106 protein-coding genes, 1 tRNA gene and 3 pseudogenes (2 of these 110 cut by a window edge) are annotated in these 111,141 nt (G+C 70.4%); 39 read left to right on the forward strand and 71 right to left on the reverse strand.

The window, feature by feature from the left end; genetic code table 11:
• From AC2W7E_RS09660 to rsmA, 7 genes are all read right to left on the reverse strand, one after another.
• Positions 1-146, reverse strand: partial view of a substrate-binding domain-containing protein gene (locus tag AC2W7E_RS09660; RefSeq protein WP_025105621.1) — the 5' end (the start) only. The gene continues 973 nt to the left of window position 1, outside the view; only the first 146 of its 1,119 coding nucleotides appear in the window; the start codon lies at positions 144-146; the stop codon falls past the left edge of the window.
• Positions 147-205: 59 nt separating this feature from the next.
• Positions 206-1,576: a multiple monosaccharide ABC transporter permease gene (gene mmsB / locus AC2W7E_RS09665; RefSeq protein ID WP_025105620.1), complete on the reverse strand. Its 1,371-nt coding sequence runs from the start codon at positions 1,574-1,576 to the stop codon at positions 206-208.
• Positions 1,573-3,186, reverse strand: coding sequence for a multiple monosaccharide ABC transporter ATP-binding protein (gene mmsA, locus AC2W7E_RS09670; protein WP_441338628.1), 1,614 nt, complete (start codon positions 3,184-3,186; stop codon positions 1,573-1,575). The genes mmsB and mmsA overlap by 4 nt, the downstream gene beginning before the upstream one ends.
• Before the next feature lie 60 nt (positions 3,187-3,246).
• Positions 3,247-4,260 (reverse strand): LacI family DNA-binding transcriptional regulator, encoded by a 1,014-nt coding sequence (locus AC2W7E_RS09675; protein ID WP_025105618.1) that lies wholly within the window; start codon positions 4,258-4,260, stop codon positions 3,247-3,249.
• Positions 4,261-4,380: 120 nt separating this feature from the next.
• Positions 4,381-5,313 (reverse strand): 4-(cytidine 5'-diphospho)-2-C-methyl-D-erythritol kinase, encoded by a 933-nt coding sequence (locus tag AC2W7E_RS09680; RefSeq protein ID WP_303709444.1) that lies wholly within the window; start codon positions 5,311-5,313, stop codon positions 4,381-4,383.
• Between the two features lie 7 nt (positions 5,314-5,320).
• A complete protein-coding gene (gene mgrA / locus AC2W7E_RS09685) occupies positions 5,321-6,388 on the reverse strand; it encodes an L-glyceraldehyde 3-phosphate reductase (protein ID WP_085606093.1) in 1,068 nt (355 codons plus the stop codon).
• A gap of 9 nt (positions 6,389-6,397) precedes the next feature.
• Complete coding sequence (gene rsmA / locus AC2W7E_RS09690) at positions 6,398-7,267, reverse strand: 16S rRNA (adenine(1518)-N(6)/adenine(1519)-N(6))-dimethyltransferase RsmA (protein WP_126893584.1); 870 nt, start codon at positions 7,265-7,267, stop codon at positions 6,398-6,400.
• A gap of 73 nt (positions 7,268-7,340) precedes the next feature.
• Here rsmA and AC2W7E_RS09695 point away from each other — a divergent pair, with 73 nt between their 5' ends.
• Positions 7,341-8,627 carry an MFS transporter gene (locus AC2W7E_RS09695; RefSeq protein ID WP_025105614.1) on the forward strand — a complete coding sequence of 429 codons (1,287 nt, stop codon included), beginning with the start codon at positions 7,341-7,343 and terminating at the stop codon, positions 8,625-8,627.
• Here the strand turns inward: AC2W7E_RS09695 and AC2W7E_RS09700 are convergent.
• The 10 genes and pseudogenes from AC2W7E_RS09700 to rsmI form a co-directional block, all read right to left on the reverse strand.
• A pseudogene (locus AC2W7E_RS09700) lies at positions 8,606-9,483 on the reverse strand (TatD family hydrolase). The gene AC2W7E_RS09695 and the pseudogene AC2W7E_RS09700 sit on opposite strands and share 22 nt — an antisense overlap.
• Positions 9,484-9,500: 17 nt before the next feature.
• Positions 9,501-11,078 carry a methionine--tRNA ligase gene (gene metG / locus AC2W7E_RS09705; RefSeq protein ID WP_485989000.1) on the reverse strand — a complete coding sequence of 526 codons (1,578 nt, stop codon included), beginning with the start codon at positions 11,076-11,078 and terminating at the stop codon, positions 9,501-9,503.
• Positions 11,079-11,127: 49 nt separating this feature from the next.
• Entirely contained in the window at positions 11,128-12,297 is a 1,170-nt protein-coding gene (locus tag AC2W7E_RS09710; protein WP_485989001.1) for a glycoside hydrolase family 1 protein, read from the reverse strand.
• A gap of 39 nt (positions 12,298-12,336) precedes the next feature.
• A complete protein-coding gene (locus tag AC2W7E_RS09715; protein WP_085606103.1) occupies positions 12,337-14,037 on the reverse strand; it encodes an ABC transporter ATP-binding protein in 1,701 nt (566 codons plus the stop codon).
• 5 nt (positions 14,038-14,042) lie between these two features.
• Positions 14,043-14,975 carry an ABC transporter permease gene (locus AC2W7E_RS09720; protein WP_025105609.1) on the reverse strand — a complete coding sequence of 311 codons (933 nt, stop codon included), beginning with the start codon at positions 14,973-14,975 and terminating at the stop codon, positions 14,043-14,045.
• A complete protein-coding gene (locus tag AC2W7E_RS09725; RefSeq protein WP_025105608.1) occupies positions 14,972-15,952 on the reverse strand; it encodes an ABC transporter permease in 981 nt (326 codons plus the stop codon). Before AC2W7E_RS09725 ends, AC2W7E_RS09720 begins: the two co-directional genes overlap by 4 nt.
• Positions 15,949-17,613, reverse strand: coding sequence for an ABC transporter substrate-binding protein (locus AC2W7E_RS09730; RefSeq protein ID WP_303709437.1), 1,665 nt, complete (start codon positions 17,611-17,613; stop codon positions 15,949-15,951). Before AC2W7E_RS09730 ends, AC2W7E_RS09725 begins: the two co-directional genes overlap by 4 nt.
• 156 nt (positions 17,614-17,769) lie before the next feature.
• Positions 17,770-18,864, reverse strand: a complete 1,095-nt coding sequence (locus AC2W7E_RS09735) for a LacI family DNA-binding transcriptional regulator (RefSeq protein ID WP_338566473.1) — start codon at positions 18,862-18,864, stop codon at positions 17,770-17,772.
• 210 nt (positions 18,865-19,074) lie between these two features.
• Positions 19,075-19,713: a class I SAM-dependent methyltransferase gene (locus AC2W7E_RS09740; protein ID WP_485989002.1), complete on the reverse strand. Its 639-nt coding sequence runs from the start codon at positions 19,711-19,713 to the stop codon at positions 19,075-19,077.
• A gap of 139 nt (positions 19,714-19,852) precedes the next feature.
• Entirely contained in the window at positions 19,853-20,674 is an 822-nt protein-coding gene (rsmI, locus tag AC2W7E_RS09745; RefSeq protein WP_485989003.1) for a 16S rRNA (cytidine(1402)-2'-O)-methyltransferase, read from the reverse strand.
• An 83-nt stretch (positions 20,675-20,757) separates the two neighbouring features.
• On the opposite strand from rsmI, the gene AC2W7E_RS09750 reads away from it, so the two are divergent.
• A complete protein-coding gene (locus tag AC2W7E_RS09750) occupies positions 20,758-22,311 on the forward strand; it encodes a dolichyl-phosphate-mannose--protein mannosyltransferase (RefSeq protein WP_485989004.1) in 1,554 nt (517 codons plus the stop codon).
• Between the two features lie 33 nt (positions 22,312-22,344).
• Here the strand turns inward: AC2W7E_RS09750 and AC2W7E_RS09755 are convergent, their stop codons facing one another.
• From AC2W7E_RS09755 to AC2W7E_RS09780, 6 genes are all read right to left on the reverse strand, one after another.
• The gene (locus AC2W7E_RS09755; protein ID WP_025105602.1) at positions 22,345-22,824 is read right to left on the reverse strand and encodes an Lrp/AsnC family transcriptional regulator; all 480 of its coding nucleotides are present in this window, start codon (positions 22,822-22,824) and stop codon (positions 22,345-22,347) included.
• Position 22,825: 1 nt separating this feature from the next.
• Positions 22,826-25,315 carry a histidinol-phosphate transaminase gene (locus AC2W7E_RS09760; protein ID WP_485989005.1) on the reverse strand — a complete coding sequence of 830 codons (2,490 nt, stop codon included), beginning with the start codon at positions 25,313-25,315 and terminating at the stop codon, positions 22,826-22,828.
• A 200-nt stretch (positions 25,316-25,515) separates the two neighbouring features.
• On the reverse strand, positions 25,516-26,751 hold the full coding sequence (locus AC2W7E_RS09765; protein WP_485989006.1) for an MFS transporter: 1,236 nt from the start codon (positions 26,749-26,751) through the stop codon (positions 25,516-25,518).
• A 64-nt stretch (positions 26,752-26,815) separates the two neighbouring features.
• Complete coding sequence (locus tag AC2W7E_RS09770) at positions 26,816-27,592, reverse strand: nucleotidyltransferase domain-containing protein (RefSeq protein ID WP_485989007.1); 777 nt, start codon at positions 27,590-27,592, stop codon at positions 26,816-26,818.
• Positions 27,593-27,661: 69 nt separating this feature from the next.
• Complete coding sequence (locus tag AC2W7E_RS09775; RefSeq protein ID WP_485989008.1) at positions 27,662-28,111, reverse strand: CPBP family intramembrane glutamic endopeptidase; 450 nt, start codon at positions 28,109-28,111, stop codon at positions 27,662-27,664.
• Positions 28,112-28,370: 259 nt separating this feature from the next.
• The gene (locus AC2W7E_RS09780) at positions 28,371-28,574 is read right to left on the reverse strand and encodes a PqqD family protein (RefSeq protein ID WP_485989009.1); all 204 of its coding nucleotides are present in this window, start codon (positions 28,572-28,574) and stop codon (positions 28,371-28,373) included.
• Between the two features lie 478 nt (positions 28,575-29,052).
• Here AC2W7E_RS09780 and AC2W7E_RS09785 point away from each other — a divergent pair, with 478 nt between their 5' ends.
• Genes AC2W7E_RS09785 through AC2W7E_RS09800 form a run of 4 tightly spaced genes read left to right on the forward strand, consistent with a single transcriptional unit; the run spans position 29,053 to position 34,059 of the window.
• Positions 29,053-30,135, forward strand: coding sequence for a hypothetical protein (locus AC2W7E_RS09785; RefSeq protein WP_485989010.1), 1,083 nt, complete (start codon positions 29,053-29,055; stop codon positions 30,133-30,135).
• An 11-nt stretch (positions 30,136-30,146) separates the two neighbouring features.
• On the forward strand, positions 30,147-31,514 hold the full coding sequence (locus AC2W7E_RS09790) for a class II 3-deoxy-7-phosphoheptulonate synthase (RefSeq protein WP_485989011.1): 1,368 nt from the start codon (positions 30,147-30,149) through the stop codon (positions 31,512-31,514).
• Positions 31,511-32,635: a hypothetical protein gene (locus tag AC2W7E_RS09795; protein ID WP_485989012.1), complete on the forward strand. Its 1,125-nt coding sequence runs from the start codon at positions 31,511-31,513 to the stop codon at positions 32,633-32,635. The genes AC2W7E_RS09790 and AC2W7E_RS09795 overlap by 4 nt, the downstream gene beginning before the upstream one ends.
• 14 nt (positions 32,636-32,649) lie before the next feature.
• Complete coding sequence (locus AC2W7E_RS09800) at positions 32,650-34,059, forward strand: Ldh family oxidoreductase (protein ID WP_485989013.1); 1,410 nt, start codon at positions 32,650-32,652, stop codon at positions 34,057-34,059.
• Positions 34,060-34,589: 530 nt separating this feature from the next.
• Here the strand turns inward: AC2W7E_RS09800 and AC2W7E_RS09805 are convergent.
• The 5 genes from AC2W7E_RS09805 to AC2W7E_RS09825 form a co-directional block, all read right to left on the reverse strand.
• A complete protein-coding gene (locus AC2W7E_RS09805; protein ID WP_485989014.1) occupies positions 34,590-35,228 on the reverse strand; it encodes a hypothetical protein in 639 nt (212 codons plus the stop codon).
• A 364-nt stretch (positions 35,229-35,592) separates the two neighbouring features.
• Entirely contained in the window at positions 35,593-36,390 is a 798-nt protein-coding gene (locus AC2W7E_RS09810) for a thioredoxin domain-containing protein (RefSeq protein ID WP_485989015.1), read from the reverse strand.
• Positions 36,391-36,472: 82 nt separating this feature from the next.
• On the reverse strand, positions 36,473-37,042 hold the full coding sequence (gene msuE / locus AC2W7E_RS09815; RefSeq protein WP_485989016.1) for an FMN reductase: 570 nt from the start codon (positions 37,040-37,042) through the stop codon (positions 36,473-36,475).
• 89 nt (positions 37,043-37,131) lie between these two features.
• Complete coding sequence (locus tag AC2W7E_RS09820; protein ID WP_060923596.1) at positions 37,132-37,968, reverse strand: aldo/keto reductase; 837 nt, start codon at positions 37,966-37,968, stop codon at positions 37,132-37,134.
• Between the two features lie 55 nt (positions 37,969-38,023).
• A complete protein-coding gene (locus tag AC2W7E_RS09825; RefSeq protein WP_238695687.1) occupies positions 38,024-39,247 on the reverse strand; it encodes a heparan-alpha-glucosaminide N-acetyltransferase domain-containing protein in 1,224 nt (407 codons plus the stop codon).
• 66 nt (positions 39,248-39,313) lie between these two features.
• Here AC2W7E_RS09825 and hrpA point away from each other — a divergent pair, with 66 nt between their 5' ends.
• Positions 39,314-43,327 (forward strand): ATP-dependent RNA helicase HrpA, encoded by a 4,014-nt coding sequence (gene hrpA, locus AC2W7E_RS09830; protein WP_485989017.1) that lies wholly within the window; start codon positions 39,314-39,316, stop codon positions 43,325-43,327.
• 23 nt (positions 43,328-43,350) lie between these two features.
• Positions 43,351-44,295, forward strand: a complete 945-nt coding sequence (locus tag AC2W7E_RS09835) for a quinone oxidoreductase family protein (protein WP_485989018.1) — start codon at positions 43,351-43,353, stop codon at positions 44,293-44,295.
• 4 nt (positions 44,296-44,299) lie between these two features.
• Here AC2W7E_RS09835 and AC2W7E_RS09840 read toward each other — a convergent pair whose 3' ends face one another.
• The 8 genes from AC2W7E_RS09840 to AC2W7E_RS09875 all read right to left on the reverse strand — a co-directional run bounded on the left by AC2W7E_RS09840 (position 44,300) and on the right by AC2W7E_RS09875 (position 53,282).
• Positions 44,300-44,908, reverse strand: a complete 609-nt coding sequence (locus AC2W7E_RS09840) for an alkylhydroperoxidase domain protein (RefSeq protein ID WP_485989019.1) — start codon at positions 44,906-44,908, stop codon at positions 44,300-44,302.
• Complete coding sequence (locus tag AC2W7E_RS09845) at positions 44,905-45,552, reverse strand: CMD domain protein (protein WP_485989020.1); 648 nt, start codon at positions 45,550-45,552, stop codon at positions 44,905-44,907. Before AC2W7E_RS09845 ends, AC2W7E_RS09840 begins: the two co-directional genes overlap by 4 nt.
• A complete protein-coding gene (locus AC2W7E_RS09850) occupies positions 45,549-46,616 on the reverse strand; it encodes a putative FMN-dependent luciferase-like monooxygenase (RefSeq protein WP_485989021.1) in 1,068 nt (355 codons plus the stop codon). Before AC2W7E_RS09850 ends, AC2W7E_RS09845 begins: the two co-directional genes overlap by 4 nt.
• A complete protein-coding gene (locus AC2W7E_RS09855; protein WP_485989022.1) occupies positions 46,613-48,241 on the reverse strand; it encodes a dipeptide ABC transporter ATP-binding protein in 1,629 nt (542 codons plus the stop codon). Before AC2W7E_RS09855 ends, AC2W7E_RS09850 begins: the two co-directional genes overlap by 4 nt.
• Complete coding sequence (locus AC2W7E_RS09860; protein WP_303709426.1) at positions 48,238-49,131, reverse strand: ABC transporter permease; 894 nt, start codon at positions 49,129-49,131, stop codon at positions 48,238-48,240. The genes AC2W7E_RS09855 and AC2W7E_RS09860 overlap by 4 nt, the downstream gene beginning before the upstream one ends.
• Positions 49,128-50,105: an ABC transporter permease gene (locus AC2W7E_RS09865; protein WP_085606138.1), complete on the reverse strand. Its 978-nt coding sequence runs from the start codon at positions 50,103-50,105 to the stop codon at positions 49,128-49,130. The genes AC2W7E_RS09860 and AC2W7E_RS09865 overlap by 4 nt, the downstream gene beginning before the upstream one ends.
• Before the next feature lie 16 nt (positions 50,106-50,121).
• On the reverse strand, positions 50,122-51,756 hold the full coding sequence (locus AC2W7E_RS09870; protein ID WP_485989023.1) for a TIGR04028 family ABC transporter substrate-binding protein: 1,635 nt from the start codon (positions 51,754-51,756) through the stop codon (positions 50,122-50,124).
• A 131-nt stretch (positions 51,757-51,887) separates the two neighbouring features.
• On the reverse strand, positions 51,888-53,282 hold the full coding sequence (locus AC2W7E_RS09875) for an NtaA/DmoA family FMN-dependent monooxygenase (RefSeq protein WP_485989024.1): 1,395 nt from the start codon (positions 53,280-53,282) through the stop codon (positions 51,888-51,890).
• A gap of 103 nt (positions 53,283-53,385) precedes the next feature.
• Between AC2W7E_RS09875 and AC2W7E_RS09880 the strand changes: the two genes are divergently transcribed.
• Both AC2W7E_RS09880 and AC2W7E_RS09885 read left to right on the forward strand, forming a co-directional pair.
• Complete coding sequence (locus AC2W7E_RS09880; protein WP_085606144.1) at positions 53,386-54,381, forward strand: Gfo/Idh/MocA family protein; 996 nt, start codon at positions 53,386-53,388, stop codon at positions 54,379-54,381.
• The gene (locus AC2W7E_RS09885) at positions 54,374-55,354 is read left to right on the forward strand and encodes an NYN domain-containing protein (RefSeq protein ID WP_485989025.1); all 981 of its coding nucleotides are present in this window, start codon (positions 54,374-54,376) and stop codon (positions 55,352-55,354) included. The genes AC2W7E_RS09880 and AC2W7E_RS09885 overlap by 8 nt, the downstream gene beginning before the upstream one ends.
• A gap of 25 nt (positions 55,355-55,379) precedes the next feature.
• On the opposite strand, the gene AC2W7E_RS09890 is transcribed toward AC2W7E_RS09885, so the two are convergent.
• From AC2W7E_RS09890 to AC2W7E_RS09920, 7 genes are all read right to left on the reverse strand, one after another.
• Positions 55,380-56,387 (reverse strand): sugar phosphate isomerase/epimerase family protein, encoded by a 1,008-nt coding sequence (locus AC2W7E_RS09890; RefSeq protein ID WP_025105584.1) that lies wholly within the window; start codon positions 56,385-56,387, stop codon positions 55,380-55,382.
• A gap of 44 nt (positions 56,388-56,431) precedes the next feature.
• Entirely contained in the window at positions 56,432-57,283 is an 852-nt protein-coding gene (locus AC2W7E_RS09895) for a sugar phosphate isomerase/epimerase family protein (RefSeq protein ID WP_025105583.1), read from the reverse strand.
• A 78-nt stretch (positions 57,284-57,361) separates the two neighbouring features.
• Positions 57,362-58,558, reverse strand: coding sequence for a substrate-binding domain-containing protein (locus AC2W7E_RS09900; protein ID WP_371259839.1), 1,197 nt, complete (start codon positions 58,556-58,558; stop codon positions 57,362-57,364).
• A 14-nt stretch (positions 58,559-58,572) separates the two neighbouring features.
• Positions 58,573-59,622, reverse strand: coding sequence for an ABC transporter permease (locus AC2W7E_RS09905; RefSeq protein WP_485989026.1), 1,050 nt, complete (start codon positions 59,620-59,622; stop codon positions 58,573-58,575).
• Positions 59,619-60,755 carry an ABC transporter permease gene (locus tag AC2W7E_RS09910; RefSeq protein ID WP_378872569.1) on the reverse strand — a complete coding sequence of 379 codons (1,137 nt, stop codon included), beginning with the start codon at positions 60,753-60,755 and terminating at the stop codon, positions 59,619-59,621. The genes AC2W7E_RS09905 and AC2W7E_RS09910 overlap by 4 nt, the downstream gene beginning before the upstream one ends.
• A complete protein-coding gene (locus AC2W7E_RS09915; RefSeq protein WP_485989027.1) occupies positions 60,752-62,272 on the reverse strand; it encodes a sugar ABC transporter ATP-binding protein in 1,521 nt (506 codons plus the stop codon). Before AC2W7E_RS09915 ends, AC2W7E_RS09910 begins: the two co-directional genes overlap by 4 nt.
• The gene (locus AC2W7E_RS09920; RefSeq protein ID WP_025105578.1) at positions 62,269-63,378 is read right to left on the reverse strand and encodes a Gfo/Idh/MocA family protein; all 1,110 of its coding nucleotides are present in this window, start codon (positions 63,376-63,378) and stop codon (positions 62,269-62,271) included. The genes AC2W7E_RS09915 and AC2W7E_RS09920 overlap by 4 nt, the downstream gene beginning before the upstream one ends.
• A 115-nt stretch (positions 63,379-63,493) precedes the next feature.
• Between AC2W7E_RS09920 and AC2W7E_RS09925 the strand changes: the two genes are divergently transcribed.
• Positions 63,494-64,711, forward strand: coding sequence for an ROK family transcriptional regulator (locus AC2W7E_RS09925; RefSeq protein ID WP_025105577.1), 1,218 nt, complete (start codon positions 63,494-63,496; stop codon positions 64,709-64,711).
• On the opposite strand, the gene AC2W7E_RS09930 is transcribed toward AC2W7E_RS09925, so the two are convergent.
• The gene (locus tag AC2W7E_RS09930) at positions 64,663-65,799 is read right to left on the reverse strand and encodes a Gfo/Idh/MocA family protein (RefSeq protein WP_485989028.1); all 1,137 of its coding nucleotides are present in this window, start codon (positions 65,797-65,799) and stop codon (positions 64,663-64,665) included. The genes AC2W7E_RS09925 and AC2W7E_RS09930 overlap by 49 nt on opposite strands.
• On the reverse strand, positions 65,799-66,605 hold the full coding sequence (locus AC2W7E_RS09935) for a sugar phosphate isomerase/epimerase family protein (RefSeq protein WP_485989029.1): 807 nt from the start codon (positions 66,603-66,605) through the stop codon (positions 65,799-65,801). The genes AC2W7E_RS09930 and AC2W7E_RS09935 overlap by 1 nt, the downstream gene beginning before the upstream one ends.
• A 106-nt stretch (positions 66,606-66,711) precedes the next feature.
• Between AC2W7E_RS09935 and AC2W7E_RS09940 the strand changes: the two genes are divergently transcribed.
• Genes AC2W7E_RS09940 through AC2W7E_RS09950 form a run of 3 tightly spaced genes read left to right on the forward strand, consistent with a single transcriptional unit; the run spans position 66,712 to position 68,978 of the window.
• Positions 66,712-67,353, forward strand: coding sequence for a TetR/AcrR family transcriptional regulator (locus AC2W7E_RS09940; RefSeq protein ID WP_062636405.1), 642 nt, complete (start codon positions 66,712-66,714; stop codon positions 67,351-67,353).
• A gap of 9 nt (positions 67,354-67,362) precedes the next feature.
• Positions 67,363-67,995 (forward strand): DUF4166 domain-containing protein, encoded by a 633-nt coding sequence (locus AC2W7E_RS09945; RefSeq protein ID WP_085606154.1) that lies wholly within the window; start codon positions 67,363-67,365, stop codon positions 67,993-67,995.
• The gene (locus AC2W7E_RS09950) at positions 67,992-68,978 is read left to right on the forward strand and encodes an epimerase (protein WP_025105572.1); all 987 of its coding nucleotides are present in this window, start codon (positions 67,992-67,994) and stop codon (positions 68,976-68,978) included. Before AC2W7E_RS09945 ends, AC2W7E_RS09950 begins: the two co-directional genes overlap by 4 nt.
• Positions 68,979-68,998: 20 nt before the next feature.
• Here the strand turns inward: AC2W7E_RS09950 and AC2W7E_RS09955 are convergent, their stop codons facing one another.
• Genes AC2W7E_RS09955 through AC2W7E_RS09970 form a run of 4 tightly spaced genes read right to left on the reverse strand, consistent with a single transcriptional unit; the run spans position 68,999 to position 71,605 of the window.
• Complete coding sequence (locus tag AC2W7E_RS09955; RefSeq protein ID WP_485989030.1) at positions 68,999-69,943, reverse strand: DUF1214 domain-containing protein; 945 nt, start codon at positions 69,941-69,943, stop codon at positions 68,999-69,001.
• Positions 69,944-69,976: 33 nt separating this feature from the next.
• Positions 69,977-70,363, reverse strand: a complete 387-nt coding sequence (locus tag AC2W7E_RS09960; protein ID WP_025105568.1) for a PLDc N-terminal domain-containing protein — start codon at positions 70,361-70,363, stop codon at positions 69,977-69,979.
• Positions 70,364-70,402: 39 nt separating this feature from the next.
• Positions 70,403-71,332, reverse strand: coding sequence for an aldo/keto reductase (locus tag AC2W7E_RS09965; protein ID WP_025105567.1), 930 nt, complete (start codon positions 71,330-71,332; stop codon positions 70,403-70,405).
• A gap of 54 nt (positions 71,333-71,386) precedes the next feature.
• Complete coding sequence (locus AC2W7E_RS09970; RefSeq protein ID WP_238695601.1) at positions 71,387-71,605, reverse strand: helix-turn-helix domain-containing protein; 219 nt, start codon at positions 71,603-71,605, stop codon at positions 71,387-71,389.
• Positions 71,606-71,699: 94 nt separating this feature from the next.
• Between AC2W7E_RS09970 and AC2W7E_RS09975 the strand changes: the two genes are divergently transcribed.
• Genes AC2W7E_RS09975 through AC2W7E_RS09985 form a run of 3 tightly spaced genes read left to right on the forward strand, consistent with a single transcriptional unit; the run spans position 71,700 to position 73,129 of the window.
• On the forward strand, positions 71,700-72,071 hold the full coding sequence (locus AC2W7E_RS09975; RefSeq protein ID WP_231729480.1) for a helix-turn-helix domain-containing protein: 372 nt from the start codon (positions 71,700-71,702) through the stop codon (positions 72,069-72,071).
• Between the two features lie 24 nt (positions 72,072-72,095).
• Positions 72,096-72,488 (forward strand): ImmA/IrrE family metallo-endopeptidase, encoded by a 393-nt coding sequence (locus AC2W7E_RS09980; RefSeq protein ID WP_303709409.1) that lies wholly within the window; start codon positions 72,096-72,098, stop codon positions 72,486-72,488.
• A gap of 38 nt (positions 72,489-72,526) precedes the next feature.
• Positions 72,527-73,129: a GNAT family N-acetyltransferase gene (locus tag AC2W7E_RS09985; RefSeq protein WP_485989031.1), complete on the forward strand. Its 603-nt coding sequence runs from the start codon at positions 72,527-72,529 to the stop codon at positions 73,127-73,129.
• A 24-nt stretch (positions 73,130-73,153) separates the two neighbouring features.
• On the opposite strand, the gene AC2W7E_RS09990 is transcribed toward AC2W7E_RS09985, so the two are convergent.
• Positions 73,154-73,360 (reverse strand): hypothetical protein, encoded by a 207-nt coding sequence (locus AC2W7E_RS09990; RefSeq protein WP_025105563.1) that lies wholly within the window; start codon positions 73,358-73,360, stop codon positions 73,154-73,156.
• A gap of 88 nt (positions 73,361-73,448) precedes the next feature.
• Between AC2W7E_RS09990 and AC2W7E_RS09995 the strand changes: the two genes are divergently transcribed.
• Positions 73,449-74,060, forward strand: coding sequence for a flavodoxin family protein (locus tag AC2W7E_RS09995; RefSeq protein ID WP_062636376.1), 612 nt, complete (start codon positions 73,449-73,451; stop codon positions 74,058-74,060).
• Between the two features lie 9 nt (positions 74,061-74,069).
• Here AC2W7E_RS09995 and AC2W7E_RS10000 read toward each other — a convergent pair whose 3' ends face one another.
• The 4 genes from AC2W7E_RS10000 to galU all read right to left on the reverse strand — a co-directional run bounded on the left by AC2W7E_RS10000 (position 74,070) and on the right by galU (position 77,021).
• Positions 74,070-74,381, reverse strand: a complete 312-nt coding sequence (locus tag AC2W7E_RS10000; protein ID WP_025105561.1) for a DUF7882 family protein — start codon at positions 74,379-74,381, stop codon at positions 74,070-74,072.
• Between the two features lie 149 nt (positions 74,382-74,530).
• Entirely contained in the window at positions 74,531-75,394 is an 864-nt protein-coding gene (locus tag AC2W7E_RS10005; protein WP_303709406.1) for a hypothetical protein, read from the reverse strand.
• An 82-nt stretch (positions 75,395-75,476) separates the two neighbouring features.
• A complete protein-coding gene (locus AC2W7E_RS10010; RefSeq protein ID WP_029990092.1) occupies positions 75,477-76,088 on the reverse strand; it encodes a GNAT family N-acetyltransferase in 612 nt (203 codons plus the stop codon).
• A 45-nt stretch (positions 76,089-76,133) separates the two neighbouring features.
• Positions 76,134-77,021: a UTP--glucose-1-phosphate uridylyltransferase GalU gene (galU, locus tag AC2W7E_RS10015; RefSeq protein ID WP_025105558.1), complete on the reverse strand. Its 888-nt coding sequence runs from the start codon at positions 77,019-77,021 to the stop codon at positions 76,134-76,136.
• Positions 77,022-77,061: 40 nt separating this feature from the next.
• Here galU and AC2W7E_RS10020 point away from each other — a divergent pair, with 40 nt between their 5' ends.
• The 3 genes from AC2W7E_RS10020 to mscL are packed head-to-tail and all read left to right on the forward strand — an operon-like array spanning position 77,062 to position 78,402.
• Complete coding sequence (locus tag AC2W7E_RS10020) at positions 77,062-77,658, forward strand: 5-formyltetrahydrofolate cyclo-ligase (RefSeq protein WP_025105557.1); 597 nt, start codon at positions 77,062-77,064, stop codon at positions 77,656-77,658.
• Positions 77,659-77,673: 15 nt separating this feature from the next.
• Positions 77,674-77,946, forward strand: a complete 273-nt coding sequence (locus AC2W7E_RS10025; RefSeq protein WP_025105556.1) for an FmdB family zinc ribbon protein — start codon at positions 77,674-77,676, stop codon at positions 77,944-77,946.
• A 24-nt stretch (positions 77,947-77,970) separates the two neighbouring features.
• Entirely contained in the window at positions 77,971-78,402 is a 432-nt protein-coding gene (mscL, locus tag AC2W7E_RS10030) for a large conductance mechanosensitive channel protein MscL (protein ID WP_025105555.1), read from the forward strand.
• A 71-nt stretch (positions 78,403-78,473) separates the two neighbouring features.
• On the opposite strand, the gene AC2W7E_RS10035 is transcribed toward mscL, so the two are convergent.
• Together AC2W7E_RS10035 and AC2W7E_RS10040 are read right to left on the reverse strand one after the other, a co-directional pair.
• Positions 78,474-78,671 (reverse strand): hypothetical protein, encoded by a 198-nt coding sequence (locus tag AC2W7E_RS10035; RefSeq protein WP_378872528.1) that lies wholly within the window; start codon positions 78,669-78,671, stop codon positions 78,474-78,476.
• Positions 78,664-82,344: an AAA family ATPase gene (locus AC2W7E_RS10040; protein ID WP_485989032.1), complete on the reverse strand. Its 3,681-nt coding sequence runs from the start codon at positions 82,342-82,344 to the stop codon at positions 78,664-78,666. Before AC2W7E_RS10040 ends, AC2W7E_RS10035 begins: the two co-directional genes overlap by 8 nt.
• 227 nt (positions 82,345-82,571) lie before the next feature.
• Here AC2W7E_RS10040 and AC2W7E_RS10045 point away from each other — a divergent pair, with 227 nt between their 5' ends.
• On the forward strand, positions 82,572-83,084 hold the full coding sequence (locus AC2W7E_RS10045) for a methylated-DNA--[protein]-cysteine S-methyltransferase (protein WP_378872522.1): 513 nt from the start codon (positions 82,572-82,574) through the stop codon (positions 83,082-83,084).
• A gap of 63 nt (positions 83,085-83,147) precedes the next feature.
• Here AC2W7E_RS10045 and AC2W7E_RS10050 read toward each other — a convergent pair whose 3' ends face one another.
• Both AC2W7E_RS10050 and AC2W7E_RS10055 read right to left on the reverse strand, forming a co-directional pair.
• Positions 83,148-84,785: a solute symporter family protein gene (locus AC2W7E_RS10050; protein ID WP_085606176.1), complete on the reverse strand. Its 1,638-nt coding sequence runs from the start codon at positions 84,783-84,785 to the stop codon at positions 83,148-83,150.
• Positions 84,782-85,129 carry a DUF485 domain-containing protein gene (locus AC2W7E_RS10055; RefSeq protein WP_060921784.1) on the reverse strand — a complete coding sequence of 116 codons (348 nt, stop codon included), beginning with the start codon at positions 85,127-85,129 and terminating at the stop codon, positions 84,782-84,784. The genes AC2W7E_RS10050 and AC2W7E_RS10055 overlap by 4 nt, the downstream gene beginning before the upstream one ends.
• Before the next feature lie 109 nt (positions 85,130-85,238).
• Here AC2W7E_RS10055 and AC2W7E_RS10060 point away from each other — a divergent pair, with 109 nt between their 5' ends.
• Together AC2W7E_RS10060 and AC2W7E_RS10065 are read left to right on the forward strand one after the other, a co-directional pair.
• A complete protein-coding gene (locus tag AC2W7E_RS10060; protein WP_025105549.1) occupies positions 85,239-86,096 on the forward strand; it encodes a LuxR C-terminal-related transcriptional regulator in 858 nt (285 codons plus the stop codon).
• Positions 86,097-86,186: 90 nt separating this feature from the next.
• Positions 86,187-86,549 carry a histone-like nucleoid-structuring protein Lsr2 gene (locus AC2W7E_RS10065; RefSeq protein ID WP_025105548.1) on the forward strand — a complete coding sequence of 121 codons (363 nt, stop codon included), beginning with the start codon at positions 86,187-86,189 and terminating at the stop codon, positions 86,547-86,549.
• A gap of 17 nt (positions 86,550-86,566) precedes the next feature.
• Here the strand turns inward: AC2W7E_RS10065 and AC2W7E_RS10070 are convergent, their stop codons facing one another.
• Positions 86,567-87,199 carry a MarR family winged helix-turn-helix transcriptional regulator gene (locus AC2W7E_RS10070; RefSeq protein ID WP_378872517.1) on the reverse strand — a complete coding sequence of 211 codons (633 nt, stop codon included), beginning with the start codon at positions 87,197-87,199 and terminating at the stop codon, positions 86,567-86,569.
• A gap of 75 nt (positions 87,200-87,274) precedes the next feature.
• Between AC2W7E_RS10070 and idi the strand changes: the two genes are divergently transcribed.
• The 8 genes and pseudogenes from idi (at position 87,275) to AC2W7E_RS10110 (ending at position 95,174) form a co-directional block, all read left to right on the forward strand.
• Positions 87,275-87,796: an isopentenyl-diphosphate Delta-isomerase gene (gene idi, locus AC2W7E_RS10075; protein WP_025105546.1), complete on the forward strand. Its 522-nt coding sequence runs from the start codon at positions 87,275-87,277 to the stop codon at positions 87,794-87,796.
• A gap of 3 nt (positions 87,797-87,799) precedes the next feature.
• Positions 87,800-88,882, forward strand: a complete 1,083-nt coding sequence (locus tag AC2W7E_RS10080) for a polyprenyl synthetase family protein (protein WP_378872514.1) — start codon at positions 87,800-87,802, stop codon at positions 88,880-88,882.
• Positions 88,879-89,787, forward strand: a complete 909-nt coding sequence (locus tag AC2W7E_RS10085; RefSeq protein ID WP_085606180.1) for a phytoene/squalene synthase family protein — start codon at positions 88,879-88,881, stop codon at positions 89,785-89,787. The genes AC2W7E_RS10080 and AC2W7E_RS10085 overlap by 4 nt, the downstream gene beginning before the upstream one ends.
• Positions 89,784-91,374, forward strand: a pseudogene (gene crtI, locus AC2W7E_RS10090) (phytoene desaturase family protein). Before AC2W7E_RS10085 ends, crtI begins: the two are co-directional and overlap by 4 nt.
• The gene (locus AC2W7E_RS10095) at positions 91,374-91,721 is read left to right on the forward strand and encodes a lycopene cyclase domain-containing protein (RefSeq protein WP_378872822.1); all 348 of its coding nucleotides are present in this window, start codon (positions 91,374-91,376) and stop codon (positions 91,719-91,721) included. Before crtI ends, AC2W7E_RS10095 begins: the two are co-directional and overlap by 1 nt.
• Positions 91,718-92,053: a lycopene cyclase domain-containing protein gene (locus tag AC2W7E_RS10100; protein WP_378872507.1), complete on the forward strand. Its 336-nt coding sequence runs from the start codon at positions 91,718-91,720 to the stop codon at positions 92,051-92,053. Before AC2W7E_RS10095 ends, AC2W7E_RS10100 begins: the two co-directional genes overlap by 4 nt.
• Positions 92,050-92,943, forward strand: coding sequence for a prenyltransferase (locus tag AC2W7E_RS10105; protein WP_378872504.1), 894 nt, complete (start codon positions 92,050-92,052; stop codon positions 92,941-92,943). The genes AC2W7E_RS10100 and AC2W7E_RS10105 overlap by 4 nt, the downstream gene beginning before the upstream one ends.
• A gap of 44 nt (positions 92,944-92,987) precedes the next feature.
• Complete coding sequence (locus AC2W7E_RS10110; protein WP_378872501.1) at positions 92,988-95,174, forward strand: MMPL family transporter; 2,187 nt, start codon at positions 92,988-92,990, stop codon at positions 95,172-95,174.
• 18 nt (positions 95,175-95,192) lie between these two features.
• Here AC2W7E_RS10110 and AC2W7E_RS10115 read toward each other — a convergent pair.
• The 4 genes from AC2W7E_RS10115 to AC2W7E_RS10130 form a co-directional block, all read right to left on the reverse strand.
• Positions 95,193-95,266 (reverse strand) — tRNA-Arg (locus tag AC2W7E_RS10115).
• Between the two features lie 48 nt (positions 95,267-95,314).
• A complete protein-coding gene (locus AC2W7E_RS10120) occupies positions 95,315-95,812 on the reverse strand; it encodes an HNH endonuclease (RefSeq protein ID WP_025105538.1) in 498 nt (165 codons plus the stop codon).
• Between the two features lie 307 nt (positions 95,813-96,119).
• Entirely contained in the window at positions 96,120-96,839 is a 720-nt protein-coding gene (locus tag AC2W7E_RS10125) for a M23 family metallopeptidase (RefSeq protein ID WP_231729484.1), read from the reverse strand.
• Positions 96,840-97,183: 344 nt separating this feature from the next.
• The gene (locus tag AC2W7E_RS10130) at positions 97,184-97,885 is read right to left on the reverse strand and encodes an iron-dependent transcriptional repressor DtxR (protein ID WP_025105536.1); all 702 of its coding nucleotides are present in this window, start codon (positions 97,883-97,885) and stop codon (positions 97,184-97,186) included.
• A 101-nt stretch (positions 97,886-97,986) separates the two neighbouring features.
• Here AC2W7E_RS10130 and serC point away from each other — a divergent pair, with 101 nt between their 5' ends.
• Positions 97,987-99,099, forward strand: coding sequence for a phosphoserine transaminase (gene serC / locus AC2W7E_RS10135; protein ID WP_025105535.1), 1,113 nt, complete (start codon positions 97,987-97,989; stop codon positions 99,097-99,099).
• A 9-nt stretch (positions 99,100-99,108) separates the two neighbouring features.
• On the opposite strand, the gene AC2W7E_RS10140 is transcribed toward serC, so the two are convergent.
• The 3 genes and pseudogenes from AC2W7E_RS10140 to AC2W7E_RS10150 all read right to left on the reverse strand — a co-directional run bounded on the left by AC2W7E_RS10140 (position 99,109) and on the right by AC2W7E_RS10150 (position 100,086).
• Entirely contained in the window at positions 99,109-99,249 is a 141-nt protein-coding gene (locus AC2W7E_RS10140) for a hypothetical protein (protein WP_485989050.1), read from the reverse strand.
• A gap of 53 nt (positions 99,250-99,302) precedes the next feature.
• Positions 99,303-99,722 (reverse strand): annotated as a pseudogene (locus tag AC2W7E_RS10145) (DUF3027 domain-containing protein); the annotation flags it as partial.
• The gene (locus AC2W7E_RS10150) at positions 99,706-100,086 is read right to left on the reverse strand and encodes a cold-shock protein (protein WP_025105533.1); all 381 of its coding nucleotides are present in this window, start codon (positions 100,084-100,086) and stop codon (positions 99,706-99,708) included. The pseudogene AC2W7E_RS10145 and the gene AC2W7E_RS10150, both read right to left, overlap by 17 nt.
• 116 nt (positions 100,087-100,202) lie before the next feature.
• On the opposite strand from AC2W7E_RS10150, the gene AC2W7E_RS10155 reads away from it, so the two are divergent.
• From AC2W7E_RS10155 to AC2W7E_RS10165, 3 genes are read left to right on the forward strand one after another with little or no spacing between them, the layout of a single operon-like run.
• Positions 100,203-100,478, forward strand: a complete 276-nt coding sequence (locus tag AC2W7E_RS10155) for a hypothetical protein (protein WP_025105532.1) — start codon at positions 100,203-100,205, stop codon at positions 100,476-100,478.
• Between the two features lie 10 nt (positions 100,479-100,488).
• On the forward strand, positions 100,489-102,192 hold the full coding sequence (locus AC2W7E_RS10160) for a helicase-associated domain-containing protein (protein ID WP_378872491.1): 1,704 nt from the start codon (positions 100,489-100,491) through the stop codon (positions 102,190-102,192).
• 36 nt (positions 102,193-102,228) lie between these two features.
• Complete coding sequence (locus tag AC2W7E_RS10165) at positions 102,229-103,869, forward strand: DNA repair helicase XPB (protein ID WP_025105530.1); 1,641 nt, start codon at positions 102,229-102,231, stop codon at positions 103,867-103,869.
• A 15-nt stretch (positions 103,870-103,884) separates the two neighbouring features.
• On the opposite strand, the gene AC2W7E_RS10170 is transcribed toward AC2W7E_RS10165, so the two are convergent.
• Complete coding sequence (locus tag AC2W7E_RS10170; protein ID WP_172400106.1) at positions 103,885-104,892, reverse strand: CPBP family intramembrane glutamic endopeptidase; 1,008 nt, start codon at positions 104,890-104,892, stop codon at positions 103,885-103,887.
• A gap of 119 nt (positions 104,893-105,011) precedes the next feature.
• Here AC2W7E_RS10170 and AC2W7E_RS10175 point away from each other — a divergent pair, with 119 nt between their 5' ends.
• The 3 genes from AC2W7E_RS10175 to AC2W7E_RS10185 all read left to right on the forward strand — a co-directional run bounded on the left by AC2W7E_RS10175 (position 105,012) and on the right by AC2W7E_RS10185 (position 107,871).
• A complete protein-coding gene (locus AC2W7E_RS10175; RefSeq protein ID WP_025105529.1) occupies positions 105,012-105,704 on the forward strand; it encodes a response regulator transcription factor in 693 nt (230 codons plus the stop codon).
• 61 nt (positions 105,705-105,765) lie between these two features.
• Positions 105,766-107,457, forward strand: a complete 1,692-nt coding sequence (locus AC2W7E_RS10180) for a sensor histidine kinase (RefSeq protein WP_085606199.1) — start codon at positions 105,766-105,768, stop codon at positions 107,455-107,457.
• A 126-nt stretch (positions 107,458-107,583) separates the two neighbouring features.
• Positions 107,584-107,871 (forward strand): WXG100 family type VII secretion target, encoded by a 288-nt coding sequence (locus AC2W7E_RS10185; RefSeq protein ID WP_249520758.1) that lies wholly within the window; start codon positions 107,584-107,586, stop codon positions 107,869-107,871.
• A gap of 72 nt (positions 107,872-107,943) precedes the next feature.
• Here AC2W7E_RS10185 and groL read toward each other — a convergent pair whose 3' ends face one another.
• The 4 genes from groL to AC2W7E_RS10205 all read right to left on the reverse strand — a co-directional run.
• Positions 107,944-109,563 (reverse strand): chaperonin GroEL, encoded by a 1,620-nt coding sequence (groL, locus tag AC2W7E_RS10190; RefSeq protein ID WP_025105526.1) that lies wholly within the window; start codon positions 109,561-109,563, stop codon positions 107,944-107,946.
• 124 nt (positions 109,564-109,687) lie between these two features.
• A complete protein-coding gene (locus AC2W7E_RS10195; RefSeq protein WP_029990089.1) occupies positions 109,688-110,254 on the reverse strand; it encodes a LytR C-terminal domain-containing protein in 567 nt (188 codons plus the stop codon).
• A 71-nt stretch (positions 110,255-110,325) separates the two neighbouring features.
• Positions 110,326-110,586 carry a DUF3263 domain-containing protein gene (locus AC2W7E_RS10200; protein ID WP_378872484.1) on the reverse strand — a complete coding sequence of 87 codons (261 nt, stop codon included), beginning with the start codon at positions 110,584-110,586 and terminating at the stop codon, positions 110,326-110,328.
• A gap of 9 nt (positions 110,587-110,595) precedes the next feature.
• Positions 110,596-111,141 carry the 3' portion of a DUF2332 family protein gene (locus AC2W7E_RS10205; protein WP_485989033.1) on the reverse strand. It continues 447 nt past the right edge of the window, so the window shows 546 of its 993 coding nt (coding positions 448-993); its start codon lies beyond the right edge, outside the window; it ends in the stop codon at positions 110,596-110,598.

The raw sequence follows: 111,141 nt of genomic DNA on the forward strand, positions 1-111,141 counted from the left end.
CCGATCGTGGAGCCGGCGTCGAAGCCCGAGGAGGCCTCCTCGCCCGACCCCGAACCCGAGTCACCGCCGCGCTCCGAGGAGCAGCCGGTGAGGGCGAATGCGCCCGCGACGACAAGCGCTGTCGCCGACAGAAGGATCTTCTTCATGTGATCTCTTTCTCTGGTGTGTGCAGGTCCCGTCGCGCCTGCGTTGCGCGACGCGGCCCTTACTTTCCGCGCGTCTCCTCGACGGCGGGGGCTTCATACTTCTGACTGGTGGGGTAGTTCGTCTTCGTGGGATCGAACGTGTCGGTGGCCGGATCCTGCTTGCGGCCGAGACGGCGCGTGAGGAACCCGATGATCGACGGACGGCCCTGCTGCTTGTTCCACACATCGACGCCGACGGCGAAGAGGAGCACGAGGCCCTTGATCATCGAGACGACGTCGGCACCGGCGCCGAGCAGCGCGAGGCCGTTGTTCAGGAACGCCATCACGAGACCACCGATGATCGAGCCGATCACCGTGCCGATGCCACCGGAGACGGCCGCGCCGCCGATGAAGACGGAGGCGATCGCGTCGAGCTCCCACCCGTTGCCGTCCTGCGGGCCGGACGCGGTCGCCCTGGCGACGTAGATCATGCCGGCGAGCGAGGCGAGGACCGACATGTTCATCATCACGAAGAAGTCGACCCAGCGGTCCTTCACGCCCGAGAGGCGCGCCGCCTGGCGGTTGCCGCCGACCGCGTAGATGTGACGGCCGAAGACGGTGTTGTTCGTGATGAACGAGTAGAGGATGACGAGAGCGAGGAGGATGACGCCCGAGATCGGGAAGCTCGTGCCCTCGCGTCCGGTGGCGAACAGCCAGCCGGCGACGAGGATGACGGCCGAGATGAGGACGACCTTCGTCACGCTCACCCACAGCGGCGCCATGTCGGAGCCCATCTTGCGCTGGATGCGCCGGGTGCGGATCTCCCAGAAGACGATCCATGCGACGCCGGCGAGCGCCAGCAGCATGGTCGGGATGTTGAACGGAAGCGGCAGGGCGATCTCCGGCAGGTAGCCGGCGCCGATGATCTTGAAGCCCTCCGGCACGGGCACCGACTGCGAGTCGCCCACCGCCTGGTTCGCACCGCGGAAGAACAGCATGCCGGCCAGCGTCACGATGAACGCCGGCACCCCGACGTAGGCGACCCAGAATCCCTGCCAGGCGCCGACGAGCACGCCGACACCGAGACCGAGGAGGATGCCCAGCGGCCAGGGGAGGTTCCAGTCCTGCATGGCCTTCGCCACGACGATGCCCGTGAACGCGGCGACGGATCCGACCGAGAGGTCGATGTGCCCCATGATGATGACCATCACCATGCCGATCGCCAGGATCAGGATGTACGAGTACTGGTTGACGACGTTGATGAGGTTGCCGGAGGACAGCGTGAGGCCGGTGCCCTTGAAGATCCAGGTCAGCACCTGGAAGACGACGAGGATGACGACGAGGCTGCCGAGGATGCCGAACTGACGGAGGGTCGACTGCCCTCCCCCGAACATCTTCGTGATGTCCTTGAAGTGGAAGCCGCGCTTCGCGGTGGTCGAGTCGGTGGTCATGCGGATGCTTTCTGGGTCGCGGAGGTCATGCTGCGCATGAGGTCTTCGGGGGTCGCCTGGTCGGCCGGGATGCAGTCGGTGACCCGGCCTTCGAACACGGTGTAGATGCGGTCGGAGATGCCGAGCAGCTCGGGCAGCTCGCTGGAGATCACGATCACGCCCTTGCCCTGGGCGGCGAGCTCGTTGATGATCGCGTAGATCTCGTACTTGGCGCCGACGTCGATGCCGCGGGTGGGCTCGTCGAGGATCAGCAGGTCGGGGTCGGTGAACATCCACTTCGCCAGGACGACCTTCTGCTGGTTGCCTCCGGAGAGCTTGCCGACGCCCTCCTCCACCGACGGGGTCTTGATGCGCAGGGTCTTGCGGTAGCGCTCCGCCACCGAGAACTCCTCGCGGGAGTCGACGACGCCGTTGTGCGCGATCTTGGAGAGCTTCGCCGCGACGATGGACCGCTTGATGGTGTCGAGCAGGTTGAGCCCGAGCACCTTGCGGTCCTCGCTCACGTACGCGAGGCCGTGCTTGATCGCGGCGGCGACGTCGGGGAGCTCGATCTCCTGGCCGTCCTTGACGAGCGTGCCGGAGAGGAACGTGCCGTAGGAGCGGCCGAAGATGCTCATCGCCAGCTCGGTGCGGCCGGCGCCCATGAGGCCGGCGATGCCCACCACCTCGCCGCGGCGGACGTTGATGCTCGAGCCCTTCACGACCATGCGCTCCGGGACGGTCGGGTGCTGCACCCACCAGTCCTTGACCTCGAAGAACACCTCGCCGATCTCCGGCGTGCGGTCCGGGTAGCGGCTCTCCAGCGACCGGCCGACCATGCCGCGGATGATGCGGTCCTCGTTGATCTCGCCGCGGGAGATGTCCAGCGTCTCCACCGTGCGGCCGTCGCGGATGATCGTGATCTCGTCGGCGATCTGCTCGATCTCGTTGAGCTTGTGGCTGATCATGATCGACGCGATGCCCTTGGCCTTGAGCCCGAGGATCAGGTCGAGGAGGTGCTGCGAGTCGTTCTCGTTGAGCGCGGCGGTGGGCTCGTCGAGGATGAGCAGCTTGACGTCCTTGTTCAGCGCCTTGGCGATCTCGATGAGCTGCTGCTTGCCGACGCCGAGGGTCTTGATCGGCACGTCCGGGTCCTCGTCCAGGCCGACGCGGGCGAGGAGCTCGATGGTGCGCTCCTTCTGCGCCTGCCAGTCGATGCGGCCGAAGCGACGGATCTCGTTGCCGAGGAAGATGTTCTCGGTGACCGAGAGCTCCGGGATGAGCGCGAGCTCCTGGTGGATGATGACGATGCCGGCCTGCTCGCTGGCCGCGATGTCCTTGAAGCGCTGCTCCTGGCCGTACAGGAGGATCTCGCCGTCGTACGTGCCGTACGGGTACACCCCCGAGAGGACCTTCATCAGCGTCGACTTCCCGGCGCCGTTCTCGCCGCAGATCGCGTGGATCTCGCCGGCGCGGACGGTGATCGAGACGTCGGCGAGCGCCTTGACTCCCGGGAACTCCTTGGTGATGCGGCGCATCTCCAGGATCGGGCCTGACACGGTCGGCAACGTTGCTGTGGTGCTCACGGATCTTCCTCGCGACGTGCGGTCACCTTCGATGTGACCGTTCACATCGGTATATCGTCGTCTTCCGCGGGAGCGGTGTCAAGTCCGCGGCGTGTTTTCGTGTCGCTACCGTGATGCAGCGGATTCGCGCGCCCGCAGGAGGGTCTGCAGCGGGCCGAACGCGGGGGCCTTCTCGCCCCGGATCTCGGCGAGGAGGATGCGCACGGCGCGCCGCCCGAGCTCGGGGAAGTCCTGGTGCACCGTGCTCAGCGTCGGCGCCACGTGCGCGGCAACCGGGATGTCGTCGAAGCCGATCACGCTCACGTCGTGCGGCACGCGCAGCCCGGCGTCGCGGAATCCGTGCAGCAGCCCGATGGCCATGAGGTCGTTGGCCGCGAACACCGCCGTGAAGTCGCGCCGCAGCGAGAGCTCCTTGCCGGCGAAGTACCCGAAGTCGGCCGTCCAGTCCCCGCGGATCGGCGGGAACGTGGGCAGGTCGGCGTCGCGGAGCGCATCCAGATACCCGCGCATCCGGGACTCCGCCTCGATCCAGTCCTGCGGCCCGGCGAGGTGGAGGATGTCGCTGTGCCCCAGCGCGATCAGGTGCTCGGTCGCCGCCTTCGCCCCCGCCACCTGGTCGGCGGAGAGGCTGACGCCGTCCGATCCCGAGGCGGTCTGCAGGGTCACGAAGGGCATGGTGACGTTCATGCCGCGCAGGACATGGAAGACGCGCACCTGCGGCGCGAGCACCACGATGCCGTCGACCTGCTCGCGTTCGAGCTGGCGGACCGCGTTGCCGATCGCCTCCGGCGTGGTCGCGGGGAGGTTGAGCGTGGAGACGGAGTACCCCTCCTCGCGCGCCGCGTCCTCGATGCCGGCGATGGACGACGTCGGTCCGAACTCGCCGATCGTCGCGGACAGGATGCCGAGCATGTTCGACTTGCTCGTCACGAGCGCGCGCGCCGCCAGATTGGGACGGTAGTCGAGCACAGCGATCGCGTCGAGCACCTTCGCCTTGGTCTCCGGGCGGATGCTGGGATGGTCGTTGAGCACCCGGGAGACGGTCTGATGCGAGACGCCGGCGAGGCGGGCGACGTCGCGGATGCTCGGCATGCGGGCACGCTCGGAGGAGGTGGACATCCAGCCTCCTCGCGTGTGCACGGTCACATGACTACTTCATTATGTCTGCGATGACCCGCCGGGTGCACCTCGACCGTGCGTACGCTCCTCGCCGCTCGGACGCGAGGGAATCGGGCAGGCTCAGCCGATGATGCGGGCTCCGGGGACGGCGCCGTGCACGTGCAGCGGATCGAGCCCGTCCTCGCGGAGGGTCGTCTGCACCGCCTGCGCGGACTCGGGATCCGCGCAGAGGAGGGCCACGGTGGGCCCGGAACCGGACACGAGACCGTGCAGCGCACCGGCCGCGACCCCGCGTTCGATGGTCTGCGCCAGATCCGGTCGCAGGTCGAGCGCGGCCGCCTGGAGGTCGTTGTGGAGCGCGTCGGCGAGCTGCCAGGCGTCTCCGGTGCGCAGCGCCTGCAGCACCGGGATCGGCACGTCGAGCGAGAGCGGCGGATCGTCGGCGAGCGCCCCCTCCTCCTCGCGCAGCTCGTCGAGCCGGGTGTACACGGCGGGCGTGGACAGCCCCTCGTCGCTGGTCACCAGCAGCCAGTCGAAGCGCCCGCGGGCGAGCGCCGGGTTCAGCTGATCGCCGCGGCCGGTGCCCACGGCGGTGCCGCCGTGCAGCGCGAAGGGGACATCCGCACCGAGTCGCGCGGCGAGGTCGTGCAGCCGCGCAGCCGAGAGTCCCGTGCCCCACAGGGCGTCGCAGGCGACCAGGGCGGCCGCGGCGTCCGCGGACCCTCCGCCCATACCGCCGGCGACCGGGACGCTCTTCCGGATCTGCAGCGCGACCCCTCCGGGGTGATCCGTCGCCGTCGCCAGCAGCTTGGCGGCCCGCATCGCAAGGTTCCGGTCGTCGAGCGGAACCGAGCCGTCGTCCTCCACCCCGGTCACCGTGATCGAGAAGTCGTCGGCGTCCCTGGCGATCACGTCCTCGTACAGCGAGACCGCCTGGAAGACCGTCGCGAGGGCGTGATAGCCGTCGTCATGGCGCCCGCCGACACCGAGGTAGACGTTGATCTTCCCCGGCGCGCGCACGTGCACGGACCCGGAGGACGCGGCGAGGCTCATGAGCAGGTCACAGGTCCGACGAGGTCGCCCACAGGTTCACGTCGATGGCGCCGGCGAGCTCGTCGATGCGGCGGAGCTCCTCGTCGGTGAACGCGGGACCGTCGAGGGCGGCGAGGTTCTCGTCGAGCTGCTCCGTCCGGGAGGCGCCGATGAGCGCCGAGGCGACGACCGGGGTGCGCAGCGTCCACTGCAGCGCGAGCTGCGCGAGCGACTGCCCCCGGCCTTGCGCGACCTCGTTCAGCGCCCGGAGGGTCTGGACCGCGTCCTCGGACAGCTTGCCGTTCGGCAGCGAACCGCGCTGCTGTGCGCGTTCGGCCGTGCCGTCGCCGAGGTACTTGTCGGTGAGCAGCCCCTGGGCGAGCGGGGTGAAGGCGATGGCGCCGAGGCCCGACTCCTCCAGGGTCTGCGTGAGGCCGTCCTCGATCCAGCGGTTGAGGATCGAGTACGCGGGCTGGTGGATGACCAGGGGCGTCCCCAGCTCCTTCGCCACGGCGACGGCCTCGGCCGTGCGCTCCGCGCTGTACGAGGAGATGCCGACGTACAGCGCCTTGCCCTGGCGGACGAGGGTGTCGAGCGCGCCGACGGTCTCGGCGATCGGGGTGACCGGATCGACGCGGTGGGAGTAGAAGATGTCGACGTAGTCCAGCCCCATGCGGGTGAGCGACTGCTCGGCGCTGGCGAGGATGTACTTCCGGCTCGCGTAGTCGCCGTACGGTCCGGGCCACATGTCCCAGCCGGCCTTCGACGAGATGATCAGCTCGTCGCGGTACGGACGTAGGTCCTCCGCGAAGATGCGGCCGAAGTTCTTCTCGGCCGAGCCGTACGGCGGGCCGTAGTTGTTCGCCAGGTCGAAGTGCGTGATCCCGTTGTCGAACGCGTGACGCAGGAGCGCCCGCTGGTTGTCGAGCGGGATGTTGTCGCCGAAGTTCCACCAGAGGCCCAGCGAGATCGGGGGCAGGTAGAGGCCGGAGGCGCCCACCTGACGGTAGGCGAACCGTCCGTAGCGGCCCTCGTCGGCGGCGTACGGACGGTGCAGTTCGGGGACGTCGGGGCGGAAGCGGGGGGAGTCGGTCACCGTGCCAGATTAGCCGCTGACGCCGGAACCCTCGATCGCCGTTGCGTGCTGGGCGATCCGCTGGTAGTCGTCGACCGTGAGGTCCTCCCCGCGGGCGGTCGGCGCGACGCCGGCGGCGGTCAGCACCTCGGTTGCCGCGGCCGAGCTGCCGAAGAGGCCGGAGAGGGCCTGCCGGAGCATCTTGCGCCGCTGGTTGAAGGCCGCGTCGACGATGGCGAAGGTGCGCCGGCGCTCCTCCACCGGGCCGCGCTCGCCCTCGGAGCGGTCGAAGCCTACGAGGAGGCTGTCGACGTTCGGCACCGGCCAGAACACCTGGCGGGAGACGTTCCCGGTGAGCTTCCACTCGCCGTACCAGGCGGCCTTGACGCTCGGCGAGCCGTAGATCTTCGACCCCGGCTTCGCGGCGAGCCGCTCGGCCACCTCCGCCTGCACCATCACGACGCCCCGCTGCAGGTACGGGAACGTCTCCAGGAAGTGCAGCAGGACCGGCACCGACACGTTGTACGGCAGATTCGCGACGAGGACGGTCGGCTCGCCGGGCAGCTCCGTCACGCGGAGGGCGTCCGCGTCGACCACCGTGAGCATCCCCTCCGGCACGCCGTGCTCGTCGGCGGTCTGCGGCAGGCGGGCGGCCAGGCGGTGGTCGATCTCCACGGCGGTGACGGCGGCCCCCGCCTCGAGGATCGCGAGGGTCAGCGACCCGAGTCCCGGTCCGACCTCGACCACCCGCTCCCCCGGCTGTACACGGGCGGCCTGGACGATCTTGCGGACGGTGTTCGCGTCGACGACGAAGTTCTGTCCGAGCTTCTTGGTGGGGGTGACATCGAGCTCGGCGGCCAGACGGCGGATCTCGGTGGCCCCGAGCAAGGTGACGGTCATGGTCCCATTCTCCCGGATGACGGGCCGTGCCCGGTTCCTGGGTGATGTCCGTGATCATCGCTATCCTTCGGAGGTGCCCTCCCTCGGTGAACTGATCGCTCCGCGGCGCCTGGGCAGGGATTTCCGCTGGCTGCTCGCGTCGTCGTGGACGAGCAACATCGGAGACGGTGTGGCGCTGGCCGCCGCTCCCCTGCTCATCGCGTCGATGACGTCGTCGCCGATCCTCGTGGCCTCCGGCGCCATCCTGCAGTTCCTACCGTGGCTGCTCTTCGGACTGCACGCGGGGGCCATCGCCGACCGCTTCGATCGGCGGCGCCTGGTGATGACCGCCAACGCCGTGCGCGCCGTCGTGCTCGCGGCCCTCTGCGTGTTCCTCGTGACGGGAACCGCGAACATCGGGATCGTCCTCGCCGTCGCGTTCCTCTACGGCACCGCCGAGGTCTTCGTCGACACCGCGGGGAGCACATTGCTGCCGATGCTCGTGAAGCCGGCAGACCTCGGTATCGGGAACGCGCGCCTGCAGGCCGGGTATCTCGTCGCCAACCAGTTCGCCGGGCCGCCGCTGGGCGCGTTCCTCTTCGCCGCCGGGAGCGCATGGCCGTTCCTCGTCGAGGTGCTGTGCGTAACGCTCGCGATCGTCCTCATCTCCCGCATGGCCCGCACGCCCGTCCCGCCGCGGGAGACCGAGACCCACCCACCGGTGCACACCGACATCGCGGAGGGTCTGCGCTGGCTGTGGCGCAATCCGCCGGTGCGCATGCTCGTGCTCATCATCCTCGTCTTCAACGTGACCTGGGCCGCGCCGTGGGGCGTGCTCGTGCTCTACGCCACCGAGCACCTGCAGATGGGGCCCGTGGGTTACGGCGCGCTCACCACGGCGTCCGCGGCGGGCGGCATCCTCGCGACTCTGAGCTTCGGCTGGCTGGAACGGCACGTGTCGTTCGCGAGCCTGATGCGCATCGTCCTCTCGCTCGAGGTGCTCATGCATCTCGCGTTCGCGCTGACCACCACGGGCACGGTGGCCCTCGTCATCATGTTCTTCTTCGGGGCGTACGCCTTCGTGTGGGGCACGATCTCCACGACCGTCCGGCAGCGCCTCGTCCCCGCTTCCCTCCAGGGGCGCGTGGCCTCGGTCAACATGGTCGGCGTCTTCGGCGGCATGATCGTCGGTCAGGCCCTCGGCGGCGTCATCGCGCAGACCTGGGGCCTGACGGCACCGTGGTGGTTCGCCTTCGGCGGGGCGGCGATCACCCTGGTGCTGGTGTGGAAGCCCATCTCGCACATCGTCAGTGCCAAGCCCGTCGCCGAGACCGGGCCCGAGGACGTCGATCCGGAGGGTCAGCCGGCGAACGAGCCGTAGACCCGCAGCGTGTTCTCGGCGAGCTGCGCGGAGAGCTCGTCCACATCGAAGTCGAGCTCCGCGGCCAGGAAGCGCACCGTGAGCGGCACGAGGTACGGCGCGTTCGGGCGGCCCCGCAGCGGGACCGGCGTGAGGAACGGAGCGTCCGTCTCGACGAGGAGGCGGTCGAGCGGGGTGACCTTCAGCGCGTCGCGCAGGTTCTGCGCGTTCTTGAACGTCACGTTCCCGGCGAACGACAGGTAGTAGCCCGCGTCGGCGCACACCCGGGCCATCGCCTCGTCGCCGGAGAAGCAGTGGAAGACGGTGCGCTCGGGGGCCCGACCCGCGTCAGCGTCTCCAGCACGGCCTCGTGCGCATCCCGGTCGTGGATCTGCATCGCGATGCCGTGCTTCTTCGCGAGCGCGATGTGCCCCTCGAAGGAGGCGAACTGCGGCGCACGGCGCTCCGGTTCGGTGCGGAAGAAGTCGAGCCCGGTCTCGCCGATCGCGCGCGTGCGCGGATGGGCGGCGAGCTCGTCGATGACCGCGAGCGCCTCGTCGAGGCGCCCCTCCTCCGCGTACGTCGGGGCATCGTTCGGGTGGATGGCGACCGCGGCGAGGACCCGGGGGTCGGACGCGGCGGCCTCGACCGCCCAGCGGGACGACTCGATGTCTCCGGACGCCTGCACGACGCCGATGACGCCGACGGCCTCCGCCCGGTCGAGCTGGGTCTTGAGAGACATGGGCTGGTCACCATCGGCGATCTCGAGGTGCGCGTGGTTGTCGTACACGGGCACCGCGAGGGGCTCCGGGGCCGCCGGATAGGTCCGGTCCTTGCGCCCGTCGCCCGAGCGCTCGCGCACGTAGGTCTCCGCCATGGTGTCCTGCCCGGATGTCAGGCCGTGGACTCCACGCGCGGGAAGAGCGGCGCGAGGCCGTTGACGCTCGTGCCCGGCTTCAGCACGCCCCAGGCCCCCGCCTCGCGGATCGGCTGGTCCTGCAGCCGCCCGAGGGTCTCCGCGGCGCCGAGCGCGATCCACAGCTTCTCGGTCGACTGCGGCATCACCGGCGACAGCAGTACGGCCAGCGCCCGCAGCCCCTCGGCGCAGGTGTAGAGCACGGTGCCCAGACGCTCGCGCTGGTCCTCGTCGCGGGCGAGCGCCCACGGCTCGTTCTCGGTGATGTACCCGTTGAGCGCGTCGACGATGGTCCAGATCGCAGAGATCGCCTCGTCGATGCGGAACTGGCCGATCGCGGCGTCCGCCTTCGTCGCGGCGTCCGCGACGAACCTCTGGATCGCGAGGTCGGCCTCGGTGTACTCGGCCGCCGGCGGCACGATGCCCTCGAAGTACTTCTCGATCATCGCGGTCGTGCGCGAGGCGAGGTTGCCGAAGCCGTTCGCGAGCTCGGCCTGGTACCGCGCGGAGAGGTCCTCCCAGGAGAACGAGCCGTCCTGACCGAACGCGATCGCCGACAGGAAGTAGAAGCGGTACGCGTCGGAGCCGAAGACGTCGGTGATCTCGGTCGGCGCGATGCCGGTGAGCTTCGACTTCGACATCTTCTCGCCGCCCACGAGCAGCCAGCCGTGCGCGAAGACGCCCTTCGGCACATCGAGCCCGGCCGCCATCAGCAGCGCCGGCCAGATCACGGCGTGGAAGCGCAGGATGTCCTTGCCGACCACGTGGTACGCGGGCCAGCGGCGCGCGAAGGTCTCCTCGTCGGAGCCGTAGCCGACGGCCGTGGCGTAGTTGAGCAGCGCGTCGACCCACACGTAGATGACGTGCGACTCGTCCCACGGCAGCGGGATGCCCCAGTCGAAGGTCGAGCGGGAGATCGACAGGTCCTTGAGGCCCTGGCTCACGAAGGAGACGACCTCGTTGCGCGCCGAATCGGGCCGCACGAAGTCGGGCTCGGTCTTGTAGAGCTCGAGCAGGCGGTCCTGGAACTCGCTGAGCTTGAAGAAGTAGTTCTTCTCCTGCAGCAGCTCGAGCGGCTTGGAGTGGATGGCGCAGACCTTCAGCCCCTCGAAGGGACCGGTGCCGTCGACGATCTCGGACTCCGGCTTGAACTCCTCGCAGCCCACACAGTAGAGCGCCTCGTACTCGCCCGCGTAGATGTACCCGCGGTCGTAGAGCCGCTGGAAGAACGTCTGCACGTTGGTCTCGTGCCGCTCCTGCGTGGTGCGGATGAAGTCGTCGTTCGCGACGTCAAGGGTCTTCAGCAGCGGGAACCAGCTCTCGCTGACGAGCTTGTCGACCCACTCCTGCGGGGTGACGCCGTTGGCGGCCGCGGCCCGCAGCATCTTCTGACCGTGCTCGTCGGTGCCCGTCAGCATCCAGGTGTCGTCGCCCGCCTGGCGGTGCCACCGTGCGAGCGTGTCGACGGCCACCGTCGTGTACCCGTGACCGATGTGCGGCACATCGGAGGGGTAGTAGATGGGCGTGGTGATGTAGAAGGAGTCGCCAGCGGGCATGGGGACAATTCTAGGTGCCCCCATGCCCGTGGTTACGCCGTGCGGCTGGTCAGAGCCCATTGCGGCGGGCGACCTCGCCGAGCCAGGCCAGCGAGGGCTTCGGGAACCGCTCGAAGGTCTCGTGGTCGAAGCCGATGAGACCGAACGTCGGCCGGAATCCACTCGCCCACTCGTAGTTGTCCAGCGCGCTCCAGTGCTGGTAGGCGCGGACCTCGACGCCGTCGCTGATGGCGCGGTGCAGCCCCTCCAGCGCGCCCCGCGTGTAGGCGATGCGCCGGGTGTCGTCGGCCGTGGCGATGCCGTTCTCCGTGACGAGCACGGGGACGCCGCCGCTGCGCTCCCACGCGCTCCGCACGCCCAGCTCGAGGGCCTCGGGGAAGAACTCCCAGCCCGTGAGCGTCGTCTCCACGTCCGGCGACACCGGCAGTGGCCCCTCCGGACCGATGAACGTGCGGGTGTAGGCCTGCACGCCCACGAAGTCGTCTCCGGCGGACTGCTCCAGGTACCAGTGGTCGCGCGGGTCGCCGTACGTCGCGAGCATCTCGTCGGCGCCGGGCTCGCCGGTGGAGTGGAAGGCCTGGGTGGCGATCGTCCAGCCCGCCTGCACCCCGGGAACCGTGTGCAGGATCTCGGCCGCGCGCCGGTGGGCCGTCAGCAGCGTGTCCGCGACGCCGAGGTCGGGATTCGGCAGGCCGTAGGCGACGAGGTTCGCCGCATCCTCGCCTCCGGCCAGCATCGCCGCGATGTTCGGCTCGTTGATCGTGCACACGTAGCGCACGCCGTCGAGGATCGGCAGCACGGTCTCCACATAGCGGGAGAACAGGTCCACCGCGTCGTCGGCACGCCAGAAGCCGTCCTTCTGGAACCACTGCGGCACCGTGAAGTGCATGAGGGTGACCGTCGGGTCCAGCCCGTTCTCCCTGGCGGTGTCGATCATGCGGCGGTAGTGGTCGAGCATCGCCCGCGAGACGAACCCGCGCTCCGGCTCGATCCGCGCCCACTCGACCGAGAACCGGTAGGAGTTCAGCCCGGCCTCGGCGAGCAGCCGCATGTCCTCCGGGTAGCGGTGGAAATGGTCGGCGGCGTCACCGGAGGGCTCGACCATGGGCGAGTCGGGGGCGTGTTCCATCGCCCACCAGTTGCTCGTGGTGTTGTTACCCTCCACCTGATGGGCGGCGGTCGCGGCGCCCCAGAGGAAGCCGTCGGGGAATGCGAGCACGGATGCGCTCCTCTCTCTTTCTTGCAGTCGTTCGGCGCGTCAGCGGGCGCGGGCGGGGTTCGGCACGGCGTCGAGCAGTTCGACCGTGTACGGGTCCTCCGGATGCTGCAGCACCTGGGAGGTCTCGCCCCGCTCGACGACGCGGCCGCTGTTGAGCACGAGGATGTTCTCGGTGACGAGCCGCGCGCTCAGCAGATCGTGGGTGATGTAGAGCATGCTGATGCCCCACCGTTCGCGGAGGTCCTCCAGCAGCGCGAGCACGCCGGCGCGGAGCGACACGTCGAGCATCGACACCGGCTCGTCCGCGATGAGCACCTGCGGGTCGCTCGCGAGCGCCCTGGCGATCACCACGCGCTGCCGCTGCCCGCCGGAGAGCTGGTGCGGCAGCTTGGCGGCGAACTGCTCGACGGGCGTCAGGCCCACCGTCTCCAGCAGTTCGAGCACCCGGGCCCTGGCCTCCGCCCCGCGCAGCCTCGTGTAGTTCACGACGGGACGGGTCAGGGCGTACTCGACGGTGTGCAGCGGGTTCAGGGCCGCGTACGGATCCTGGAACACCATCTGCACGTCCTTGCGGAGGTCGCGGAGTCCTCGGCGCTTCAGGGCCGCGACATCGACATCGCCGAAGCGGATGCGGCCGGAGGTCGGCTTCTCGACGCCGGTGAGCATCTTCGCGATCGTCGACTTGCCCGAGCCGGAGGCACCGACCAGCGCCAGCGCCTCCCCCGGCTCCAGCCGGAAGGACACGTCGTCGACCGCGACGACCGGATCCTGCCCGCGGCGCGGTGCCGGATAGCGCTTGGTCACGCCCTCCACGACGATCGCGGCGTCGGCCCGCCGGGCGTCCCGCGGAGACACGGTCGGCAGGGTCTCGGTGACGTCCGTACGGCTGCGTCCCTCCCGGCGACGGGTGCCGAGATCGACGAACCCGGGGATCTCGATCTTCTCGGCGCGCGGGTCGGCGTAGTGGCTCAGCAGCATCCGGGTGTACTCGTCCTGCGGGCGGTGCAGGATGTCCTGACTGCGGGCGTCCTCCACGATGCGGCCCTCGTGCATGACCATCACCCGGTCGGTCGCCTCGAGGACGATCCCGAGGTCGTGGCTGATGAGGATCGCCGTGAAGCGCTCGGACCGCTGCAGCTCCTGGATCGTGTCCATGACCGCGTGCTGGACGAGGACGTCGAGCGCCGTCGTCGGCTCGTCGAACACCATCAGCTGGGGTTCGAGCGAGAGGGCGAGGGCGATCGAGGCGCGCTGCCGCATGCCGCCGGAGAGCTCACCGGGGTATCGGTCGAGCACCTCCGGCTTGAGCCCCACCTTGCCGACGAGCTCCCGCGCCCTGGCCTGGCGCTGCTCGGCGGGCACATGACCGTGCGCGGCGAAGATGTCGCGGAAGTGGTTGCCCACGGTCCGCACGGGGTTCAGCGCGTTCATGCCGGACTGCAGCACCATCGCGAAGCCGCCCTGCCGCTGACGCCGCAGTTCTTCGGCGTCGAGCTCGCGGATGTCGCGGCCATCGAACAGGATGCGTCCGCCGCTGATGCGCGCCGGCGGCTTCTGCAGCCGCGTGAGCGCGAAGCCGAGCGTGGACTTGCCCGACCCGGACTCGCCGACGAGCCCGACGAACTCGCCGCGCCGGAGCGCGAACGACACGTCGCGCACGGCCGGCACTGGCTCCTGCCCCGGGGAGGCGTACTCCACGGACAGCGACTGGACGTCGAGGAGGATGTCGTCGTGCTCCATGGCGCTCATCGGCCCTTCCCTTCGCGCAGGCGCGGATTGGAGATGCCGTCCACGCCGAAGTTGATGAGTGTGAGGCTGAGGGCGAGCAGCGCGATGCACAGACCGGGCGCGAACAGCAGCAGCCACTGGCCGGTGAGCAGGGAGTTCGAGTTCTGCGCCCAGTAGAGCATCGTGCCCCAGCTGACGATGCTGGAGTCGCCGAGGCCGAGGAATTCCAGGCCCGCCTCGGCGAGGATCGCCGCCGTCGCCGCTCCGAAGAGGGTGCCGGCGATGATCGACGTCATGTTCGGCAGGATCTCGCGGAAGACGATCCGCGCCCTGCTGTCGCCGGAGAACTGCGCCGAGGTGACGAAGTCGTTGCCGCGGAGGGACTGGGTCTGGCTGCGCAGCACGCGCGCACCCCACGCCCATCCCGTCACGACGATCACGGCGATGATCATGAGGATGCCGCCGTTCTGCAGGTAGGCCGCGATCACGATCATCAGCGGCAGGCCGGGGATCACGAGGAACAGGTTCACGATGAACCCGACGACCTCGCCCGCGAACCCGCGCATGTAGCCCCAGCTCAGACCGATCAGCACGGCCACGATCGTGGAGAGGAGCCCGGCCGCGAAGCCCACGAGGAGGCTGACCTGGGCACCGTAGATGAGCTGGCTGAGCACGTCCTCCCCGGCCGCGGTCGTGCCGAGCCAGTGCTCCCACGAGGCGTCGGCGTTGCGCGGGAACCCGTTCTCCTTCGGGCCGTACGGAGCCAGGAGCGGGGCGAACACGGCGACGAGCACGAAGAACGCGAGGAGGCAGAGGCCGATGCGGGCCTTGCCGTTGGACCACAGGGTGCCGACCATGCGGCCGAAGGCGCGCCACGGGCTGGGCGCCGCGATGCGGGCGGTGGGGACCTTGACGGTCACGGTGCTGGGGGTGGGGTTCGGGGTCGTCATCGGCGAGTCCTCGGGTCGAGAACCCCGTAGAGGATGTCCACGAGGAAGTTGGCGATGAGCACGCTCACGGTGATCATCAGGAAGAGCGCCTGCATGAGCGGGTAGTCCTGCCCGATCACGGCGTTGAACAGCAGGTAGCCGATGCCCGGATAACCGAACACCTGCTCGACGAGGATCGAGCCGCCCACCACGCCGCCGAGCGTGAGCCCGAAGCCGGTGAGGTTCGGCAGGATCGCGTTGCGGGCCGCGTAGCGGAGGGCGATCGTGCGGCCGCGGAGGCCGTTCGCCTCGCCGAAGGTGATGTAGTCCTCGCCGAGCGTGTTGATCATCGCGTTACGCATGCCGATGATCCAGCCGCCGAGGGAGGTGAGCAGGATCGTCAGCGCCGGCAGGAACGCGTGCCGGACGAGGTCGACGATGAAGTCCCAGGTGAAGCCCGGGGTGGTCGTCGCCGAGTAGGCGCCGGTCGTCGGGAACCAGTGCAGCACGTAGCCGAGGAAGAACAGCAGCAGCAGCGCCGTCCAGAAGTACGGGAACGTGCTGAGGAACGACCCGGTCAGCGTCGGCAGGGAGTCCAGCCACGTGCCGCGCCGCCAGGCGGCCATCACGCCGATGAGGGTGCCGATCACGAAGGCGAGGATCGTGACGATGCCGACGAGGCCGAGTGTGTACGGCAGCGCGGTGGAGACCATGCTCGACACGGTCTGCGGGTAGAACGTGTACGAGACGCCGAAGTCGAGCCGGACGACCTGGCCGAGGTAGGCCACGTACTGGTCCCACATCGATCCGGTCGGCACTCCGAGCTGCGCCTCGATCGCGGCGCGCGTGGCGTCCGAGACCGGACCGTTCTGGGAGAGCTTCGCGATCGCGGCGTCGGCGGGAGAGCCGGGCATGAGTCGCGGGAGGAAGAAGTTCAGGGTGATCGCGGCCCACAGGGTGAGCAGGAACAGGCCGATCTTCTGGAGGACGTACTTCACTGGTCTCCCCCGTCCGTGCGCTTCAGGTGGGTGAAGATGCCCAGCGGCGCCGAATCGTAGTTCTGCGGGATCATGTACGGATCGTCCGCGGAGGGCCAGCCGGTGAACTTCGCGTCGTTGAACAGGCCCCAGATCCCGCCGTAGTACAGGCCGATCACGGGGACCTGCTCGTACACGATGCTCTGCAGCTCGTGCACGATCTCAGTCTGGCGGTCGGGGTCGATCGTGGCGCGGTACTCCTCCAGCAGGGCGTCGGCCTCCGGGGAGCGGTAGCGCTCGAAGTTGTTGGTCGTGACCTCGCCGGCCGGCACGTAGAAGTCGCTGGAGAGCAGGCTGTTGTAGGCCTGGTACACGTCGCCGTTGCCCATGCCGCCGATCGCCATCTCGAAGTCGCCGGTGCCGATCGCGCTCTGGTAGCCGGCGGGCTGCGGGAGCTTGAGCGACACCTTGACGCCGACGTCCGCGAGCTGGCGCTGCACGGTCTGGGCGGCGCGCGTCCAGTCGGAGTATCCGTTGGCGGTGGTCAGCGAGAACGCGAGCTGCTCGCCGTCCTCGCCGACGAGCTGGTCACCCTGCAGGGTGTACCCGGACTCGGCGAACGCCGCGAGCGCGGCGTCGCGGTCCTGCGCGAGCATGCCCTGGTCCGGGATCTCCGGGTCGAGGTACTTCTCCTGGTTGGGCAGGATGAGGCCGGTCTGCCCGGCGGGCTGCATGTAGCCCTCGGAGGCGGTCTCGGCGATCTCCTCCCGGTCGAGCGCGAGCGCGATGCCGCGACGGACGTTCACGTCGTCGAACGGGGCGACCTCGAGGTTGGGCACGAGCGAGATGACGCCACCCGGCGGGAACCACCAGGTGTTGTCGGGACTCGCCGCTCCCCAGGTGCCCTCGACGTCGGAGATGAAGGAGTAGGCCCAGTCGTAGCCGCGGGTCACGGTGTCGAGCTGGGTGTTCGTGGCCGGCAGGATGATGTGCTCGATCTCGATCTTGTCCGCCTGCCAGTAGTCCGGGTTGCGGTCCATCGAGTACTGCTGGTCGTTGTAGTTCCCGAGCACGAACGGGCCGGTGCCGACCGGCTCCTCGTTGCGCCAGGTGGCCGGGTCCTCCACGTCGGCCCACAGGTGCTCGGGCACGATCATGGTCTGCCCGAGGATCGAGAGCGACGGCGCGTCCTCGCCCTGGAGGTGGAACACCACGTCGTCGCCGTCGACCTCGATGCGGTCGATGTGCTGCCACGCGCCCTTGATGTCGAGCGAAGGCTCGTCCTTGATGAGCTGGAACGTGAAGGCCACATCCTCCGGGGTGAGGGGCTCGCCGTCGCTCCACTCCACGCCGTCGCGGACCGTCATCACGATCGTGCGGGCGTCGGGCTGGGTCCACTCGGACGCGAGCCACGGGGTGAGCTCGCCGTCGAGCGGGTTCACCAGGATGAGCGGCTCGTAGATCCACCGCGAGGCCGTCCGGGTGTTCGTGAGGTAGGGGTTGAAGTTCTGCGTGAAGAACGGGTTGCCCTTGTCGGCGTTGATGAGCATCGTGTCGTCGCCGATCGAGGGGTCGGGCTGCGAGCTGATCTGGATGCTGCAGCCGCTGAGCGCGACCGCTGCGGCTGCGAGCCCCACGACGGCGGCGCGGCGCCAGCGTCGGAAGGTGTGCGTCTCTGCCACTGGATGACCTCATGTCGTCTCTGTCATGAAGGGCGCCCCGGGGGGTGGGGAGTCCTGCCGGCCGAAGCCGTACACCAGATTGTAAGCGCATACATTTTGAATCGGCAACCCCGTGGCAAGCCAGGAGACCCTCCGGGGCGGCGCGGTCGCGTCGGCTCAGGAGGGGCGCGTGGAGCTCTCGCGGAGGAGGATCTGGAGGGGCAGACGCGTGGTGAGCGGCGGGGCGTCCGGCTGCTCCAGCCGTCGCGCGAGCACCTGCACCGCCGCGCGTCCGAGCTCGATCATCGGCTGCCGGATCGTGGTCAGCGGCGGCGACACCAGGGTCGCCGCCTCGATGCCGTCGAACCCCGTGACGAGGACGTCGTCCGGCACCCGCACGCCCGCCCCGCGGAACACGTCCATGGCCCCGAGGGCCATCTGGTCGTTGGCGGCGATGAGCGCGGCGGGCACGCCGTCGCGCGCGAGCCGCTCCCCCGCCCGACGCCCGGAGGCGCGGGTGAAGTCGCCCCGGAGGATGCGTACCGCTGCCGGGTCGCGCCCCGCGGCGGCGAGCGCGGTCGACACGCCCTCCCACCGCTGCTCGGCGTCGGGCGAGTCGGCCGGGCCGGCGAGGAACGCGATCTCCCCCTCCCCGACCTGGGACAGCACGTGACGGGTCAGCTCCCCCATCGCCTCGACGTTGCTCACCGTGACGTGGTCGTAGGCATCGCCCCGTGGCGGTCCGGACAGCACGACCACCGGGATACGGCGGGCCAGCCGGGCGAGCACGGCGTCCGGCACGCTGCGGGCGAGCACCATGAGCCCGTCCACGCGGCCGGCCATGTCGCGGACGGTGGAGCGGTCGGGATCGTCGCGGCCGACGCCCACCATGAGCACGAACCCCTGCTTCCACGCCTCCAGCTCGGCGCCGCGGAGGACCTCGTCGAGGAACAGCATGGAGGAGTGCGGCGCGTCCTGCTCGTCCGACACGACCGTGAACGGCGGGCGGGCGGCGGCGGACAGCACGTCGAGGGGCGGAGCGTCCTCGGCGGCGTCGAATCCGGGGAAGTACAGCCCCAGCACCCCGGTCCGGCGCTCCGCGAGACCCCGCGCGCTCCCACTGGGGACGTACCCCAGCGCGGCGACCGCGTCGAGCACCCGCTCCCGGGTCACCGGACGGACGGCCTCCGGCGAGCGCAACACCCGCGACACGGTCGCGATCGACACTCCGGCGCGGTCGGCGACGTCGTACACCGTCGCGGCCTTGCTCACGCGGACTCCTCTCGCTCGCGGGTTCTGGTTCTGGTTTCTGGTCCGGGTCCTGGTCCTGTCAGCGTAGGACAGTCTCCCCCGGTGCCCCCGTCCCCTCCCGCGCGCGGGCGCAGATTCGCGTCGGTGTCGCAGGGATGGGGCCAGTCTCTGCGACACGGTGCATATGTCCGACACGGTGCAGACCTGCGAGGGCGTGCCTGGACGGGCGGGTCAGGAGCGGAGGGCGCGGAGGGCTCCGTGCGGGCGGGAGCTGATCTCGCCGGGTTCGCGCTCGCGGGTCTCGGACCACTGCAGCTCGAGACCGGCCGCGGCGAGCAGCGGGGACAGGGCCTCCGCGGTCCAGAAGAAGGAGGGGGCGACAGCATGAGAGAAGATCACCCGGGGTTCGCCGACGAAGTACCCGAGGAGCAGGCTCCCGCCGGGGGCGAGCACCCGGGCGAACTCCGCGAACACGTCCGGGAGCTCGGCCGGAGGCGTGTGGATCACGGAGTACCACGCGAGGACGCCGCCGACGGTGCCCGATGCCTGCGGCAGCGTCCGGAACGACCCGTGATGGAACGAGAGGTGCGGATACTGCGCCCGCGCCCCGTGGATGAAAGCCGAGGAGAGGTCGATCCCCTCGACGTCCCGCCCCTCGCCCCCGTGCAGGAAGGCCGTCCAGTGCCCGGGGCCGCAGCCCGCGTCGAGCAGCCGCCCCGGGGTCTCGTCACGCCACCGCCGGATGAGCTCGCGGTCGCGCGGATCCATCAGCCCCAGGTCTCCCGCGACCTCCCGGTACTCCGCGGCCCTCGCGTCGTAGGCGCGCGCGACCGGGTCCTGTCCCGCGGGAGGTCGCAGATCCGCGCTCATGTCGCACCCGCCCCCCGCATCCCTGCGACCCCGGTGCGAATCTGCGGGGGAATCCTGTCCCGCGGGAGGTCGCAGATCCGCGCTCATGTCGCGCCCGTCCCGCGCATCCCTGCGACCGGGGTGCGAATCTGCGACCTGGTCACCGCGACCGCGCCGCCAGTGCCGCCTGATACAGATCCCGGGAGGACAAGCCCGTCAGGGCCGCGACCTCGGAGGCCGCATCCTTCAGGCGGGTGCCGTCCGCGACCAGGGCCTGCACTTGGGCGAGGGCGTCCTCCGGGGAGGCCTCCCGCCGCGGCGCCCCCTCGACGACCACCACGATCTCGCCCTTCACGCCGTCGGCGGCCCAGGCGGCGAGCTCGGACGCGGTGCCACGACGGACCTCCTCGTACAGCTTCGTCAGCTCCCGGCACACGGCGATCCGGCGGTCCGCGCCGAAAGCGGCCCCCATGTCGGTCAGGGTCGTCGCCAGGCGCGAGGGCGACTCGAAGAACACCATCGTGCGCGGCTCGGCGACGAGGGCGGAAAGGGTCGCCCGGCGCTCCCCCGGCTTCCGCGGCAGGAACCCCTCGAAGGTGAAGCGGTCCGTCGGCAGCCCCGAGATCGCCAGGGCCATCAGCACCGCGCTGGGCCCCGGGATCGCGGTCACCGTGACCCCCTGCGCCACCGCCTCGGCGACGAGGCCGTATCCCGGGTCGCTCACGGTCGGCATGCCCGCATCGCTCAGCACCACGAGGTCGGTCTCCGCGGCGAGCGCGGCGAGCTCCGCGGCCTTCTGCTTCTCGTTGTGGTCGTGCAGCGCGATCAAGCGGGGCCGGTTGTCGATCGCGAGGGCCTGCAGGAGGCGCTGCGTCGTGCGGGTGTCCTCCGCCACGACGATCTCCGCGTTCTCCAGCACCTCCACGAGTCGCCGCGACGCATCGCCCAGGTTTCCGATCGGGGTCGCGGCGAGGATGATCACCCGCCCAGCTTAGGCGTGGACCTGAGACGGGACCGGAGCCGGCATACCGGGAGCACAGGGTGGAGTGTGTCTAGGCTGGACCGGTGACCGCGCCCGAGCCCCTCCTGCCTATCCCCGAGGAGCGGCTCACGCGCTACGAGCGACTCCGCGACCGCGTGCTGCAGGCTCCGGACTGGGGCCGGGCGATCGGCTGGCTGGCCCCGCTGCTGGTCACGGCCCTCGCGGCGGTGCTGCGCCTGGCGAACGTCGGCCATCCGCACCAGCTCGCCTTCGACGAGACCTACTACGTCAAGGACGCCTGGTCGCTGTGGAGCCTCGGGTACGAGGGGGTGTGGGGCGAGAACGCGAACGACGCCTTCATCACCCTGCAGGAGCTCCCGCTGACGAACAAGGGCGCCTTCATCGTGCACCCGCCGCTCGGGAAGTGGCTCATCGCGCTGGGCATGGCCATCGGCGGCCCGGACAACAGCGCCGGCTGGCGTCTGGCGACCGCCGTCCTCGGTGCGGGGTCGGTGCTGCTGGTCTTCCTCATCGCGCGACGCCTGACCGGCTCCGTCGTGGCGGCGACGGTGGCGGGGACGCTCCTCGCGATCGACGGCCTCAGCATCGTGATGAGCCGCATCGCGCTGCTCGACGGCATCCTCACCTTCTTCGTGCTGCTGGGCGTGCTGTTCGTGCTCATCGACCGCCAGCGCACGATCCCGCTGCTCGAACGTCGGAACCCCGACGACGAGCACCCGCTGTGGGGACCGATCCTCTGGCGTCGTCCGTGGCTCGTCGCCGCAGGGCTCGCACTCGGCGCCGCCTCGGCGGTGAAGTGGTCGGGGCTGTACGTGCTCGCGGGCTTCGGACTCTACGTCGTCATCACCGACGCCCTCGCCCGGCGCCGCGGCGGGGTGGTCGTGTGGCCGGCGTCCGCGGTCTTCCGCCAGGGGCCGGTGTCGTTCGTCCTCCTCGTCGTCCCCGCGTTCGCGGTCTACCTGGCGAGCTGGACCGGATGGCTGGTGACGGCGAACGGCTACGACCGCGGCAGCGATCCGAACCCGCTCATCGCCCTGTGGAACTACCACGAGGCCATGCTCGGGTTCCACGTGGGCCTCACCCGCGGGCACCCGTACGCGAGCCCGGCGTGGGAGTGGCCCTTCCTGCTCCGCCCCACCGCGGTGTGGGTCGACAGCGACCCCACCGGCTGCGGCGTCGACCACTGCATCGGCGTGATCTCGGCGATCCCCAACCCGCTCATCTGGTACGGCGGCGTCGCGGCCAGCGTGTACCTGCTCTACCGCCTCATCCGCGGGTGGATCACGCGGCAGCCGGTCGGCCCGGCGCTCAGCCTCCCGCTCGTGGGGCTCGCGGTGACCTATCTGCCCTGGCTCATGTTCCCCGACCGGACGATCTTCCAGTTCTACACGGTCGTGATGATGCCGTTCCTCGTGCTCGCGCTCACCGCCACACTGCGGATCATCGCCGGGCGCCGGGAGGACCCGCTCCCGCGCCGCCAGTCGGGACAGCGGACCGTCCTGATCTTCCTCGGCGTCGTCGTCCTCGTCTCGGCGTTCTTCCTGCCGCTGTGGACGGGGATGAGCGTGCCCTACGACTTCTGGCGCCTGCACAACTGGCTGCCGGGCTGGGTCTGACCGGCGTCTGACCGACCGGACTCCGAGCCCGGGTCAGGAGACCTCGTCGGCCACGTGCTCCACGAGCGGGAGCACGCGACCCGAGAGATGCGTGCGCATGGCGATGGAGGACGCGGTCCGCGCGACCCCCGGCACGAGGGCGACCCGGTCCAGCACCTCCTGGAGGCGGGTCGCATCGCGGGCGACGAGCCGAAGCTGCATGTCGCTCGCGCCGGTCACCGTGTGCATGTCGACGATCTCCGGCACCGCGTCCGCGAGGGCGGTCGCGACGTCGTCATGCCCCACCTTCTGATCGATCTCGACGAGACAGAACGCCACGACGCCGTACCCGAAGCCGGCGGGGTCGATGCGCGGCACGATCGCCTCGATCACCCCACCCTCGTGCAGGCGCGCGAGACGGCTCGTGGCCGTCCCCCGCGCGATGCCCAGCCGGCGCGCGCACTCCAGGAGGGGCAGCTGCGGCGACTCCGTCAGCAGCCGGATCAGCGCGGCGTCGAGGCGATCGATCCGCACGTCACTCCTTGACGATGCCGGGGCGGGAGACACCCCGCGTCAGGCGGGCGACGACGAGCAACACCGCGGTGAGCCCGAGCGTGAGCAGCAGCTGGATGCGCGCAGCCGGGTCGATCATCGCGAGCGCGATCACGGCGGCGAGCAGCACGAGGCACAGCCACGACACCCAGGGGAAGCCCCAGAGCCGCATGGGCATCGCCTCGCCGGCACGGTCGGCCCGCCGGCGCAGCACGATCTGCGAGATCGCCGTCGCCGTCCAGATCACCAGCAGGGTCGACCCCACGACGTTCAGCAGCGCCGGGAGCACGACGTCCGGGAAGGCCCAGTTCAGCCCGACGGTCACGAAGCCGAAGGCCACCGAGGCGAGGACGGCGACGAACGGCACGCCCTTGAGGCTCGTCCGGGTGACGGACAGCGGCGCCAGCCCGCGTTCCCCCAGCGAGTACGCCATCCGGGAGGCGCCGTAGATGTTGGCGTTCATGGCCGAGAGCAGCGCGATCACCACGATGAGGTCCATCACGAGGCCGACGCCCGGCACGTTCAGGGTGTCCAGGACCGCCGAGAACGGACCGGCCTGCACGGCGGGGTCGTCCCACGGGAGCACCGCGACGATGACGAAGATCGAGCCGACGTAGAAGACGAGGATGCGCACGAGCACCTCGCGCACGATCCGGCGGATGTTGCGGGAGGGGTCGTCCGACTCGGCGGCCGCGATCGCGACGACCTCGGTGCCGCCGAACGCGAAGACGACGATGAGGAGCGCCGCGGCGATGCCGGTGATGCCGTGCGGGGCGAAGCCGCCCTCATCCACCAGGTTCGAGATGCCGGTCGCCGGCACGCCGGGGATGAGTCCGACGATCGCGCACACGCCGACGACGAGGAAGGCGATGATCGCGGCGACCTTGATCGCCGCGAACCAGAACTCGAAACGGCCGTAGTTGCGCACGCCGAAGAGGTTCACCGCGGTGAGCGCCACGACGAACACGAGCACCCACACCCACGCGGGGATCCCGGGTACCCAGTTCGCCACGATCCCGGCCGCGCCGGTCGCCTCGGCGGCGATCACGACGACGAGCTGGATCCAGTACAGCCAGCCCACCGCGCTGCCGGCGCTGCGCCCCATGGCCTTCTGGGCGTAGGAGCTGAAGGCGCCGGAGCTGGGGCGGGCCGCCACCATCTCGGCGAGCATCGCCATCACGAGCACGACGATGCCGCCCGCGACGAGGTAGGAGATGAGCACGGCGGGTCCCGCGATGCTGATCGCCTGCCCGGAGCCGACGAACAGCCCCGCGCCGATCGCGCCGCCGAGCCCCATCATGGAGATCTGGCGGCGGGTGAGGCCCGGGTGCAGGCCCTTCGTGGTCGTCGTGGTGACGGGGATCTCGGTGGTCACGCGCCCACCTCCATCAGGTCGGAATCGTGGTCGGACTCGTGCGCGGCGTCGCCGGAGACCGCAAGGGCGGCTTCCACCCTGTCGATGTCGGCGGCGGAGCCAGACGAGATGCGGATGCCCTCGCCGGGGAAGGCGCGGGCGACCACGCCGCCGGCATGCAGGAGGGCGTCGAGTTCGGCAGTGCGCTCCCCGCGGGACCCAGACGAAGTTGGCCTGCGAGCGGACGGCGGGCCAGCCGGCGGCGGTGAGCACGCCATACAGGCGGTCGCGCTGGGCGACCACCTCGTCGATACGCGTCGCGAGCTCGTCCTCGGCGTCGAGGGACGCGAGGGCAGCGGTCTGGGCGAGATCGGTCACGCCGAACGGCACCGCCACCTTGCGCTGGTTCTCGGCGACGGCTGCCGGCGCGATGGCGTAGCCGATCCGGAGCCCAGCGAGCCCATAGGCCTTGGAGAAGGTGTGCAGCACCGCCACGTGCGGGTGGCGGCAGAACAGCTCGATGCCGGCTCCCCTGCTCTCGGTGCGGTCGAAGTGCACATAGGCCTCGTCGATCACTACGAGCACGTCGTGCGGCACCGCAGCGACGAAACGCTCCAGCTCGTCGGCACTCACGACGGTGCCCGTCGGGTTGTTCGGGTTGCAGACGAAGATCAGACGGGTGCGCGGGGTGATCGCCGCCAGCATCGCGCCGAGGTCGTGACCGTGGTGCGCGTCGAACGGCACCGGGACGGGCGTCGCCCCGGCGATGCGGACGAGCGACGGGTAGGCCTCGAACGACCGCCACGCGAAGATGACCTCGTCCCCCTCACCGGCGACCGCGTGGATGAGCTGGGCGGCGATCTCCACCGACCCCGCGCCGACGGTGACTTCGGAGACGTCGACACCGTAGCGGGAGGCGAGTCGCTCGCGCAGCTTTGCGGCACTCATATCGGGATAGCGGTTGATTCCGTCGAGGCGCTCACGCACGGCCTCGACGACCGACGGGAGCGGCGGGTGCGGGGATTCGTTCGAGGAGAGCTTGGACGCACCGGCCAGAGCGGAGAGCCCCTGACGGTAAGCGGGAACGGCGTCGAGTCCGGCGCGAGTGGGAAGGGGCATCGTCATAGCGTCCTTGCTCTGATCGGGTGAGGTGTCGCGCAACACTAGAACGGAATCCGGCCACTGGGCAATCGGCGCACAGGAAGTTGCGCACCGCGCGCGATCGACGGGCAAGAAGGGAGGAAACCCTAGGCAGATTGCACAATGAGGACGTACCCGACTGCGGCTTGTACGAGCTGCTGCCGGAACGGGATGACTTCTCATCGTCGAACGTGCTTCGCGACTCTCCACAGGAACACCACTCCGGAGACGAAGATGCCGAGTCCACTCAGGAACATGATCAGGTGAGAATCCAGAGCGCTGACACCCAGCCCCGCGAGTGCGGTACCCCCTGCAAGTGCCAGGCCATTGCCGAAGCTTCGAACGGCCGAGACACTTCCCCGTTCGGCGGAACCGACAATTCGTTGTTGCTGGACAGAGTTGCTGATCACATACAGCGACAGGGCGAAACCGATGACGAGGTCAAGCGCACAGCACAGCACGACGACGCCCCATCCGTTGCCGGAGACGAACCCGTAGGACGCGAGGAATGTCCCATAAAGAAGAAGGGCGGTCCCCTGGACGATCCAGGGGGTCGTGAGACGCGATGAAATTCGCTCGCTCGAGAGCGCCCCGAGCACCGCCCCGACAGAGCCGACAGAGAGCACGAGAGCGTACGAGAAGTACGAGAAATCGTTGATGCGAACAAGCAGCCACAGCAGGGTGAAGCTCCCCACGCTCACGAACAGGTTCGTCACGGTGCTGGCTGTGACCAACGAGAGAAGCAGTCGGTCTCGCCACACCAGCTCGAACCCCTGGCCCACACGACGCCAGTAGGGCAGCTTCCTTCGGCGTGATCCGCTTCGAGACGACGGCGCAGACAACGGCCACGGCACCGTCGCCGCACTCCATGCAGAGATCAGAACGAGCGCTGCATTGATGAACAGAGCAGGTGGAGCACCGAGCGCACTCATCAGCGCGCCTCCGAGCAACCCTCCGGCCGAGCTAGAGACCGTGCCGATGTATTGAAGTCGCGCGTTGGCCCGGTACAACGCGCTCTCCCCGACGATGTCAGGGAAGCCCGCACGGAAACTGGCGTTCGACACGGCACTGGCGATTGCGAGGAGTGAGTTCAGGACGACAAGTGCAGCGATGGCCACGGTGGTCGAGTACTGCACCACAACGCCCAGGGAGGCTAGGAGGACGGCGCGAATGACGTCTGCCAGCACCATCACGACACGCCTGTCGAGAGCGTCAGCCAGCACCCCTGCGTACAGCGGCGAGAGAAGATTCATCACCAACGGGGCCGCCATGACGAGCGACGCCGACACGGGATCGAGTCCCAGGGAAACAGTCAGCATGAACGGAATGGCAAGGCTCGAGAGCGTCGCGCCAAAAGCTGCAAGCCCGCGACCTGCCCAGAAGAAGCCCATCGCGTAAGTGGAGTGCGCGTTCATGTCACTTCTTCAGGTCGCGGACGACGAAAGGCACAGAGCAGCGGTCTGGACCGGCCCCCGTGCCTCACTCGCTGACCGTGACGCCCGCGTCATGCATCCACCGCTGCGCCACCATCAGTCGCCTCTTGGCGATCCGAATCACTTCACCCGGCGTGTCTCCGGACCGGGCGACCAGACCCCAATACTCACGACTCTGCTCGTCCATCCCGAACTTCGAGAAGTAGTTCATACGCCACTTCCCGCGAACGCTCATAGAGCCAGCGGCGATGAGAAGCGCGTCAGCGCTCGCGTCAAGGGCGTGCAGCGAGCTGTAGAAAGCGACCCAGTGATTTCCGCCCTCGATGGCACCCTGCGCGTCCTCGCTCGATCCGCGATAGCGGGTGTTGCACGCACGAAAAAGGGTTCGACGCCAAGAGGCCCAGTTCAGTCCATCCCTCCATAGCGCCGATTGGTTCACGTTGAACAGAGGGATACCCACGAAGAGGTTGTTCAGGAGAGTCGTTTCCGTTGGTCCCATCGACCCAGGGTGACGAGCCCCGCTCTCGACGGAATCGATGATCCCCTCGACGTTGCTGCGAGAGATGATCTCCGCATCGACCCTTGTTCCCTCGAACGCTGATATCTCGATCGCGTGGGCCGCCCCTATCTCCTGCATGGACGGGAACGCGCCGACGTCCGGATCACGTTCGCTCACCGAGATGATGTCGATATCTGACATGGAGTTTCCGAAACCCTCCACGAGCGACCCGCCGACAAAAACGAGGTTACGCGCATGACGCTCGCCGAGGAATGATCGGAGTCGATCCTGCACGGCGGAGTCGCGAAGATTGGGAATGGTCATGTTGAAGTACCTCGATTGAGCTGTCGTAGATCGACTTCGCGTTTGCGGGTAACGATGTACACGGTTCCACTATCCAGATCGGTGAGGTCGTCCACGAAGATGAGGAAGGACGATTGCGGGCAGATTCAAAAGAATATGTGAGCAGACTGCTATCCATATCGATCCCCCCATCGTGACGATTCCAGCCCAGACAATGCCCGGTCCAGCCCACGTGAGAAGGTTGCGCGCCGAAGGCCTAACGTGCTCGTTCTTGGTGAAGAGATGGTCGATCACGAACAGCGTGGCCGACGCCGCGATGATAGCGGGTGTCGGATAGTCCAGGGCTGCGAGAGCCGTGATGAGAACACCACGGAACAAGAGCTCTTGAAGAATCGCCGGAAGGAGATAGTAGGCGCTTTCAGAGTAACGCCGGGCTGCGCTTTCGGTCGGCATCGCTGCAAGCAGCTGGGGGTTGAACGCAAAGACCAATGAGCTTCTGCGAACGAAATGAACGGTGAGGGCCGAGGAGAGTCCGATCACCCAATACACAGGATCCAAGGAACCACTCCAGTCAATGGGTGCCCCCAGAGCACAAATGTACGGGAGAGCCCCGATACACCGACGAATCCACAGATTAGAGACGAATCGTCTCACTTGAGTGCGTCCGAGCAGCGTGCTCCCGAGCATTGCCAGCCCGACCGCGATGAGAGGCAGCCCCCAGAATAGAGGGGTGACGCCGCTCAGGAGCAGCGCGGCGACGAGGCGCCGAAGATCTTTTCGTCGCGCCTCCGGCCGAGCTTCAGTCGACTTCGACAAGTCTGCGCTGTTTCAGTTCCTGAATGAATTCTTCCACGTCTCTGGACGCCACTGCCTCGTCGATTCCGTATTTCGCGGCGACATCAACGGCGAGTTCAGCACCGGTGACATCGCCTTCGAGACGGTTCCAGATGTGCAGCCCCGTTTCGTTTACCCGGAACGCCTGGGAGCGACGCACGAGAAACATCTCCGATCTCACCGGGACGACGGTGACATCATACGACCTGCTAAATCTTTCATCCACCAATGCGCTGTCTCCTCAGGATTATCGACCGTCGTGGAAGCCAGCCCGGCACCTAAGACACCGGGCTGGCGAATCGTCACGCCAGATTGTCGAAAGGCGCCGTGGCAATCTCCACCGGCTCGAGCGTCGGCTTCTGATATTCATTCATATTGCACCACATTTCTCGTCATACGTTCTTTCACCCCCAGCGGGTGCTGGAAGATCCATCGAGTCTTCACGCGCGACAATATCCCTGTGGTCCATGCCTGCTTGCTCGTGCCGCACTCCACAATAGAACCCGCCTGCAGACGACTCAATGAACAGCCATCATGGCATCGGTTGACCCGAATTATGCCGACTCGTTCGATATACCAGTACGAAACGGTTCGGTATGCCCCGAGAGTCTCCTGTGCCGTGACCAATCTGGGCTAGCGTGATGCACATGGCGGACATAGAGAAGAGCGGCGCCCGCATTGATTCGGCGGTCACGGTGTTCTATGTGTCGTTCGCTGGAGCGTCCGTGCGCGTCGTCGCCGATGATGACCAGGTGCGCCAACAGCTCGACGACGAGATAGGTGACTTTTTCCGGATCGAGCCCGAGCGACCTTCTTCTGCTGAAGGCCCAGGTCTGCTGCTTGCGGAAATCAGGTATGCGAGCCGCGCCGGCAGTAGTCCAGACTCCGCGAGTGAACGCATTCTGCTGCACGAGGGCTCGCACAGCTATGACGGCAGATACGGCGACCTCTGGAACCAACCGGCTGGTGGTCGCGTCATCCATTCAACGCGCACAGGTTCACTGGTGACGGCCACTCCCCAGGATCGCCGAATAGTCGTCGAGAACGCCGTACCGACGTCTGGCGCAACCGATGTTCGCAGGATTGTCCGGGATCTGATCTTCATCCCATGGCTCGAGTCTCTCGGTGCGGTTGTCGTGCACGGCGCGGCCGTGCTTGATCCCTCCGGAAAGGCCGTGCTGGTACTTGGCGATCGCGGAGCCGGCAAGACCACTCTGTTCATGAGCGTCTCCGAACGTGGTCCGCAGGCAGCGCTGTCCTGCGAGCGCATCGTCGTCGTCCCCAGCCCCGACGGGTTGATCGCATTCGCATGCCCTGAGAACATCAGCGTCTTCGCCGGGACTCTCCGGTCCTTCGCGTCCACTGCTGACCTGGCAGGTGTGCCGGGAGACGACGAGTGGCAGAGAGAATCCAAGATCAGAGTTCCTTGGCGTGAACTCTTTGCCCGGCTGGGATTCCATGCTCAGGCGTCGGCGCTCGTCCAGCGACTGGTGTTCCCGCTCTGGTCGTCCTCCTCGAGCGCACCGCACGAAGAGCTGTCCCGAGACCAGATCTTCCAGAAGCTCCTGCCCCATATCGTCACGGCGCGAGATGCCAACAGGCCCGACTGGCTGGGGTGGTTCTCACCTCGGCATAGCCAGGCCACGATTCAGCAGATGGTCGCGCTCGACGCCCGTGCCGGCACATGGCAGGACAACGAGTCCGCTCACCGTCTGATGTTCGAGAAGTGAAAGGACCCGGGATGAAGGCCACTGCAGCACAACTCACCCCCGAGTTGGGGGAAATCGAACGTTGGCGCGAGCGGTCCGAGGCTCAGCCCGTCCTCTGGAGCAACCCTGAGGTCGCACGTGCCGAATTCGCAAAGCTTCGCGCTCTGCCGCCGCTGGTTTTTGCTGGTGAGATCCGTCGACTGCGCGAACGCCTGGCGGACGTCGCGAGCGGCAGGGGATTCGCCCTGATCGCCGGGGACTGCGCGGAATCCTTCGATGTGCTCAATGCGGATCGGATCCGCGACCAGTTGAAGATCATTCTGCAGATGTCAGTGATCCTCGCCCACGGTACAGGCCTTCCCGTCGTGAAGATTGGAAGAATGGCCGGACAATTCGCCAAGCCTCGGTCGAGTCCGACCGAGGTGACCCCGTCCGGCACTCTCCCGACGTTCCGCGGACACCTCATCAACAGTGAATTCGAGGACCCGGAGTCACGGGCGCCTGACGCAACGCGGCTGGTGCGGGGGTACAACTTCTCTGCGTCGATGCTGAACCTCGTGCGTGCGTTCACCACCGGCGGATTCGCCAGCTTGGACCAAGTCCACAATTGGAATCAGGACTTCGTGGCGCAGAGCCCCGCCGGACATCGGTACGAAGCACTCGCGCACGATATCGATCGAGCGCTTCAGTTCATGCGCGCCTGCGGAGCGGCAGATTCCCGGATGCTGACCGAATCTGACTTCTACACAGCGCACGAAGGCCTCGTCCTCGACTACGAATCGGCATTGACCCGACGGGACTCGCTCACCAACGACTGGTACGGATGCTCTGCGCACCTTCTCTGGATCGGCGAGCGCACCCGGCAACTCTCCGGAGCGCATGTCGAGTACATGCGCGGCATCGGAAACCCCATCGGCGTGAAGATCAGTGACGCGTGCACGCCGGCCGAAGTCACAGACCTCTGCAGACTGCTCGACCCCGATAAGACTCCGGGACGACTCGTGCTCATGGCGCGCATGGGCGCCGACAGAATCACTCCTTCCCTGCCGCCCCTCATGCGCGCGGTGCGCGAAGCCGGGCATCCCGTTGTCTGGATGTCTGATCCGATGCATGGGAATACTCGGACGACTCGCGACGGGACGAAGACGCGAGACTTCGACCGAGTGGCGAGCGAGCTCATCGCCTTCATCGACGTGGCCCGTGCGGAAGGAGTGCACCCTGGCGGAGTCCATCTCGAGCTGACGCCAGAAGACGTCACGGAATGCACGGGCGGAAGTTGGGCGATGTCTGAGTCCGACCTGGACCTCAACTATCAGTCCCTCTGCGATCCGAGACTAAACGGCACGCAGAGCCTTGATCTTGCTTTCCTTGCGGCCGAGCATCTTCGCAACGCAGGATGAGCCGTTCGCTCGGAGTCCCCGAGTCCGGACGAGTCGCCGAATCTCGACGCATCGTCGAGACCCTTGCAGCACAGTACATCGAAGACGTGACGGCTCGATGCGGGCTCCGACTCGACGCGGTCATGCCTGTCGAGAGCGTCACCGACGTCGTGTTCAGGGCGACGCTGGATCGTGAGAAGGTCATCGTTAAGTGCTGCCTCAGCGGAACGTCGAGAGTCCGGCTGATCTCCGTGTTGAGCCGCGAGAACCAGGTGGACGCGGCACGTATCGTGGAGCGAGTCATCAAGCCCGAATCGGACGGGCCCTCGAGTGCGGAGGTGTCCTACCGCGCGGCGGCGGATAACGCGCGCGGGTTCCCCATTCGCGTACCGGAGGTGCTCTTCTCTCGCCAGAACATCGTTGCAGTCCAGGACCTGTCTCCGGCGACGCCGCTCGCTCACACCCGCACGCCACCCGACTTAGGTCCTCTATGGGAGTTCCTGAACCACATCTGGAACGACGGAACGACACCGAGAAGACACACACACGCGATCAATCTTGCGCATCGACATTCGATCGAATCGACTTTCGAAAGAAAATTCCATCCCCACTACTATCGGGACTACCTCGACAGCCTCCAGATCGGAGAACGCGCGCGTCGTTCGCTCAGGGCTCTGACCGAATGTGTCGCCTACTACCGTCAGCGCCCTCATGCGCGATACGGTCTGGTTTACGGGGATCTGAAGCCAGAACACATCCTCATCGGCAGTGCAGAAACCATCTCTGTCATCGATCCGGCCGTGCACCGCTCTTCCGCCGAAGCCGACGTCGCACGCTTTCTCGGACGCTACTCGACCATTCCCGGACTCTCGGAACGCCATGTCGTATCCATCGACCATATGGAGGACAGTCAGGGCCCCCTCGCCCACCTGGACCGGCGCCTGATAACCCACCTCCTCGTCATGGACTGGCTCAACATCACGACGACTCGCTCATCACTTGGATCTCCGACAGGCGGTGTTGTCTCAGACGACGCGAATTTGGCAGAGGCTGCGCATGCGCTTGCGGCGATCCTGACGAAGTCGACCGCAGACCCATACGAAGCGGCTCGACGCCTTGCTTCCATCTACGCCGCGAAATGATCGACACGGACTCCATGCGTAAGAACACCGTTGTCGTCGTCGGTGCCCCCGAGGCTGCGTGGCTCCACGAGAACGCACACAGATTCTGCCAGTGGCGTCTCGTCTCCGTCGATGCTCTGGTTGACAACGTCCCTCCGACATCACTGGATGCCGTGCTTTCTGCCGTTCTGGACGACAGCATGGAACCCTTTATGCTCCTGTTGAATCGCAGCACTCCGCCACCAACACGGGTCTACAAATGGCTCGCAGATGCCGAACAGAATGTGCTGTGTGTCGGCCCGATCGAACCGCCGGAGTCCAGATCGCTTGTTCCGACAGATGGATGGGAGTACGAATCCACCCGTGAATTCGGCGCGCTCATGAATCGCATCGAGACTGGACCGTCAGCGGAGCGAGAAGAGCGGCAGAAGTTGCAGACGCTTCCGTTGACAGTCGTGCAGAAGGCGGCGAGCGGTGCTCTTCTCGCGGCGGGGCTCTCTTCTGACGATGCCGCGATCGTCGTGGCGAGCCTCACGCGAGCGGAGAGGGCTGGGTACAGCTCTCATGGTTTTCATCGTGTTCCCGAATACGTCACCAAGATCGGAAGAGGGGTTGTCAATCCCCGCGGACGTCCTACTTGTTCACCCATAGGAGCGGATCGCATGGTGGTGGATGGCGACAATGCACTGGGCCCCGTGGTGGCGGCGCACGTTCGCGAACACGCCTCGGCGCTTGAGGTCCCCATCGGTTGGATCGCCATCAGGAACAGCGGTCATCTTGGTCGAGTTGCCGACCTGATCCGCGGCGTTGCCGAGGATGGTCGGCTCGCGATCGCATTCGTGAACGGACGAGGCGGTGGCCAGAAGGTCACGCCCGCGGGCGGATCGGAACCACGCCTTGCCACCAATCCGATAGCGTTTGCGTGCCCTGTGTCCGACGGCGATCCCATCATCGTCGATGTCGGGACCGCATCTTCGTCGGATGGAGCCGTGCAGGTTGCAGCCAAAGCGGGGAACCTCGTGGCGGCCGGAGTGCTCATCGACCGAAGAGGCCAGGACATACGAACCCCGGCGGCCCTCACCGAACGACACACCGCGTTCCTACAGCCCTTGGGCGGTCGCGAATTCGGGCACAAGGGGTACGGGCTGGGATTGATGGTCGAGGTGCTCGCGGGGGTCTGGGGACGCGGTGGGTTCAGCCAACCAGGACGATTGTCGAGCGGAAACGCTGCCGTGGTGGCCGTCCTGGACCCTCGGGCCTTCGGCGCTCAGGAGAGCGAGTTCCTTCTGGATGTGGATCGCCTCCTCGCCTATGTCGCTTCCAGCTCGCCGGTCCGGAAGTCATCGCCAGTACGCATACCAGGACGCAGCAAGACCACCGCCCCCGGAGCCCACGACGTGTATCTCGACGACGATGCGCTTCGCTCCCTCGCCCCGTTCCTCTAGGCGTGGTCGCGGCACTCGGATGATGTCTCGATCCGGCCGATGGGGAGAACGAGCGCGTTCGGGGCGTGGCGGTACACCAAGTCCGAGAGAACCGTCGACAGGAAGCAGCGACCACGACACCGCACACAGCGGTACCCGTGCTCAGACGGCAGAGGCCGCGAGCCTGAACCCGGTGCCCGCCGTGACCAGGTCGGCCTCGTAGGCGCCCTGCCGCCGTGCGCAGCGAGCCAGGTCCACGTCGTGGCGGAACGCGCCGCCGCGTGTGATGTGCGGGCCGCCGCCCAGTCCTCGGCGGCCGAGACGCTGTCGGCGCGCCCGAGTACGCCGCGTATCGGGTCGAGGTCCACTCGTCGAAGTTGCCGGCCGTGTCGAGCACTCCGAACGCACCGGCGCCGTCGGCCGGTGTCCCCTGCCGCAGTGTTCCCGCCGGGACGTCGACCCATTCGATCCACTGCGCGGCCATGCCCGTCTCTTCTTCGAAACCGGTTCGTTTCCGGTGTAGGAGCAGCTGAGGAAGCGAGGGCCGGTGGTCAGCGGGTGATCGACATGTCGGCCGGATCGCTCACCGGCAGGCGACAGACGAAGGCGCGGCAGTCGTAGGCGCGCTCGGCGGTCGCCTCCTTGCCCTCGAACAGCTCGAACCCCGCCGCGGCGAACGCCGTGGCCTGCGCCGGCGTGACGACCGCGACGACATCGGAATCGGCTCCGCGGGCCGCGGCGGCGAGCGCCCCACTCGGCTCCTCCGTCACCACGACGAGCTGCCGCGGCGCGGTGGCGAGTCCGGCGGCGACCCGGAGCAGACTGCCGTGGGCGAAGGGCTGGGCGAGCGCCCGGGAGGCGAGGGCCTCCACCCGCTCCGCCGCTGCCGCGCGATAGCGGTCCCCCGCTCCCAGCCGCCAGGCGGTGAGCGCGGCGTGCGCGACCGCCGCCGTGTCCGAGGGGAGGTCGCCGTCGGTGTGGTCGGGCGAGGCGGCGATGCCCTGCGCGCGGAGCATCGGGTCGTCCCCCGCGGCGCCGTCCAGCGCTCCGTCGAGGAGGCCCAGGGCCGTGGCCGCCGGAGCGACGTCGCCGGTGGCCGCCGCGAGGGCGAACAGGCCCTCGGCGAGCAGCGCGAGGTCGGCGGCCGTGGCGACCGCGGCGGAGGCCCGGCCGTCCAGCGATGCCCGCACGAGCGCGCCGTCGCCCCGCGATTGGTGTCGAGCACGGCAGCGGCGGCCTCCGCAGCGGCGGCGATCCACGTGTCCTCGCCGAGCGCCGCCCCCGCCCGGGCGAGTGCCCCGATCGCGAGGCCGTTCCATCCCGTGATGACCTTGCCGTCCACGGCGGGCGGCTCCAGCGCCGCGCGCTCCGCGACGGGACGGAGGTAGTAGCCCCCCTCGCTGCGGGCCCCGTCGATCCACGATTCGGAATCCTGCGCAGCGCCGAAGCCGCCGCCCTCCTGCCGCAGCGTGCCGAGCAGGAAGCGGGCGATCCCGCGGGCGGTCTCCTCGTCGCCGGCGTCGAGCGCGACCTCGAGCAGCTGGGCGTTGTCGGTCAGCATGCGCTCGTAGTGCGGCACCGTCCAATCACGCCGGGTCGCATAGCGGAAGAACCCGCCGTCGGCGTCACGCAGATCCGAGGCCGCCATCGCCGCGAGGGCGCGCTCGGCCGCAGCCGCCGCCTCCGGTGCGGCGCGCGGATGAGGGGCTCCTGGAGGAACCGCAGGGTCGTGGCCACCGGGAACTTCGGAGCTCCGCCGAAGCCGCCGAACTCCGCGTCCTCCCTGGCGACGAGACCGCGGGCGGCCTCCGCGAGGGCCGTGGCGTCCGGGAGGCTCGATGCCGTGGTCTCCGCCGCCTCGGCGAGGGCCGCGGTCACCGCGTCGGCGGACTCCTCGGCCTGAGCCCGTCGCGTCGTCCACGCCTCGCGCACCGCGGCCAGCACATCGCGGAACGCGGGCATCGGCGGTCGCGCCTCGGGCGGCCAGTACGTCCCCGCGTAGAAGGCGCGTCCGGCGGGCGTGGTGAACACCGTGAGCGGCCAGCCGAGGTTCTGCGTGAACGCGGACGCGGCGGCCATGTAGGCCCCGTCGACGTGCGGATGCTCCTCGCGGTCGACCTTCACCGCGACGAACCCCTCGTTGATGCGGGCGGCGGTCTCCGGGTCGGCGAACGACTCGCGCGCCATCACATGGCACCAGTGGCAGGTGGAGTAGCCGATCGAGATCAACATCGGCGCGTCCCGGCGGCGCGCCTCGGCGAAGGCCTCCTCTCCCCAGGGGTACCAGTCGACGGGGTTGTCGGCGTGGGCCCGCAGATAGGGGCTGAAGGTGTCGGCGAGACGGTTCGTCATTCTCCCACGCTACGCCGGGGAGGCCTGCTGGGGGCCGGACCCGGTCAGCCGACGAGTAGCTCCGCGGGACCGGCAGCCCGGGTCAGCCGACGAGCAGCTCCGCGGGGCGGGACGCGGTGTAGCCGACGAGCGGGAGGGCCCGCTCGGCCGCGAGCGCGATCCGCGCACGCAGCACGTCGGTGGCCACCTCGTAGCCGTCGAAGTCGGTCGTGCTCGCGTACACGCCGAGCGGCAGCGTCAGCGCCTGGAAGAACGCGAACAGGGGACGGAGCTGGTGCTCGATCATGAGGGCGTGCCGCTCGCCGCCGCCGGTCGCGGCGAGGAGCACCGGCGTGCCGACCAGCGCGTACTGGTCCACGAAGTCGAAGAGGTGCTTGAACAGCCCCGTGAACGAGGCGCGGTACACCGGGCTGCCCACGATGAGCAGGTCGGCGGTCTCGATCGCCTGCAGCTGCGCCTCCACCTCCGGCGGGAGCTGGTCACGGGTGAGAGCACCCGCGAGCGAGGGCCCGACCTGCGTGAGCTCGATCAGCTGCGCCTCGACCGGGGCGCGCTCGGCGACCGCGGCGGTGATCGCACGGAGGAGGGCGGTGGTCTTGCTCGGCTCGTGGAGGGAGCCCGAGACGGCGACGACGCGGAGCGGAGCTGTCATGGGCTCGACGGTACCCACGCAGACGCCCCGTGTCGCGCGAAGCGACACGGGGCGTCATGTGGAGGGGGTGCTGCGCAGCGTGCGTGCCGTCAGTTGACCTCGTCGGGGTGCGAGCCCACGCGGCCGGAGCCGTCGAGCGGGTCGAGCGCGTCGATCGCGGCGATCTCGGCGTCGGTCAGCTCGAAGCCGAACACGTCGAGGTTCTCGCGCAGGCGCTCCGGACGCACCGACTTCGGGAAGACGATGATGCCCTTCTGCAGGTGCCAGCGCAGGACGGCCTGTGCGGGGGTCACGCCGTGGGCGGCGGCCGCCTCCGCGATCGCCGGGGTGCCGAAGAGGTCGTACTTGCCCTGGCCGAGCGGACCCCAGGCCTCGATGCGGACGCCGTTGGCCTCGGCCCAGGCGACCTCCTCGCGGCGCTGGTATGCCGGGTGCAGCTCGATCTGGTTCACGGCCGGGACGACGCCGGTCTCCTTCACCGTGCGCTCCAGGTGCGGCACGAGGAAGTTCGAGACGCCGATGCTGCGGGTCAGGCCCGCGTCGCGCAGCTCGACGAGCTTCGCGAACGCGTGGACGTAGTCGTCCTTCGCCGGGGTGGGCCAGTGCACGAGGTAGAGGTCGACCTGCTCCAGGCCGAGCTTCTCGAGGCTCTCGCCGATGGCGGCGCGGGGCTCGTCGTCGTGGTGGCGGTCGTTCCACAGCTTCGTGGTGACGAAGAGCTCCTCACGGGGGATGCCGGAGGACGCGATGGCCGCGCCGACGCCCTCCTCGTTGCCGTAGATCGCGGCGGTGTCGATGTGGCGGTACCCGATCTCGAGGGCCTCGCTCACCGCCTTCTCGGTCTCTGCCGGCGGCACCTTGAAGACGCCGTAGCCCAGCTGGGGGATGGAGTTGCCGTCGTTCAGTTCGAGTGCAGGAATGGTCATCCCCCCAGCCTAAGACCTGTGATGACAGGTGCGCCCGTGCGGATGACGAAAAGCGTCAGCGCCGAGGCACGGCGGCCATCGCGGCGGCGCCCTTTCCGACGAGGCGTTCCAGGGGACCACGTCCGACGAACATCGCCCACAGCGTCGTGACCAGCAGGAGCCCTACGGCGGTGAGCGCCCAGAAGGCGTTGTCCGCGATGAAGCCTCCGGGGCCGGCGACGAGGACGACGGAGACGACGTGCACACTGTATGCCGTGAGCGGCATGGACCCCAGCGCGCCGAGGGGCAGCAGCGGCCAGCGCAGCGGACGGCTCAGGAGCAGGCACAGGGCGATCACCGCGAGGGCGAACCCGCCGGAGCCCAGGATCTCGGCGGTGCCGCCGCTGTGCGGGTCGACGGCGAAGACCGCGCGGACCATGGAGCCGAGCGGATCCGTCGCGGCGAGCGCCTCGGGGTAGCTCTCCCAGCCGGACGGCGGCATCACATCGTCGGGGATGAAAGACGACGACAGGCTCTCGCCGGGAAGGATCTCGATGCTCTCGCTCCCGGAGGACGCGCTCGTCGAGGAGACGATCGATTCCGTCCCGCCCAGCCCCGCGCCCGCTCCGAGGGCACCCAGACCGTAGCCGATCGCGGCGAGGACCACGCCGACGACGAGGGCGACGACGGCCGTGCGCAGCTCCTGCACCCGGAGCCGGCCCAGAGCCATGCCGCCCAGCACGAGAGCCAGCCACACGGTGATCGGATAGGTGCCGTAGAGCACGAACCCGATGCCCGCACCGAACGGCTGCAGCGCCACCGCGCTGAGCAGAGCGAGCAGCGCCGGACCGGCGAGGGCGAGGACGGCGGCGCCGAGGAGCAGCTGCCGGGGCCGCCACCGCAGCACGGGGATGACCGCGACGTAGAGCAGGCCGTAGAGGGTGAGGATCACGGCGATCGGCGTGTTGAGGAGCTCCAGGGCGAGGCCGATCACGAAGATCACCGCGCCGCGGCCCACGAGGTTGAGGCGGATGCCCGGGAGGCGCTCCCGCTCCGGCAGCACGTCGCGCCCGGTCATGAGGGCGATGGAGACGCCGGCGAGCAGCGCGAAGAGGATCGACGAGCGGCCGTGCACGAGGTCGGTCCACGTGGTCGGGTCGCCCCACTCGAACGCCTCCGTCACGCCGACGTGGGCACCGGCCATGCCGAGGATCGCCAGACCCCGCGCGACGTCGAGACCGAGGATGCGCGGCGGCCGCCCGAAATCACGGAACCAGCGCACGGGGCGGAGAGCAGTCATCACCCGATGATCGTATGCGGCGATCGCGGCGACCCCGGTGTGCATCCCGGCATACGATGGAGGGCTATGTCCTCCCCTGTGATCTCCTACCCTCCGGAGCTGCCCGTCAGCGCGGCCAGGGACGAGATCGCCGACGCCATCCGCCACCACCAGGTCGTCATCGTCGCCGGCGCGACCGGATCGGGGAAGACCACCCAGCTCCCCAAGATCGCGCTGGAACTGGGCCGCGAGCGCATCGCCCACACCCAGCCCCGACGGCTGGCCGCCCGCACGATCGCGGAGCGCGTGGCCGAGGAGCTGCGGGTCGAGCTCGGCACGCTCGTCGGCTACAAGGTGCGCTTCACCGACAAGGTCTCCGACGAGACCCGGATCGCGCTGATGACCGACGGGATCCTCCTCAACGAGATCCACCGCGACCGGCTGCTGACGCGCTACGACACGATCATCATCGACGAGGCGCACGAGCGCTCCCTCAACGTCGACTTCCTGCTGGGCTACCTCGCCCGCATCCTCCCGGAGCGCCCGGACCTGAAGGTGATCATCACCTCCGCCACCATCGACCCGGAGAGCTTCGCGCGGCACTTCGCCGCCGCCGACGGCACCCCCGCGCCGGTCATCGAGGTGTCGGGGCGCACCTATCCCGTCGAGATCCGCTATCGCCCGCTCGTCGACGAGGACGCGGAGCAGGACGCCGCCGGCGAGCCGGAGGACGAGGTGAGCGCGATCGTCGCGGCGCTCCGCGAGCTCGACCGGGAGGCGCCCGGAGATGTGCTCGTGTTCCTGCCGGGCGAGGCGGAGATCCGGGACGCGGCCGACGCCGTGCGGGCCGCCTACGCCAAGGACCGTTCGCCCACCGAGGTCCTCCCCCTGTTCGGCCGGCTCTCCGCCGCGGAGCAGCACCGGGTGTTCGAGCGCAGCACCGTGGCCGGCGTCCGTCGCCGGGTCGTGCTTGCGACGAACGTGGCCGAGACGAGCCTCACGGTGCCCGGCATCAAGTACGTCATCGACACCGGCACCGCGCGCATCTCCCGGTACAGCAACCGCTCGAAGGTGCAGCGGCTGCCCATCGAAGCCATCTCCCAGGCCTCGGCGAATCAGCGCTCCGGGCGCGCCGGCCGTACGAGTGACGGCATCGCCATCCGCCTGTACTCCGAGGAGGACTACGCGCGGCGTCCCGAGTTCACCGAACCCGAGATCCTGCGCACCTCCCTCGCCTCCGTCATCCTGCAGATGCTCGCGCTGGGCTTCGGCGACATCACCGCGTTCCCGTTCCTCACCCCGCCCGACTCCCGGGGTGTGAAGGCGGCGTTCGACCTGCTCACCGAGCTCGGCGCCCTCCGGCCGGCGCAGGGGCCGGACGACGGTCCCCGGCTCACCCGCATCGGGCGCGACATCGCTCGGATGCCGATGGACCCGCGGTTCGCGCGGATGCTCATCGAGGCGGGCCCTTCGACAGGCTCAGGGACCCAGCGGGGGTCAGGCCCTTCGACAGGCTCAAGGCCCCAGCTGGGCTCAGGCCCTTCGACAGGCTCAGGGACCCAGGGGTCGGTGCTGCGGGACGTGCTCGCGATCGTGGCGGGGCTGTCCATCCAGGACGTGCGCGAGCGACCGGAGGACCGCCGCGAGGAGGCGGACCGGCTGCACGCGCGCTTCGTGGACCCGACGAGCGACTTCCTCACTCTCCTGAACCTCTGGAACCACCTGCGCGAGCAGCAGCGCGAGCTCGGCTCCAGCGCGTTCCGCCGGCTGTGCCGCAGCGAGCACCTCAACTACGTGCGGGTCCGCGAGTGGTTCGACGTGCACCGCCAGCTCCGGACGCTCGTCAAGAGCCCCGACCGCGGGGCGGAGCCGGGCGGCGCGGCCGATCCGGATGCCATCCACCGCTCGCTGCTCTCCGGCCTGCTGTCGCAGATCGGCGTCCTCGACGAGCGCACGGCCCCCGCAGGGAAGGCCCATTCTCCCGCGAAGGACGCCCGCCGCCGGATCACGGAGTACCGGGGCGCGCGGGGCATCCGGTTCTCGATCTTCCCGGGGTCGGGGCTGCGCAAGAAGAGCCCCCGGGCGGTCATGGCCGCCGAGATCGTGGAGACCTCCCGCACCTTCGCCCGCACCGTCGCCGCGATCGACCCCGCCTGGGCCGAGCCCCTCGCCGGTGACCTCGCGAAGCGCCAGGTCACCGAGCCGCACTGGTCCAAGGACGCCGGAGCCGCCGTGGCGTTCGAGAAGGTCACGCTGTTCGGGGTCGAGATCATCCCGCGCCGGCGGGTGCAGTTCGCCCGCATCGACCGGGCCGCCTCGCGCGAGCTCTTCGTGCGTCATGCGCTCGTCGAGGGCGAATGGGACCCGTCCCGCATCGACAAGCGGGTCAGCGCGTTCTGGCGCAGCAACGCCGAGCTCCGTCGCCGCCTGGAGAAGCTCGAGGAGCGCGAGCGGCGTCGCGACATCCTGGCCGGCGACGAGGCCGTCTTCCGCTTCTACGACGAGCGCATCCCCGCCGACGTGTTCGACGTGCGGTCGTTCGAGAAGTGGTGGCGCGAGGCGCTGACGACGACGCCGAAGCTGCTCGTGATGCGCGAGAGCGACCTCATCGACGACGAGGACCGCGCCGACCAGCGCGAGTTCCCGACCCGGTGGACGCAGGGCGACCAGGTGCTCGGCCTCGCGTACCGGTTCGAGCCGGGCGCACCGGACGACGGCGTGAGCGTCGTGCTGCCTCTGCCGCTGCTCGCCCAGATCGAGGACCGCGGCTTCGACTGGCAGGTGCCCGGGCTGCGCGCCGAGCTCGTCACCGGACTGCTGCGTGCGCTGCCCAAGGCCATCCGGCGCCACGTCGTCCCCGCCGCCGACTGGGCGGAGAAGTTCGGGGCGGCGCTGGCCGACGAGGGTCCGGAGGCGCACGGCGGTCTCCCCCCGCGCACCCTCAAAGAGGCGCTCGCGCGGCTCGTGCAGCCGCTCGCGAACCAGGTGGTCACGGCCGCCGACTTCGACGACGAACGGGTGCCGGCACATCTGCGCATGAACTTCCGCGCCGTGGACGAGCGGGGACGCGTGGTCGGTTCGGGGCGCGATCTCCGGTCGCTGCAGGCTCAGCTCTCCGACCGCGCGCGCAGCAGCGTCGCCCGCTCCATCGCGCGCCCCGGGCGTGCGGAGACACCGGGACCGCGCGGGGCGGAGCGCGTGGCCGCCGCTCCGGTCGAGCAGACGGGGCTGACGGCGTGGACGTTCGGCGACCTCCCGGCGGTCATCGACACCAAGGTCGCGGGCGGCGTCGTCCGCGGGTATCCGGCGATCGTCGATGCCGGCACGAGCGTGTCGGTGCGGGTCGAGGCGACCCCCGACGCCGCAGCCGCCGCCACGCGCGACGGCGTGCTCCGTCTCGTCCTGCTCGCGGTGCCGTCGCCGTCGTCGTACGTGCAGCAGCACCTCACCAGCCAGGAGAAGCTCGCACTCGCCGCCTCGCCGTACCCGTCGGCGGCCGCGCTCATCGAGGACTGCCGGGCCGCCGTCGCCCGTCGCGTCATCGACGCGTCGACCGGAGGCGCCGACGGCCGGGACCGCGGCGTCGTGCGCACCGAAGCCGAGTTCGCCCGCGTGCGCGACGCCGTGTCGGCCGTGCTCGTCGACGAGCTCTTCGCCTGCGTCTCCCTGGTCGCCCGCATCCTCACGAAGGCGCGGGAGGTGGAGCGGGGCATCAAGGCGCAGAACGCGCTGGCGCTGCTCGGCCCGCTGAACGACATCCGCACCCAGCTCTCCGGACTGCTGCATCCCGGCTTCGTCGCGGCGGCGGGAGTCGACCGGCTCGCCCACTTCCCCCGGTACCTCGACGGCATGATCGACCGGCTGAAGACCCTCGCGAACGAGCCGGGCAAGGACCGCGGGCGGATGACGGAGTTCGAGCGGATGGCGGTGCTGTTCGCGGACGCCGGCGGCACGATCCCCCTCGCGCCCGACGCTCGGCCCGCGATCGTCGAGGTGCGCTGGCTGCTGGAGGAGTACCGGGTCAGCGTCTTCGCCCAGCGTCTCGGCACCGCGCAGCCGGTGTCGCCGCAGCGGATCACCAAGGCGCTCGCGGGGAAGTGACCCCCGCCGGGTAGCCTGAGGACATGGCCCGCGCGATCGTCTACACCGAGTTCGGATCCCCCGCTGTCCTCCACCTGATGGAGGTGCCTGACCCCGTGCCCGTCCGCGGCGAGGCGCTGGTGCGCATCGAGGCGGCCGGCGCCAACCCCATCGACGCCAAGCTCCGCGGCGGCAAGCGCCCGTCCGCGCCGATCACCGAGCCGCGTCCGGTCGGGTTCGACGGCGCCGGGGTGATCGAGGTGCTGGGCGAGGGCGTGGAGGGGTTCGAGGTCGGCGACCGCGTCGCGATCCGCGACACCCTCGGGACCTACGCCTCCGCCCTCGCGGTCGAGGCCGACAAGCTCGTGAAGCTCCCGGACGCCGTCACCGCCGCCGAGGGGGCGGCGATCGGCATCCCCGCCGGCACCGCCTACCAGTCCCTCCGCTCGCTCGCCGTGACGGCCGACGACGTGCTCCTGGTGCACGCGGGCTCAGGCGCGGTCGGCCAGGCCGCCGTGCAGTTCGCGGTCGCCTGGGGCGCGACGGTGATCGCCACCGCGAGCCCTGCCCGGCACGACCAGCTCCGCGAGCTCGGCGCGATCCCCGTGGCCTACGGCGACGGCCTGCTCGACCGCGTCCGCGCGGCGGCCCCCTCCCCCGTGACCGTGGTCCTGGACTGCGCGGGCACCGACGAGGCGATCGAGACCTCCCTCGCCCTGGTCGCGGACCGCGACCGCATCGCGACCATCGTCCGCGGTCCCGACGCGGCTGACTTCGGCATCCGGGCGTTCTCCGGCGGCTCCCCCGAGCCGCTCACGCCGCAGGAGCTGGAGTGGCGCGCAGAAGCGCTGCAGAAGACGGTCGACCTGCTGGCCGCGGGCGACTTCACCATCGAGCTGGGCCCGGAGCTGCCTCTCGCCGAGGCGGCGCGGGCCCATGAGCTCATGGAGAACGGCGCCGCCTCGGGGAAGATCATCCTCGTCCCCTGAGAGATCAGGCGGGAGCGACAGGGCGGCCGAGCGAGAGCATCAGCCGGTTCGCCCAGTTGAAGAAGGCCGCGCCGTGCACGACGTCCGCGATCTCCAGGTCGTCCAGTCCGGCCGCACGGAGGCGGGCGATGTGCGCGGCTCCGAACACGCGGGGCGTGTCGGTCAGCGCGACCGCGGCGGCGACGATCGCGTTCCAGCGCTCCCCGAGGTCCGCGTCCACGCCCTCGGCGAGGAGCGCGTCGATGTCGTCCGGCCGCTTGCCGTGATGCGCCGCGAACCGGGAGTGCACCGACGCGCAGAAGACGCAGCCGTTGCGGCGGGAGGCGGCGGTGGCCGCGAGCTCCCGCTCCGCGCGCGGGAGCCCCTCCGCGGTGTTGTAGAAGATGTCCTTGTCGACGAGGGTGCGTGCGCGGAGCACCTCGGGGTCGCGCGCGAGCAGCCGGAAGTACTCGTTCTTCGCGCGGGCGGCGTCAACGAGGCCATCGAGGTGTCGCGGGGTGAGATCCTCCTCCGCCAGCGGCGCGAGGTGCGGCGTCCAGCCGACCTCGGCGCGGGTGAAGGCGTCGGGATAGGGGGCGTCGTCGTGCCGGAGCACGGTGTCGGCGGCGGTCATGCGGCCTCCTCGTCGGTGTCGGTGTCGGCGGCGGTGTCGGTGGCTGTGGCGGTGGCGGTGAGCCCGTCGTCCTGGAGCACCCGCAGGCCGGTGACGACCCGCTGCTGGAAGGCGAGGAACGACACGAGCTGCGACAGCGTGACGATGCCGTCCGTCGACCAGCCGGCGTCGTGCAGGCGGCCGAGGTCGGCGCCGGATGCCTCGCGCGGGCGGAACACCAGCAGGTGCGTGTGCGCGAGAGCCGCCGCGAGGCGCTCCCCCAGGGCAGCCGACGCCGCCTCGTCCGGCACGTACCGCGCGCCGTCGGTGCTCTCGGCCTCCAGCCCGCGTTCGGTGTAGGCGCCGAACGGTCCGGTGGTCGCGGCGGCCTCGGCCTCTCGGGCGACGATCGCGGCGCGCTCCGGGTCGATCTCGCGGGCCTTTCCGGCGTAGAACTCCGCCGTGAGGTCGTCGGCACCGGCGAGAGCGGTCGTGAACGCCGCGATGAGCGCGCGCTCGGCGAGCGAGACGTGCTCCGCGGAGACCGGGTGGAACAGCGCGTCGAAGCTCGCCTGGAGCTGCTCCCTGGTCACGGGGCGACGACGACGCAGCGCATCCAGCTCCGGCGTCACCCCCGTCAGCTGGTCGACGATGTCGGCGGTCATGCGTTCTCCTTCACGGTGGGGGTGTTCTCGGCAGTGCGGGTGCTCTCGGGATCCGGCGGGGTCAGCGCGTAGCCGAGGGCCGGTGCGACCTCGGTCGCGAACAGCTCGATCGAGCGCAGGACGTGGGCGTGCGGCGCGTCGACCGAGTGCACCTGGAATGCCACCTCGGTCGCGCGGTGCAGCGTGGTGTCGGCGGCGAGCGAGGCGGCGACCTCCTCGGGCGTGCCGAGATGCGTGTCGAGAGCGGCGATGAGGTCGTCGAGGTCGTCTCCGGGGATGGTCTGGCCCTGCCGACGGAAGCCCTCGGCCGCGCGCCGCAACCCGACCTCGGCGAACCGGAGCGCCTCGGCGCGGTCGTCCGCCACGAACACGGTGCGGGAAGCGGTGATGCGCGGGGTCGCCTCGGCGGGCAGCGCGTCGAGGTACGCGTCGATGATGGGGTCCTGCAGCGCGGACAGCGGCGCGTGCAGCCGGTCGTGGGGGCGGGGCTGCGTGCGGGACAGCAGCAGTCCGTGACCGTGGACGCCCGCCCGATGACCGCCGGGTGCCGAGAACGTCGCCTGCCAGATGCGCGCGGCCAGCGACCCCGCGTCCGGATACAGCGTGTTCCCCGCACCGATGTCCCGGCCTGCGAGAGCGTCGAGCAGCACGCCGAGCTTGCGGTCGTAGGTGGGCCCCTTGTCGCGCACGTCCTCCCCGAAGGGCGCGAAGGACGACGGGGTACCGCCGCTGCCGAGCCCGAGGTCGATCCGCCCGTCCGCGAGCAGGTCGGCCACCACGGCGTCCTCGGCGACCCGGACCGGGTCTTCGAGGGGAAGGGTGATGATCCCGGTGCCGAGGCGGATCCGCGAGGTGCGTGCCGCCGCGTGCGCGAGGAAGACGAGCGGCGAGGGCAGCCCGCCTTCCGCCGCCCGGAAGTGGTGCTGCGCCACCCACGCCCGCCCCACGCCGTGCTCCTCGGCGTGCTGGATCTGCGTCAGGGCGAGGCGGTAGCGGTCGGCCGGGGACGCGTCGTCGAGGAGCCGCGTGAAGAACGCGACGGTGGGACGCGGGGTGGTGCTCATGCGAGGATCTCCGTTCGTCCGGGGACCGCGGCCAGCAGCTCCCGGGTGTTCTCGTGCTGCGGGTCGTGGAACAGCTCTTCGGTCGGCCCGTCCTCCACCACGCGACCGCGGTGCATCACGGAGACGGTGTGGCTGATGCGGCGCACCACGGCGAGGTCGTGCGAGATGAAGAGGTAGGTGAGTCCGAGCTCGGCCTGGAGCGCGGAGAGCAGTTCGAGGATGCGTGCCTGCACCGTCACGTCGAGCGCCGACACCGCCTCGTCGAGCACGAGGATCTCCGGGTCGACGGCGAGCGCCCGCGCGATCGCGACCCGCTGGCGCTGCCCGCCGGACAGCTCGCTCGGGGTGCGGCGTGCCGCATCCGCCGGCAGCGCCACGCGGTCGAGCAGCGCGACCGCCCGATCCCGACGCTCGGAGCGGGTCCCGATGCGGAAGTTGTGCAGCGGCTCGGCCACGATGTCGGCGATCTGCTGCCGTGGGTCGAGGGAGGCGAACGGGTTCTGGTACACGAGCTGAATCCGTCGGCGCAGCGCACGCAATCGCGCCCCCTCGACGGCCGTCGCGTCCTCCCCCGCGAGCTCCACGGTCCCGGCGTCCGGACGGAGGAAGCGCGTGACCAGGCGCGCGGTCGTGGACTTGCCCGATCCGGACTCGCCGACCAGCGCATGGGTCGTCCCGCGCCGCACCCGGAACGAGACGTCGTCGACCGCCCGGAAGCGTTCGCGTCCCGAGACCCGGAACTCCTTCACGAGGCCCGCGGCCACGATCTCGTAGGGCTTCTCGGCGGCCACCGCCGCAGCATCCCGGAGGAACGGCGGCGCGTCCGGACGCCGGAAGCCGGTCGTGAAGGCGGGCGCGTCGGCGAGCAGCTGCCGCGTGTACGGGTCTTCCGGATCGGCGAGCACCTGCGCACTCGGCCCCTGCTCCACGATCCGGCCGTCCTTCAGCACCGCGATCCGCGCCGCCCGGTCCGCGGCGACGCCGAGGTCGTGCGTCACGAGCAGGATGCTCGTGCCGTCCTCGCGCTGCAGCTCGTCCAGCAGGTCCAGCACGCGGCGCTGCACCGTGGCGTCGAGGGCACTGGTGGGCTCGTCCGCGATGAGCAGCCGAGGGCGGAGGGCGATCGCGGCCGCGATGAGGACCCGCTGCCGCATGCCGCCGGAGAGCTCGTGCGGATACTGTCGTGCGCGCAGATCGGGGTCGTCCAGCCCGACGCGGTCGAGCAGCTCGAGCACGCGGGCGTTGCGGGAACGACGGTCGCGATGCCCGTGCAGGCGCAGCACCTCGGCGACCTGCACGCCGACGGGGCGCACCGGGTCGAGCGACGTCGTCGGATCCTGCGGCACCAGCCCGATCTCCGACCCGCGGATACCGCGGAACGCCCGATCCGACCATCCGGAGATGTCGAGGTCGCCGAGCCGGACGCGGCCGCCCTCGACCCGTCCGCCCTCGGGCAGCAGGCCGAGGAGGGCGTGCGCCGTGGTGGACTTGCCGGAACCCGACTCGCCGACCAGGGCGAGCGTCTCCCCCTCGGCGATGGCGAACGAGAGGCCGTGCACGACCTCGCTGCCGGCGTACGAGACCCGCAGGTCCGTCGCGGTGAGGACGGGTGTTGGCGCGGTCATCGGGTGCTCCTTCCGAGCCGGTGGCTGATGCGGTTGGCGCTGAGCACGACGGCGACCACCACGAGGCCGGGCAGCGCCGTGAGCCACCAGGCGGTCGCGATGTAGTTGCGTCCCTCGGCGATCAGCAGCCCCCACTCGGGGGTGGGCGGCGGGGCCCCGTAGCCGAGGAAGCCGAGGGTGGAGATGGCGAGGATGGCCGTGCCGAACTGCAAGGCGGCGAGCGCGACGATCGGGGTGAGGGCGTTCGGGAGCACATGCCGGCGCAGCACGGCGACGAAGGTGCCGCCGCTGCCGAAGGCCGCCTCGACGTACTCGGTGCGCCGCACCCGCGCCACCTCGGCGCGCATGAGCCGGGCGAAGGCGGCGACGCTGCCGAGTCCCACGGCGATCGCCGCGTTGACGGTGCCGAAGCCGAGCAGGATGATGACGGAGAGCGACAGCAGCAGCCCCGGGATGGCCAGCAGCACGTCGACGATCCGCATCAGCACGTCGTCCACGACGCCGCCGGTCGCGCCGGCGACGGCTCCGAGGAGCGTGCCGAGCGCGAGGCCGACCGTCACCGCGATCAGCGCACCCGACAGCGAGTGCACCGCGCCGTGGACGACCCGGCCGAACAGATCGCGGCCGAGCGCGTCGGTCCCGAACCAGTGCGCGGCGCTCGGGGGCAGGAGCTTGTCGGCGGGCACGCCGGTCAGCGGGTCGCCCGGCGCGAAGACTCCGGGGATCACCGCCCACAGCACCGCCACGGCGACGACCGCGAACGCCAGGTACAGCCCCCAGGCGCGGAAGCGTCGTCGCGGACGAGAGGCCGAGACGGGAGCCGGGGCGGACGGCGCGGGCGGGGCACCGGGCGTCTCGACGGTGGTCTCCGCGATCACGGGAGCGGTCATGCGGGCACCTCCTGGGCGGGACGGACGGGGCGGGACCGGGCGGCGCGCGCCGATCGCCGCTGCCGCGGATCGATCAGGGGCGTGGCGAGGTCGACGGCGAAGCTGATCACCACGAACCCCAGGGCCGACAGCAGCACCACCCCCTGCAGCACCGGGATGTCCTGGTTCGCGACCGCCTGCTCCGTGAGGCGTCCGATGCCGGTGCGGCCGAAGACCGTCTCGGTCACCACCGCTCCTCCGACGAGCTCTCCGAACAGCACCCCCGCGATGGTGAGCGTCGGGACGGCGGCGTTGCGCGCGACCGAGCGCGTGAGCACCCACGCCGGCGGCGCGCCCTTCGCCCGCACCACCGTCACGAACGGCTGCGCCTGCACCCGGTCGATGGAGCGGACCAGCACCTGGGCGAGGGGCGCCGAGATCGGCACGGCGAGCGTGAGGACGGGGAGGATCAGGCCGCTGACGGGGTCGGCTCCCACGATCGGCACCCAGCCGAGCCCGAACGAGAACACCTGGATGAGGAGGATGCCGAGCCAGAACACCGGCACCGCGACGAACAGTCCCGGCACCTGCCGCAGGCCGTCCCGCAGCCACGCGAAGGGGGCGAGCGCGGAGAGCGCCGCGATCAGCACCGCGAGCACGACAGCGACCAGGAGTCCGAGCGCCGCGAGCAGCAGCGTGGCGGGCAGCGCCTCGGCCAGCATCGTCCGCACCGGGGTGCCGTACTGGGTCGAGTAGCCGAAGTCGCCCGCCAGGAAACCGAGACCCGCGTGCAGGTACTGCTCCCCCCACGGCACGTCGGCTCCGTAGGTCGCGCGGATGTCGTCGAGCTGCTCCGGCGAGAGCCCCAGGCTCGGGTCGGAGAACTTGATGAGGATGGCGTCTCCCGGCAGCAGCTGCAGCAGGAAGAACGTGGCCGTGAAGGCCGCGATCAGCACGATCGCGGCCTGCCCGGCCCGTCGGAGGACGAAGGTCATGGGGTCACCGTGGCCCTCAGTGCTCCGCGAGCCACACGCCGGAGAAAGTGGGCCGGCCGACCGACTCGAACGCGACGCCGTGCACGTACGTGGCCGCACCGTAGACCTGCGGCTCCTCGAAGAGCGGGATCACGTACGCCTGCTCCGCGATGTAGTCCTGCACGGCCTGTGAGGCGGCCACCCGCTTCTCGGCATCCGGCTCGGAGGCGACGGCCAGCAGCAGCTCGTCGAGCCTCGCGTCCTGAGAGATGAGCACGTCGCGGTTCTTCGTGAAGTACTGGCTCTTGATCACGTCGAGGTCCGCACGGCCGACCATCGAGTGGTAGAACCCCGTCTTCAGCGGATCACGGGTGTCCTCCGCGTAGCTGCCCGCATCGCCGGGCTTGACGGTGAGCTCCACGCCGACCGCCGCGAGCTGCTGCGCCACGAGCTCCAGGGTCTGCTTCGACAGGGGCTGCGGCTTGGCCTCGTAGACCGTGATCGACAGTCGCTCGCCGTCCTTCTCCCTGATGCCGTCGGCGCCGGGCTCCCAGCCCGCCTCGTCGAGCAGCGCCTCCGCCTTCTCCGGGTCGTGGGCGTAGTGCGCGGACTCGTCCTTGTATCCCGCGGCCTGCGAGGACAGCACCGACGTGGCCACCGGGTAGTTCTCGGTGAACAGGGTGTCGACGACCTCCTGCGCGTCGACTGCGGCGATGATCGCCTGACGCACGCGGATGTCGGACAGCAGCGGGTTCTCCGGGCGGAGGGCGATCGAGTTGTTCACGCCGCGGGTCTGCGGGGCGTACAGCGTGAATCCGGCGCCCTCCACGCGGTCCTCGTCGAACGCCTGGACGTAGCGGACGTAGTCGGCCTGGCCCGCGAGCAGCGACCCGATGCGGACGGAGTCCTCGGGGGTGACCAGCACGTGCACGGCGTCGAGGTACGGACGGCCGTCGTTCTCGGCGCTGTCCGGGCCCCAGGCGTAGTCATCGCGGGCGGTGAGGGTGTACTCGGTACCGAGCTTCTCGTCCGTGACGGTGAAGGGGCCGGAGCCGATGATGTTCTCCGCGTTGCCCGCGCCGAAGTCCTCGATCGTGCCGTCCAGGGTCTCCGGGGACAGCAGTCCCGAGTTGATGGTCGACGTCGCCTGCAGGAATCCGGGCGACGGCGCGCTGAAGCGGAACGTCACGGTGTCCTCGTCGACCACCTCGCTGCCGGCGTAGTTGTTGATGGCCTCGGAGACGGTGAGCCCGCGCTCGGCGTCGCCCAGCCCGTAGGTGTCGAAGTTCTTCGCCACGGCGGCGGCGTCCACGGGCGTGCCGTCCGAGAACGTCACGTCCGGGTTGAGGTCGAAGGTGTACTCCGTGGCGTCGTCGTTCACGGTCCACTCCGCGGCGATCCAGGGCTCGATCTCGAGCGTCTCCGGGTTCTGCCAGGTGAGCCGGGCGGCGATGTTGTTGACGATGCCGCCGTTCGGGTAGAAGCCGGCCTGCGGCGGATACAGGTTCGTGTAGGCCTGGTGCTCGAGGTAGGTGAGCGTGCCGCCGGAGACGGGGTCCCCCGCCGCGGCCGGGGTGTTCCCCGGGGCGGGCGAGCTGGCGCAGGCGGCGAGGCTGCCGGCCAGGACGAGCGGGACCGCGACGGCGGCGGTGCGGATCAGGCGGCGGTTCATGCGGAGGACTCCTCGGGTTCGGAAGGCAGGGTGTCGGGTGCGGGTGCAGTGCGGGTGGTGTTCACGGTAGGAAGCGGCGGGGTGCAGCGGCGAGGCCGCGGACTCCGGGTGTCGCGAGACGACACGCGTGGTCACGCGCCGACACGCGACGTCACACGGAGGCGGTCGCGCAGCGTCTCCGCGCGGACCCCCTGGCCGGTCTCCTCCGGGGTCCGCAGAAGACCGCGACGACGGAGCTCGGGGGCTGCGAGGCGGGTGAAGGCCTCGAACTGCCCGGGCTGGAACGCCGAGAGGACGTTGAAGCCGTCGGCGGCGCCCTCGTCGCGCCAGTGCGCGAAGTGGTCGGCGATCGTGCCGGCGTCGCCGACGACGAAGGCCGCAGGGACGGCGTGCGCGGCGACGAGATGCCGCCAGGTCGGCGCGTCCGGCGTCCCGCCCCGGAGTCCGGCGATCCCCGCGAGCCGGTCGACGAGCGCGGCGCCCCGCTCCCCCAGGCGTGCGGCCTCGGCGACCGTCACCGGGGTGTCGAAGGCCGCGGCCCGCAGCGGGTCGTCGGCGGCCACCTCCAGCGCGTCGGCCAGAGCCTCCACCGTGCGGTTCGCCGGGAACCCGACACGCCCCCGCTGCCCGCCCTCCGCGAGCGGGACGAGTTCCAGCAGCCGCCGGACGATCCGGTGGGCGGCGGCGTCGGACTCCGCGACGACGGGGAGCACCGGGGCGATGACCTTCAGCTCCTCCGCAGGACGGCCCGCCTCCGCCGCGATCTCCCGCAGCAGCCGCCGCGTGGCCACGGCGTCGGCGAGGGTGGGGGCGGCGATGAGGGCGAGGTCGGCGGCGGTCGCCGCGAGCGCCCGCGACTGCGGCGAGGTCCCCGCGTGCACGATCGGGATGCGCCCCTGCGGCGGTCTGGCGACGTTGAGCGGGCCGGTGACCCGCACGTGTGCGCCCTGGACGTCGGCGGCGCGCAGCCCCCGGGGGTCGATGAGCACGCCGCGCTCGGCATCCGCGATCCAGGCGTCCTCGGCCCAGGAGTCCCAGAGCCGGCGCAGGGCGACGACGAACTCCTCCGCCCGGTCGTAGCGCGTCTCGGTGTCGGCGTGGGCCTCGCGACCGTGGTTCCCTGCGGCGCGCGGCTCGGCGCCGGTGACGAGGTTGATCCCCGCCCGGCCGTCGGTGAGGACGTCGAGGGAGGCCAGGGCCCGCGCCGTGGCGTACGGGTCGGCATAGGTGGTGTTGACCGTCGCGATGAGTCCGATCCGGGAGGTCACCCCGGCGAGGAACAGCACCGCGCTCAGCGGGTCGATGCGGGCCAGCAGGTAGGGATCGCGGAACTCCAGGTCGGGTCCGGTCGCGAGCCAGTCGCCGAAGAAGAGGTAGTCCAGGCCCGCGTCCTCCCCCTCCCGCGCGATACGGCGGAGGATGTCGGCGTCTCCCGCGGGGTCGCGGTGGGCTCCGGGGTACCGCCACCCGGAGGGGTAGGCGCCGAGGGTGCGCACCATGGCGCCGATCACGAGGGGTTCCGTCATGCCGACACGGTAGGAGCGCGTCCGCCACCCGGGCCATGGGGACGAAGCCGGAGGTCACCGGATGTCACAGACGGTCACATGCGCCACCCTCTACGCTGAGAGGATGACTGGACTTCGTTGGGGAATCCTCGCGACCGGCGGCATCGCCGGCGCCTTCGCATCCGATCTGCGCACGGCCGGACTCGACCTCGTCGCGGTGGGCTCGCGCTCGCAGGAGTCGGCCGACGCCTTCGCCGCACGCTTCGACATCGCGCACGCGCATCCGTCGTACGAGGCGCTGGTCTCCGATCCCGACGTGGACATCATCTACGTCTCCACGCCGCATCCGATGCACCACGAGAACGCCCGGCTCGCCCTGGAGCACGGCAAGCACGTGCTCGTGGAGAAGGCGTTCACCCTCAACCGCGCCCAGGCCGAAGACCTCCAGCGGCTCGCCGCCGAGCGCGGGCTGCTCGTGATGGAGGCGATGTGGACGCGCTACCTGCCGCACATGGTCCGCATCCGCGAGCTCCTCGCCGACGGCGCCCTGGGTGAGATCCGCGCCGTGAGCGCCGACCACACGCAGCAGCTGCCCACCGACCCCGCCCACCGTCTGAATGCGCTCGAGCTCGGCGGCGGCGCGCTGCTCGACCTCGGCATCTACCCGATCTCCTTCATCTGGGACATCCTCGGGGCACCGACCACCATCCGCGCCGTGGGGCGTCTGGTCGAGACCGGAGCCGATTCCGAGGTCGCCACCGTCATGATCCACGAGAGCGGGGCGGTCTCCACGAGCCTCTCCTCCTCGCGCGGTGCCGGCCCCAACGCCGCGAGCATCGTCGGCACCGAGGCCCGCATCGACATCGATCGGGTCTGGTACACCCCCACCTCCTTCCGCGTCGTGCGGCCGGACGGCACCGTGCAGGAGGAGTACGTCTCGGAGGTCGAGGGCCGCGGCATGCAGTACCAGGCACTCGCGGCCGAGCGTCTGGTCCGCGACGGTCTCCTCGAGGGCGACATCCTCCCCATCGCGGAGAGCGTCGCCATCATGGGGGCCCTCGACGAGATCCGCGCGCAGATCGGCGTCCGGTACCCCGGTGAGGAGGACGACCGTGGCTGAGACGACCGACGCCCGCGTGGCGGTGTACCTGGACTTCGACAACATCGTCATCTCCTGGTACGACCGCGTCCACGGCCGCAACTCCTACGGCAAGGATCGCCAGCGCATCACGGAGTACCCGAACGACCCCGAGGTCGCCGAGCGGCTGAACCGGGCGATGATCGAGGTCGGCGCCATCATCGACTACGCGGCGTCCTTCGGCACCCTCGTGCTGACGAGGGCGTATGCGGACTGGTCGTCGCCGGTCAACGCCGAGTACCGCTCGCAGCTCGTGGCGCGCGCGGTGGATCTCGTGCAGCTCTTCCCGGCCGCGGCGTACGCGAAGAACGGCGCGGACATCCGGCTGGCGGTCGACGCGGTCGAGGACATGTTCCGCCTGCCGGACCTGACCCACGTCGTCATCGTGGCGGGCGACAGCGACTATGTGCCGCTGGCCCAGCGCTGCAAGCGCCTCGGCCGGTACGTGATCGGCGTGGGCGTCGCCGGGTCCACGGCGAAGTCCCTCGCTGCGGCCTGCGACGAGTTCGAGTCCTACGACTCGCTCCCCGGCGTGGCGCGTCCGACGAAGGCGGCACAGCCCGCCGTCGCCCCCGCGGTCGAGGTTCCGGCGGAGCCGTCCGCGCCGGTCACCGCGGACACGGGCGCCCCGAAGCCCAAGACGGCGTCGAAGTCGCGCGCGAAGGCCAAGACGAAGACCGCCGGCGAGGAGCCCAAGGTCGAGGAGAAGATCGACGACCAGGGCGAGGCCACACGGCTCCTGGAGCGCGCGCTGCGTCTCGGCCACGACAAGGCGGACGCCGACGAATGGCTGCACAGCTCCGCGGTCAAGACGCACATGCGCCGCATGGACCCGTCCTTCAGCGAGAAGGCCCTCGGCTACCGGTCGTTCTCCGACTTCCTCAAGTCGCGCGACGACATCGCCGAGCTCGAGGAGACCGGGCACGAGCGCCTGGTCCGCCTGCGGGAGCCCTGAGCACGGCCCGGGGACACCGGGCCCGTCACTGGTGGCGGAACGCGGCGTCGAAGGCGGCCGCGGGCGGCGGCCACAGCAGGGAGCGCACGAATCCGAGCGCCTCGGGCGCGCCGTGCAGGCGGTCCATGCCGGCGTCCTCCCACTCGATCGAGATCGGGCCGTCATAGCCGATCGCGTCGAGCGCACGGAAGGCGTCCTCCCACGGCACGTCGCCGTGGCCGGTGGAGACGAAGTCCCAGCCGCGCCGGGGGTCGCCCCACGGCAGGTGCGAGCCGAGGACCCCGGCACGGCCGTTCCGCGGCCGCAGACGGGTGTCCTTGCAGTCGACGTGGTAGATCCGGTCGGCGAAGTCGACGATGAAGCCGACGGGGTCGATGTTCTGCCACATCATGTGCGAGGGGTCCCAGTTGAAGCCGAACGCATCGCGGTGGTCGATCGCGTCGAGGGCACGGTCGCTCGACCAGTAGTCATAGGCGATCTCCCCGGGGTGGACCTCGTGGGCGAAGCGCACCCCCTCCCCGTCGAACACGTCGAGGATCGGATTCCACCGGTCAGCGAAGTCCTGGAAGCCCTGGGCGATCACCGCCTCCGGCACCGGCGGGAACATCGCGACATAGGGCCAGATCGACGAACCGGTGAAGCCGACGACGGTGTCGACGCCGAGCTTCCTGGCCACCCGGGCCGCCCGCTTCATATCCTCCGCCGCCCGCTGCCGGACGCCCTCGGCCTCGCCGTCGCCCCAGATGTACGGGCGCAGGATGTCCTCGTGGCGGAAGTCGATGGGGTCGTCGCACACCGCCTGCCCGGCCAGGTGGTTGGAGATCGCGAACACCTGCAGGCCGTGCCGGTCGAGGATCTCGCGCCGGGAGGCGACATAGGCGTCGTCCTCGTCCGCCCGACGGAGGTCCAGGTGGTCGCCGGACGCGGCGATCTCCAGCCCGTCGTAGCCCCACTCCGCGGCGAGGCGGGCCACCTCCTCGAACGGGAGGTCGGCCCACTGGCCGGTGAACAGGGTGACCGGGTGACTGCTCATGGATACTCCTTCGTATCGCCGGGCTTCGTGCGGCGGGCGGGGGTTCAGGCACCGAGGGCGCGCAGGTGGGCGATGCTGCGGGCGGCGAGGTCGTCCTGACTGGCGGCGAGCGGTCTCCACACGGAGGCGGCGACGGCGATCGTCGCGTTCTCCCCCGTGAAGCTCTCCAGTCCCAGGGCGCCGCGGTAGCCGGCGTCGTCGAGCGCGCGGAGCATCTCCGGCCAGTCGGTGTGGTCGTCGCCCACGGCACCGCGGTCGCTGCCGCACACCTGCACGTGCGCGATGGCGGCGCCGGCCGCGCGGACCGCGTCGGCCGGCCTCTTCTCCTCGATGTTGAGGTGGTAGGTGTCGAGGGCCACCCCCACCCCGGCACCGAGCAGCGGCGCCAGCGCGTCGAGACTCTGCGCCACGGTGTTCAGCACGCTGGTCTCGTAGCGGTTGAGCGGCTCGACGGCCAGCGTCACGCCGATCGCCGCGGCCTCCCTGGCGAGCGGAGCGAGGTTCTCCCGGAGCTCGCCGACGACCTCCTTCCGTTCCGCCTCGTCCATGCGCCAGGTGACGCCGGTCGGCGCGTAGAAGGGACCGGCGACGACCGAGGCCCCGAGCACGGCCGCGGCGTCCAGGCACGCACGGAGGTAGTCCTGCGTCGCGGCGACGTCTCCGGCGCGCGCGAGCAGCGAGCGACCAGGACCCATCGCGCCGACCACGACCGCGCCCATGCCGAGGCCGTCCAGCACGGTGCGGGCCCGGAGGGGATCCCAGTCGCCGACGCTCTCCAGCGGCAGCTCCAGGGCGTCGTAGCCCATCCGCGCCGCCGTGCGGGCGAGCGGCTCCAGGGTGTCGTCCGTCAGCGGAGACGTCCAGACCCAGGTGTTGACGGCGATCGTGCGGGGCATCGTTGTCCTTGTGATCGTACGGGTGCTCCCACCCTCCCACTCGGCGCGGGCCGAGCGGAAGGGCGGGAGCACACGGGGTTACGGGATCTGACGCTCCTGCCAGACCGTCGGGTAGCCGGGGAGGTCCTCGCCGCCGAACTTGGCGTAGTGGCCGTCGGGCATCCCCTCGTTCGCCGCGAGGTAGTCGTCCAGCTCGGCCTCGGTGATCGGCTTCTGCGGGAGCACCCACTCCTTCGGCACCTCTTCACCCGCGAAGATCATCTGCGCCGCGAGCAGCGGGGTGCGCCACTGGAAGTTCGAGTACACCGGAGCGAGGCCGGTGAGACCCGTGTCCTTCCACTTGCGCAGGAAGCTCATCTCGTCCTCGCCGGTCATCACCGGGTAGTCGGCTCCGGCGTCCTCGAAGGCCTCGATGGCGGCGACGGCACCGTCACCCGCGTCCATCCAGATGCCCTGCACGTCACCCTTGGCGAGCTCGTCGCTGATGATGCTCTTGATCTCGGCGGGGTCGGCACCGGTGAAGTGGTCGACGGCCTCGATCCCGGCCTCCTCGAACAGCTTCTCGGCTCCGGCCCAGCGGTGCTCCAGCACGTCGACGCCGGGGAGGATCCGGAGAGCCACGACCTTGTCGCCCTCTTCCAGGTTGTCGATGAGGAACTCCGCGGTGTCGATGCCCCAGGCGAAGCCGCCGATCGGGTGGATGAACGTGACAGGGCAGTCGGTGTTCACGCCGCGGTCGAACACGACCACCGGCTTGCCCGTCTCGCACGCCCGCTCGACCGCGGGGGTCATCGCCGCCGTGCTGTTCGGCGAGATGAGGAAGACGTCGCAGTTCCCCTCGGAGATGAAGTAGTCGATGTCGGCGATCTGGGTGTCGTCGGAGTCCTGCGCGTCGCGGGTCTCCATCTCGCTGATCGCGCCCGACTCCTGCAGCACCTTCAGCTGCTCGTTCATCGTGATCCAGCCCGTCTGCCGCCACGGGTTCGAGATCGAGGCGTTCGCGAAGCAGGCCTTCTTGGCGCCGGTGCTGGCGAACTCCGACGTGTCGACCATCTCGGCGTTGATGTGCTGCAGGTAGGGCTGGTCGGCGGGGCCCTGGGGGTCGACGCCGCGCTCCTCGTCCTGCTTGTCGAAGAGCTCCTGGTCGAACCACTCGGTGGTCTCGGCCGACTCCTCGGGGTTCTCCGACTCCGCCGGCGCCACGGACGGGTCGGTCGTGCACCCGGCGAGCGCGATGAGGCCGAAGAGGGCCACCCCTGCGGTGGCGATCTTCATCGATCGTCGCATTGCTAATCTCCTCTGGTTGTAGGGCTTGATGCGGTGGTGCGGTTCTCGGCGTTCTCGGTCCCCGCGGTCCAGACGTCCGTCGGCTGGGGACCGCGCCGGCGGCGGGCTCGGAAGGCGACCCCCGCATAGGCGACGGCCGCGATGATGATGACGCCCTGCACGGCGTCGCGGAGCGTGGATGGGACGCCCGCGATGTTCAGGAGCAGGAACAGCGCTTCCAGTGCGAAGGCTCCGGCCACGGCGCCGACGATCCACCCTCGTCCTCCGCCGAGCACGACGCCGCCGAGCACCACCGCGGTGATCGCGGTGAACTCGTAGCCGCGGCCGACGGACGGGTGCACCCCCGCGTACCCGACGAGCAGGACGGCGGAGAGGGTGGCCGAGAGGGAGGACAGCACGAACGCGCGGGTCGTGACCCAGGCCCGGCGGGCACCGGCGTAGTCCACCGCGCGGGCGTTGTCGCCGATCGCGATGAGGGTCTTGCCCAGCGGGCGCTTGGTGATGACGATGCCGAGGGCGAGCCAGGCGGCGAGCAGGAGGACGGCCCAGGGCAGGAACTCCAGCACGGGGAGGTCGCGGATCCCGCCGCGGCCGATCTCCCGGAAGCTGTCGGCCGGGTTCCCCGTGGCCGCGCCGCCCGTCCACCACATCACGCCGCCGAGCAGGGCGAGCATCATGCCCAGCGTGACGATGAATGACGGCACCTTGAGCAGCGTCGTGAGGACGCCGTTCACGAGCCCGACGACGACGCCGAACACGATCATGAGCAGCAGGACAGGGAGGGTGCGGGCGTCGTCCTGGCCGACGAGGTTGCCGGCGATGATGACCTGCGCCGTGATGAGCGATCCCTGGGAGAGGTCGAACTCCCCCGCGATGATCACGAAGTACTGCCCGATCGCGACGATCGCGATGGGGGCGGCGCGCTGCAGGTACCGCATGAACTGCCCGGGCTCGGCGAAGCTCGGGTTGAGCACGGCGACCGCGACGAGCAGGATCACGAGCAGCAGGAAGACCGCCCCGCGGGGGCTGACGAGCGTGCGCAGCGCGTTCATGAGAGTCCTCCTTCCCGCACGGAGGCGGTATCCCCGGCGCTGTCGACGGCGGCGACCTCGGTGGTCGGATCGGCGAGCTCGGCGGCCGCGACCGCCATGTCGGCTTCGGCCGCCTTCGCGGCGTCGTCTCCCCCGGTGCGCGTGCCGCCGGCGCCGAAGCGGGGACGACGCCGCACGATGGCCCGACGGCTGTAGACGGCGACCGCGGCGACGATGACGATGCCGCGCACCACGTCCTTGAGGAAGGGATTCACCTGCAGCACGCTCATGACGTTGTCGACGACGGCGAGGATGGCGACGCCGCCGATGGTGCCCCAGATCGAGCCGCGTCCGCCGAGGAGCAGGGTGCCGCCGAGCACGACCGCGGCGATGGAGAGCAGCGCGTAGCCACCCTGCTGACCGACCGTCGGGCTGCCCACGCCGAGACGGCTGGCGAGCAGGAGTCCGGCGAGGCCCGCGAACACGGAGCACAGCACGTGCGCCCAGATAAGCGGGAGGCGGGTGCGCACGCCGCTGAGCCGAGCGATCTCGGGGTCGCCGCCGACGGCGTAGAGATGGGCGCCGGTGCGGGTGCGGTTCAGCAGCACCCAGACCAGCACGGCGAGCGCGATCATGATGAGCGTGGACACCGGGATCGGTCCGACGCCGGTCGCGCCGATGAGCTGGAACGCCCACGGGACCTCGCCCGCCGAGCCTTCGAAGTTCGTGTTGAGGATGCCCTGGAGGATCAGCCCGACGCCGAGCGTCGCGATGAAGCCGTTGACTTTGAGCACGGTCACGATGAGCCCGTTCACGAGCCCGATCCCCGCGCACACGAGGAGCGTCACGATCACGGCGAGCGGGATGTTCCCCGCGTTCCCGGCCATCATCGTCGCCGCGAGCAGGCTCGACAGGCTGATGACGTAGGTGACCGACAGGTCGAGCGAGGCCCCGAGCACCACGAGCGTCTGCCCGATGGCCACGAGGCCGAGCACGCTCATCCCGGTCAGGATGTCGCGGATGTTCCCCGGGCTGAGGAAGTTGCGACCGACCGTGGCAACGAGGATCGCGCCGACCACGAGCGCGAGCAGCAGGATGCCGAGCACGATGACGGTCGAGTCGATGCGGAGACGGGCTCCGGTGCGGCGGCTCATCGCGCACCCCCGTTCGTCGAAGGACCGCGGTCGGCGCCGGTGGCCGCCGCGAGGATCTCGTGCTCGGCCGCACCGGCCGGCAGCTCGGTGACGAGTTCGCCGTCATGCATGACGAGGATGCGGTCGCTCATGCCGATGACCTCCGGGAGCTCGCTCGAGACCATGAGCACGGCCTTCCCCTGTGCCGCCAGCTCGCGCATGAGCTGGTAGACGGCGTACTTGGCCCCCACGTCGATGCCCCGCGTCGGCTCGTCGAAGAGCACGATCTGCGGCTGGGTGAGCAGCCACTTCGCCAGCACCACCTTCTGCTGGTTGCCGCCGGACAGGAAGCGCACCTCCTGGTCGAGGCCGCGCGACGACACCTCCAGCGTGCGGAGCACCCCCGGCACCTCCCGGCGCGACGCCGCGGCGCGTCCCGCGAACACGTTCCGCACCACGAGCAGGGCGTTGTCGAGGATCGACTGTCCGAGCGCGAGCCCCTGCGCCTTGCGGTCCTCCGAGACGAGGGCGAGCCCGGCGCGCACGGCCGCGCGTGGTCCGCCGATCCGCACCGGCTTCCCGTCGATCCGCACGGCGCCGCGGGTGAAGGCCTGGATGCCGAACACGCCCTCCACCAGCTCGGTGCGCCCCGACCCCTGGAGCCCGGCCACCCCGACGATCTCCCCCGCACGGAGCATCAGCGACACCCCGTCCACGTAGGCGTTCCCGCAGCCGTCGAGCTCGAGTCGAGGCGCGCCGACCGCCGTGCCGGCCACCGGGTCGGGGAAGTACGACTGGATCGACCGCCCCACCATCCGGCGCACGAGCTCGTCGGTGGTCAGCGCCGCTGTCTCGTCCGTGGAGACGAGGGCGCCGTCCTTGAGGATCGTGATCCGGTCGCAGAGGTCGAAGATCTCCTTCAGCCGGTGCGACACGTAGATGACGGCGACCCCTCGGGACGTGAGCCGGCGGATGATCGCGTACAGCAGCTCCACCTCGCGGTCGCTGAGGGCGGCGGTCGGCTCGTCCATCGAGATCACCTGCGCGTCGAACGACAGCGCCTTCACGATCTCGACGATCTGCTGCTCGGCCACCGTCAGCGAGCCCACGCGGGACTGCGGATCGATGAAGGAGACGCCGAGATCGCTCAGCAGCTCCCCGGTACGCACGTTCATGGCCCGGACGTCGATGAGCCCCGCGCGCCGCGGCTCCCGGCCGAGATAGACGTTCTGCGCGACCGTGCGCTCCGGGAGCAGGGTGAACTCCTGGAACACCGTGACGATGCCGGCGTCCATCGCCTGCCGCGGGTGCGCGTGGCGCACTTCCGCGCCGCGGTACGTGATCGTCCCCTCATCGGCCGGCTGCACGCCCGCGATGATCTTCATGAGGGTGGACTTGCCCGCGCCGTTCTCGCCGACGAGGCCGTGCACCTCCCCGGGCCGCACGTCGAAGTCGATGCCCTTCAGCACCTCCACGCCGAAGAACGCCTTGCGGATCCCGGCCACCCGCAGCACCGGCTGCGTCGTCGTCGCGGTCATGCCGGCACCTCCGTCCAGCGGCCCTCGTGGGCGGCGGAATCGAGCACGGCCTCGGTCAGCACGGCCGCGCGGTGGCCGTCGGCGAACGTCGGCAGTCCATCGGGGACGTCGCCCGCGATCGCGGCGTAGACGTCGGCGACGAAACCGTTGAAGGCGTCCTGATACCCCATGGCGTGCCCGGCCGGGACACGCTGCAGCCGGGCGGACTCCGGGTCGGCCGTGGCGGGGTCGCGCAGCAGCAGCCGCGACTCCTCGCGCATGCCGACCCAGAGCTCCTCCGGCCGTTCCTGCTCGAACCGCAGACTCTGCCGCGTCCCGTGCAGCTCCAGGGTGAGGGCGTTCTTGCGGCCCGCCGCCATCTGCGAGATGAGCAGCGTGCCGAGCGCCCCCGCCGAGGTCTCGACGAGCACGGCGACGATGTCCTCCGTGTCGACGGCCTGCCCGGCCCGCTCGGCGAAGACCCGGCGGGTACGGGCGCTCAGGGCGCGGATCCGGTCACCCGTGACGAACTCGAGGAGGTCGCACAGATGCGAGCCGATGTCGGCGAACGCGCGGGAGGCCCCGCCGGACGAGGATCGCACCCGCCAGTCGTCGTCGGTGGGCCGCAGCATCCAGTCCTGCAGGTACGAGCAGTCCAGTGTGAGCAGCTCCCCGGCCTCGCCGCGGGCGATGCGCGCCCTGGCCTCCCGCACCATGGGGTGGTATCGGTACACGAAGGGGACGGCCGCGACGAGCCCGCTCTCGGCGGCTTCCGCGGCGAGCGCGGCGGCGTCGGCGGCGGTCGTGGCGAGGGGCTTCTCGCACACGACATGCTTGCCCGCCCGCAGCGCGCGCAGGGCGAGGTCGGCATGCGTGGCGTTCGGGGTGCAGATGTGGACGACGTCGATGTCGTCGGCGTCGAGCAGCGCCTCCGCGTCGTGCTCGGCGCGTGCGGCGCCGAGCAGCTGCGCGGCATCCCTCGCGCCTTGGGCGGACCGGGTGGCGACGGCGCGCAGCGCGCCGCCCGCGTCTCGGGCGGCCGTGCGGTGCACGCGGGCCATGAAGCCCCCGCCGAGGATCCCGGTTCGGATCGTCCCGAGACCGGTGTCAGTGACATCCGTTGTCATGGCGGCGAGTCTGACACAGCGGTCAGGACTTTTGCTAGCCCTTCGTCAAAAGTTGTTTGTAACGAATCTGAAGTCGCACAGCCGACTGCGAGAAGTGCTGTGCTTTACTGACGCCATGGTTGACGTGCTGAGGCCGCTCGCGACGCCCTCCCCCGGGACCGGCGAGATCTTCCAGATCCTCCGCGACGGACACGCGCGCACCAAGGCGGAGCTCGCCGCCCTCACCGGCCTCGCCCGCTCCACCGTCGCCTCCCGGGTCGACGCGCTGCTGGCCGCCGACCTGCTCCGCCCCGCCGGTGAAGCGGTGTCGACCGGCGGTCGTCCTCCCGCCCGCGTGGCGTTCAACCCCCGCGCCGGACTCGTCCTCGCGGTCGACCTCGGAGCCACGCACGCGACCGTCGCCGTGGCCGACCTCGCCGGCGTGATCCTCGACGCGCGCACCCGCGCGATCGACATCGGCGACGGCCCCGAGGCCCTCCTCGACGCGATCCTCGCGGAGGGGACGGCCCTGCTCGCCGCGACCGCCGAGGGCCTTCCCCTCGTGGGCGTCGGCATCGGCGTCCCCGGCCCCGTCGAGCACTCCACGGGGCGCCCGACCAACCCGCCGATCATGCCGGGCTGGGATCGCTTCGACGTACCCGGCTATGTGCAGCGCACGTTCGACGTCCCGGTCCTCGTCGACAACGATGTGAACATCCTCGCGCTCGGCGAGCAGGCCACGAGCTGGCCGCGGGTGGACGACCTCGTGTTCGTGAAGGTCTCGACCGGCATCGGCGCCGGCATCATCGCCGGTGGTCAGCTCCAGCGCGGTGCCCAGGGATCGGCGGGCGACATGGGCCACGTCCAGGTGCCGATGAGCGCCGGCTCGGGGCGGGAGCCGGGCGACGAACGGGATCTCGAGGCCCTCGCGAGCGGCTCGGCCCTCGCCGTCGCGCTGCGCGCCGAAGGCCACGACGTGCACAACGCCTCCGACGTCGTCGACCTCGTCCGCGCCGGCAATGCGGCGGCCATCGAGGCCACCCGCCAGGCGGGTCGCGATGTCGGCGAAGTACTCGCGACGGTCGTGAACCTGCTCAACCCGTCGATCATCGTGCTCGGGGGCAGCATCGCCCGCGCGGGAGAGCACCTGCTCGCCGGCGTCCGCGAGGTCGTCTACCGCCGCTCGATCCCGCTCGCCACCCAGCACCTCGCGATCGTGCAGTCGCAGGCGGGCGACCGCGCCGCGGTGCTGGGGGCGGCGATCATGGTCGCCCGCGAGGTGCTCTCCCCCGCGAACGTGGACCGCTACGTCGCCGCGAAGGGATCGAAGTCGGCGGGCAGCGCGCCCACCTGATCCAGCGTGCTCGCGACCTCCACGAACGTGCGCCGCGCTGCGGCCTCCTCGATCGAGAGGAGCGTGTCGAGCACGTGGTACCCGAAGTCGCCGGTGGCGACGTGCGGTCGGTCCTCCGCGATCGCGCGCACCATGTCGAGCAGCCCGAGCCCGCGCCCCGCGAGCACCCCCTCCGGCGCGACATCGACGACCTCCTGCACCACCGGCTCCGGTGGCACGAAGTGCCGGGACAGCGGCCGGTTGATCGTGATCGGCCCGCCGAACGTGTTCGGGTCGGGGATGACGAGGGTGCCCTCGGTTCCCGTGATCTCCACGATGCCCTGCCGCACCAGCGGCGAGTCCGTGCTGTAGAGGCTCTGCGCCTGACCGCCGCCTTCGAAGTCCATCAGGACGCTGAGCGTGGACGGGATCTCGACCGGGAACTCCTCCCCGGCGCGGTCGCCGACCTGCACGCGGCGGGTCGGCGACCCCTGCAGCCCGAGGGCGGCCACGGCGGCCACCGGCCCGAAGACGTGGACCAGGGTCGAGACGTAGTACGGCCCCATGTCGAGGAGCGGCCCCGCCCCCTTCGCGTAGAGGAACGCGGGGTTCGGGTGGAAGATCTCCGGTCCCTGCCACTGGAAGGTCGTCTGACCGAACAGCGGACGGCCGATGTCGCCGCGGGCGATCGCGCGCTTCGCGGTCTGCACGCCGGGGCCGAGGACGGTGTCGGGCGCGACGCCGACACGGAGTCCGGCCGCTGCGGCCGTCTCCAGCAGGCGTCGCGCCTCCTCGCGGTCCACGCCGAGCGGCTTCTCGGTCCACACGTGCTTCCCGGCGGCGACGATCGCCTCCGAGACGGCGACGTGCGCGGCCGGGATCGTGAGGTTCACGACGATGTCGATGTCGGGATCGTCGAGCACGACCTCCACACCCCCGGCCCGCGGCACCCCGTACGCCGCGGCCTGCGCGAGCGCCCGCTCCTCGACGAGGTCGCCGATCGCCCGCACCACCACGTCCGGGAAGCGCGTGAGGTTCTGCAGGTATTGATCGCTGATGTTTCCGGCGCCGATGAGGCCGACGCCGACGACGCCACCCCCGCGCACCATCAGCGCGCGGCCTCGGCGTCGAGGAAGACCCGGCTGCGCTCGATGGCGTCGAACAGGTCACCGTCGTAGTGGTCGAACTCCACGATGGCGAGTTCGAGCGCGGGCGCGGCGGCGATGGCCTCCCGGAGCGGCACGGCCCCGTCGCCCGCGGGCACCTGATCGGCCGGCGGGTACGCGTCCAGCAGCGCGGGGTCGAGGGTGCCGTCCTTCGCGTGCACCGCGATCACGCGCTCGCCGAGACGCTCCACGAGGGCCACCGGGTCGACGCCGCCCCGGGCGACCCAGTACAGGTCGACCTCCAGCACGACGCGCTCGTCGAGGTGCCCCGCGAGGATCTCCAGCCCGGTCACCCCGTCGAACACCGCCTCCAGCTCATGTGCGTGGTTGTGGTAGCCGACTCGGACACCGGCCTCCGCGCCGATCTCCGCCGCCTCGTTGAGCAGCCGGGCGGTCTCGACGATCTGGTCGACCGATTCCCAGCGCGCCGGCTCGGTGTAGGGATCGATCACCGTGTCCATGCCGAGCGTCTTCGCGGCCGCGAAGACCTCCGCCGGCGGAGGGACGGGAGCCGTGGTGCCGGAGCCGTCCGGGCGCACGAAGGTCGGGGTCGCGAGGAACGCATGCCCGGACGGGGCGGTCAGTCCCGCGGCCGTCACGGCGGCGGCCATGGCGTCCGCCCGGCGCACGAAGTCGTAGGGCTCGACCGCGGTGAACCCGCGCGCCGCCACCGCGGCGAGCGTGCCCTCGAGGTCGGCCTCCAGCTGCTCGCGGATCGTGAACAGCTGCAGAGAGGTCTGGATCGTCATCGGTCGTGCTCCTCGGTCGTCGGTGACAGGCGGGCGTTGGGCGCCCTGCACGCACGCTAGCACCGAATACCTCCAGGTGGAAGTTTCTTGTCGATAGACTCGGGACATGCCCGCCGCCCCCTCCGACGACTCCGGACGCCCGCGTCCCCGTGGGACGTACGCCAAGGGCATCGCCCGCCGCCAGGAGATCCTGGACCGCGCGATCGAGGTGTTCGCGGCCCGCGGCGCCGACCGCACGAGTCTGCGGGCGATCGCGAAGGAGGTGGGGGTGACGCATGCCGCCCTCACCCACTACTTCGGGTCGCTGGAGGAGCTGCTCGTCGCGGTCTACGTCGAGAGCAACGCCCCGGGACGCAAGACCGAGCCGGAACCCGCGAACCCCGTCGAGGGGATGATCCGGTCAGCCAGGGCCAACCGCGAGGTCCCCGGTCTGGTGCAGCTGTACTCTACGCTCGTCGCCAGCGCGCTCGAGGAGGGCCATCCTGCCGCCCGCGCCTTCGCGACCGAGCGCTTCGCCCGCCTGCGGGCCGACATCGCCGAGACGGTCCGCGAGCAGCAGACGGACGGGCGCATCCGGGCCGACGTCGATCCTCTCGCGGTCGCCGCCCTCGTCGTCGCGGCCTCGGACGGCCTGCAGACGCAGTGGCTGCTGGACGACACGGCTCCGCAGCACGAGGCCCTCGCCCTCCTCGACCGTCTGCTCCGCCCGGCGGACGGCGCGGGCCGGGGCGGGGTCCCCGAGGGCTAGGCTCGAACCGTGACGCCCGTGCCGCAGTCCCCGTACGCGAGGGCCCTCGGCGAGCGCCTCGCCGAGCTTCACCCCCGACTCCGGACCTACTTCCAGGCGGTCCCGGACGGGATGGTCGGCGTCGGCGAAGGCACGTTCCAGCGCGTCGGCACGCCGCGCCGCGCGCTCTGGCCGCTCCTCCGCCGCCTCGAGCGGCGCGGGGTGATCGCCGCCCGCTGGGAGCGCGACGTGCCCTTCCGCATCGAGAACCGGACCATCGCCTCCCGCGCGATCGCCGAGCGCACCTTCCGGTTCGCGAGCGGGCCGTGGGTCATGCGCGACGCCGTGGCACCGACGCGGCACGGCCGCATCGTCGACGAGCTCGGCGAGCCCGGGCTTGTCATCGCCTGCTTCGCCGTGGAGCCCCGCGCGGGCGCCCTGCACCTGACCAGTCGCGCGGTGGGCATCCGTCTCGGGCGCTTCCGGCTCCGCATCCCGCGGATCGTGGCTCCCGTGGTCCGGCTCGTCGAGCGCTGGGACGACGAGGCCGGTCGTCAGCGGGTGCGCCTGACGGTCGACGCCCCGCTCCTCGGCCGCCTCTACGAGTACCGGGGCAACTTCGACTACGCCCTCGAACCCGATCGGAAGGACGACAGCGCATGAGCACGGACCGGGCGGTCATCGGCGGGGCCACAGGGTTCATGGGGCGATTCCTCACGGCGCGACTCCGGGATGCCGGGCGCGAGGTCGTCACGATCTCCCGCTCGGGAAGCGACCTCACCTGGAGCGATCAGGACGGCATCGACGCCGCCGTCGACGGGGCCTCGCTCGTGATCGGCCTCGCGGGCAAGAGCGTGAACTGCCGCTACACGCCGCGCAACCGTGCCGAGATCTTCCGCTCCCGCCTGGACACGACCGCGGCCCTGAGCCGCGCCATCTCCCGCGCGGCCACCCCGCCCCCGCTGTGGATCAACTCCTCGACGGCGACGATCTACCGGCACGCCGAGGACCGGCCGATGACGGAGTCCTCCGGCGAGATCGGCACGGGCTTCTCGGTCGAGGTCGCCAAGGCGTGGGAGCGTGCACTCTTCGCCGACGCGCTCCCCGGCACCCGCCGCGTGGCCCTCCGCACCGCCATCGTCCTCGGCGACGGCGGTGTGCTGGAACCGTTGCGCACGCTCGCGCGGCGGGGGCTCGGCGGCCCGCAGTACGACGGGTTCTGGCCGGTCGGCCCCGCGCGCCGCGCCGCCGGCACCGCCCACCACCCCGGCGCCCGTCGCGGGCGACAGCGCTTCAGCTGGATCCACATCGAGGACGTGGCGCGCATCATCGAGTTCCTCGAAGCGACCCCCGCTCTGGACGGACCGGTCAACGCCGCCTCGCCGCACCCCGTCGACAACGCCGCCTTCATGGCCACCGTGCGCCGCGTGCTAGGGGCGAAGGTCGGCCCGCCGATGCCGCGCTGGATGCTCGAGCTCGGCGCCATCGGCATCCGCACCGAGACCGAGCTCGTGCTCAAGAGCCGCTGGGTCCTCCCCGAGAAGCTCACCGCCGCCGGCTTCACCTTCCGCTACCCGGACCTCGAGGAGGCCGTCCGTGCCTCGTTCGCCGTCACGGACGCGGATCCCCGGACGCACGCGGCCTGACCCGGCGGGCGCAGAGCCCGTCAAGCCGACTCCGGGAGCGTCGGGAACGTCCAGCTGCCGTCGAGCACCTCGGGGCGGGGGCGGTAGAGGCGGACGAGGTAGTTCCAGCCCTCCGTGATCGGGAGCACGTTCGGCACGCCCTCCGGATGGTCGCCGAAGCGGACGGTGATCGTGCCGTCGTTGTTGCGGACGCCGGTGATGTCGTTGATCGTGTAGGCCTCGCGATCGTTCGGCTCGAAGAAGCCGTCGGCGTTGTACACCGAGATCGACCAGAAGCCGTCGACGGGGACCTCGTCGACCGTGAGCTCGTAGCGGCCCACCGGCAGACGCGGATCGACGCCGATGTAGCTCGCCTCGGATGAGGGAAGCCCTCCCCAGCCCGCCGCCGTGCCGATGAGGTGCCGCACCGGGTCGACCTCGTCCTCGCTGCCGAACATGCGGTCGAAACCCCGCAGGTTCCGGGCCAACGCGAGCAGCGCCTGGCGGGTCTCATCGAGGCTGACGGTGTCGTAGTCCGGCATCGCGAAGGGCGTGGCCGACCCGCTGTGCAGCGCGATGCGGTCCTGCAGCGCCCCCACCTCCGCCACATCCGCCGGGTCCGCGGGGTCCACGAGGATGCGCACGGCCAGCACGACGTATGGCGTCCCGAACTGCGCCTCCGTCAGCGTGTGCTCGCCCGCCTCGTGGAAGATCGCATCCACATAGTGGTGCTCGTTGACGACCATCGCCGAGAGGTAACGGTCGCCGTGCTCCGGGATGCTGAACGTCGCGCCCTCGCTGATGTCGAGGACCGCGAAGCTGTACAGCGTGTCGCGGTTCAGCCGGATCACGGTCTGCCGGTCGATCGCGGCCGGAGCCCGGTTGTGCAGGAACCGGTCCACACCCCCGGCCTCCTTCTGGAGGTCGCGCATCATGCGGTGGGTCTCGGCGAGGGCGAAGTTGTCGACGTTCACGAGGATGCTCATGACGGCATCCTGGCAGGCCGCACCGCTCGGCGGCTAGGACGACGGAAGAGCGTCGTCTCCCCGTTCCCGACGCCGCTTCTCGATCTCCTCGCGCAGCCGCCACTCCTCGATCTCCCGGTCGAGGTCCGCGATCTGCTGCTCGGTGGACCGGACGTCGACCGGCGGCGCGGGGCGTGCGACCGTCGTCGTCGGGGCCGCGGGGCGCTCGGCACGCCGCATCCGCGGGAGCGGAACGCCACCCTCCCCGTACTCCCGGCCGAGCGCGAACCACAGCGCGCTGCCGATCAACGGCAGCAGGATCACGATGATGATCCAGACCATCTTGGGCAGGTGCTTCACCTGCGAGTCGTCGCGCGTGATGATGTCGATCAGCGCACCGATCATCAGCGCGATGACCAGGAGCGAGAACAGGAACGGCATGGGTTCAGGGTAGACGACGCACGGACGGGAGCCGAGGGTTCACGGCAGCAGGTGTCCGGCGGCACGGAAGAGCTCGTACCACTCCGGGCGGGTGAGCACGACGTCCACTCCGGCCGCTGCCTCCTGCACGCGGTGCGGTGTCGTAGTGCCGAGCACGACCTGCATCCCGGCGGGGTGCCGGGTGATCCAGGCGGTGGCGATCGCGGTCGGTGTCACTCCATGGACTCCCGCCAGGCGCTCGATCACGGCGTTGAGCTCGGGGTAGTCCGGGTGCCCGAGGAAGACGCCGCCGCCGAAGCCGCTCTGGTACGGAGACCAGGCCTGCACGGTGATGCCGTGGATCCGGCAGTAGTCCACGATGCCGCCGCCGTCGCGCCCGATGCTCTGGTCATGGCCCGCCATGTTCGCCGCCACCGGCTGCGCGATGATCGGCGCATGCGTGAGGGACAGCTGGAGCTGGTTCGCGACCAGGGGCTGCCGCACCGCGGTCTTCAGCAGCTCGATCTGCGACGGGGTGTGGTTCGACACCCCGAACGCGCGCACCTTGCCCGAAGACTCGAGGTGATCGAAGGCGCGAGCCACCTCATCCGGCTCGACGAGGGCGTCCGGCCGGTGCAGCAGGAGGACGTCGATGCGGTCGGTGCGGAGGGCCGCGAGCGAGCCCTCGACCTGTCCGACGATGTGGTCGTAGGAGAAGTCGAACATGCCCTGCGCCGGCACGATGCCGCACTTGGTCTGCAGCACGATCTCGTCCCGCTCCGTGGTGCTGAGCCGGAGAGCATCCGCGAATCGCGCTTCGCAGTGGTGCATCTCCCCGCCGTAGATGTCCGCGTGGTCGAAGAAGTCGATCCCGGCATCCCGTGCGGTCGCATACAGGCCGCGGATCTGCTCGTCGTCGAGGCTGTCGATGCGCATCATCCCGGCGATCAGGGCCGGAGCGGTCGTCGATCCGAAGGGTACGGTCTTCATGCGCCCACGCTACTTCATCGCCTCGCCCCGTCCGAGGCGCGGGCCCGCATCATCTCAGGGCGCGCAGGGCAGCAGCCGCGTGACGGGGACCTCGAGCACCGCCGCGATCCCCGCCACATCCTCCATCGTGAAGTCCGCGCGCTCCTCGAGGAGGTCGGCCAGCGCGGCCGGCGCGATCCCTGTCTGCTCCGAGAGCTCGATGAACGACACTCCGGCGTGCAAGCGAGCGGCCTCCACGGCCGATGCCATCAGATGACGCAATTCTGTCCCCATGCGCCTACGGTACCGCCACGCACGGACACCGACAGCGCCCTCAGCTACCAATATGACGGCATCCTGCTCTCGGTGCGCTGCTAAGGTGAGCCGGATGAAGACACCAGCCGAGCAGTTCAACGAGGCGGTCGGCCGTCAGATGCGGGCGGAGATCGCGGCGGCACGCAGCAGCATCGCCGCCATGGCACGCGATGTGGGCATCGCCCGGAGCGCCCTCGACAACTACGTCACGGGCAAGCGCGCCATTCCCGTGCCGGTGGTCTACGCGGTGTGCGCCACGCTCGGCGTCGAGCCGCACGTCCTCGTGGCCCGCGCCGAGGAGCGTCTGGCCGCCGACGGCATGTCGGCGATCGTCACTCCCCTCCGGCGCCGCACCGATGTCGCCACCCCACGCGATAATGCCCGCGAGGTCGCCTTCGAATCCGGATCCACCCGCGAGACGGACACCGACGACCTCTACGAGTAGACGACACCGACCGGACGGAGGCCCATGCAGCAGCTTCTCCGTCTGGCCGACGAATTCGGTCTCCGCGTGATCGAACGCGCAGGGCCCACCCCCGGGGGCTTCCAGCCCGTCACACGCACGATCCGGCTCGCCCCGGGGATGAGCAGGCGCACCGCCCGCAGCGTGCTCGCCCATGAGCTCGGTCACGCTCACCTCGGTCATCAGCCCACGTGGCAGGCAGCCCTCCGGGCTCGACAGGAGCGGCAGGCCGATGAGTGGGCCGCGCGACGCCTGATCACGCCGGCGGCGTACGCAGCGGCGGAGCATCTCCGCGGCACACATCTGGCCAGCCTGGCCTTCGAGCTCGACGTCACGATCGAGATCGTCCTCGCGTTCCAGCGGGTGCTGCGCCGCGAGCACCTGGCCATCCCCGCCTGAGGGCCGGGCACAGCGGCCGACGCTGGTTGAATGACACCATGGCCTTCCACGTCGCCCCCGCCCCCGTCACTCTCACCGGCGAGCTCGTCGAGCTCCGCCCTCTCGACCGGTCGCACGTCGACGGCCTCGTCGAAGCGGTCTCCGAGGGCGACCTGTGGAAGACCGCCTGGTACACCTCGGTTCCGGCGCCCGACGGCGTCGCGGCCGAGGTCGACCGGCGCCTGAGCCTCGTCACTACCGGCGAGATGGTGCCCTTCACGGCCTTCGACGCCGCCGGACGCGTGCTGGGACTGACGTCGTTCTACGACATCGTCGCCGACGTCCCCCGACTGCACATCGGATACACCTGGAACCGGCCGTCCGCTCATGGCACGGGCACCAACGCGGAGTCGAAGCTGCTGCTCCTCCGCCACGCCTTCGAGACGCTGGGGGTCTTCCGGGTCGGGCTGACGACCCAGTGGGTGAACTTCCAGTCCCGCGCCGCGATCGAACGACTGGGCGCGAAGCAGGACGGTGTGATGCGGGCCATGAGCCGCTACCGCAACGGCGCACTCCGCGACAGCGTGGAGTACTCCATCATCGAGCCGGAATGGCCGGCGGTGCGGGCGAACCTCGAAGCGAGGCTCGCCCGGCGACGGTGAGCGCGGGGCACCGCCCCGCGGCGGTCACTCGGTCGGGCTGCCGGTCCAGTTCTTGGAGCGACGCGTGGCCGAACCGCGCTGGCGCATCGCGAACCCGAGAGCCAGCGAGACGAGCAGGATGCCGCCGACGAATGTGAGCGCGGCGAGCGTGTCCGGCATCTCGTGGGCGATCCCCAGCAGCCAGAAGCCTCCGAGGAACATGATCATGAAGAAGAGGAAGCTGAGGATCACGGGATCTCCTGTCGTCGGTGCTCTACCAGGATAGCCCGGACCCGGAAAGGCCCTGTGCCGCCGCCCGCATCTCTGATGGAGTCGGAGCATGGACACCTCCCTCACCGCCCTCGCGATCTCCTGCACCCTCAAGCCCTCCCCCGCGTCGTCGAGCTCCGATCTGCTCGCGCGTCAGCTGCTCGATGCCCTCGCCGAGCACGGGGTCACGGGTGACCTCGTCCGTGCCGTCGACCTCGACATCCGCCCCGGCGTCGAGAAGGACATGGGCGACGGCGACCAGTGGCCGGCCCTGCGTCAGCGCGTCCTCGATGCCGACATCCTCGTGTTCGTCACGCCGACGTGGATGGGACAGCACTCGAGCGTCGCCCAGCGCGTGCTGGAGCGCCTCGACGCCGAGCTCAGCGAGACGGACGAGCAGGGCCGCCCGATCCTCTTCGACAAGGTCGCGATCGCCGGCGTCCTCGGGAACGAGGACGGCGCGCACCACATCTCCGCGATCCTCTTCCAGGCGCTGAACGACATCGGCTACACGATCCCGGCCCAGACGTCGGTGTACTGGAACGGCGAGGCCATGCAGACCGTGGACTACAAGGACCTCGATGAGACTCCGGAGGCCGTGGGCTCCGCGATCGCGACCGCGACCCGCAACGCGGCGCACCTCGCGCGGCAGCTCACCGCGCAGGCGTACCCCGCCGAGTAGCGGAGGCGCTCAGTCGGCGGGACCGTCGACGACCTCGTCCACGAGGCTGATGCCTCCCGACGAGCTCGCCTCGACCATGAGAGCCTGGATCCACTTGACGTTCAACTCCGGCGTCTCCGGCTCCGAGAAGGTGAAGCGCAGCGGGATCGACGGATGCAGCCAGATCGTCGAACGTCCCGGCACGTCGCCGTCGGGGTGCTTCCAGGAGAGCGTGAAGCTCTCGTTCCGGCGAAGCTTGGTCGCGATCGCGACCTTCAGATGGGCCAGGGCGCGGTCCTCGATCTGGATCTCGCTGCCGGAGCCGTACTGCATGGTTCCCATCCCACGACTCTACGGCCCCGAGCGGGCGGGACGCGAGGAGCGACACTCGCGCGCGTCTCCGGTGTGCCCGTGCGGCCGAGACGGCCGGAACCGCTCGCCGGGAGCGGCACGAAGGCGTCAGCGAAGGAGACCCGCGCTCACCGCGACGGTCATCCGGCGGCCCGACGCTGGAGGAGCTGGCGCACGTGCGCCTCGATCTCCGCGTCGTCGACGAAGCCCATGCGGGCGTACGGGGATTCCGCCGCTGCCGCCGGCGCTGCCGGGAGGCTGACGGGCGCTGCCGGCGCCATCTCCTCGGCGCGGGCGCGGAGCGCGGCGACCCGAGCAGCCTTGCGGCGCTCCTCCTGCGCATCGATCTCGGCGCGAGCCGCCTGGGCGCGCGATCCCGTGACCGACACCATCGGCTCCGGGAGCGGGCGCGGGGTCCAGGTGGCGGGGCCCTGGTCATGCAGGGCCGGAGCGACCCTCTCCGCGACGGTCTCGACGGCAGCGGGCTGCGGACGACGGGCAGCGCGCACAGCGACCGCGGCCATCCGCTGCAGGACGATGGTGGCGATGAGGGCTGCCACCCCGCCGCTCCAGAGGAGCACCGCTCCCCCGGTGGCCAGGAGCTGCCAGATGCCGAGCCCGACGGCGGCGAGGCCGAGGACGAGCGCGCCGGTCGCCGTCAGCCGCACGCGTCGGCGTGCACGGGCGCGACGGATCACGGGATCGGCCCGCGTGGCGGCGAGTTCCTGGCGGAGGGCCTCGAGCTCCGCGGCTTCCCGCTGGGCCTGCAGCCGCTTCGCGAGCTTCTGCTGCGCGACGACGGTACGGGCGTTGAGCTCCATGTGCACCTCGCTGGGCGTCTCGCTCGTCTCGGCGAGGATCCGCAGCGCCTGATTGAGCCGCACGGCGTTCCGCTCGGCCGCGTTGTACTGGAAGCGCCCGCGCCAGGAGGGCAGCAGGTACAGCATCCACAGGAGCACGGCGACGAGCACGATCACTCCCCCGCTCAGCACCGGCCCGTCCATAGGACAACGGTAACGGCGGCGGACCGGCCGCGCCGTGCAGTCGGGGCGCGTGTCGCGGCGTGTCCTTCCGCAACGGGCGATGTCAGAGGCTGATGCGGTCCGCCGGGGGGATCGTCGCCGCGTGCGGCGGCACCTGTCCGTGGAGCCACCGGGCGAGCACGCCCTGCGGAACCTCCTCCTGCGTGAGGGCGAAGGCGTAGTGGTCGCGCCAGTCCCCGTCGATGTGGATGTACCGCCGGCGCAGCCCCTCGTACCGGAAGCCGAGCTTCTGGACCACGCGAAGGCTCGCGGCGTTCTCGGGCCGGATGCAGATCTCCATCCGATGCAGCCCGTACTCCGTGAAGCAGGCGTCGGTCGCGAGCGCGACCGCGGTCGGGGTGATCCCCCGCCCCGCGAAGCGCTCGCTCACCCAGTACCCGATCGTCGCCGAGCACAGCGAGCCCCGAGCGACGCCCCAGACGTTCAGCTGCCCGGCGACCTCACCGTCGTACTCCATGACGAACGGGTAGCCGCCGCCGTCCCGGTACTGCTGGAGCAGCCGGCGGATGCTGACCCGCATGTCGAAGGACACCGCCCCGTGCGGGATCGTCGCCTCCCACGGCTGCAGCCACGCGCGGTTCGCGAGCAGCTCCTGCTGCAGAGGCCGCGCGTCCTTCGTCCGGATCAGACGCAGCTCGACCGGACCGTGCCGCATCCCCGTCGACAGCTCCACGCCGCACCTCCGACGATCGCGAGGCGCCTAGAGGCGCTCCGCGAAGTCCTTGAGCCAGGGGCGCAGCTCCGAGCCCAGGTCGTCGCGGTCGGCCGCGAGCTGCACGATCGCCTTGATGTAGTCCACGCGGTCGCCGGTGTCGTAGCGGCGGCCTCCGAAGACGACGCCGACCACGCCCGGTCCGCCGTCCGCCGTCGCGAGCTCCTGCAGGGCATCGGTGAGCTGGATCTCCCCGCCCTTGCCGGGCTCGGTGCGCTCGAGGATCTCGAAGACCGACGAGGGGAGCACGTAGCGTCCGATGATCGCGAGGTTGGACGGGGCGTCCTCCTTCGCGGGCTTCTCGACGAGGCCCGTGACACGAACGGCGTCCGACCCCTCGATCGACTCGACGGCGGCGGCCCCGTACATGTGGATGCTGTCCGGGTCGACCTCCATGAGGGCGATGACGGCGGCGCCGGTGCGCTCGTGCTCGGCGATCATCTCCGTGAGCAGCGGGTCGCGCTCATCGATGAGGTCGTCGCCGAGCAGCACCGCGAACGAGCTGTCGCCGACGTGCGTCCGAGCGCGGAGCACGGCGTGGCCGAGACCCTTGGGCTCGCCCTGGCGGACGAAGTGGATGTCGGCGAGGTCGCTCGACTTCATCACGCGCTCCAGGCGACCGGTGTCGCCCTTCTCCATGAGCTTCACCTCGAGCTCCGGAACGGAGTCGAAGTGGTTGGAGATCGCGTTCTTGTTGCGCCCGATGATCACGAGGATGTCCTCGATCCCGGCGTTCGCCGCCTCCTCGACGACGTACTGGATCGCCGGCTTGTCGACGACGGGGAGCATCTCCTTCGGCATCGCCTTCGTCGCGGGCAGGAATCGTGTCCCCAGTCCGGCGGCGGGAATGACAGCCTTGATCTTCTCGTGAGCCATTCCCACAGCCTACCGGTGGGGGCCGCCCTAGACTCGGACCATGGCTAACGACGTCGAGCACGCCAAGCGAGCCCTCCGCGCGGAGCTGCGCGAGCGGCGTCAGCTGCTGTCCGATCCCCAGCGCGAAGCCGCTGCCACGGCGATCGGCGAACGGCTGGACGCCCTCGTCGACGAGCTCGGCGCCCGCTCCGTCTCCTGCTTCCTCTCCACCACCACGGAGCCGGGCACCAGGGAGTTCGTCACCCGCGCGGTCCGCCGCGGGATCCGGGTGCTCCTCCCGGTCACCCGCTCCGACGGACTGCTGGACTGGGCGGTCGCCGACGACACCGACGAGATCGCGGAAGGCCTGTACGGGCTGCCCGAGCCCACCGGCGAGGTGCTCGGGCCGATCGCGGTGAACGACGTCGATCTGATGATCGTCCCCGCCGCCGCCGTCGACCGCTCGGGGATGCGCATGGGCTGGGGCCGCGGCTACTTCGACAAGACCATCGGCTCCATGGAGAAGTGCCCTCCGGTGTACGCGGTGATCTATGATTCCGAGGTACTCGACGAACTGCCGCGCGAGGTGCACGATCAGCCGGTCGACGGCATCGTGACCCCGTCGCAGACGCTGCATCTGTCGCCTCGGCGACGCTGACCCGCAAGGACCGCCATGCCCACCTACGCCTATGCCTGCACCGCGTGCGGGCACCAGTTCGACGCCGTCCAGAGCTTCTCCGACGACGCGCTCACGGTCTGCCCCGAGTGCGGCGGCGCGCTGCGCAAGCAGTACGGCTCGATCGGCGTGACCTTCAACGGCTCCGGCTTCTATCGCACGGACTCGCGCGCCAAATCCGGGGGTTCGAAGGATGCTTCGGCATCATCGAAGTCGGATTCGACGACGAGCGCCAAACCGGCCGCTGCGTCGACTCCCGCCTCGAACTGAGGCCCAGTCGACTTGGGGGTTTCCATGCTCAAAGGTTTCAAGGACTTCCTGCTCCGCGGGAACGTCATCGATCTGGCCGTCGCGGTCGTCATCGGCACCGCCTTCACGGCGATCGTCACAGCGGTCGTGAACAGCATCATCAACCCGCTCATCGCGCTCTTCCTCAAGGCGGACGCCGCGGGGCAGTTCGGCATCCAGGTTCCGAACATCTACGGAGAGACCGTCACGTTCCCGATCGGCGACCTCATCTCGGCGATCATCAGCTTCCTCGCGGTCGCCGCGGTCGTCTACTTCGTCTTCGTGCTGCCGATGAACACCTTCAAGGCGCACGTCGAGGCACGCAAGGGCACGCCCGCCGAGGAGCCGGAGGAGGAGCCGGCCGCCGCGACCGAGGCGGAGCTGCTCGTCGAGATCCGCGATCTGCTCAAGACCCAGCAGGGTCCGCGCGGCGTCTGACCGCACCGCGCTCACGACCCACGGCTCTCCTCGGAGGGCCGTGGGTCTTTCTCGTTCCGGGTGCGGCCGCCTCAGTAGTGCGGAGGCACGTCGCGGAGGAGCTGGTCGTCGTTGGGACCCTTCCGATCGCCGGGGGCGGACCGGCGCGGCGTCTCACCCTCCGGGACCTCCGGCGCCGGGTCGCTGCCCTCGACGGGCGTCAGACGCGCCCGCCGGGAGCCCGGCACCCGGACGACCCGCTGACGCGGCTCGTCACGGCCGTCAGTCATTCCGGTGGTCGCCGAGGTCGAGGGGCTGCGTGTCGTTCTCCGCGCGCGGGGTCGACTCCGAGATGCCGAGCACCGTCGCGATCCGGGACGCCACCGTACGCGGGTCGCTGTAGAGGTCGAACGCGTGGACGCGGACGTAGTGCCAGCCGAGGCGGCGGAGCACATGCGGGCGCAGCCGGAGCGTCTCGCGCAGCGACTCTCCCCGGGACTCCGGATCGGACTCGATCACAACGGCCTTGCCGTTGTGCTGCGCCACGAGCGGCAGGAGCCCCCGGTAGTCGACGTCGACGGAAGCGCCGAGACGCCGGAGCTCCCTGGCCAGTGCGAGCGTGAGCGGGTCGGCCAGATCCTCCAGGCGCGCATCGCGGGCGCGCGCCGCGAGACCGCCGAGGATCGACATGAGCGTGGCTGCGCCGTGCTCGAGACGCCCGTCGTCGAAGGCCGAGGGGCGGATGGACGAGACGATCACCATGGAGCGCCGCGCCCGGGTCATCCCGACGGTCAGCAGCCGCTCGCCGTCCGGCGTCGACAGGTCGCCGAAGTCGCTGAGGACGCGGCCGTGCTTGGTGAGTCCGAAGCCGAGCGAGAAGATGACGCGGTCGCGGCTCTCGGCGACGGACTCCTCGAGCGTGAGCACGGCGAACGGCTCCGCGGTGTCGCGGGCGACGAAGTCGGCGACGTCGGAGCGGCCGGCGAAGGCGGCGGTCACGGCGGCCCGCACGCGCTCCGCGTGACGGGTGCTGGCGGTGACCACCATGAGCGACTCCGTCGGGCGGTGCACGGCGTGCTCGACGACGAGCGTGACGACGCGGGCGACCTCGGCGTCCGGGCTCTCGACGGCGCCGGACACGGGATCGGGCGTCCCGGTGCCCCCTTCGACGTAGTCGACGGTGAGGCTGCCCCGGCCCAGGTACGACCCCGCCCACGGAAGGGAGACGATCTCGCCGCCGTAGAACGCGTCGTTGATGAGCTCCGCGAGGTCCTCACCGCCGGCACGGTAGCTCCGGGTCAGCGTCATCACGGGGAACAGCTCGGAAAGCCGCTCGAAGACGGAGACCTCGTCGAACGGGACCTCCTCCTCCCAGTCCTCCGCGGGGTCGACCGCGATGCGGAAGGGAGAGGGCCGCTGCGTGACCGGGTCTCCGAAGGCGACGACCTGCCGGGCACGGCGGATCGCCGGGGCCGCCTCGGCGAGGTTGATGGCCGCGGCGTCGACGAGGAGCACGGTGTCGAACTCCACCGCGTCCGGGATCTCCGGGACGAGGTAGGGCGACGAGATCCAGACCGGAGCCAGGACGTCGACGAGGGTCGGCGCGGCGCTGACGACCTCGGCGGCCGTCGTCGCGGACTGCGTCAGGGCGCGGCGCAGGTTCTGCGACTGCTCAGGCTCGTCGACGATGGCGATGCGCCACTGGTTCGCGAGCTGCCAGGCGAGCAGCGGTCCCGCCATCGCCGCGTGGGCCTCGTCGACCAGCCGGAAGTCGCGCTCGAGGCGGTCGACCACGGCGGTGTTCGCTCCGAGCAGCGCGCGGTTGTCCTGCAGCGCGCGCTCGAGGAGGGACTGCCACCAGGCGAACTCGAGCTCGTCCCCCACCCGCGCTTCGGAGACATGGCGAACCGAGAGCTCGGTCAGCAACGGCTCCAGGCCGAGGAGGGCGAGCTTGTCACGCAGCTGCGCGCGCTCGACGAGGTTCTCGAAGACGTCGGACTTCGCGGCGAGACCCGCGAGCATGCGCACGAGTCGCGCGACCGGCAGCGAGGACAGCGGTTCGCGGCGGCCGAGTGCCGCGTCCAGCTCTGCCAGCTCAGCCTCCACCCGCTGCCAGGAGGCGAACACGTCGGCGAGGCCGAGCGGGATCTCCGGCGCGACGCCCGCGTCGACGTAGCGCTGCCACTGGGTGCGCTGGGTCTGGATGCGCAGCAGCGCCTCGTGCATCTCCGTCACGTGCACGCCGGGGCGGACGTACTCCTTCGCGAGGCGGCGGAGGCGGCGACGGTTCGCTCCGGACATCCCGGGTGCGTCCCGGCGGGAGCCGTGCGCCTGGATGAGCTCCCCGAGCGGACGCTCGAACACCGTCGGGCTGAACCGGTCCAGGGTGTCGCGGATGCCCTGCAGCAGCTCGAGGTAGTCGCCGAGCTCGTCGATCGTCGAGAACGGTCGCATGTGCGTCTGCGCGATGAGCTCGTAGCCGCGCTCCAGCAGGGCGGGCACGCTGACGGCATGGAGGCGCCCGGCGAGCTCGTGGGCGGCGCGGGCGGCCTCGGTGCTGCCGAAGGTGACGCCGTACCAGGGCGAATCGTTCGGTCCGACGCGGAACTCGCCGAGTCGTGCGGCCTGAGCCAGTGCGGCGGCCGCCTCGGTGCGATCCTTCGCGAGCCGGCGCAGGGCGTCCACGCTCAGTCGGGCCGTGGTCGACGGCGGGACCGGCAGGGACGCGAGACGGGTGAGGTGCCTGGTCGCGTCCAGGACGGAGGCGTCGAGGCCGGGGATCGGAACGGTCAGAGCGTCGCGATAGTCGCGGAGCACCGTGCGCAGCCGCACGAGCGCGTCGTCGACCTCGCTCACCTTGGGCGCGGTCGCCTTCTCGTTCCTGCCGATCGCACGGACGAGGTCTCGGCGCAGGCTCGCCGGGGACACCGCGAGGCTGTCGAGGCCGATGCCGGCGAGGCGGTGGCGCACGCCGTCGAGCGTCGACCGGCGGGCCGAGACGACGAGCACCTTCTTGCCGGCGCGGACGAGCTCGCCCAGCGCGTTGATGACGGTCTGCGTGCCGCCGGTGCCCGGCAGCGTCGCCACGGTGAGGGAGTGACCGGCGGTGATGCGGGCCAGCACCGCCTCCTGCTCGGCATCCGCGTCGAGGAGGAGCGTGTCCGAGGCGGGCGCGCGGTCGTCCGGACCGACGTGGTGCGGGACGGCGCGCGGTGCCGTGACCTGCTCGCGATCGCCGACGTGGCCGCCGAGGGCGTTGAGGACCGGGTGGTCGAGGCTGCCGCCGTCCTGGGCCATGGCGCCAGCGACATCGGCGAAGGTGGAGACGACGAGTCGAGGCTCGACGGAGAACGTCTCGATCGATCGGGTCAGACCGCGCAGGCTGTCGATCACCGGCTGCGGCTTGAAGATGCCGCCGTCGTAGGCGAGCGCCGCGAGGGCTGTGGCGTCGAGCGACAGCCCGAAGTGCTCGCGGGCGACCCGGACGAGCTCCGGATTCACCTCGAACGCCCCCTGCAGCTTGAGCTCGAAGTCGGTGTGATGGCGGCGGATCGCGAGGGGTCGCAACAGGACAGGGGCGGCGAAGGTCGCCCCGCCGATGCGCCACCGCGCGACGCCGACGGCCAGGTGCACGGCTTCGATGCCGCGGACCGTGCGCAGCTCGGTGTTCTTGGCCGTGATGCGCTCGGCGGCCAGCCGCGCGGTACGCAGGCCCACCTCGTCGCGGAAGAGGTTGGAGAGGAGCGTCGACTTGCCGGTGATGAACTGCGGGAGACTGCCCGGGTGCGCCTTGGAGATGTCGATGCCGGATTCCGGCCCGTCGCGGAAGCTGCTCAGCGGCGAAGGGCCGCCCAGATCGGCGGCTTCGGCCCGCAGGCGCGTGCGCTCGGCCTCGGCGGCGTGCGCGATCCCGACTCCGGTGGACGAGTCGTGCAGGTCACCGAGGGACACAGCGTTGTCCACCGCTGTGCTGTTCGCAGACCTGCTTTCCCGTCGCCACACACTCACACCCTAGGCGCGACACCGTCGGAGATCGGTATCCACGGCGGGTTTCCGGTGAAAAACAGCCCGGCACCGCGCTCCGCCGACTACTCCTCCCCTCGTGTCCGCACGCTGCCGTTCTCCACCGAACGCGGAACCGCTCCGTCTCGAGCCGTTCTGCGCCCGGATTCGGCGGCCAGGATGGGGACATGACTTTCCGCTATGACTTCGCTCCGACGCCCTTCGGCGACGCCCTCGCGGTCTTCTCCGACGAGGGCATCGTGCGCTTCGACCTCTCCGAGTCCGCAGACCCGCAGGTGCCGTGGCTGCTCGAAAGCGTCTCGCGGCAGCTCGGTGCCGTCCCGGAGCCCGACCCGGGCGCGGCCGACGAGCTCGTGCCGCTTCTGGACGCGTACTTCGACGGCGAGCCAGTGCGCTTCGACGAGCATCTGCGTCTCGACTGGCGTCTCGTGGAGGGTTTCCACCGGGCGGCGCTGCACACCGTGTGCGACATCCCCTGGGGCCAGACCCTGAGCTACGGGGAGGTCGCGGTGCTGGCCGGCCACCCGGGGGCGGCGCGCACCGTCGGGACGGCGTGCCGCCTCACGCCGTTCTCGATCATCGTGCCCGTGCACCGGGTCGTGCGATCCGACGGCTCCGCGGGGCACTACGGCGGCCATCCGGAGCGGAAGCGCTTCCTGCTGGACCTCGAGTCGCGATGAACCCCGCTCCTGGGGTGCGGGCCCGGCGAGTAGGCCGCCGGGCCCGCACCCGAGGAGGTCGCGTCAGTGGTCGACGGCCTTCTCCGCGCCGAAGCCGGTGAGCGAGCGCACCTCCATCTCGGCCGCCAGCTCGGGAGACTCGCGCCGCGTGCTGGTGACGGTTCCGAGCCAGCCGAGCGCGAACCCGAGCGGTATGGACACGATGCCCGGGTTGTTCAACGGCCAGACGGCGATGTCGATCCCGGGGATCATCGACGTCGGCGTACCGGAGAACACGGGCGACAGGATGATGAGGATGATCGCCGAACCGAGCCCGCCGTACATGCTCCACACCGCGCCCCGCGTCGTGAACCGGCGCCAGAACAGCGAGTAGAGGATCGTCGGCAGGTTGGCCGACGCCGCCACCGCGAAAGCGAGCGCCACGAGGAAGGCGATGTTCTGCCCCTGTGCCCCGATGCCGCCGACGATCGCGAGGATGCCGATGACGATCACGGTGCGACGGGCCACGCGGACCTCGCCGTTGGGATCGGGCTCGACCGGCTTCCCCGACGCGTCCTTCCGCCCCTTCTGGATGACGTTCGCGTAGATGTCGTGGGCGAACGACGCCGCCGCGGTGATGGTGAGTCCGGCGACGACCGCGAGGATCGTGGCGAACGCCACCGCGGAGATGAACCCGAGGAGCACGGGCCCGCCGAGCTTCAACGCCAGCAGCGGGGCGGCCGAGTTCACCCCGCCGGGTGCCGCGGCGATCACGTCGGCGCCGACGAGGGCGCCCGCGCCGTACCCGAGCACGAGGGTCAGCAGGTAGAACCCGCCGATCAGCCAGATCGCCCAGACCACCGACCGCCGTGCCTCCTTGGCCGTCGGCACGGTGTAGAAGCGCATGAGCACGTGTGGGAGACCCGCGGTGCCGAGCACGAGGGCCATGCCCAGCGACAGGAAGTCCCACGGATTGGCGCCGTACTGCAGACCGGGCGCCAGCACCGCCTCGCCCTTGTCGGAGTTGGCCACCGCCGCCTCCAGGAGGGTGTTCAGGCTGAAGCCGTTGATCGCGAGGACCCAGATCGTCATCGCCAGGGCACCGCCGATGAGGAGCACCGCCTTGACGATCTGCACCCAGGTGGTGCCCTTCATGCCGCCGATGAGCACGTAGACGATCATGAGGATGCCGACGACGGCGATGACGACCGACTGCCCGACGCGCCCGTCGATCCCCAGCAGCAGGGACACGAGACCGCCCGCCCCCGCCATCTGCGCGAGGAGGTAGAAGAAGCAGACCGCGAGCGTGGTGATCGCCGCCGCCATCCGCACCGGACGCTGCTTCAAGCGGAACGAGAGCACGTCCGCCATCGTGAACTTGCCGGTGTTGCGCATGAGCTCCGCCACGAGCAGCAGCGCGACCAGCCAGGCGACGAGGAATCCGATGGAGTAGAGGAATCCGTCGTACCCGTTGATCGCGATGGCGCCGCAGATGCCGAGGAACGACGCGGCGGAGAGGTAGTCGCCGGCGATCGCGAATCCGTTCTGGGGCCCGGTGAAGGAACGACCGGCCGCGTAGTAGTCGGCGGCCGTCTTGTTGTTCCGACTGGCGCGGATCACGATGAACAACGTCACCGCGACGAAGGCGAGGAAGATCGAGATGTTGAACACCGGGTTGATGTCGAGGGCGACATCCTCGGTGGCCGTGCGGATGATGGTCATGCGTCCGCCTGCGCCTTCTCGAGTTCTTCACGGATCTCGGACGCCAGGGGGTCGAGCTTCCTATTCGCGAATGCGACATACGCCATCGTGATGGCGAATGTCGTCACGAACTGACCGAGCCCGAAGAGCAGCCCGACGGTGATATCCCCCCAGACGCGCTGCGCCATGAAATCGCGGGCGAATGCCGCCAGCAGCACGTAGACGAAATACCACACGAGGAAGAACGCGGCGAGGGGGAAGATGAAGGACCGCTGCGTCCGTTTCAACCGCAGGAATCGAGGGGATTGCTCGACGGCGACATAATCGATCGCACCGTTCTGAGGGGTCGGAACCTGTTCGCTCATGGGGCCTCCTTGCCACATGTCCGCTGCACGCGCGGCTGTCGCCGCCCGAGTGGTAGGGTCGACGCTACGAAACGGGGAACGGTGCCGTCACCCCCGAAAGTAGGTATTCGTGAGCTCTCCGATCACCGTCGAATCCGAGGCGGAGCTCGTCGCCAACGCGGTGCGCGAGCTCGCGCGGCGCACGCGCTTCCCCGTCGCGTTCGGCGGGCTGATCGAAGAGGGCGTCGTGAGTGTCACGAGCATCGTCGGGGCCCGCACGCGTGCTCTCGACGGGCTCCGCGTGCGCCCCGAGCGCGGTCTCGGCGGCCGCGCCATGATGGAGCTGCGCCCGCGGATGACGAGCGACTACGGCTCCTCCCGCCAGATCACCCACGACTACGACGTCTTCGTGCTCGGCGAAGGTCTGCGGACGCTGCTCGCCCTGCCGATCGTCGTCCAGGGCCGCCCGCGCGGCGTGCTCTATGCGGGCGCCTGGGCCGAGGAGAGGATCGGCGGCGTGACGACGGCACCGGCGATGCAGGTCGCCCAATCCGTCGCCGATGAGCTGCGCATCCGGGACGAGGTGCAGCGCCGTCTGCGGGCCGCGTCCCCGTCGCCCGCCGCCGTCGCGCCGGCCCAGCGCGAGGAGTTGCGGGAGAGCTTCGCGGAGCTGCGCAGCATCGCCGCCACCGTCGACGACGCCGGCATCCGCGCGCGGCTGGCGCAGGTCGAGCGCCGACTGCTGACCCTCGCCGGCGACGACCTCCCGACGACGACCGGCCCCGTTCCCGTCATCCACCTCTCCCCGCGCGAGACCGACGTCCTCGCGTGCGCCGCCCTCGGGTCGACGAATGCGGAGATCGCCGCGCACCTCGGTCTGCGGGAAGGCACCGTCAAGGCCTATCTCGGCACCGCGATGTCGAAATTGGACGCATCGACGCGGCATGCCGCCGTGACCAAAGCACGTCGCGCGGGTCTGCTTCCCTGAATCGGGCATTCTCCGCGACCGCGTCATACGGCGCCATGAAGGAGCGGCTTTTGTTGTGCGCATTCCCGCCGCCGCGATAAAGTCGCCGTCATGGCGAGACGAATTGTGCACCAGCTGGTCGACGATATCGACGGCACCGTCCTGGAGGTCGGAGAGGGCGAGACCGTGCATTTCTCGCTGAACGGCACCTCCTACGAGATCGATCTGAATTCCGCGCACGCCGAGGAATTGCGCCAGGCCCTCGAGCCGTACATCACGGCAGGGCGTCGGGCGGGATCCGGTGCGTCCACCGGCGGAGGGCGCTCCTCGTCCTCCTCCTCGTCGCGGAAGCGGCCCTCACGCAACCCCGAGGTCGCGGCGATCCGCGCCTGGGCGAAGGAGAACGGGTACACGCTCTCGGAGCGGGGACGAGTTCCGGCCCCCATCCTGGACGCGTACCGCGCCGCTCATTGATCCGGTCCCGCCCCACCTCACGGTCGGGCGGGATCTTCGTGTGCGCCCTGCGTGGCCCACGGCTCGTCACGCAGGGTGATCTCCTCCGTCATGTCCTGGAGGAACCGGATCACCACATCGCGCTCCGCCGCCGACAACCGCGCGGCCGCGTAGAAGCGCTTGGCCTGCTGCCGCCCGACCGTCTCCATCGCGGCGTGCCTGGTCTCCGGAGTGATCGTGATCGCGAGAGCTCGTCGGTCGGTGGGATGCGGCGAGCGCCGGATGTGCCCGCCCTTCTCCAGCCGATCGAGCAGCTTCGTCGTCGCCGCGGTCGAGACCCGGAGGTGATGGGCGATCCCGCTGGGTGTCGCCACCAGCGACCGATTCGCGCACACGATCAGATAGTGCAGCGCCCGCATGTCGGTCTCGTTCAGCTGCATGTACCGGCGCGACGCCTGCGACAGCCGCTGCTCGGCGTCGCGCAATCCGCCGAGCGCCTCCATGACGCGAGCGATCTGCCGCAGATCCTCCGGCGCGACGCCGGAGCGGTCGATGAGCGTGCTGCGCGGATCGCTGGCCTCGACGTCGTAGATCGCGCCATGGGTCAGGTCGTCCGGCCCCGCGGTCGCCGGCGCCTCGGCGACCGGGGTGGTGCGGGGCTCGGAGTGCATGCGATCATGTTACACACCAACAGCTTCATGCTAAGTTGATATTTCGCCAGGTTAGCTAAACGACGAGAGGGCGCCATGGACAACGTCACACTCCTCGCCGAAGACGGGACTGCCGTCGGCATCCTGCCCAAGAGCGAAGTCCACACGACCGACACGCCCCTCCACCTCGCCTTCTCCTGCTACGTGCAGGATCGGGAGGGACGCCTGCTCGTCACCCGTCGCGCCCTCGGCAAGCGCACGTGGCCCGGCGTCTGGACCAACAGCTTCTGCGGGCACCCGCAGCCCGGCGAGGACATGACCGACGCGGTGCGCCGGCGCGGCTCCGACGAACTGGGCATCCAGGTGACCGAGATCCGCCTCGCCCTCCCCGACTACCGCTACCGCGCCGTGGACGCGAGCGGCATCGTGGAGAACGAGATCTGCCCGGTGCACGTCGCCGTGATCGACGGGCAGCCCGCCGCGAATCCCGACGAGGTGGCGGAGTGGGAATGGGTCGACGTGGACGACCTGCTCGCCGCGGTCATCCGCACCCCCTTCGCCTTCAGCCCCTGGCTCGCGGAGCAGCTCCCGCTCCTCCGACGACACGGAGAGGTCTGAGCCATGGCCGTCACAGTGACAGAGGAAGACCTCGGCACCCGCATCGAGGCGGTGCTGCGACGACGCTTCGCCGAGCGCGCGGTCGCCGCCGAGCACTACGGGGCGGAGTTCGCCGCGCTGTGGCACACCGCGGCCGAGCACGCTCTCGGCGGGAAGCTCCTGCGTCCGCGGATGCTCATGGACCTCCTGTCCGCGCTCACCACGGCTCCCCTCACGGCGGAGGACGCCGCCCGGGCGATCGACGTGGCCGCTCATGTCGAGCTCCTGCACTTCGCGTTCCTCCTGCACGACGACGTGATCGACGGCGACCTCACGCGCCGCCGCCGCCCCAACCTCATCGGCTCCCTCGTCTCCCGTCGTCCCGATGCCGGAGCCGAGGCGGCGCTGCACTGGGGCCGGTCGAGCGCCATCCTCCTCGGAGACCTCCTCCTGTCCAGTGCCGTGCTCGGGTTCGCCCGCGCCGACATCCCCGCCGCGCGACGGGAGCGGCTCCTCGCCCTCCTCGAGACGACGGTGTTCGAGACCGTCGCCGGCGAGCACTCGGACGTCGCCCTCAGCGACGGCATCATCGCGGCCGACCTCCGCACCATCCTCGCCACGAGCGCGTCGAAGACGGCCGCCTATTCGTTCGTCCTCCCCCTCCGCGCGGCGGCCATCCTGTCGGGGGCGTCGACGGCAGCCGAGGAACAGCTGACCGAGATCGGCGGCCACCTCGGCCTCGCCTACCAGCTGCAGGACGACCTGCTGTGCGTGTTCGGGGATCCGGAGACGCACGGCAAGGACCCCTATTCCGACCTCCGCGAGGGCAAGGAGACCGCGATCATCGCCTACGCGCGGATGACCAGCCACTGGCCCAGCATCGAGCTGCGGTTCGGAGCCACCGACCTGAGCGTCGAGGACGCGGCGGAGATGCGCGACCGCCTCCGCGAATGCGGCGCGGAGGGCTTCGTCCGCGGTCTCGTGGAGGAGCAGCTCGCCGCCGTCTCGACGGTGCTCGCGGAAGCGGAGGAGGCGGGCACGCTCTCCGCCGATGCAGGACGCGTGGTCCTCGCGCTCGCCGACCGGATCGAGGGCCGCAGCCGATGACCGCGACCCCCGCCGAGCATCGCGACGACGCGGCGCTGCGCCGCTTCAGCCGCACCGCCGAGATCGCGACCTCCGACGTGATCCGCACCTATTCGACATCGTTCGGCCTGGCCACCCGCCTCCTCGGGCGACGTCATCGTCAGCACGTCCGGAACATCTACGCCATGGTGCGCATCGCGGACGAGATCGTCGACGGCGTCGCCGCCGAGGCCGGGCTCGACGCGGGCGCCCAGGCGGCCGCCCTGGACTCGTACATCGCGGAGACCCATCGGTCGATGCGGACCGGCTACAGCAGCGACCTCATCCTGCACGCGTTCGCGCGGACGGCGCGCGAGTGCGGGATCGGCGAGGACCTCACCCGGCCGTTCTTCGACTCGATGCGCGCCGACATCGCCGGTGACTCCGGCTTCACGGCCTACGACGCCGACGCGCACGCCGCGTACGTCTACGGGTCGGCGGAGGTCGTGGGACTCATGTGCCTGCGGGTCTTCCTCCGCGACGCCACGCGGACGCCGGCCGAGCTCGAGATCCTCGAGCGCGGGGCTCGGCGGCTGGGAGCCGCGTTCCAGAACGTGAACTTCCTCCGCGATCTGGCCGACGACACCGACCGCCTGCAGCGCGGCTACCTCGGCGGCTCAGCTCGTCTCACCGATGCCGACCGCGACTCCTGGGTCGACACCGTCCACCGTCAGCTCGCCGACGCGAGAGCTGCGATCCCGCTGCTCCCGAAGGACGCCCGTGCCGCGGTGCGCAGCGCCCTCGCCCTCTTCGCGGCCCTGACCCGGAAGGTCGCGCGGACGCCGGCCGCGGAGCTGTACCGCCGGCGGGTCCGCGTGCCGGATCCGATCAAGGCGCTGCTCGCCGCGCGGGCCGTCGTGGTGACGAGCATGGAGCGGGACCGATGAGCCGCATCGTCATCATCGGCGCGGGCGTGGCCGGCCTGGCCACGGCCGGGCTGCTCGCACGCGACGGCCATGACGTCGTGGTGCTGGAGAAGAACGACCGCGTCGGCGGACGGGCCGGCACCATCGAGCGCGACGGCTTCCGATTCGACTCCGGCCCCTCGTGGTACCTGATGCCCGAGGTGTTCGACCACTACTTCGCGATGATGGGCACGAGCACCGAGGAGCAGCTCGACCTGACCCTGCTCGACCCGGGGTACCGCGTCTTCCGCTCCCCCGAGTCCGGCGACGCCCCGGTGACGGTGCCCGCCGGACGGGACGCCGTCTCGGCGCTGTTCGAGTCGATGGAACCCGGCTCCGCCGCCGCGCTCGACACCTACCTCACCTCCGCCCACGACGCCGGCGCCATGGCAAGGAGCTACTTCCTCTACAACCCGTTCACCCGGACCAGGACGCTGGCCGCGCCCGAGGTGGTGCGCGCGCTCCCTCGGCTCTTCTCGCTGCTCGGCACGCGCCTCCAGGCCTTCGCCGCCCGCCGCTTCCGGAACCCGGTGCTGCGCCAGATCCTGGGCTACCCCGCGGTCTTCCTCGGCACCGATCCCCGGACGGCCCCGGCGATGTACCACCTGATGAGCGCGCTCGACCTCGACCAGGGCGTGCTGTATCCGCAGGGCGGCTTCTGGCGCGTCGTCGAGCGATTGGCGGCGCTGGCCCAGGATGCCGGCGCCCGGATCGTCACCGGCGCGGAGGTCACCGGGATCCGCACCCAGGATGCCGACGGCGCGACCCATGCGACCGGGGTCGGCTGGACGGACCGCGACGGCCACCAGCACGTGGAGGACGCGGACATCGTGGTCTCCGGCGCCGATCTGCACCACACGGAGACGGCGCTGCTGCCCCCGACGCTGCAGTCCTATCCGGAGTCCTGGTGGGCGCGGCGCACGAGCGGGCCCGGCGGCGTGCTCGTGATGCTCGGCGTCCGCGGCGCCCTGCCCGAGCTCCCCCATCACTCGCTCTTCTTCACCGACGACTGGGATGCGAACTTCGACGCGATCTTCGGTCGCACCCCTGCCGTCCCCAGCCCGGCGTCCACCTACGTCTGCCGCCCCAGCGCCACCGACGCCGAGGTCGCGCCGGACGGGTACGAGAACCTCTTCGTGCTGGTGCCGGTGCCGGCCGACGTCGATCTCGGGCACGGGGGAAGCGACGGCGCCGGCTCCGCGGCTGTCGAGAAGGCTGCGGACGCCGCGATCGACCTGATCGAGACGTGGGCGGGATCCCGACCTGCGGGAGCGCATCGTCGTCCGGGAGACCGTGGGGCCGGCCGACTTCCGCGACGACTACCACTCCTGGCGGGGCGGGATGCTCGGGCCCGCGCACATCCTGTCGCAGAGCGCGATGTTCCGCGCGCAGAACGCGTCCCGGCGCGTGCAGGGGCTGTACTACGCCGGAGCGACCACCGCCCCCGGTGTGGGCGTGCCGATGTGCCTCATCAGCGCCGAGATCGTGCTCAAGCGCATCCGGGGCGACCACTCCCCCGGTCCGCTGCCGGAGCCGGCCCCACGCCCGACGAGCGCGGAGCGGGCATGATGGGCGCGATCTACCTGGCCGCCCTGCTCGTCTCCCTCGGCTGCATGCTGCTGCTGGACTGGCGGTTCCGCCTGTTCTTCTGGCGCGATGCCGTGGCGGCGGCCGTCGTCACCGCCGTCGGCCTCGCCTTCTTCCTCGTGTGGGATGTGGCCGGTATCGCGGCGGGGATCTTCTTCCGCGGTGAGGCGGCGATCGCCACGGGCATCGTCCTGGCCCCCGAACTCCCTCTCGAAGAGCCGATCTTCCTCGTCTTCCTCGTCGTGTGCACGATGGTGCTCTACGGCGGCGGCGTGCGCGTCCTGGAGCGCCGCCGCGGCACTTCCGAGGCGGAAGGAGCGGCGCGATGACCTACCTGCAGCTGTCCGCGGTGTTCCTCGCCGTCGCCGTCCTCGCCGCGGTCGCCCTCGGCGTCGCCGCGCGCCGTACCCCGCACCTCGGCGCCCTCGCGCTGACCGCCCTCGCCCTCCTCGTGCTGACCGCCGTGTTCGACACCGTCATGATCGCCACCGGTCTCTTCCACTACGCGCCCGGCCCGCTCGCCGGCCTGCACATCGGGCTCGCCCCGATCGAGGACTTCGCCTACCCGCTGGCCGGGGTGCTGCTGCTCCCCGCGCTGTGGACCGCCCTCCGCGGGCGCCGCTCCCGGACACGCGCCGCCCGGACGGAGGAGCAGGCATGACCGATCAGACGTCCCGCACCGGAGGCCTCGGCCGCGACATCGCCCAGATCGTCCTCTCCTCCCGACCGATCAGCTGGATCAACACCGCCTTCCCCTTCGCCGCCGCCTACCTGTTGAGCACCAGGGAGATCGACGCGACGTTCGTGATCGGCACGCTGTACTTCCTCATCCCGTACAACCTCGCCATGTACGGCATCAACGACGTCTTCGACTACGCCTCCGATCTGGCCAACCCCCGCAAGGGCGGGATCGAGGGCGCCCTGCTGTCCCCGCGGATCCACCGTGCGACGCTGTGGGCGGCGGCGGTCACGAACGTGCCCTTCCTCGTCTACCTGTTCGCGGTCGGCACTCCGGCATCCTGGCTGTGGCTCGCCGTCAGCGTCTTCGCGGTCCTCGCCTACTCGGCACCGGTGCTGCGCTTCAAGGAGCGTCCCTTCCTGGACTCCGTTACCTCGAGCACCCACTTCGTCAGCCCCGCCCTCGTGGGCCTCTCCCTCGCCGGAGCCCCCGTCACCACGACCACCGTCCTCGTCCTCGTCGCCTTCTTCCTCTGGGGCATGGCGGCCCATGCCTTCGGCGCCGTGCAGGACATCGGACCCGATCGCGAGGGCGGCATCTCGTCCATCGCGACCGTGATCGGCGCCAGGGCCACCGTCCGGCTCTCCCTCGTGCTCTGGACGATCGCCGGCGCCGCGATGCTGCTGACCCCCTGGCCCGGACCGCTCGCCGCCGTGCTGGCGCTTCCCTACATCGTCAACGCCGCGCCGTGGTGGAACGTCAGCGACGAGACCTCGGCCGGCACGAACCGCGCCTGGCGCCGGTTCATCGCGCTGAACTACATCGCCGGCTTCCTCGCCACGATGATCCTCATCCTCGCCTGGGTCTCCTGACCCCCGCGCCGCCTCCCCCGCCACCGCTCCCGAAAGGACCCCCGATGTCCCGCCCCGCCCCCGCACCGACGCCGCCGACCCGCGCGCGCACCCGACGCCACTCCTGGCTGCGGGTGTTCCTGCCCGTCGCCCTCATCCTGGTGTGGCTGGCGGGCGCGTCCTTCGGCGGTCCGCTGTTCGGGAAGGTCGACGAGGTGTCGTCGAACGACCAGACCACCTACCTCCCGGAGTCCGCGGACGCCACGACCGTGCAGCAGCTCCTCGGCGAGTTCACCGACAGCGACGCCATCCCGGCGATCGCGGTGTTCACCTCGGAGGAGGAGCTGACGCCGTCCGAGCTCGAGGCGATCTCGGACGCGGTGGCCGACGCGCCCGACGTGGAGGGCGTCGCGGACGACGTCTCCCCGGCGCTTCCGTCCGAGGACGGCCGAGCCGTGCAGGCCTTCATCCCGATCGACGGCGACGCCGAGCTCAGCGATGCCACCACCGCTCTCGGCGACCAGCTGCGCGCCGCGGTGCCGGACGACATCACGGTCTACATCACCGGTCCTGCGGGCTTCACGGCCGACCTCGCCGCCGGCTTCGCGGGCATCGACGGCCTCCTCCTCGGCGTCGCCCTGCTCGCCGTGCTCGTGATCCTCGTCCTCGTCTACCGCTCGTTCCTGCTGCCGCTCGTCGTGCTCTCCACGAGCCTGTTCGCCCTGTGCGTCGCGCTCCTCGTCGTGTGGTGGCTGGCGAAGTGGGAGATCCTGCTGCTCAGCGGGCAGACCCAGGGCATCCTCTTCATCCTCGTGATCGGCGCCGCCACCGACTACGCGCTGCTGTTCGTCGCGCGGTTCCGGGAGGAGCTGCGGGTCGCGCAGGACAAGGGCGTCGCGCTCCTCGCCGCGTGGAAGGGGTCGGTCGAGCCGATCGTCGCGTCCGGGGGCACCGTGATCGCGGGGCTCCTGTGCCTGCTGCTCAGCGACCTGAAGTCGAACAGCACCCTCGGCCCGGTCGCGGCGATCGGCATCGTGTTCGCGATGCTGTCCGCGCTCACGCTCCTGCCCTCGCTGCTGCTGCTGTTCGGGCGCGCGGTCTTCTGGCCGCGGCGTCCCCGCTTCGAGCCCGAGGTCGTGGCCGAGGAGCACGGCATGCGCACCACCGGGCTGTGGGCGCGACTGTCCGGCCTCATCAAGAAGCGTCCCCGCGTGATCTGGATCGCGACCACGCTCGTCCTCCTCGCCGGCGCGGCAGGGGTCACCCAGCTGGACGCTCAGGGGGTGCCGCAGTCCGACCTCGTCCTCGGGGCCTCGGAGGCGCGCGACGGTCAGGTCGCGCTCGGCGAGCACTTCCCCGGCGGCTCGGGGAGCCCGGTCTCCGTGATCGTGGCCGAGGACCGCCTGCAGGACGCCGCCGACGTGCTCCTCGCGAGCGACGGGATCGACGGGGTGACCGTCACCGCAGCCGATTCCCCGAGCGGGTCCGCTCCGGTGACGGCGGACGGGATCACGGCCGTCGGCCCTCCGGGGACCCCCGCTCCGGAGCCCACGACGGTCGACGGTCAGGTGCTCCTGCAGGGGACCCTGACGGACGCTGCCGACTCCGCCGCCGCGGCCTCCACCGTGCGCGAGCTGCGGGGAGAGCTCGACGACCTCGGAGCCGTGGTGGGCGGGGTGACGGCCACCTCGATCGACACGAACGACGCGTCCATCCACGACCGCAACCTCATCATCCCGGTGATCCTCGTCGTGATCATGATCATCCTCATGCTGCTGCTGCGCTCGATCCTCGCGCCGGTGCTGCTGATCCTGACGACGGTGCTGTCCTTCGGCACCGCCATGGGCGTCTCGGCGCTCGTGTTCAACGGCGTCTTCCACTTCCCCGGCGCCGACCCCGCCGTCCCGCTCTACGGCTTCGTCTTCCTCGTCGCCCTGGGCATCGACTACAACATCTTCCTCATGACGCGGGTGCGGGAGGAGTCGAAGCAGCACGGGACGAGGGAGGGCATCCTCCGCGGGCTCTCCATCACCGGCGGCGTCATCACCTCCGCGGGCCTCGTCCTGGCGGCGACCTTCGCGGCGCTGTCGGTGATCCCGATCCTCTTCCTCGTGCAGCTCGCGTTCATCGTCGCGTTCGGAGTGCTGCTTGACACTTTCGTGGTGCGCTCGCTGCTCGTCCCGGCCCTGGCCTACGACATCGGCAAGGCCATCTGGTGGCCGTCGAAGCTGTGGCGGCGCGGCCGGCCCTGACGCGTGCGGAAGCGGGAGTGCCCTCGACAGGATTCGAACCTGCGACCTGCCCTTTAGGAGAGGGCTGCTCTATCCTGCTGAGCTACGAGGGCGCGCAGCCCAGTCTACGGGACCAGGGCTGCGCGCCCTCGCGCCGTCCGTCAGGCGGCGAGGGCGAGGTAGGGCTCCCAGCGAGGATCGCTGCGCTCCACCCCGCGCACCGTCCACGCCGTGCCGTGCGGGGGGCGCGGCGTGAACCGCAGCTGCCACCGCATCTCCTGCGGGGTGCGGTTGCTCTTGAGGTTGTTGCAGCGCAGGCAGCACGCGACGAGGTTCTCCCAGGAGTCCGCGCCGCCACGCGAGCGCGGCAGGACGTGGTCGATCGTCGCGGCCGCCTTGCCGCAGTATCCGCAGCGATGACCATCGCGTCGCAGCACGCCGCGGCGGGTCACCGGGACGCGCCGGCTCGTGGGGACGCGCACGTAGCGGGAGAGGATGATCACCGCCGGGCGGTCGTAGACGCCGTGGGTGCCCCAGACGGGGTCGTCCTCGACGCGCTCGATGACCGTCGCCTTGTCGTTCATGACCAGGACGAGGGCTCTCTTGAAGGACACGATCGCCAGCGGCTCGTATCCGGCATTCAGGACCAGTGTGCGCATTCGTCATCCTCTCGATCCGCCGGGACGGCTTCCCGGCACTCTCGACTCACACGACGTCGTGCAGGAGGAAGAGTGTTCGCAGGGACGAGAAAAGGCGCCGTCTAAAGACGGCGCCTTTCGCGCGCGGCAGGACCGCGGCATTCCTGCGGGCAATGCCGAAGGACGTGACGACCGAGAGCGTCCATGGTTCGGATGCTCGGTGTACGCTCCATCAGCCTCTCCCGCCTGTATGACGACGGGTTCAGGCTAACCCATCCCGCGGGGGCCGCGGCGAAACGGGAGGTGAATGACCGAGAACGTGTCCTGCTCAGCCGGCGTTGACGGAGAGCCAGGACATCGGCTCGACGAGGCCGCCGTTGATCCAGACCTCGAAGTGGAGGTGGTTCGCGGTCGAGCGTCCGGTGCTGCCCACGTAGCCGATCAGCTGACCGGCAGCGACCGTCTGGCCGGCCTGCACCTGGCGCGACCCGTACAGCATGTGTCCGTACGTGGTCTGCACGCGCTGACCGCCCACGACGCTGTCGAGCATGACCGCGACGCCGTAGCCGCCGATGCTCTCGGCGGAGGCGCGCACGACGCCCGAGGCGGCGGCGTAGATCGGGGTGCCGGCCGGAGCGAGCATGTCGGCGCCGTTGTGACCGCCGCCCACGGTGCGGCTGACATTCCAGGAGCCGAGGGGCAGCGGATAGCGGACCTCGCCCGAGCCCGGAGCCACGAGCGCGTACCCCGCGGTGTTGAACGTGCCGGAGGAGGGCGTGGAGGCGGACGCGGCGGCGGCTGCGGCGCGGGCGGCGGCGGCAGCGGCCTCTTCGGCCTTCTTCTTCTCGATCTCCTCGGGCGTGGTGGCGCTGAAGGCACCGCGCACGAGCGGGGCGGCCGTGGCCTCCGAGGCGACGACCAGCGACTGCGCGTCGACGGCGGCGAGCTGCTGGACGGTCTGCGCGGTGGCATCCGTCGGCTTCGACGCCGCGTAGGCGGGGAGCGCGACGGCGGCGACGAGGGCGCCGACGGCACCGAAGATCGCCACCGACCGGAGAGGGGCTGCGATCTTCCGAACGCCGACCCGGGCGCCGGAGCGTCGGGCGGGTACTCGGTCTTCAGATGTCTTCGCGGTCGGTTCGATGTCTGCGGCCAAAACGTGGTCCTCCTGAGCCCTCGCACCTCGGGTGGCGCTGGCTCGTCGACACTCTCTGCCCCAGGGCAGGGATGCACTGCTCGGGTTCGAGCGCATCCCTCTCGGGAAGACGACGAGCCGGAAGGCGGATCTTCGCGGTTCGCCCCCAGCGGGCTTCTTCGCTGAGGACCTGACCGAGGTTACCGGAAGATAACGATCATGTCACCCTGGGAAACTGACAATCCTCGGTGAGCCGATCAGGCGGGCTCGCCGACGAGGAAGATGTGCGAGGCGAGCTCGACGGGGAGCTCCAGACCCTCCTCCTTGCCGTCCATCTGGATGAGCACATAGCCCTCGTTGAAGCGGAAGTCTCCGCGCGCGCCAGGGACGACGCCCGCGTCACGCAGCTGCTCCAGGAGCTCGGGGTCGACCTGGGCCGGCTCGGCGAGACGGCGGACCGTCCCCTCGACCGGCTCGCCCGCGGCGTTCAGCCGCTGCACGAGGCCGATGACGCCCTCGTCGAAGGTGCGGGCGGGAAGGTCGCCGAGCTGGTCGAGTCCGGGGATCGGGTTGCCGTACGGCGACTCGGTGGGGTGACCGAGGAGCTCGACGAGACGGCGCTCGACCTGCTCGCTCATCACGTGCTCCCAGCGACAGGCCTCCTCGTGGACGAACGCCCAGTCCAGCCCGATCACGTCGGACAGCAGGCGCTCGGCGAGGCGGTGCTTGCGCATGACGTCGACGGCCTTGCGGCGTCCGGCGTCGGTGAGCTCGAGCGTGCGGTCTTCGGACACCACGACGAGGCCGTCGCGCTCCATGCGTCCGACGGTCTGCGAGACGGTGGGACCGGAGTGGCCGAGGCGCTCCGAGATGCGCGCCCGCAGCGGCACGATGTTCTCCTCCTCGAGCTCGAGGATGGTGCGGAGATACATCTCCGTGGTGTCGATCAGATCCGTCATGTGGCCCTCCGAAAGTTCTTAGGCAAGCCTACATTCCTCCGGCGACATCGGACGGGGCGCAGGCGGGAGGAACGGTGGCGCGATCCCCCTAGAATCTAGCCATGGCGATCGAGATTCCCCGTGACCTCCTGCCCACTGACGGCCGCTTCGGCTGCGGCCCCTCGAAGGTGCGCGGTGCGCAGCTCGAGTCGCTCGTCACGACGGGTGCCTCGATCCTGGGGACCTCGCATCGCCAGGCGCCCGTGAAGAACCTCGTCGGCAGCGTCCGCGAGCAGCTCGCCGCGCTCTTCCGCCTGCCCGAGGGCTACGAGATCATCCTGGGCAACGGCGGGTCGACCGCGTTCTGGGACGCCGCCGCCTTCGGCCTCATCGAGCGCCGCAGCCAGAACCTCGTGTTCGGCGAGTTCGGAGGCAAGTTCGCCAAGGCCGCCGCCGCTCCCTGGCTCGAGGCTCCCGACGTCCGCTCCGCCGAGCCCGGGTCGCGCAGCGCCGCCGAGCTCGTCGAGGGTGTGGACGTGTACGCCTGGCCGCACAACGAGACCTCCACCGGCGTGGCCGCGCCGATCGAGCGCGTCCACGCGGAAGGGGCGCTCACGGTGATCGACGCGACGAGCGCCGCGGGCGGCATCGACCTCGACATGGCGCAGGCCGACGTCTACTACTTCGCCCCGCAGAAGAACCTCGGCTCCGACGGCGGACTCTGGTTCGCCGCGGTCTCCCCCGCCGCGATCGACCGCATCGAGCGGATCGCCGCCTCGGGGCGGTACATCCCGGAGTTCCTGAGCCTGAAGCAGGCGGTGGACAACTCCCGGCTCAACCAGACGCTCAACACCCCCGCCCTCACGACGCTGCTGCTCCTGGACGACCAGCTCCGGTGGATCCTCGACAACGGCGGACTCGGCTGGGCCGCGGCACGCACGGCCGAATCCTCGTCGGTGCTGTACGACTGGGCCGAGGCCTCCGCCGTGGCGACGCCCTTCGTCAGCGATCCGGCGCACCGCTCGCCCGTCGTCGCGACCATCGACTTCGACGACAGCGTCGACGCCGCGGCGATCGCGAAGGCGCTGCGCGCGAACGGCATCGTCGACACCGAGCCGTACCGCAAGCTCGGCCGCAACCAGCTGCGGGTGGCGACCTTCGTCTCGATCGAGCCGGACGACGTGCGTCAGCTCATCCGTGCCATCGACTTCGTGCAGGAGAACCTCGGCGGCTGACCGCCCGGCTCACTCCGCTTCGTCGCCGGCGTCCGCATCGCGGGCGTCGGCGTCGTCGTCCTCGGAGCCGTCTGCCTCGTCGTCGTCCTCGGCCTCGCCGTCCTCCTCGGACGCGTCGTCCTCGGAGTCGTCGAGCTCATCGATGTCCACTCCGTCGAGGTCGCCGGCGTGCAGGATGTCGGAGCCGTCCTCGTCGAGCTCGTCATCGTCGATGCCGTCGTCGTCGAGCTCGCCGTCGGCGTCCTCGTCGTCCGGGTCGGCCTCGTCGTCTCCGCCGGCGCCGCGGCCGCCTCGGCCAGCTCGGCCTGGTGCGCGCGGTACTCGGCCAGGCGCTCCGCCCACGGCACCCATTCCGGAGCGAGCAGCGCGCCGTCGCCGGGGAGCAGCTCGACCTCGAGGACGGTGGGCTCCTCGTCGTCCACGCGGGCGACCGTCACGGTCCAGTACCAGCCGGGGTAGCCGGGGAGCCGGTTCTCGAAGCGGAGGGAGACGGATCCGTCCTCCTCCGGGATGAACCCGGCGGCCGGCCCGATCGTGGCGGCAGGCGTGATCTCGCGCAGAGCGGAGAGCGCGAGGTCGTGCGCCTCGACGAGACGCGCGTCGGCGTCAGGCTTCGAGGTCATCGGCGACCTTGCGCAGGACGGCCGCGATCTTGCGACCGTGGCTGGAGGAGGGGTAGCGGCCGCGGCGCAGATCGCCGCCGATGCCGTCGAGGAGCTTCACGAGATCCTCGATGATGATGGCCATGTCGTCGGCGGGCTTGCGCTTGGCCTTCGCCAGGCTGGGCGGCGCTTCGAGCACGCGCACCGACAGCGCCTGGAGGCCGCGCTTGCCGTCGGCCACGCCGAACTCCACGCGCGCACCCGCCTTCACCGCGGTGCCGGCGGGCATCGCGGAGGCGTGCAGGAAGACGTCCTGGCCGTCATCGCTGGCGATGAAGCCGAAACCCTTGTCTTCGTCGTAGAACCTGACCTTGCCGGTGGGCATGGGAGAACCTCGCTGGGATCGAAATGCAGAACGGGACGCGCTCGTGCGCGTGCCCCCAGCCTACCGGTCACGGGCGGAACGGAGCGGCTTCCCGGCGTGCGAGTAGGCTGGGGCGGATGAGTACGCAGAGCCGTGGACCGGAGGTCCCCATCCGTCGGATCGACCGCATCCTGGCGTTCACCGCGCTCGGCATCGCCGCGGCGGCGGTGATCTGCTTCTTCGTCATCATCATCGGCACGGCGCTGGGCATGGACCGGGCGGCCTTCGGCGAGGGACTGTGGCCCGTGATAGCCGCGATCCCCTACTGGGGTCTGCCGCTCGCATTCGTCATGATCATCGTGCTGCTGGTGATGAGCTTCGTGCGGAAGGGCCGCGCAGAGTCGCGTCGGTGAGGCCGCACCGATGAGCACGCACGCACGCCCGCTGGCCGATCACCTGGCTGCGGCGAGCGATGACGAGCTGACGGCGCTGCTGAGCGCACGGGGCGTCCGTCCGGATGCCGGATGGCAGGACTTCTTCGACGCCGCGGAGGCGCTGCTGGAGCCGTCCTCGATCGCCCGCGTGCTGCCCGCTCTGACCGCCGCCGAGGCCACGGCGCTTCTCGATGCCGCCTCCGGGAGCGTCGTCGGCGCCGAGCGGGAGCGCCTGATCGCCCTCGCCCTCCTCCGCCCCGACGGCACCCCGCACCCGCCGGTGGCAGAGGCGGTCGCCGGGAAGACCCGCCCCGCGGTGCCGGACGACACGGCGGCGCCGGCCTCCACGGAGTCCGTGGCCGCACACGCCGCCGAACGCGCCTTCACCACCGTCGGCGCGGTGGCCGACATCCTCCTCCTCGCCAGGGATCAGCCCTTCGCGCTGCTCATGGGCGGCGCCGTGAGCGCGGGGCAGAAACGCCAGCTCGCCGACGCCGGCCTCCCCGTCGAGAGCGTCGATCCTCTGGTGACCCTCGCCGTCCGCGCCGGGCTCGCGACGCCGAGCGATCGACTGCTGCGCACGACGGCCGCCGCGGAGGAGTGGTTGCGCTCCCCCGCGATCGCACGCTGGAGCGTGCTGGCCACGGCCTTCCGCGACGCGCTGCCCCGCGGTGTGCGCACGGAGCCGGGAGGGTGGCTCCCGCTCACGCAGTGGCACCGCGCCCACCCCTGGGACCCGGCCTGGCCGGAAGACGCGGCGCGGCAGCTCGAAGGCGCCCGGCTCCTCGGTCTCGTCGCGGAGGACGGCTCCGAACCCGCCTGGTCCGAGGCCCTGCGGCGCGGCGCGGCGGCTGACCCCTCCGCCCTCGCCGCGCTCCTGCCCGCAGAGGTGGACCGGATCTTCCTCCAGAACGACCTCACCGCGATCGCCCCCGGTCCTCTGCAGCCCGCGCTGGACGTGCGCCTGCGCACCATGGCCCGCCGGGAGTCGGCCTCCCAGGCCTCGTCGTACCGGTTCACCGCGGAGTCGGTGGCGCACGCCTTCGCCGCGGGAGAGGACGAGGCCTCGATCCTGGAGTTCCTCGGCGGCCTCTCGCTCACGGGCATCCCCCAGCCCCTCGGCTACCTCGTCGCGCAGACCGGCCAGCGCCACGGACTCGTGCGGGTCTCCGTGGACGACGAGACGGGGCGCACCCGGGTGGAGAGCACGGACGCGCACCTCCTCGAGGCCATGGCGGTCGACCAGTCGCTCCGCCCTCTCGGACTCACCGCGCACGTCGGCTCGCTGACCACCAAGGTCGGGCAGGACACGGTGTACTGGGCGCTGACGGATGCCCGGTATCCGGCGACCCTCGTCGATCGCGACGGGACCGTCGCGGTGCGCACGCGCCATCCGGCCGCCGTTCCCGACCACGCTCCCGCCCCCGACTACGGACCGCTGATCGCCCGGCTGCGCGAGCACCAGGGCCCCGACGCGGACGCCGCGTGGCTGGACAGGGAGCTGGAGGCGGCGGTGCGCGCGAAGGCCGTGCTGCGGGTGACGGTCGGCATGCCGGACGGATCCACCAGGGATCTCCTCCTCGAAGCCACCGGGATCGGTGGTGGTCGGCTGCGCGGCAGGGACAGGGCGGCCGATGTCGAGCGCACCCTGCCGGTGTCGAGCATCCGCGCCGCGACCGTCGTCCCGACCTAGGCCCCGTGCGGCCAGGGGCCGGTAGACTGGTCAGCTATGTCTGATGGCCCCCTGATCGTCCAGAGCGACCGCACCGTGCTCCTCGAGGTCGCCCACGCCGACGCCGAGAGCGCCCGTCACGAGCTCGCGATCTTCGCCGAGCTGGAGCGCGCCCCCGAGCACATCCACACCTACCGCATCACGCGCCTGGGTCTGTGGAACGCCCGCGCGGCCGGGCACACCGCCGACGACATGCTGGAGACGCTCGACCGCTGGTCGCGCTTCCCGGTGCCGCCCTCCGTCGCGGTCGACCTGCGTGAGACGGTCAACCGGTACGGGCGCCTGGTCATCGAGCGCGACGACGAGGGCGTGCTCATCCTGCGTTCGACCGACCCCGCCGTGCTGGCCCAGGTCGCGAACAACAAGCGCATCCAGCCGCTGCTCATCGGGCACCCCACGCCGGAGACCTTCGTCGTCGACGCATGGGCCCGCGGCCAGATCAAGCAGGAGCTGCTGAAGATCGGCTGGCCGGCCGAAGACCTGGCCGGCTACACACCCGGCACGCCCCACGAGATCGAGCTGGCCGAGGACGGATGGACCATCCGCCCGTACCAGCAGGACGCGGTCGATGCCTTCTCCAAGGACGGCTCCGGCGTGGTGGTCCTCCCCTGCGGGGCGGGAAAGACCATCGTCGGCGCGGGGGCCATGGCCGCCACGAAGACCACGACGCTCATCCTCGTGACGAACACCGTGTCCGCACGGCAGTGGCGGGACGAGCTGCTCAAGCGCACCAGCCTCACGCCCGAGGAGATCGGCGAGTACTCCGGGCAGGCCAAGGAGGTCAAGCCCGTCACGATCGCGACGTACCAGATCCTCACGGCGAAGCGGAAGGGCGAGTACGCGCACCTCGCGCTCCTCGACGCCCTGGACTGGGGCCTCATCGTGTACGACGAGGTGCACCTGCTGCCCGCCCCGGTGTTCAAGCTCACCGCCGACCTGCAGGCGCGGCGCCGGATCGGCCTCACCGCGACCCTGGTCCGCGAGGACGGCCGCGAGGGCGACGTGTTCAGTCTCATCGGCCCCAAGCGCTTCGATGCCCCCTGGAAGCAGATCGAGGCGCAGGGGTTCATCTCCCCCGCCGCCTGCTTCGAGGTGCGGGTCGACCTCCCCCCGGCGGACCGCCTGGAGTACGCGGCGGCGACCGACGACGAGCGCTACCGGCTCGCGGCCTCCGCACCGGCGAAGATCGATGCGGTGCGCGAGCTGATCGCGGCCCACCAGGGCGAGCAGATCCTGGTCATCGGTCAGTACCTCGACCAGCTCGACGCGCTCTCGCAGGCGCTCGACGCCCCGCAGATCACCGGATCCACCCCGGTCGAGGAGCGCGAGGAGCTGTACCGGGCGTTCCGGGAGGGCGACATCTCGCTGCTCGTGGTGTCGAAGGTCGCGAACTTCTCCATCGACCTCCCCGAGGCGTCGGTCGCCATCCAGGTGTCCGGCTCGTTCGGCTCCCGGCAGGAGGAGGCCCAGCGGCTCGGGCGACTCCTCCGCCCCAAGCAGTCCGGCCACACGGCGAGCTTCTACACGCTCGTGGCCCGCGACACGATCGACCAGGACTACGCGCAGAACCGGCAGCGGTTCCTCGCGGAGCAGGGGTACAGCTACACGATCATGGACGCCGAGGCGATCGCCGCCTGAACAGGATCGCGGCGCTCAGCCGTGCATCCTCCCCGGGAGAAGATGCGTCCCGCGGGCGACGGCGGCGGGCGACGCGGTCCGGGTGATCCCTCTCCGGCGCGCCCAGCGGTCTGCGACGACGGCGAAGACGAGCATCGCCGCGGCCGAGCCGAGGAGATCCACCGGCGACCCCGAGGTGGCGTTCGCATCGACCACGGCGACGGAGCCGAGCAGGAAGATCATCAGGTTGTTCACGATGTGCAGCGCGATCGCCGCCTCCAGCCCGCCCGTCCGCCACGTGAGCCAGGCGGCGACGACTGCGAAGAGGCCGACGCTCGCCGCACCCCACACGTCGTAGCCGTGCCCCAGCACGAACAGCGGCACCGGCAGCAGGATCGCGAAGGCGGGGTGCCGGAGCCAGGTCCCGACGAGCTGCATGAGATAGCCGCGGAAGACGTACTCCTCCGCGGCGGCCTGGAACGGGATCAGCACGAGCAGGAGCACCACCATGAGCAGGAGCCCGGGGTGGGAGAAGTCCGGTGTCACCGCATCGCCGAGGGCCGCCGACCAGCCGAGCACCACGGCGAAGTAGACGACGAACACCGCGGACGCCAGCCCGAGGGTCCGACCGAGCCAGTCCATCCGCAGCCGCCCGGTGACCGACGACAGGAGCCCGACGCCTCGCCCTTGAACGACCCGCGAGGCGAGGAGCAGGGCGGGGATCATGAGGATGAGCGGGAGCACGAGCGCCACGAGGAGCCACGGACGGTCCAGCTGGAAGTACGCGGTGGTCCGGAACAGCATCTGCAGCTCGGCGCCCCACCCGGGCACCAGGGCCGACACGACCACGAGCGGCACGACGACGAGCACGAGGATCGCGAGGTAGAACGCGATGCCGAGGAGGCCGGTGAGCAGCGGCTTCCACCACCGGGGGCGCGGGCGGAGGAGCGCCAGACGGTGGTACTCGAGCCCGCGCTCGGACACCTCCGGGGACGGCGCGGACGGGGTGACGGGGGCGGCGGTGGCGTCCTCGATCGAACTCATGCCTCGATCCTCCCCCGGGCCGCCTGTGCGGCACATCCACCCGCCGACGGATCGACCGCATCCACGCCGTTCCGCAGGATAATCAGCCCGCGCATGGCCGAAGTCACCATAATGGGGTCATGACTGCTGCGCGCATCCTGGTCGTCGACGACGAGCCCAACATCCGCGACCTGCTCTCCACGGGTCTCAGCTTCGCCGGGTTCCAGGTGAAGACGGTGGCCAACGGCGCCGCCACGATCTCCGCCGTCCTCGAGGAGGAGCCGGACCTCATCATCCTCGACGTCATGCTCCCCGACATGAACGGGTTCAGCGTGACCAAGCGCCTCCGCGGCGCCGGATTCACCGCCCCCATCCTCTTCCTCACGGCCAAGGACGGCACGGAGGACAAGATCGAGGGCCTGAACGCCGGCGGCGACGACTACGTCACCAAGCCGTTCAGCCTGGACGAGATCGTCGCCAGGGCCCAGGCCATCCTCCGCCGCACGATGCAGGCCGACGAGGAGTCGATCATCCGCGCCGGCGAGCTCTCCATGGACCAGGACACGCACGACGTGCACGTCGGCAAGGAGCCGATCGACCTGAGCCCGACCGAGTTCAAGCTCCTCCGCTACCTCATGCTGAACCCGAACCGGGTGCTGTCGAAGGCGCAGATCCTCGACCACGTCTGGGAGTACGACTTCAACGGCGACGCCGGCATCGTCGAGAGCTACATCTCGTACCTGCGTCGCAAGATCGATCCGCACACGGAGGAGTCGCTGATCCAGACGAAGCGCGGCTTCGGGTACATGCTCAAGGTGGGCAAGACGGTCTGAGACCGTCGAGCCCGCACCCGCCGTCCCCGGACGGCATCGCCGCCGCACGAGGGAGGACCGCATGGCGCACAAGCCGGATGCGGTCACCGCCTGGTGGCGGCGCATCAGCCTCCGTGCCAAGGTCACCGGCGTCACGGTCGCCGTGCTCGCCCTCGGTCTCCTCGTCGCCGGGATCGGGACGGTGCCGCTGCTGCGGAACGCCCTGGTCGAGAACATCAACGCGCAGCTTCCGGCACTGGTGACCAGCGACCTCGTCGACCGGTACTTCGACACCACGACCATCGACGGCGTGACCACGTACACCCCGCGGGACGAGAAGCCCCGCGACTTCTCCTTCGCGATCTACGATGCGGAGGGCGCCCTGCGTGCGACGGCCCCCAGCGCCTCCGGTCGTGCCCCGGTCTTCCCCGCGGAGTACTCCCTGTCGGACGCCCAGGCGAACGAGGATCAGGTGCTCGCCCTCGAGGACACGGACGGCCGGGTCTACCACGCCGCCGCGGCCGTCGTGCAGCAGGAGGGCGACCCGCTGAGCATCCAGATGGTGGCGCTCCCCCTCGCCGAGGCCGACCGCATCATCAGCCAGTACTTCGGGATCTACATCACCATCGCCCTCATCACGATCCTCGTCGCGGCTCTGCTCACCCGCGGACTCGTGACGCTGACGTTCCGCCGGCTCGGGCAGGTCGAGCAGACCGCCATGTCGATCGCCGCCGGCGACTTCCGGCAGCGGCTCACCGACCTGGAGCCGACCACCGAGGTCGGGCGCCTGAACGCGGCCATCAACACGATGCTCGATCGGGTGGATCGCTCCCTGGCCCAGCGCGATCGCACCGTGCAGCACATGCGACGCTTCATCGGCGACGCCAGTCACGAGCTGCGCACTCCGCTCGTCAGCGTCCGCGGCTATGCCGAGCTGTATCGCATGGGCGCGATCAAGGGCGAGGAGGACACCGCCAGGGCGATGGAGCGCATCGAGAAGGAGGCGATCCGCATGGGCGTCCTCGTGGAGGACCTCCTCGCGCTCGCCCGACTCGACGAGGAGCGCGAGCCGCAGATCGTCCCGCTCGATCTCCGCCCCATCGCGCGCGATGCCGCCCTCGACGTGCGGGCCGCAGCTCCGGGCCGCACGATCTCCGTGATCGACCGCACGCTCGAGAACGTCCCGACCACACCCATCCGCACCCCGGTGGTGCCCATCGCCCCGGAGCCCGCGCCGAAGCCGCGCCCCCGTGCCACCCTGTCGCGCCTTCGTCGCCGCGCGCGGCCGCAGGAGCAGCCGCCGGCCATCGACTTCACCGAGGTCGCCGACATCCCGGTGCGTACACCGCCGATCGTGCTCGGCGAGGAGAACAAGGTCCGTCAGGTCGTCACGAACCTCCTGGGCAACGCCCGCCGCTTCTCCCCCGAGGACAGCCCGATCGAGATCGTCGTGGACTCCGACCGCACGGCGGGCACCGCGAGCATCTCGATCGTCGACCACGGCGAGGGTGTCCCGCCGCAGATCCGGGAGCAGATCTTCGAGCGGTTCTGGCGAGCCGACACCTCCCGCGCGCGGGAGACCGGCGGCTCCGGCCTGGGGCTGGCGATCGTCGCCTCCATCCTCAAGGCGCTCAACGGCGACATCGCGGTGTCGGAGAGCCCGGGAGGCGGCGCCACCTTCACCGTCACGCTCCCGCTCGCCCCCGCGCGCTCGACCCCGGAGCATCTCCTCGAGGACACTCAGCCGCTGGAGCGGCTCGACGACCTCCCGTAGGCACTCGTTCCTGCACAGATCTCTCGCGGCGCGTCCCTTCTCCCGGCTTCCGGACCGGACGCGGTCTCGCCTCTCCGACGGCGCTGCAGCCCCCGTACCGTCGGAGCTTCCTCGAAGGGAGATCCCATGACCGTCTTCACCGTCGACACCGACGCCGTCCACGCGGCAGAAGCCGCGACCCGCGCCACCATCGAGCGCCTGCGCGCCGAATCCGCCACGCTCATGTCTCAGCTCCGGCAACTGCAGACCGCGTGGCTCGGCACGGCCTCGGCCGCCTTCCAGAGCTGCGCCGAGGAGTGGCAGGGCGCCCAGCAGCACGTCGAGCTCGTCCTGGACGGTATCGGCACATCGCTCGGCGCCGTGGCCACCCAGTACGCCGAAGCGGATCAGTACTCGGCGAGCCTCTTCCGCTGAGGGACGCAGAAAGCCCCCGGCCGGAGCCGGGGGCTTTCTGTGTGAGACGGGGTCTCTGAACCTCTCAGAGGATCAGAAGTCCATGCCGCCCGTGGGGTCACCCGCGGGAGCAGCAGCCTTCTCGGGCTTGTCGGCGACGACGGCCTCGGTCGTGAGGAACAGGCCGGCGATCGACGCGGCGTTCTGCAGCGCGGAACGCGTGACCTTCGCCGGGTCGATGATGCCCTGTGCGAACATGTCGCCGTACTCGCCGCTGGCGGCGTTCAGGCCCTGGCCCGCGGGGAGCTCGGAGACCTTGTTGGCGACGACGCCCGGCTCGAGACCGGCGTTCAGCGCGATCTGCTTCAGCGGAGCCTCGATCGCGACGCGCACGATGTTCGCACCGGTCGCCTCGTCGCCCTCGAGCGAGAGAGCGTCGAGCGCCTTCGTGCCGGACTGGATGAGCGCGACGCCACCACCGGGGACGATGCCCTCCTCGACGGCTGCCTTCGCGTTGCGGACGGCGTCCTCGATGCGGTGCTTGCGCTCCTTGAGCTCGACCTCGGTCGCCGCACCGGCCTTGATGACGGCCACGCCACCGGCGAGCTTCGCCAGGCGCTCCTGCAGCTTCTCGCGGTCGTAGTCGCTGTCGGTGTTCTCGATCTCGCGACGGATCTGCGTGACGCGACCCTCGATCTGGTCGGCCTCGCCGGCACCCTCGACGATCGTGGTCTCGTCCTTGGTGACGATGACCTTGCGCGCACGGCCGAGCAGGTCGAGCGTGGCGTTCTCGAGCTTCAGGCCCACCTCTTCGGTGATGACCTGGCCGCCCGTGAGGATCGCGATGTCCTGCAGCTGCGCCTTGCGACGGTCGCCGAAGCCGGGAGCCTTGACGGCGACCGACTTGAAGATGCCCTTGAGCTTGTTCAGCACGAGCGTCGCGAGAGCCTCGCCCTCGACGTCCTCGGCGATGATGACGAGCTCCTTGCCGTCCTGGATCACCTTGTCGACGATCGGCAGGAGGTCCTTGATGTTGGAGACCTTCTGGTTCGCGATGAGGATGTACGGGTCCTCGAAGACGGCTTCCTGGCGCTCCGGGTCCGTGACGAAGTACGGGTTCAGGTAGCCCTTGTCGAAGCGCATGCCCTCGGTGAGCTCGAGCTCGGTGCCGAAGGTCTGCGACTCCTCGACGGTGACGACGCCCTCCTTGCCGACCTTGTCGATGGCCTCGGCGATGAGCTCGCCGATCGCGGGGTCGGCGGCGGAGATCGAGGCGGTCGCGGCGATCTGCTCCTTGGAGTCGATCTCCTTCGCCGTGCTCAGCAGCTCCTCGGTGATCGCGGCGACGGCCTTCTCGATGCCGCGCTTGAGGGAGATGGGGTCGGCACCGGCCGCGACGTTGCGCAGGCCTTCGCGGACCAGGGCCTGGGCGAGGACCGTGGCGGTCGTCGTGCCGTCACCGGCGACGTCGTCGGTCTTCTTGGCGACCTCCTTGACGAGCTCCGCGCCGATCTTCTCGTACGGGTCGTCCAGCTCGATCTCCTTGGCGATGGAGACACCGTCGTTCGTGATCGTGGGGGCGCCCCACTTCTTCTCGAGCACGACGTTGCGACCACGCGGGCCGAGGGTCACCTTGACCGCGTCGGCGAGGATGTTGAGGCCACGCTCGAGGCCGCGGCGGGCCTCCTCATCGAAGGCGATGATCTTTGCCATGAGTTTTGTCGTCCCTCCTGGACGTAGACGGTGGGTTTAGCACTCAGAGTGAGAGAGTGCTAACGCCATTCTGGCACTCGACACCATCGAGTGCAAGCCGTGCGATCCGAGAGGGAGACGGGCGTCAGGGCGCGGGAGTCTCGGGCACCGACGCGGCCCGGTCGACGCCGATCACGATGGTGAGCTGCTTCTGGCCGTCCTCGGTCTGACCCGCGTAGTAATCGCTCTGCTGCACCTCGGCACCGCCGATGACGCCGGCGAGGCCCATGGCCGCCTCCTCGTCCTCGGCGCTGACGTAGTAGACGGTCGTCGTGGCGAAGTCGTCGCTCTCGCTGTCGCTGGCGAGCACCGTGTCCGCCGCCCAGCCGGCGTTGATGAGGGTGTCGCGCATCTGGTCGTCGAGGCCGTTGTCCGGGGTCGCGTTGAGGATCAGCACCGAGTAGGTCGGGTCGATCACCCCGGTCTCCTCCGGCGTGGCGACCGCGGACGGCGCGGCATCGGGGAACAGCTCGATCCGCCCCATGACGGCCAGTGCGCCGAAGATGCCGGCGATGATGAGCACGAGGGCAGCGACGAACGACCACAGCAGCACGACCCAGCCGTTCATGCCCGGGGCTTCGGCGCGGTGCGCTCCTACGCGTCCGGTGGAACGGGGGACCTCGTCGAAACGGTCACGGGGGGGCTTGGACACCCCTCGATGCTAGCGGCACGTCCCTGGCAAACCGGTCCGCGACGGGCCCGATCCGTGCGGTCGGCGTCCGCTCAGCCGGTAAAGCCGGGGATCCGCGCGGCCCGTCTGGCGCCGCGGGCGTCGCGGAGCCGACGCAGCCGCCGCACGAGCATCGGGTCGAACTCGAGCGCGGCCTCGGAGTCGATCAGCCGCCCGAGCAGCTGGTAGTACCGCGCCGCGCTCATGCCGAGCTTGCTGCGGATGACCTCCTCCTTCATGCCGCCGTGGCGGGGCCAGGCGGCCTCCAGGGCGAGGATCGCGCGATCGCGCTCCGTGAGGTGGTCTGCGGACATGCCCTCAGATTAGGTCGTCGGACGGCGATCCCCGGCGCGCCACTCCCACCACGCGCCGAGCGGATCCGCGGCGGCGCGCACGCGGCCGTCGTGCGCGACGACGAAGCCCGGCCAGGTCTCCACGGCGACCGGCGGCTCCCACACGTCGAGGAGGCCGGGAGGGTCGATCGTGACCCAGTGCGCCGGCAGTCCCGCGATCGTCGCGACGAGCTCCGTCCGCTCCGCCCGCGGGATGTGCACCAGCACCCCCGGGGTCGTGATGACCAGAGTGGCGTCCGCCGGAGCCGACGCCGCCAGATCGTCCAGGTGGGCGGCCGCGTCGCCGGCGACGAGGAGCGGAGGGTCGGCGGCGACGATGTCGAGCGCGGCGGTGATGCGCTGCTCCCTCCCCTCCTCCCCCGGCCACACGAGTGCGCCGAGCCAGCGCCGGTCGTCGGCGGCCGCCGCGTCCAGCGGGGCGAGGTCGATACCCGCGCGCCACACGACCTCGGGCAGGCGCAGCGGCGGCAGGTCTCCGGACACGGTGCTCTCCAGCAGCACCGTCGAGGGGCCGTC

It is taken from the genome of Microbacterium sp. CFSPD4_SD4 (assembly GCF_057364585.1).

Coding starts and splice junctions, on each gene's coding strand:
- mmsB (WP_025105620.1), bottom strand. CDS start 1,576: ATGACCACCGACTCGACCACCGCGAAGCGCGGCTTCCACTTCAAGGAC.
- AC2W7E_RS09675 (WP_025105618.1), bottom strand. CDS start 4,260: ATGTCCACCTCCTCCGAGCGTGCCCGCATGCCGAGCATCCGCGACGTC.
- AC2W7E_RS09680 (WP_303709444.1), bottom strand. CDS start 5,313: ATGAGCCTCGCCGCGTCCTCCGGGTCCGTGCACGTGCGCGCGCCGGGG.
- rsmA (WP_126893584.1), bottom strand. CDS start 7,267: ATGACCGTCACCTTGCTCGGGGCCACCGAGATCCGCCGTCTGGCCGCC.
- metG (WP_485989000.1), bottom strand. CDS start 11,078: ATGCCCGCTGGCGACTCCTTCTACATCACCACGCCCATCTACTACCCC.
- AC2W7E_RS09715 (WP_085606103.1), bottom strand. CDS start 14,037: ATGGAGCACGACGACATCCTCCTCGACGTCCAGTCGCTGTCCGTGGAG.
- AC2W7E_RS09720 (WP_025105609.1), bottom strand. CDS start 14,975: ATGACGACCCCGAACCCCACCCCCAGCACCGTGACCGTCAAGGTCCCC.
- AC2W7E_RS09740 (WP_485989002.1), bottom strand. CDS start 19,713: ATGAGCGCGGATCTGCGACCTCCCGCGGGACAGGACCCGGTCGCGCGC.
- AC2W7E_RS09760 (WP_485989005.1), bottom strand. CDS start 25,315: ATGCCCCTTCCCACTCGCGCCGGACTCGACGCCGTTCCCGCTTACCGT.
- AC2W7E_RS09765 (WP_485989006.1), bottom strand. CDS start 26,751: ATGAACGCGCACTCCACTTACGCGATGGGCTTCTTCTGGGCAGGTCGC.
- AC2W7E_RS09770 (WP_485989007.1), bottom strand. CDS start 27,592: ATGACCATTCCCAATCTTCGCGACTCCGCCGTGCAGGATCGACTCCGA.
- AC2W7E_RS09780 (WP_485989009.1), bottom strand. CDS start 28,574: ATGTTTCTCGTGCGTCGCTCCCAGGCGTTCCGGGTAAACGAAACGGGG.
- AC2W7E_RS09785 (WP_485989010.1), top strand. CDS start 29,053: ATGGCGGACATAGAGAAGAGCGGCGCCCGCATTGATTCGGCGGTCACG.
- AC2W7E_RS09790 (WP_485989011.1), top strand. CDS start 30,147: ATGAAGGCCACTGCAGCACAACTCACCCCCGAGTTGGGGGAAATCGAA.
- AC2W7E_RS09795 (WP_485989012.1), top strand. CDS start 31,511: ATGAGCCGTTCGCTCGGAGTCCCCGAGTCCGGACGAGTCGCCGAATCT.
- AC2W7E_RS09800 (WP_485989013.1), top strand. CDS start 32,650: ATGCGTAAGAACACCGTTGTCGTCGTCGGTGCCCCCGAGGCTGCGTGG.
- AC2W7E_RS09810 (WP_485989015.1), bottom strand. CDS start 36,390: ATGACGAACCGTCTCGCCGACACCTTCAGCCCCTATCTGCGGGCCCAC.
- msuE (WP_485989016.1), bottom strand. CDS start 37,042: ATGACAGCTCCGCTCCGCGTCGTCGCCGTCTCGGGCTCCCTCCACGAG.
- AC2W7E_RS09820 (WP_060923596.1), bottom strand. CDS start 37,968: ATGACCATTCCTGCACTCGAACTGAACGACGGCAACTCCATCCCCCAG.
- AC2W7E_RS09825 (WP_238695687.1), bottom strand. CDS start 39,247: ATGACTGCTCTCCGCCCCGTGCGCTGGTTCCGTGATTTCGGGCGGCCG.
- hrpA (WP_485989017.1), top strand. CDS start 39,314: ATGTCCTCCCCTGTGATCTCCTACCCTCCGGAGCTGCCCGTCAGCGCG.
- AC2W7E_RS09835 (WP_485989018.1), top strand. CDS start 43,351: ATGGCCCGCGCGATCGTCTACACCGAGTTCGGATCCCCCGCTGTCCTC.
- AC2W7E_RS09840 (WP_485989019.1), bottom strand. CDS start 44,908: ATGACCGCCGCCGACACCGTGCTCCGGCACGACGACGCCCCCTATCCC.
- AC2W7E_RS09845 (WP_485989020.1), bottom strand. CDS start 45,552: ATGACCGCCGACATCGTCGACCAGCTGACGGGGGTGACGCCGGAGCTG.
- AC2W7E_RS09850 (WP_485989021.1), bottom strand. CDS start 46,616: ATGAGCACCACCCCGCGTCCCACCGTCGCGTTCTTCACGCGGCTCCTC.
- AC2W7E_RS09855 (WP_485989022.1), bottom strand. CDS start 48,241: ATGACCGCGCCAACACCCGTCCTCACCGCGACGGACCTGCGGGTCTCG.
- AC2W7E_RS09860 (WP_303709426.1), bottom strand. CDS start 49,131: ATGACCGCTCCCGTGATCGCGGAGACCACCGTCGAGACGCCCGGTGCC.
- AC2W7E_RS09865 (WP_085606138.1), bottom strand. CDS start 50,105: ATGACCTTCGTCCTCCGACGGGCCGGGCAGGCCGCGATCGTGCTGATC.
- AC2W7E_RS09870 (WP_485989023.1), bottom strand. CDS start 51,756: ATGAACCGCCGCCTGATCCGCACCGCCGCCGTCGCGGTCCCGCTCGTC.
- AC2W7E_RS09875 (WP_485989024.1), bottom strand. CDS start 53,282: ATGACGGAACCCCTCGTGATCGGCGCCATGGTGCGCACCCTCGGCGCC.
- AC2W7E_RS09880 (WP_085606144.1), top strand. CDS start 53,386: ATGACTGGACTTCGTTGGGGAATCCTCGCGACCGGCGGCATCGCCGGC.
- AC2W7E_RS09890 (WP_025105584.1), bottom strand. CDS start 56,387: ATGAGCAGTCACCCGGTCACCCTGTTCACCGGCCAGTGGGCCGACCTC.
- AC2W7E_RS09895 (WP_025105583.1), bottom strand. CDS start 57,283: ATGCCCCGCACGATCGCCGTCAACACCTGGGTCTGGACGTCTCCGCTG.
- AC2W7E_RS09900 (WP_371259839.1), bottom strand. CDS start 58,558: ATGAAGATCGCCACCGCAGGGGTGGCCCTCTTCGGCCTCATCGCGCTC.
- AC2W7E_RS09905 (WP_485989026.1), bottom strand. CDS start 59,622: ATGAACGCGCTGCGCACGCTCGTCAGCCCCCGCGGGGCGGTCTTCCTG.
- AC2W7E_RS09910 (WP_378872569.1), bottom strand. CDS start 60,755: ATGAGCCGCCGCACCGGAGCCCGTCTCCGCATCGACTCGACCGTCATC.
- AC2W7E_RS09915 (WP_485989027.1), bottom strand. CDS start 62,272: ATGACCGCGACGACGACGCAGCCGGTGCTGCGGGTGGCCGGGATCCGC.
- AC2W7E_RS09920 (WP_025105578.1), bottom strand. CDS start 63,378: ATGACAACGGATGTCACTGACACCGGTCTCGGGACGATCCGAACCGGG.
- AC2W7E_RS09925 (WP_025105577.1), top strand. CDS start 63,494: ATGGTTGACGTGCTGAGGCCGCTCGCGACGCCCTCCCCCGGGACCGGC.
- AC2W7E_RS09930 (WP_485989028.1), bottom strand. CDS start 65,799: ATGGTGCGCGGGGGTGGCGTCGTCGGCGTCGGCCTCATCGGCGCCGGA.
- AC2W7E_RS09935 (WP_485989029.1), bottom strand. CDS start 66,605: ATGACGATCCAGACCTCTCTGCAGCTGTTCACGATCCGCGAGCAGCTG.
- AC2W7E_RS09940 (WP_062636405.1), top strand. CDS start 66,712: ATGCCCGCCGCCCCCTCCGACGACTCCGGACGCCCGCGTCCCCGTGGG.
- AC2W7E_RS09950 (WP_025105572.1), top strand. CDS start 67,992: ATGAGCACGGACCGGGCGGTCATCGGCGGGGCCACAGGGTTCATGGGG.
- AC2W7E_RS09955 (WP_485989030.1), bottom strand. CDS start 69,943: ATGAGCATCCTCGTGAACGTCGACAACTTCGCCCTCGCCGAGACCCAC.
- AC2W7E_RS09960 (WP_025105568.1), bottom strand. CDS start 70,363: ATGCCGTTCCTGTTCTCGCTCCTGGTCATCGCGCTGATGATCGGTGCG.
- AC2W7E_RS09965 (WP_025105567.1), bottom strand. CDS start 71,332: ATGAAGACCGTACCCTTCGGATCGACGACCGCTCCGGCCCTGATCGCC.
- AC2W7E_RS09970 (WP_238695601.1), bottom strand. CDS start 71,605: ATGGGGACAGAATTGCGTCATCTGATGGCATCGGCCGTGGAGGCCGCT.
- AC2W7E_RS09975 (WP_231729480.1), top strand. CDS start 71,700: ATGAAGACACCAGCCGAGCAGTTCAACGAGGCGGTCGGCCGTCAGATG.
- AC2W7E_RS09980 (WP_303709409.1), top strand. CDS start 72,096: ATGCAGCAGCTTCTCCGTCTGGCCGACGAATTCGGTCTCCGCGTGATC.
- AC2W7E_RS09985 (WP_485989031.1), top strand. CDS start 72,527: ATGGCCTTCCACGTCGCCCCCGCCCCCGTCACTCTCACCGGCGAGCTC.
- AC2W7E_RS09995 (WP_062636376.1), top strand. CDS start 73,449: ATGGACACCTCCCTCACCGCCCTCGCGATCTCCTGCACCCTCAAGCCC.
- AC2W7E_RS10000 (WP_025105561.1), bottom strand. CDS start 74,381: ATGGGAACCATGCAGTACGGCTCCGGCAGCGAGATCCAGATCGAGGAC.
- AC2W7E_RS10005 (WP_303709406.1), bottom strand. CDS start 75,394: ATGGACGGGCCGGTGCTGAGCGGGGGAGTGATCGTGCTCGTCGCCGTG.
- AC2W7E_RS10010 (WP_029990092.1), bottom strand. CDS start 76,088: ATGCGGCACGGTCCGGTCGAGCTGCGTCTGATCCGGACGAAGGACGCG.
- galU (WP_025105558.1), bottom strand. CDS start 77,021: ATGGCTCACGAGAAGATCAAGGCTGTCATTCCCGCCGCCGGACTGGGG.
- AC2W7E_RS10020 (WP_025105557.1), top strand. CDS start 77,062: ATGGCTAACGACGTCGAGCACGCCAAGCGAGCCCTCCGCGCGGAGCTG.
- AC2W7E_RS10025 (WP_025105556.1), top strand. CDS start 77,674: ATGCCCACCTACGCCTATGCCTGCACCGCGTGCGGGCACCAGTTCGAC.
- mscL (WP_025105555.1), top strand. CDS start 77,971: ATGCTCAAAGGTTTCAAGGACTTCCTGCTCCGCGGGAACGTCATCGAT.
- AC2W7E_RS10035 (WP_378872528.1), bottom strand. CDS start 78,671: ATGACTGACGGCCGTGACGAGCCGCGTCAGCGGGTCGTCCGGGTGCCG.
- AC2W7E_RS10045 (WP_378872522.1), top strand. CDS start 82,572: ATGACTTTCCGCTATGACTTCGCTCCGACGCCCTTCGGCGACGCCCTC.
- AC2W7E_RS10050 (WP_085606176.1), bottom strand. CDS start 84,785: ATGACCATCATCCGCACGGCCACCGAGGATGTCGCCCTCGACATCAAC.
- AC2W7E_RS10055 (WP_060921784.1), bottom strand. CDS start 85,129: ATGAGCGAACAGGTTCCGACCCCTCAGAACGGTGCGATCGATTATGTC.
- AC2W7E_RS10065 (WP_025105548.1), top strand. CDS start 86,187: ATGGCGAGACGAATTGTGCACCAGCTGGTCGACGATATCGACGGCACC.
- AC2W7E_RS10070 (WP_378872517.1), bottom strand. CDS start 87,199: ATGCACTCCGAGCCCCGCACCACCCCGGTCGCCGAGGCGCCGGCGACC.
- idi (WP_025105546.1), top strand. CDS start 87,275: ATGGACAACGTCACACTCCTCGCCGAAGACGGGACTGCCGTCGGCATC.
- AC2W7E_RS10080 (WP_378872514.1), top strand. CDS start 87,800: ATGGCCGTCACAGTGACAGAGGAAGACCTCGGCACCCGCATCGAGGCG.
- AC2W7E_RS10085 (WP_085606180.1), top strand. CDS start 88,879: ATGACCGCGACCCCCGCCGAGCATCGCGACGACGCGGCGCTGCGCCGC.
- AC2W7E_RS10095 (WP_378872822.1), top strand. CDS start 91,374: ATGGGCGCGATCTACCTGGCCGCCCTGCTCGTCTCCCTCGGCTGCATG.
- AC2W7E_RS10100 (WP_378872507.1), top strand. CDS start 91,718: ATGACCTACCTGCAGCTGTCCGCGGTGTTCCTCGCCGTCGCCGTCCTC.
- AC2W7E_RS10105 (WP_378872504.1), top strand. CDS start 92,050: ATGACCGATCAGACGTCCCGCACCGGAGGCCTCGGCCGCGACATCGCC.
- AC2W7E_RS10110 (WP_378872501.1), top strand. CDS start 92,988: ATGTCCCGCCCCGCCCCCGCACCGACGCCGCCGACCCGCGCGCGCACC.
- AC2W7E_RS10120 (WP_025105538.1), bottom strand. CDS start 95,812: ATGCGCACACTGGTCCTGAATGCCGGATACGAGCCGCTGGCGATCGTG.
- AC2W7E_RS10130 (WP_025105536.1), bottom strand. CDS start 97,885: ATGACGGATCTGATCGACACCACGGAGATGTATCTCCGCACCATCCTC.
- serC (WP_025105535.1), top strand. CDS start 97,987: ATGGCGATCGAGATTCCCCGTGACCTCCTGCCCACTGACGGCCGCTTC.
- AC2W7E_RS10150 (WP_025105533.1), bottom strand. CDS start 100,086: ATGCCCACCGGCAAGGTCAGGTTCTACGACGAAGACAAGGGTTTCGGC.
- AC2W7E_RS10155 (WP_025105532.1), top strand. CDS start 100,203: ATGAGTACGCAGAGCCGTGGACCGGAGGTCCCCATCCGTCGGATCGAC.
- AC2W7E_RS10160 (WP_378872491.1), top strand. CDS start 100,489: ATGAGCACGCACGCACGCCCGCTGGCCGATCACCTGGCTGCGGCGAGC.
- AC2W7E_RS10165 (WP_025105530.1), top strand. CDS start 102,229: ATGTCTGATGGCCCCCTGATCGTCCAGAGCGACCGCACCGTGCTCCTC.
- AC2W7E_RS10170 (WP_172400106.1), bottom strand. CDS start 104,892: ATGAGTTCGATCGAGGACGCCACCGCCGCCCCCGTCACCCCGTCCGCG.
- AC2W7E_RS10175 (WP_025105529.1), top strand. CDS start 105,012: ATGACTGCTGCGCGCATCCTGGTCGTCGACGACGAGCCCAACATCCGC.
- AC2W7E_RS10180 (WP_085606199.1), top strand. CDS start 105,766: ATGGCGCACAAGCCGGATGCGGTCACCGCCTGGTGGCGGCGCATCAGC.
- AC2W7E_RS10185 (WP_249520758.1), top strand. CDS start 107,584: ATGACCGTCTTCACCGTCGACACCGACGCCGTCCACGCGGCAGAAGCC.
- groL (WP_025105526.1), bottom strand. CDS start 109,563: ATGGCAAAGATCATCGCCTTCGATGAGGAGGCCCGCCGCGGCCTCGAG.
- AC2W7E_RS10200 (WP_378872484.1), bottom strand. CDS start 110,586: ATGTCCGCAGACCACCTCACGGAGCGCGATCGCGCGATCCTCGCCCTG.